Annotated in this window: 89 protein-coding genes, 1 pseudogene and 1 riboswitch; of the genes and pseudogenes, 67 read left to right on the forward strand and 23 right to left on the reverse strand. The window is 70.6% G+C overall.

Annotation, left to right across the window (positions count from 1 at the left end):
- Positions 1-148: 148 nt before the first annotated feature.
- Positions 149-1321 (reverse strand): epoxide hydrolase family protein, encoded by a 1173-nt coding sequence (locus ACIA73_RS20950; protein WP_399440138.1) that lies wholly within the window; start codon positions 1319-1321, stop codon positions 149-151.
- Between the two features lie 112 nt (positions 1322-1433).
- Here ACIA73_RS20950 and ACIA73_RS20955 point away from each other — a divergent pair, with 112 nt between their 5' ends.
- Positions 1434-2009: a CGNR zinc finger domain-containing protein gene (locus ACIA73_RS20955; protein WP_399440139.1), complete on the forward strand. Its 576-nt coding sequence runs from the start codon at positions 1434-1436 to the stop codon at positions 2007-2009.
- A 188-nt stretch (positions 2010-2197) separates the two neighbouring features.
- On the opposite strand, the gene ACIA73_RS20960 is transcribed toward ACIA73_RS20955, so the two are convergent.
- Both ACIA73_RS20960 and ACIA73_RS20965 read right to left on the reverse strand, forming a co-directional pair.
- On the reverse strand, positions 2198-2857 hold the full coding sequence (locus tag ACIA73_RS20960; RefSeq protein WP_399440140.1) for a DUF5701 family protein: 660 nt from the start codon (positions 2855-2857) through the stop codon (positions 2198-2200).
- Positions 2858-2956: 99 nt separating this feature from the next.
- Positions 2957-3946 (reverse strand): aldo/keto reductase, encoded by a 990-nt coding sequence (locus ACIA73_RS20965; RefSeq protein WP_399440369.1) that lies wholly within the window; start codon positions 3944-3946, stop codon positions 2957-2959.
- A 232-nt stretch (positions 3947-4178) separates the two neighbouring features.
- Here ACIA73_RS20965 and ACIA73_RS20970 point away from each other — a divergent pair, with 232 nt between their 5' ends.
- Positions 4179-5510 carry a MalY/PatB family protein gene (locus tag ACIA73_RS20970; protein ID WP_399440141.1) on the forward strand — a complete coding sequence of 444 codons (1332 nt, stop codon included), beginning with the start codon at positions 4179-4181 and terminating at the stop codon, positions 5508-5510.
- 17 nt (positions 5511-5527) lie between these two features.
- Positions 5528-6211, forward strand: a pseudogene (locus ACIA73_RS20975) (DUF1838 family protein).
- 458 nt (positions 6212-6669) lie between these two features.
- Here the strand turns inward: ACIA73_RS20975 and ACIA73_RS20980 are convergent.
- The 4 genes from ACIA73_RS20980 to gcvT form a co-directional block, all read right to left on the reverse strand.
- Positions 6670-8055 (reverse strand): L-serine ammonia-lyase, encoded by a 1386-nt coding sequence (locus ACIA73_RS20980; protein WP_399440142.1) that lies wholly within the window; start codon positions 8053-8055, stop codon positions 6670-6672.
- A gap of 184 nt (positions 8056-8239) precedes the next feature.
- Positions 8240-9499 (reverse strand): serine hydroxymethyltransferase, encoded by a 1260-nt coding sequence (glyA, locus tag ACIA73_RS20985; protein WP_399440143.1) that lies wholly within the window; start codon positions 9497-9499, stop codon positions 8240-8242.
- 29 nt (positions 9500-9528) lie between these two features.
- Positions 9529-9903, reverse strand: a complete 375-nt coding sequence (gene gcvH, locus ACIA73_RS20990; RefSeq protein ID WP_399440144.1) for a glycine cleavage system protein GcvH — start codon at positions 9901-9903, stop codon at positions 9529-9531.
- Positions 9904-10062: 159 nt separating this feature from the next.
- Positions 10063-11190 carry a glycine cleavage system aminomethyltransferase GcvT gene (gene gcvT, locus ACIA73_RS20995; RefSeq protein WP_399440145.1) on the reverse strand — a complete coding sequence of 376 codons (1128 nt, stop codon included), beginning with the start codon at positions 11188-11190 and terminating at the stop codon, positions 10063-10065.
- A gap of 178 nt (positions 11191-11368) precedes the next feature.
- Positions 11369-11465: riboswitch (glycine riboswitch) on the reverse strand.
- A gap of 148 nt (positions 11466-11613) precedes the next feature.
- On the opposite strand from gcvT, the gene ACIA73_RS21000 reads away from it, so the two are divergent.
- The 11 genes from ACIA73_RS21000 (at position 11614) to ACIA73_RS21050 (ending at position 24368) form a co-directional block, all read left to right on the forward strand.
- Positions 11614-12318, forward strand: a complete 705-nt coding sequence (locus tag ACIA73_RS21000) for an AAA family ATPase (protein ID WP_399440146.1) — start codon at positions 11614-11616, stop codon at positions 12316-12318.
- Between the two features lie 204 nt (positions 12319-12522).
- Positions 12523-13308, forward strand: coding sequence for an enhanced serine sensitivity protein SseB (locus ACIA73_RS21005; protein WP_399440147.1), 786 nt, complete (start codon positions 12523-12525; stop codon positions 13306-13308).
- 190 nt (positions 13309-13498) lie between these two features.
- Complete coding sequence (locus ACIA73_RS21010) at positions 13499-14281, forward strand: enhanced serine sensitivity protein SseB C-terminal domain-containing protein (protein ID WP_399440148.1); 783 nt, start codon at positions 13499-13501, stop codon at positions 14279-14281.
- A 378-nt stretch (positions 14282-14659) separates the two neighbouring features.
- On the forward strand, positions 14660-15676 hold the full coding sequence (locus ACIA73_RS21015) for an ABC transporter permease (RefSeq protein ID WP_399440149.1): 1017 nt from the start codon (positions 14660-14662) through the stop codon (positions 15674-15676).
- Positions 15677-15804: 128 nt separating this feature from the next.
- Positions 15805-17580, forward strand: a complete 1776-nt coding sequence (locus ACIA73_RS21020) for an ABC transporter substrate-binding protein (protein ID WP_399440150.1) — start codon at positions 15805-15807, stop codon at positions 17578-17580.
- 147 nt (positions 17581-17727) lie between these two features.
- Positions 17728-18726 (forward strand): ABC transporter permease, encoded by a 999-nt coding sequence (locus ACIA73_RS21025; protein WP_399440151.1) that lies wholly within the window; start codon positions 17728-17730, stop codon positions 18724-18726.
- Positions 18723-19883, forward strand: coding sequence for an ABC transporter ATP-binding protein (locus ACIA73_RS21030; protein WP_399440152.1), 1161 nt, complete (start codon positions 18723-18725; stop codon positions 19881-19883). Before ACIA73_RS21025 ends, ACIA73_RS21030 begins: the two co-directional genes overlap by 4 nt.
- A complete protein-coding gene (locus tag ACIA73_RS21035) occupies positions 19880-20995 on the forward strand; it encodes an ABC transporter ATP-binding protein (RefSeq protein ID WP_399440153.1) in 1116 nt (371 codons plus the stop codon). Before ACIA73_RS21030 ends, ACIA73_RS21035 begins: the two co-directional genes overlap by 4 nt.
- Positions 20996-21212: 217 nt before the next feature.
- Positions 21213-22619, forward strand: a complete 1407-nt coding sequence (locus ACIA73_RS21040; protein WP_399440154.1) for a M1 family metallopeptidase — start codon at positions 21213-21215, stop codon at positions 22617-22619.
- A gap of 102 nt (positions 22620-22721) precedes the next feature.
- Positions 22722-23393: a trimeric intracellular cation channel family protein gene (locus ACIA73_RS21045; RefSeq protein ID WP_399440155.1), complete on the forward strand. Its 672-nt coding sequence runs from the start codon at positions 22722-22724 to the stop codon at positions 23391-23393.
- A 126-nt stretch (positions 23394-23519) separates the two neighbouring features.
- Positions 23520-24368: a thioesterase family protein gene (locus tag ACIA73_RS21050; protein WP_399440156.1), complete on the forward strand. Its 849-nt coding sequence runs from the start codon at positions 23520-23522 to the stop codon at positions 24366-24368.
- Between the two features lie 35 nt (positions 24369-24403).
- Here ACIA73_RS21050 and ACIA73_RS21055 read toward each other — a convergent pair whose 3' ends face one another.
- Positions 24404-24583, reverse strand: coding sequence for a hypothetical protein (locus ACIA73_RS21055; RefSeq protein WP_399440157.1), 180 nt, complete (start codon positions 24581-24583; stop codon positions 24404-24406).
- 191 nt (positions 24584-24774) lie between these two features.
- Between ACIA73_RS21055 and ACIA73_RS21060 the strand changes: the two genes are divergently transcribed.
- Positions 24775-25944 (forward strand): cysteine desulfurase family protein, encoded by a 1170-nt coding sequence (locus ACIA73_RS21060; protein ID WP_399440158.1) that lies wholly within the window; start codon positions 24775-24777, stop codon positions 25942-25944.
- Positions 25945-26208: 264 nt separating this feature from the next.
- Entirely contained in the window at positions 26209-27450 is a 1242-nt protein-coding gene (locus ACIA73_RS21065) for a cytochrome P450 (RefSeq protein ID WP_399440370.1), read from the forward strand.
- A 133-nt stretch (positions 27451-27583) separates the two neighbouring features.
- Here ACIA73_RS21065 and ACIA73_RS21070 read toward each other — a convergent pair whose 3' ends face one another.
- Complete coding sequence (locus ACIA73_RS21070) at positions 27584-28261, reverse strand: N-acetylmuramoyl-L-alanine amidase (RefSeq protein ID WP_399440159.1); 678 nt, start codon at positions 28259-28261, stop codon at positions 27584-27586.
- A 78-nt stretch (positions 28262-28339) separates the two neighbouring features.
- Here ACIA73_RS21070 and mnmA point away from each other — a divergent pair, with 78 nt between their 5' ends.
- Entirely contained in the window at positions 28340-29488 is a 1149-nt protein-coding gene (gene mnmA, locus ACIA73_RS21075) for a tRNA 2-thiouridine(34) synthase MnmA (RefSeq protein WP_399440160.1), read from the forward strand.
- A gap of 91 nt (positions 29489-29579) precedes the next feature.
- The gene (locus tag ACIA73_RS21080) at positions 29580-30047 is read left to right on the forward strand and encodes a hypothetical protein (RefSeq protein WP_399440161.1); all 468 of its coding nucleotides are present in this window, start codon (positions 29580-29582) and stop codon (positions 30045-30047) included.
- Positions 30048-30131: 84 nt separating this feature from the next.
- Here the strand turns inward: ACIA73_RS21080 and ACIA73_RS21085 are convergent, their stop codons facing one another.
- On the reverse strand, positions 30132-30908 hold the full coding sequence (locus ACIA73_RS21085; protein ID WP_399440162.1) for an alpha/beta fold hydrolase: 777 nt from the start codon (positions 30906-30908) through the stop codon (positions 30132-30134).
- Positions 30909-31015: 107 nt separating this feature from the next.
- On the opposite strand from ACIA73_RS21085, the gene ACIA73_RS21090 reads away from it, so the two are divergent.
- The 16 genes from ACIA73_RS21090 to ACIA73_RS21165 all read left to right on the forward strand — a co-directional run bounded on the left by ACIA73_RS21090 (position 31016) and on the right by ACIA73_RS21165 (position 57377).
- Positions 31016-31555, forward strand: a complete 540-nt coding sequence (locus ACIA73_RS21090; protein ID WP_399440163.1) for a TIGR00730 family Rossman fold protein — start codon at positions 31016-31018, stop codon at positions 31553-31555.
- Positions 31556-31584: 29 nt separating this feature from the next.
- Positions 31585-32274 (forward strand): SDR family oxidoreductase, encoded by a 690-nt coding sequence (locus tag ACIA73_RS21095; protein WP_399440164.1) that lies wholly within the window; start codon positions 31585-31587, stop codon positions 32272-32274.
- Complete coding sequence (locus ACIA73_RS21100) at positions 32271-33281, forward strand: methionine synthase (RefSeq protein ID WP_399440165.1); 1011 nt, start codon at positions 32271-32273, stop codon at positions 33279-33281. Before ACIA73_RS21095 ends, ACIA73_RS21100 begins: the two co-directional genes overlap by 4 nt.
- Positions 33282-33336: 55 nt before the next feature.
- On the forward strand, positions 33337-35529 hold the full coding sequence (gene ligA / locus ACIA73_RS21105; protein ID WP_399440166.1) for an NAD-dependent DNA ligase LigA: 2193 nt from the start codon (positions 33337-33339) through the stop codon (positions 35527-35529).
- Between the two features lie 285 nt (positions 35530-35814).
- Positions 35815-38361, forward strand: a complete 2547-nt coding sequence (locus tag ACIA73_RS21110; RefSeq protein ID WP_399440167.1) for a putative bifunctional diguanylate cyclase/phosphodiesterase — start codon at positions 35815-35817, stop codon at positions 38359-38361.
- A 390-nt stretch (positions 38362-38751) separates the two neighbouring features.
- Positions 38752-44991 carry an LPXTG cell wall anchor domain-containing protein gene (locus ACIA73_RS21115; protein ID WP_399440168.1) on the forward strand — a complete coding sequence of 2080 codons (6240 nt, stop codon included), beginning with the start codon at positions 38752-38754 and terminating at the stop codon, positions 44989-44991.
- A 178-nt stretch (positions 44992-45169) separates the two neighbouring features.
- A complete protein-coding gene (gene gatC / locus ACIA73_RS21120; protein WP_165335824.1) occupies positions 45170-45466 on the forward strand; it encodes an Asp-tRNA(Asn)/Glu-tRNA(Gln) amidotransferase subunit GatC in 297 nt (98 codons plus the stop codon).
- A 5-nt stretch (positions 45467-45471) separates the two neighbouring features.
- A complete protein-coding gene (gene gatA / locus ACIA73_RS21125) occupies positions 45472-46965 on the forward strand; it encodes an Asp-tRNA(Asn)/Glu-tRNA(Gln) amidotransferase subunit GatA (RefSeq protein WP_399440169.1) in 1494 nt (497 codons plus the stop codon).
- Positions 46962-47204, forward strand: a complete 243-nt coding sequence (locus ACIA73_RS21130) for a hypothetical protein (protein ID WP_362416023.1) — start codon at positions 46962-46964, stop codon at positions 47202-47204. The genes gatA and ACIA73_RS21130 overlap by 4 nt, the downstream gene beginning before the upstream one ends.
- Positions 47205-47220: 16 nt before the next feature.
- Positions 47221-48732 (forward strand): Asp-tRNA(Asn)/Glu-tRNA(Gln) amidotransferase subunit GatB, encoded by a 1512-nt coding sequence (gene gatB / locus ACIA73_RS21135; protein WP_399440170.1) that lies wholly within the window; start codon positions 47221-47223, stop codon positions 48730-48732.
- Positions 48733-48883: 151 nt separating this feature from the next.
- Complete coding sequence (locus ACIA73_RS21140) at positions 48884-50005, forward strand: endonuclease/exonuclease/phosphatase family protein (RefSeq protein WP_399440171.1); 1122 nt, start codon at positions 48884-48886, stop codon at positions 50003-50005.
- Between the two features lie 135 nt (positions 50006-50140).
- Positions 50141-52252, forward strand: a complete 2112-nt coding sequence (locus tag ACIA73_RS21145; RefSeq protein ID WP_399440172.1) for a phosphocholine-specific phospholipase C — start codon at positions 50141-50143, stop codon at positions 52250-52252.
- An 89-nt stretch (positions 52253-52341) separates the two neighbouring features.
- Positions 52342-52911, forward strand: a complete 570-nt coding sequence (locus ACIA73_RS21150; protein WP_399440371.1) for a GNAT family N-acetyltransferase — start codon at positions 52342-52344, stop codon at positions 52909-52911.
- A gap of 71 nt (positions 52912-52982) precedes the next feature.
- Positions 52983-53669 carry a hypothetical protein gene (locus tag ACIA73_RS21155; RefSeq protein WP_399440173.1) on the forward strand — a complete coding sequence of 229 codons (687 nt, stop codon included), beginning with the start codon at positions 52983-52985 and terminating at the stop codon, positions 53667-53669.
- A gap of 296 nt (positions 53670-53965) precedes the next feature.
- Positions 53966-54142, forward strand: coding sequence for a hypothetical protein (locus ACIA73_RS21160; protein WP_399440174.1), 177 nt, complete (start codon positions 53966-53968; stop codon positions 54140-54142).
- Between the two features lie 52 nt (positions 54143-54194).
- Entirely contained in the window at positions 54195-57377 is a 3183-nt protein-coding gene (locus tag ACIA73_RS21165; protein WP_399440175.1) for a helix-turn-helix transcriptional regulator, read from the forward strand.
- A 256-nt stretch (positions 57378-57633) separates the two neighbouring features.
- Here the strand turns inward: ACIA73_RS21165 and ACIA73_RS21170 are convergent, their stop codons facing one another.
- Complete coding sequence (locus tag ACIA73_RS21170) at positions 57634-58794, reverse strand: PQQ-dependent sugar dehydrogenase (protein WP_399440372.1); 1161 nt, start codon at positions 58792-58794, stop codon at positions 57634-57636.
- Between the two features lie 136 nt (positions 58795-58930).
- Positions 58931-59953 carry an aldo/keto reductase gene (locus tag ACIA73_RS21175; RefSeq protein WP_399440176.1) on the reverse strand — a complete coding sequence of 341 codons (1023 nt, stop codon included), beginning with the start codon at positions 59951-59953 and terminating at the stop codon, positions 58931-58933.
- Between the two features lie 94 nt (positions 59954-60047).
- Here ACIA73_RS21175 and ACIA73_RS21180 point away from each other — a divergent pair, with 94 nt between their 5' ends.
- From ACIA73_RS21180 to ACIA73_RS21220, 9 genes are all read left to right on the forward strand, one after another.
- Entirely contained in the window at positions 60048-61025 is a 978-nt protein-coding gene (locus ACIA73_RS21180; protein WP_399440177.1) for a 2-hydroxyacid dehydrogenase, read from the forward strand.
- Between the two features lie 349 nt (positions 61026-61374).
- Positions 61375-64344 carry a putative bifunctional diguanylate cyclase/phosphodiesterase gene (locus tag ACIA73_RS21185; protein WP_399440178.1) on the forward strand — a complete coding sequence of 990 codons (2970 nt, stop codon included), beginning with the start codon at positions 61375-61377 and terminating at the stop codon, positions 64342-64344.
- Positions 64345-64592: 248 nt separating this feature from the next.
- On the forward strand, positions 64593-66443 hold the full coding sequence (locus ACIA73_RS21190; protein ID WP_399440179.1) for an acetolactate synthase large subunit: 1851 nt from the start codon (positions 64593-64595) through the stop codon (positions 66441-66443).
- Positions 66444-66473: 30 nt separating this feature from the next.
- A complete protein-coding gene (gene ilvN / locus ACIA73_RS21195; RefSeq protein WP_362416045.1) occupies positions 66474-67001 on the forward strand; it encodes an acetolactate synthase small subunit in 528 nt (175 codons plus the stop codon).
- Between the two features lie 108 nt (positions 67002-67109).
- The gene (ilvC, locus tag ACIA73_RS21200) at positions 67110-68111 is read left to right on the forward strand and encodes a ketol-acid reductoisomerase (RefSeq protein WP_399440180.1); all 1002 of its coding nucleotides are present in this window, start codon (positions 67110-67112) and stop codon (positions 68109-68111) included.
- A gap of 250 nt (positions 68112-68361) precedes the next feature.
- Positions 68362-69957, forward strand: coding sequence for a phosphoglycerate dehydrogenase (gene serA / locus ACIA73_RS21205; protein ID WP_399440181.1), 1596 nt, complete (start codon positions 68362-68364; stop codon positions 69955-69957).
- 97 nt (positions 69958-70054) lie between these two features.
- Positions 70055-70627, forward strand: a complete 573-nt coding sequence (locus ACIA73_RS21210) for a TetR/AcrR family transcriptional regulator (protein ID WP_399440182.1) — start codon at positions 70055-70057, stop codon at positions 70625-70627.
- A 155-nt stretch (positions 70628-70782) separates the two neighbouring features.
- On the forward strand, positions 70783-73284 hold the full coding sequence (locus ACIA73_RS21215; protein ID WP_399440183.1) for a Tox-REase-5 domain-containing protein: 2502 nt from the start codon (positions 70783-70785) through the stop codon (positions 73282-73284).
- A 66-nt stretch (positions 73285-73350) separates the two neighbouring features.
- Positions 73351-74061: a hypothetical protein gene (locus tag ACIA73_RS21220; RefSeq protein WP_399440184.1), complete on the forward strand. Its 711-nt coding sequence runs from the start codon at positions 73351-73353 to the stop codon at positions 74059-74061.
- A 30-nt stretch (positions 74062-74091) separates the two neighbouring features.
- Here the strand turns inward: ACIA73_RS21220 and ACIA73_RS21225 are convergent, their stop codons facing one another.
- The gene (locus tag ACIA73_RS21225; RefSeq protein WP_399440185.1) at positions 74092-75324 is read right to left on the reverse strand and encodes a PucR family transcriptional regulator; all 1233 of its coding nucleotides are present in this window, start codon (positions 75322-75324) and stop codon (positions 74092-74094) included.
- A 173-nt stretch (positions 75325-75497) separates the two neighbouring features.
- Between ACIA73_RS21225 and ACIA73_RS21230 the strand changes: the two genes are divergently transcribed.
- Together ACIA73_RS21230 and pruA are read left to right on the forward strand one after the other, a co-directional pair.
- Positions 75498-76478, forward strand: coding sequence for a proline dehydrogenase family protein (locus tag ACIA73_RS21230; protein ID WP_399440186.1), 981 nt, complete (start codon positions 75498-75500; stop codon positions 76476-76478).
- Between the two features lie 75 nt (positions 76479-76553).
- Positions 76554-78185 (forward strand): L-glutamate gamma-semialdehyde dehydrogenase, encoded by a 1632-nt coding sequence (gene pruA, locus ACIA73_RS21235; RefSeq protein WP_399440187.1) that lies wholly within the window; start codon positions 76554-76556, stop codon positions 78183-78185.
- 128 nt (positions 78186-78313) lie between these two features.
- Here the strand turns inward: pruA and ACIA73_RS21240 are convergent, their stop codons facing one another.
- Positions 78314-79141: a DUF1206 domain-containing protein gene (locus ACIA73_RS21240; protein WP_399440188.1), complete on the reverse strand. Its 828-nt coding sequence runs from the start codon at positions 79139-79141 to the stop codon at positions 78314-78316.
- Between the two features lie 229 nt (positions 79142-79370).
- Here ACIA73_RS21240 and ACIA73_RS21245 point away from each other — a divergent pair, with 229 nt between their 5' ends.
- Positions 79371-80423 carry a S1 family peptidase gene (locus ACIA73_RS21245; RefSeq protein ID WP_399440189.1) on the forward strand — a complete coding sequence of 351 codons (1053 nt, stop codon included), beginning with the start codon at positions 79371-79373 and terminating at the stop codon, positions 80421-80423.
- A gap of 136 nt (positions 80424-80559) precedes the next feature.
- Here ACIA73_RS21245 and ACIA73_RS21250 read toward each other — a convergent pair whose 3' ends face one another.
- Positions 80560-81501 (reverse strand): zinc-binding alcohol dehydrogenase family protein, encoded by a 942-nt coding sequence (locus ACIA73_RS21250; RefSeq protein ID WP_399440190.1) that lies wholly within the window; start codon positions 81499-81501, stop codon positions 80560-80562.
- Between the two features lie 91 nt (positions 81502-81592).
- Here ACIA73_RS21250 and ACIA73_RS21255 point away from each other — a divergent pair, with 91 nt between their 5' ends.
- From ACIA73_RS21255 to ACIA73_RS21270, 4 genes are all read left to right on the forward strand, one after another.
- A complete protein-coding gene (locus tag ACIA73_RS21255) occupies positions 81593-82024 on the forward strand; it encodes a hypothetical protein (RefSeq protein WP_399440191.1) in 432 nt (143 codons plus the stop codon).
- Between the two features lie 315 nt (positions 82025-82339).
- Positions 82340-82684, forward strand: coding sequence for a hypothetical protein (locus tag ACIA73_RS21260; RefSeq protein ID WP_399440192.1), 345 nt, complete (start codon positions 82340-82342; stop codon positions 82682-82684).
- A 114-nt stretch (positions 82685-82798) separates the two neighbouring features.
- Positions 82799-83485 (forward strand): ABC transporter ATP-binding protein, encoded by a 687-nt coding sequence (locus ACIA73_RS21265; RefSeq protein WP_399440193.1) that lies wholly within the window; start codon positions 82799-82801, stop codon positions 83483-83485.
- Entirely contained in the window at positions 83482-85728 is a 2247-nt protein-coding gene (locus ACIA73_RS21270) for an ABC transporter permease (protein WP_399440194.1), read from the forward strand. The genes ACIA73_RS21265 and ACIA73_RS21270 overlap by 4 nt, the downstream gene beginning before the upstream one ends.
- Before the next feature lie 28 nt (positions 85729-85756).
- On the opposite strand, the gene ACIA73_RS21275 is transcribed toward ACIA73_RS21270, so the two are convergent.
- The 3 genes from ACIA73_RS21275 to ACIA73_RS21285 are packed head-to-tail and all read right to left on the reverse strand — an operon-like array spanning position 85757 to position 88526.
- Positions 85757-86929, reverse strand: coding sequence for a lysophospholipid acyltransferase family protein (locus ACIA73_RS21275; protein WP_399440373.1), 1173 nt, complete (start codon positions 86927-86929; stop codon positions 85757-85759).
- A gap of 32 nt (positions 86930-86961) precedes the next feature.
- The gene (locus ACIA73_RS21280; protein ID WP_399440195.1) at positions 86962-87924 is read right to left on the reverse strand and encodes a phosphatidate cytidylyltransferase; all 963 of its coding nucleotides are present in this window, start codon (positions 87922-87924) and stop codon (positions 86962-86964) included.
- The gene (locus tag ACIA73_RS21285) at positions 87921-88526 is read right to left on the reverse strand and encodes a CDP-alcohol phosphatidyltransferase family protein (protein WP_399440196.1); all 606 of its coding nucleotides are present in this window, start codon (positions 88524-88526) and stop codon (positions 87921-87923) included. Before ACIA73_RS21285 ends, ACIA73_RS21280 begins: the two co-directional genes overlap by 4 nt.
- Before the next feature lie 113 nt (positions 88527-88639).
- Here ACIA73_RS21285 and ACIA73_RS21290 point away from each other — a divergent pair, with 113 nt between their 5' ends.
- On the forward strand, positions 88640-89200 hold the full coding sequence (locus ACIA73_RS21290; protein WP_399440197.1) for a GNAT family N-acetyltransferase: 561 nt from the start codon (positions 88640-88642) through the stop codon (positions 89198-89200).
- Between the two features lie 61 nt (positions 89201-89261).
- Here the strand turns inward: ACIA73_RS21290 and ACIA73_RS21295 are convergent, their stop codons facing one another.
- Together ACIA73_RS21295 and ACIA73_RS21300 are read right to left on the reverse strand one after the other, a co-directional pair.
- Complete coding sequence (locus ACIA73_RS21295; RefSeq protein ID WP_399440198.1) at positions 89262-90011, reverse strand: hypothetical protein; 750 nt, start codon at positions 90009-90011, stop codon at positions 89262-89264.
- A complete protein-coding gene (locus ACIA73_RS21300; protein ID WP_399440199.1) occupies positions 90008-90355 on the reverse strand; it encodes a PadR family transcriptional regulator in 348 nt (115 codons plus the stop codon). The genes ACIA73_RS21295 and ACIA73_RS21300 overlap by 4 nt, the downstream gene beginning before the upstream one ends.
- Before the next feature lie 325 nt (positions 90356-90680).
- On the opposite strand from ACIA73_RS21300, the gene ACIA73_RS21305 reads away from it, so the two are divergent.
- From ACIA73_RS21305 to ACIA73_RS21315, 3 genes are all read left to right on the forward strand, one after another.
- Positions 90681-90836, forward strand: coding sequence for a hypothetical protein (locus ACIA73_RS21305; protein ID WP_399440386.1), 156 nt, complete (start codon positions 90681-90683; stop codon positions 90834-90836).
- A gap of 138 nt (positions 90837-90974) precedes the next feature.
- Positions 90975-92018, forward strand: coding sequence for a 3-isopropylmalate dehydrogenase (locus ACIA73_RS21310; RefSeq protein ID WP_399440200.1), 1044 nt, complete (start codon positions 90975-90977; stop codon positions 92016-92018).
- Between the two features lie 255 nt (positions 92019-92273).
- On the forward strand, positions 92274-93365 hold the full coding sequence (locus tag ACIA73_RS21315; protein ID WP_399440201.1) for a branched-chain amino acid aminotransferase: 1092 nt from the start codon (positions 92274-92276) through the stop codon (positions 93363-93365).
- Between the two features lie 47 nt (positions 93366-93412).
- Here ACIA73_RS21315 and ACIA73_RS21320 read toward each other — a convergent pair whose 3' ends face one another.
- Positions 93413-94585: an amidase gene (locus ACIA73_RS21320; RefSeq protein WP_399440202.1), complete on the reverse strand. Its 1173-nt coding sequence runs from the start codon at positions 94583-94585 to the stop codon at positions 93413-93415.
- Positions 94582-95403, reverse strand: a complete 822-nt coding sequence (locus ACIA73_RS21325; RefSeq protein ID WP_399440203.1) for an endonuclease/exonuclease/phosphatase family protein — start codon at positions 95401-95403, stop codon at positions 94582-94584. The genes ACIA73_RS21320 and ACIA73_RS21325 overlap by 4 nt, the downstream gene beginning before the upstream one ends.
- Positions 95404-95597: 194 nt before the next feature.
- Between ACIA73_RS21325 and ACIA73_RS21330 the strand changes: the two genes are divergently transcribed.
- The 9 genes from ACIA73_RS21330 to ACIA73_RS21370 all read left to right on the forward strand — a co-directional run bounded on the left by ACIA73_RS21330 (position 95598) and on the right by ACIA73_RS21370 (position 105798).
- On the forward strand, positions 95598-96872 hold the full coding sequence (locus ACIA73_RS21330; RefSeq protein ID WP_399440204.1) for a TolB family protein: 1275 nt from the start codon (positions 95598-95600) through the stop codon (positions 96870-96872).
- Positions 96873-97239: 367 nt separating this feature from the next.
- Positions 97240-98898, forward strand: a complete 1659-nt coding sequence (gene cimA, locus ACIA73_RS21335; RefSeq protein ID WP_399440205.1) for a citramalate synthase — start codon at positions 97240-97242, stop codon at positions 98896-98898.
- Between the two features lie 310 nt (positions 98899-99208).
- On the forward strand, positions 99209-99325 hold the full coding sequence (locus tag ACIA73_RS21340; RefSeq protein WP_380837121.1) for a keywimysin-related RiPP: 117 nt from the start codon (positions 99209-99211) through the stop codon (positions 99323-99325).
- 19 nt (positions 99326-99344) lie between these two features.
- Positions 99345-101387: an asparagine synthase-related protein gene (locus tag ACIA73_RS21345; RefSeq protein WP_399440206.1), complete on the forward strand. Its 2043-nt coding sequence runs from the start codon at positions 99345-99347 to the stop codon at positions 101385-101387.
- Complete coding sequence (locus ACIA73_RS21350; protein ID WP_399440207.1) at positions 101384-101695, forward strand: lasso peptide biosynthesis PqqD family chaperone; 312 nt, start codon at positions 101384-101386, stop codon at positions 101693-101695. The genes ACIA73_RS21345 and ACIA73_RS21350 overlap by 4 nt, the downstream gene beginning before the upstream one ends.
- Positions 101692-102108 carry a lasso peptide biosynthesis B2 protein gene (locus tag ACIA73_RS21355; protein ID WP_399440208.1) on the forward strand — a complete coding sequence of 139 codons (417 nt, stop codon included), beginning with the start codon at positions 101692-101694 and terminating at the stop codon, positions 102106-102108. Before ACIA73_RS21350 ends, ACIA73_RS21355 begins: the two co-directional genes overlap by 4 nt.
- Before the next feature lie 16 nt (positions 102109-102124).
- The gene (locus ACIA73_RS21360) at positions 102125-103957 is read left to right on the forward strand and encodes an ABC transporter ATP-binding protein (protein WP_399440209.1); all 1833 of its coding nucleotides are present in this window, start codon (positions 102125-102127) and stop codon (positions 103955-103957) included.
- A 58-nt stretch (positions 103958-104015) separates the two neighbouring features.
- Positions 104016-105398: a hypothetical protein gene (locus tag ACIA73_RS21365; RefSeq protein WP_399440210.1), complete on the forward strand. Its 1383-nt coding sequence runs from the start codon at positions 104016-104018 to the stop codon at positions 105396-105398.
- A gap of 94 nt (positions 105399-105492) precedes the next feature.
- On the forward strand, positions 105493-105798 hold the full coding sequence (locus ACIA73_RS21370) for a VOC family protein (RefSeq protein ID WP_399440211.1): 306 nt from the start codon (positions 105493-105495) through the stop codon (positions 105796-105798).
- 13 nt (positions 105799-105811) lie between these two features.
- Here the strand turns inward: ACIA73_RS21370 and ACIA73_RS21375 are convergent, their stop codons facing one another.
- Complete coding sequence (locus ACIA73_RS21375) at positions 105812-106423, reverse strand: YceI family protein (RefSeq protein ID WP_399440212.1); 612 nt, start codon at positions 106421-106423, stop codon at positions 105812-105814.
- Positions 106424-106624: 201 nt separating this feature from the next.
- Here ACIA73_RS21375 and ACIA73_RS21380 point away from each other — a divergent pair, with 201 nt between their 5' ends.
- The 4 genes from ACIA73_RS21380 to ACIA73_RS21395 all read left to right on the forward strand — a co-directional run bounded on the left by ACIA73_RS21380 (position 106625) and on the right by ACIA73_RS21395 (position 115248).
- Entirely contained in the window at positions 106625-110521 is a 3897-nt protein-coding gene (locus ACIA73_RS21380; protein WP_399440213.1) for an endo-alpha-N-acetylgalactosaminidase family protein, read from the forward strand.
- 271 nt (positions 110522-110792) lie between these two features.
- Entirely contained in the window at positions 110793-113159 is a 2367-nt protein-coding gene (locus ACIA73_RS21385; protein WP_399440214.1) for a polysaccharide lyase 8 family protein, read from the forward strand.
- Positions 113160-113366: 207 nt separating this feature from the next.
- Positions 113367-114950 carry an acyl-CoA carboxylase subunit beta gene (locus ACIA73_RS21390; RefSeq protein WP_399440215.1) on the forward strand — a complete coding sequence of 528 codons (1584 nt, stop codon included), beginning with the start codon at positions 113367-113369 and terminating at the stop codon, positions 114948-114950.
- 88 nt (positions 114951-115038) lie between these two features.
- Positions 115039-115248 (forward strand): acyl-CoA carboxylase epsilon subunit, encoded by a 210-nt coding sequence (locus ACIA73_RS21395; RefSeq protein ID WP_399440216.1) that lies wholly within the window; start codon positions 115039-115041, stop codon positions 115246-115248.
- Positions 115249-115343 lie beyond the last annotated feature (95 nt).

Raw genomic sequence — 115343 nt, forward strand, 5'->3', positions numbered from 1 at the left:
AGCTAAGCCTTTCAGCGCCGATGGTACTGCAGGGGGGACCCTGTGGGAGAGTAGGACGCCGCCGAACAATTATTGTGGGAAAGCCCCGCACCAGGTAACTGGTGCGGGGCTTTTCTGCGTTTAGGGGCCGATCCCTGTCCCTCTGTGTTCACCGCTGCGCGGCCAGCACCGCCCCGAGCCCCTCCTGCAAGTCCTTGACGAAATACTCGGGAACCTCCAAGGACGGGAAATGCCCCCCGCTTTCCGGCGCCTCCCAGCGAACGATCTGCCGGTACCGCTTCTCTGCCCAGGGCCGTGGACATTTCTCGATGTCACGGGGATAGGTGGTGAGTGCCGATGGGACATCGACCCGGAGTTCAGGATCCAGGGAGTTGTGGCTCTCGTAGTAAATGCGGGCTGCCGAGGCGCCCGTACGCGTCAGCCAGTACAGGGTGACGTTGTCCAGGAGGCGGTCCATGGAAATGGTCTCGAACGGGCTGTCCTCGTTGTCCGACCACTCGGCGAACTTGTCGAGGATCCAGGCGAGAAGCCCGACCGGTGAGTCGACGAGCGAGTAACCGATGGTCTGCGGGCGGGTCGCCTGCTGCTTCGCGTACGCGGCGCGGTGGCGCCAGAAGTGGCGGGTGTCCTCGGCCCATTTGCGCTCGGCAGCCGTCAGCCCGTCCGTTGTCATCCCGGGCGGTGCCTCCGCGAACGTGGAGTGGATGCCAAGGACGTGCTCGGGGAACCTGCCGCCAAGGACCGTGGTGATGTTGCCTCCCCAATCCCCGCCGTGGGCCAGGAACTTGCGGTAGCCGAGCCTCCCCATCAGCTCCACCCAGGCGGCCGCGATCTTCTCCGTACCCCACCCGGTGACGGCCGGCTTGTCGCTGTAACCGAAGCCCGGCAACGACGGGACCACCACATGGAATGCCGGCGCGTCCGCGCTCCTCGGATCCGCCAGCTCGTCCACCACATCGATGAACTCGGCGATGCTGCCCGGCCATCCGTGCGTCAGAAGCAGCGGAGTGGCGTCCGTACGCGAGGACCTGCGGTGCAGGAAGTGGATCCCCAGGCCATCAATGCTCGTGCGGAACTGGCCGATCTGATCGAGGCGGGCCTCGAAGAGCCGCCAGTCGTACCCGCTACGCCAGTAGTTCACGACATCGGCGAGGTCGGCGAGCGGAACACCCTGTTCCCAGCGGCGGGGACCAGGCGCGGCAGGACGGACCGTCTCCGCCTCCGGCAGCCGTGCCGCAGCCAGGCGCGCGCGCAGATCGTCGAGGTCGGCGTCCGTCGCATGTGCTTCACAAACCTGTACGTCGCTGGTGGGACGGGGCACGGGACCTCCTGGCCATCGCGGAATCGCAGAATCGGCCCGCCAGGTGTAGCGAACCGGCTAAGACGGTTCTACCGCGTTCTTCCGCCCACATGCAACCGGCTAAGGTGGTTCCATGCCTACCGGGTTCCCTGACTTCCGCCTCGGCAGCGTGCTGGCGACCAGCTTCACCGGGACTCTCTCGGAGCGTCATGGCGACTCCGTGGAGCGCATCCCCACCCCGCAGCGACTGATCGACTGGCTGGCGGTGAGCGGCCTCTCCGCGGACTCCTGCACCCTTGCCCAACTCGACCTCGCCCGGGAGCTAAGGGAGTCGATTCACACCGCCGCGACAGCGGCCGCAACCCAGGGAGCCCTCCCCGCGCCTGCCGTCCAAGTCATCAATGACCGCAGTGCCCAGGGCCGGGCCGCAGCCGTCCTGACACCCGAGGGCGAGCGGCGATGGCAACTCGGCCCGGCTTCCTCCGTGGAAGACGCGCTCAGTGTGATCGCTGCCGACGCGGTCAGCATCATCGCCGGCGAACGAGACGGGAAGATGGCCCTGTGCGCGTCACCGAGCTGCCAAGCGGCCTTCTTCGACACCAGCCAGAGCCGCACCCGCAAGTGGTGTGACATGAACACCTGCGGTAACCGCCAGAAGAAGGCCCGCTTCCAAGCCAATCAGCGAAAGAACCCCAGACCAGCGGAGTGACCGCTGCCTCCGCCTGTAACCGTGACGCGCTTATGGCCGTCGGTGAGCAGCTGGTCCGGGCGCTGCCAGGCGAAGGGAATGCCTCGCTCGCGATGTCCGGGGCAGCTGCGGGGCCGGTGCGGCGGTATGGCAGAAGGGGTGTACTTCTTGCAAGAGCACGTGCCTGGCCAACTTCCCCTGTTGCGTGACTAGTTGCCCGCGCGGTCGCCGGTTGAGGCGAGGCCCAGCCAGGTGTGCGGGTTGCCCTCCCAGCACCAGCCGAGCTTCGGGGCGCCCTTGCTGATCCAGAGGGCGGGGACCCGCTTGTCCTTGGTGCCGAGGCGGGTGCCGGAGAGGGAGTAGCACTTGTTCTTGGCGAGGGTGGCGGGGAAGAGGGTGAGGAGGGCGATGCCTTCCTCCATGGTCAGGCCGGTGCGGTCGCGGGAGGCGAGGGTGGCCATGGCGTCCAGGGGGATCGCGCCGCAGAACTCCTCGCCGCGGTCGACGTCGAAGGCGACGTACACCTGACCCTCGGGCAGTCGCAGCGAGTCGATCGAGACGAACTGCTCCAGTTCGCCAGGCTTGTAGAAGCGTTCGATGGCTCCGGGCTTCACGGACTTTCCGGCCAGGGTCGTCAGCGGGACGGACTCCTCGATCGGAACGAGTGCCCGCGTGACGACCAGGACGAACGGGACGCGGCCCTCGGTCGGTTCGGCCATGTTCGGCGCACGCTTCAACACCGGGGCGCGCAAAGGTTCGAGCAGCTCGCGGAAGGCGGGCTCGGACTGGTCCGCCAGGGCTGCGTACCCCAGGTCCACCAGGGTCTGGACCTGGCGGTCGAACTCGGCGCTGGCGTCGAACTGGGTCATGCATACCTCCGGGCCGGGAACTGGCGACGGTGTCAAAGTAGCCCGACCAAGATGCGTGCGTCAAGAGTAAAGTTACGTCGGGGGTATGAATCTTTCGGGTTAGTGGGCGGCATCCAGGCGGGCGCGCTGGTCAGCGGTGAGTTCGAGGGCCAACGCGCCGAGATTCTCGTTGAGTTGAGCGACGCTCGAAGCTCCGGCGAGCGGGATCAGGGGGAGGGTGTGCCCCAACTGCCATGACAGTACGACCTGGTTGGCGCTCGCACCGGTCTCCGTGGCGATCTCGCGGAGGGCGGCCAGGCGGGCGGGGGTGCCCGGGTGGTCGTAGTCGTCGGGGGCGGGCTTGTCCTCGCGGACGTACGCCCTGCCCAGCAGCGGGGAGTAGGCGACCAGTGTCAGGTCCGGCTCGGCGCGCAGATAGCTCGCGAGGTCGGGGCCGACGTGGCCGAGGCTGCCGTCGGGGAAGAGCGGTGGGAAGGGGACGTCGAAACGCGGGCGGAGATAGCTGTGCTGGTACTGGAGGACCTCGTAACCCGGCAGTCCTGCCGCCTTCGCGAGGGTGCGGGCGCGTTCGATGCGCCAGGTCGCGTGGTTGCTGGTGCCGAGGAGTCCGACGGCTCCCTCCCGTACGGCGGAGCCCAACGCCTCCACGGTCTCGGCGAGTTCGACGGTGCGGTCCTCGATGTGGGTGTAGAGGAGGTCGATCTTGTCGATACCGAGCTGTTCGCGGCTGCGGTCCACGGCCTCGCGGATGGTCTTCGCCGACAGGCCCTCGGGGTTGTCGGTGAAGCTGGCGCCCGGCGACTTCGGGCGGGCGCCCAGCTTGGTGGCGATCACCATGCGGTCCGCGACGCCCCGGCTGCGCAGCCAGCGCCCGAGCAGGCGCTCGCTCTGGCCGCCCTGGCTGCCGTCGTGCCAGAAGGAGTAGTTGTTCGAGGTGTCGAGGAAGGTGCCGCCGGCTTCGGCGTACCGGTCGAGGATCCCGTACGACGTCCGCTCGTCGGTGTACGAGCCGAACAGCATCGCCCCGAGCGCCAGGACGCTGACCTCGCGGCGGGTGGCGGGGTCGGTGCCGAGGGTGCGGTAGCGCATTGGGGGGTGGGTGGAGGTGGGTGTGGGTGTGGACATGAGGAACTTCCCTTCCGGGGGTCGGAGTTCGGGTGTGTGCGGCCCGTGTGGCCTGCGCGACCTGTGTGGCCTGCGTGAGCCCGTGTGAGCCTGTGCGGGCGTCGGAAGGGGAGTCTGCTTGCTGGAGTGCGCTCCAGGTCAAGGGGCTTTCGCCTGGGCGGAGGTGCTCTTGCGCCGGAATCGAACGGAGCGTCCAATGGGGAGGGTGAATGCCGTGGGTGAGCCCGGGTGCGCGGACGACGGGGTCGGAGAGTGTCCGAACCCCCTTGAGGTGCTTTCGCTCGCGCGGCTCAGACGGCGTACGAGCATAAAGTGGCGCGCCCATCCCGAGGACGTCCTGCCTCTGTGGGTGGCGGAGATGGACGTTCCGCTCGCACCCGCGATAGCCGACGCGTTGGGCGAGGCCATCGGGAACGGAGACACCGGGTACCCGTGCGGCACCGGCTTCGCGGAGTCGCTGGCCGGTTTCGCCTCGCGGAGGTGGGGCTGGGACGGGGTCGAGACCGACCGGGTCGCCCTGGTCCCGGACGTGATGATGGGCGCGGTCCAGCTGCTCCGGCTGATCACGGACCCCGGAGACCCGGTCGTCGTCAACTCACCGGTGTACGGACCCTTCTACGCCTTCGTCACGCACGACGACCGCCGGATCGTCGAGGCACCGTTGGGGGAGGACCTCCGGATCGGGCTGGACCAGCTGGCGGAGACCTTCCGGCGGCTGCGGGCACAGAGCCGCAGCGGCAAGATCGCCTACCTCCTCTGCAATCCGCACAACCCCACCGGCACGGTGCACTCCCCTCAGGAACTCGCCGCCGTGGCGGTGCTGGCCCGGCGATACGGAGTGAGGGTCGTCGCCGACGAGATACACGCCCCACTCGTGCTGCCGGGCGCCGAATTCACGCCGTATCTGAGGGTGCCGGGAGCCGAGGACGCCTTCTCCCTGATGTCGGCGACCAAGGGCTGGAACCTCGCCGGGATCAAGGCGGCGCTCGCCCTCGCCGGGCCGGAGGCAGCAGCCGACCTGCGACGGATGCCCGAGGAAGTCACCCACGGCGCCAGCAGTCTGGGCGTCATCGCCCACACGGCAGCCTTCGGCCACGGGGACAAGTGGCTCGACGCCTTGCTGACCGGGCTCGATGCCAACCGCGCACTGCTGGGCCAGCTCCTCACCGCGCACCTCCCCGAAGTCGGCTACGCCAGGCCGGAGGGAACCTACCTGGCCTGGCTCGACTGCCGGTCCCTGGGCCTCCCGCCGGAAGTGACGGGCGCCCCGCAAGCCGGGCCCGGTACCGACGACTTGGCGGTGGTCACCGACCTGGCAGGCCCCGCCCAACTCTTCCTCGACGAGGCCAGGGTGGCGCTCTCCTCCGGTCACACCTTCGGAACGGGCGGAGCCGGCCACGTCCGGCTGAACTTCGCCACCTCCCGAGCCGTCCTCACCGAGGCGGTAGACCGGATGGGGCGCGCCGCCGCCCTCCACACCAATCGGCCGAATCGCACCAGTCCCTGCGGCCGCCGCGCCGACCGGTGACGACCATTACGCCGAAGATGCCTGTTCCTGCTGAGCTGCCCGGGCTCCTATCCACCCGCACCCGCACCCGCACCCGTGCGTCGCGCGGCGGTGCTGAGGTGACGTACTGGGGTCTGGTGGGCCGGTGATCCGGTGGTCCCGAGATGTGTACCCCTGGGCACCCGACGAGCCCTACCAGCGCCTCTTCGGGTTCGCGGGGCTGAATGGGTCCCGCCTGGCGAGGACACCGAAGCCGGCCCGAACGCCTGCCAGTTGCTCACCCACGAGGCTGCCTTCCGCCTAGCCCCCTTCACCCGGGAGATCCCGCTCGCCCACCCGTCGCCGCTGCCGGTGGCCAAGTACCCGCTTGCCTCGGCCGGCGACACGTACAAGGCCCTGGAAATCTTCAACTTCTTCGGCGACCGCATCTACCTGGCAGCTAGGGCGCCCAGCGTCCCGGCTTCGCCATGGACCCGGATGCCCCGTGGCTGCCCTGGATGGAGCGCGGACAGCGCCCCAGCGGCCTCACCTTCCACCGCCGGGGCCGCAAGTCGGACTCGTACGCCGAGGCGCCCGAGCGCTCCGGGGCCTGCTTCGCCGACCACCACCCGGAGTTCGCCCACGCCGACGGGCGGCTACTTCGGCGACTACAGCTTGCGGTAGTACGTCCAGCTGTCTCGTTGCACTCGCTCCACTTGTCCGAGGGACCTCTCGGTCCATGAGCCACGTGTGAGGAGTCGCGCCAGGGACCATCCCCGCTTGCGCGGGGACCACTCGGCGCCGGCGTCCCGGAGGATGCCTCCGGCGGGACCACCCCCGCATGCGCGGGGATCACAGTGGCTGAACTGCGTGATTACAGCCTGAGGTGAAGGGTTTTACTTGCTTTCACCGAAACTGGCATTCAGCGCAAATGGACCCTTTCGTTCACCATGTGGGGTGGAACTGCTGCTCACCATGCTCGCCGAGGTTCCTGTCCGGACGCCTTCGAGATACGGGGGGAACTTGAGGTGCGGGTGGCTGGCGTGACCGTGGAGCGGGGTGGGTGGGCCGACAGGTGAGGGCGGGGGATCCAGGGGCTTTCAGTTCTGTCAGAGGGACTTTCCAGGGGCTTTTCGTCGTGTGGGCGGGAAAGGCCGTGACAGAGCTGAAAGACATGAAGCACCCGTTCAGAAGTGCGGCGTCAGCACTCGATGACGTTGACCGCCAGGCCGCCCCGGGCCGTTTCCTTGTATTTGACCTTCATGTCGGCGCCGGTTTCCTTCATGGTCTTGATGACCTTGTCGAGGGAGACCTTGTGGGAGCCGTCGCCGCGCATTGCCATCTTGGCGGCGGTGATGGCCTTGACGGCGGCCATGCCGTTGCGTTCGATGCAGGGGATCTGGACGAGGCCGCCGACGGGGTCGCAGGTGAGGCCGAGGTTGTGTTCCATGCCGATTTCGGCGGCGTTCTCGACCTGTTCGGGGGAGCCGCCGAGGACCTCGGCGAGGGCGCCGGCGGCCATGGAGCAGGCGGAGCCGACCTCGCCCTGGCAGCCGACCTCGGCGCCGGAGATGGAGGCGTTCTCCTTGAAGAGCATGCCGATGGCGCCGGCGGCGAGGAGGAAGCGGACGACACCGTCCTCGTCGGCGTTCGGGACGAAGTTCATGTAGAAGTGCAGGACGGCGGGGATGATGCCGGCGGCGCCGTTGGTGGGGGCGGTGACGACGCGGCCGCCTGCGGCGTTCTCCTCGTTGACGGCCATCGCGTAGAGGGTGGTCCACTCCATGGCGTGCGTCTTGGGGTCGCCGTCGGCGCGCAGCTGGCGGGCCGTGTGGGCGGCGCGGCGGCGTACCTTGAGGCCGCCGGGGAGGATGCCCTCGCGGGAGATGCCGCGTGAGACGCAGGCCTGCATGACGCGCCAGATTTCGAGGAGGCCCTCGCGGATCTCTTCCTCGGTGCGCCAGGACTTCTCGTTCTCCAGCATCAGGGAGGAGATGGAGAGGCCGGTCTCGCGGGCGAGGCGCAGGAGTTCGTCGCCGGTGCGGAAGGGGTGCTTGAGGACCGTGTCGTCGGGGACGATCGGGTTGTCGCCCGCGACCGCGTCCTCGTCGACGACGAAGCCGCCGCCGACCGAGTAGTAGGTCTTTTCGAGGAGCGGGGCGCCCTGGGCGTCGTACGCGAAGAGGGTCATTCCGTTCGCGTGGTAGGGCAGCGAGCGGCGGCGGTGGAGGATCAGCTCGTTCGGCTCGTCGAAGTCGATCTCGTGAGCCGAGCCGATCTCGGTGGAGAGCAGGCGCAGCTTGCCGGTGGCGCGGATGCGGTCGACCTCGGCGTCGGCGGTCTCGACGTTGACGGAGCGCGGGGAGTGGCCCTCCAGGCCGAGCAGGACGGCCTTGGGGGTGCCGTGGCCGTGGCCGGTCGCGCCGAGCGAGCCGAAGAGTTCGGCCCGGACGGAGGTGGTCTGGGCGAGCAGACCGTCCTTCTTCAGGCGTCCCACGAACATCCGGGCGGCCCGCATGGGGCCGACCGTGTGGGAGCTGGACGGGCCTATGCCGATCGAGAACAGGTCGAAGACCGAGATGGCCACAGCGAAACTCCTCAGAAGGGTGGCGGACGCCGTTGTCCGTCGGGGGGACAGCAGTGCGGTGGTGCGGAGGCACGGGTGTGCGGGGGTGCAAGGGGCGGGGCACCGCACTCACTGGTACCAGTGTGCGCGGTGCCCCGTTTTTTGCTTATGGATGGACTTCTACATCCAGATGAAGCGTACGGAACTACTTCAGTCCAGGGTAAAGCGGGTGCTTGTCGGCGAGCGCCGTCACGCGGGCCGAGAGCGCCTTGACGTCGTACGAGGGCTTGAGGGCCTCCGCGATGATGTCGGCGACCTCGGTGAAGTCCTCCGCCAGGAAGCCGCGGGTGGCAAGGGCGGGGGTACCGATGCGCAGGCCCGAGGTGACCATCGGGGGGCGGGGGTCGTTCGGGATGGCGTTGCGGTTGACCGTGATGCCGACCTCGTGGAGGCGGTCCTCGGCCTGCTGGCCGTCCAGCTCCGAGTTGCGCAGGTCGACCAGGACCAGGTGCACGTCGGTGCCGCCGGTCAGGACGGAGATGCCGTGCTCGGTGGCGTCCGGCTGGACCAGGCGGTCGGCCAGGATGCGGGCGCCGTCCAGGGTGCGCTGCTGGCGCTCCTTGAACTCCGGGGAGGCCGCGACCTTGAAGGAGACCGCCTTGGCCGCGATCACGTGCTCCAGCGGGCCACCCTGCTGACCGGGGAAGACCGCGGAGTTGATCTTCTTGGCCAGCTCGGCGGTGGAGAGGATCACGCCGCCGCGCGGGCCGCCGAGGGTCTTGTGGGTGGTGGTGGTGACCACGTGGGCGTGCGGCACCGGGTTGGGGTGCAGCCCGGCGGCGACCAGGCCCGCGAAGTGCGCCATGTCGACCATCAGGTACGCGCCGACCTCGTCCGCGATCTCGCGGAACTTCGCGAAGTCCAGCTGGCGCGGGTACGCCGACCAGCCGGCCACGATCAGCTTCGGCTGGGACTCCTTGGCGAGGCGGGCGACCTCGTCCATGTCGACCTCGCCACTCTCGTCCACGTGGTACGGGACCACGTTGTAGAGACGGCCCGAGAAGTTGATCTTCATGCCGTGGGTCAGGTGACCGCCGTGGGCCAGGTTCAGGCCCATGATCGTGTCGCCCGGCTTGATCAGGGCGTGCATCGCGGCGGCGTTGGCCTGCGCACCGGAGTGCGGCTGGACGTTCGCGTGCTCGGCGCCGAACAGCGCCTTGATGCGGTCGATCGCGATCTGCTCGACCACGTCGACGTGCTCGCAGCCGCCGTAGTAGCGGCGGCCCGGGTAGCCCTCGGCGTACTTGTTGGTGAGGACCGAGCCCTGGGCCTCCATGACCGCGACCGGAGCGAAGTTCTCCGAGGCGATCATTTCGAGGGTGGACTGCTGGCGGTGGAGCTCGGCGTCGACGGCGGCGGCGACGTCCGGGTCCAGCTCGTGGAGGGAGGAGTTGAGAAGCGACATCAGGCGAGTCCCTAGGGGTTCTTGGTAGCTCAGTTGCCGGAGAGCGCGGAGTACTCGTCGGCGGAGAGCAGGTCGGCCGGCTCCTCCGTGACGCGTACCTTGAACAGCCAGCCACCCTCGAACGGGGCGGAGTTCACCAGCGACGGGTCGTCCACGACGTCCTGGTTGGCCTCGACGACCTCGCCGGTCACCGGGGAGTACAGGTCGCTGACGGACTTGGTCGACTCCAGCTCGCCACAGGTCTCGCCCGCGGTCACCGTGTCGCCGACCTCAGGGAGCTGAGCGAAGACGACGTCACCGAGCGCGTTGGCCGCGAACTCCGTGATGCCGACCGTCGCCACGTCCTCGGACGTCGCGAGCCACTCGTGCTCCTTGCTGTAACGCAGCTGCTGGGGGTTGCTCATGGCTGAATTCTCCTGGATGCGGGGGAGTGCTGAGGAACAGGGTCTTGCGGAATGAGACGGGCGTACATCGCGAAGCGGGACGTATCCGTCAGATGGCGCGGGCGGCGTACGTCACGTCGGGTGGCCGGGGGTACGTCGATCCGGCCGCCCGCAGCGACGTTACTTCTGGCGCTTGTAGAACGGCAGCGCCACGACCTCGTACGGCTCGTGGCTGCCCCGGATGTCCACCGCGACGCCCTCGGTGCCGGGCGCGGCGAAGGCGGCGTCGACGTAGGCCATGGCGATCGGCTTGCCGAGGGTGGGGGACGGGGCCCCGGAGGTGACCTCGCCGATGACCTGGCCGTTCGCGACGACCGGGTAGCCGGAGCGCGGGACCCGGCGGCCCTCGGCGATCAGCCCGACGAGCTTGCGCGGGGGTGCGGTCTCGGCGCGCTCGGCGGCCGCCAGGAGCGACGTACGCCCGACGAAGTCGCCGTCCTTCTCGAACTTCACGACCCGGCCCAGACCGGCGTCGAAGGGGGTGAGGGAGGTGGTCAGCTCGTTGCCGTACAGCGGCATCCCCGCCTCCAGGCGGAGGGTGTCGCGGCAGGACAGGCCACAGGGGATCAGTCCGGCGCCCGCGCCCGCCTCGGTCAGCGCCTGCCAGATCTTCTCGGCGTGCTGCGGCTCGACGAACAGCTCGAAGCCGTCCTCGCCGGTGTAGCCGGTACGGGCGATCAGGGCCGGGACACCGGCGACGGTGCCGGGCAGACCGGCGTAGTACTTCAGCCCGTCCAGGTCGGCGTCCGTGACGGACTTCAGGATGCCGGGGGACTCGGGGCCCTGGACGGCGATCAGGGCGTACGCGTCGCGGTCGTCGCGGACCTCGGCGTCGAAGCCGGCGGCGCGGGCGACGAGGGCGTCCAGCACGATCTGGGCGTTGCCGGCGTTGGCGACGACCATGTATGTGGACGGCGCGGTCGCGCTCTCGGCGAGGCGGTAGACGATGAGGTCGTCGACGATGCCGCCGTCCTCCTGGCAGATCATCGTGTACCGGGCGCGGCCGACGCCGACGGTGCTGATGTTGCCGACCAGGGCGAAGTTCAGGAGATCGACGGCCTGCGGGCCGGTCACCGTGATCTCGCCCATGTGGGAGAGGTCGAAGAGGCCCGCCCGGGTGCGTACCGCGTTGTGCTCGTCGCGCTCCGAGCCGTAGCGCAGGGGCATGTCCCAGCCCGCGAAGTCGGTCATGGTCGCGCCGAGCGAGCGATGCAGGGCATCGAGGGCGGTGTGGCGGGTGGTGCTCATGAAACGGCTCCCAAGGCAGCAGACATGTGCAGACAGGCACTGACACATGCGCGGGCATGACGACGAGGACTGTCCTCCCCATCTGTCATCGGAACCTGAGAGGTTCGCCGCCGCAACGTGTGCGGCCGGCTTGCACCTTGGGTGGGGGTGCCCGGGGCACCCCGCTTTTCAGATCTGCCTCGCCCGCGCGGTACGGGGCCTGAGAGATTCAAGGGAGGAGCTTGCTCCTTCGGCGTCCCCGGCAGTGCTGCCAGGAACTCTCCCGCGCGGATTCATGCGGCCGTTGTGAAGTTGAGGGTGCACGGGGGCTGCCCGGCGGGCACATCATTGCACGCCCCCCTCGGTCGGCAAATCGCTTGTCCCGCATTACCTTTTCTTTACACTTCTTGGGCAAGGGTGAAGTCGTACCCAGCAGGGGGAGGGGTGAGGGCGTTGCAGCAATCCAGCGGTGTTGCCACGGCAGGCGCGACGGGCGCGGTGAGCGCGGCAGGCGTGGCGGGCTCGGTCGGGCCGAAGGCGGGCGTGAGAGCGGTGAGGCCCGTGCCGGTGCCGGTCGTGCGCGATCTGCGGGAGCGGGCCGGGCGCAGTCCACGGCGGCTGATGTTTGCGGCCGGGGACGTGGTGGTGGTGTCCGGACTGCCGGGCAGCGGCAAGAGCACCCTGATCAGGCGTACGACCACGGGTGTGCGGACCATCGACTCCCAGGACGTCCGCGAGCGCTGGGACGGCGGTACGCCGGCCTGGCTGCCGTACGCCCTCTACCGGCCGCTGGTGCGGATCGCCCACTACGCGGGGCTGCGCCGGGCACTGCGCTCCGGCGCGAGCGTGGTGGTGCACGACTGCGGTACGCAGACGTGGGTGCGGCGGTGGCTGGCGCGTGAGGCGCGGCGCCGGGGGCGCGGGCTGCGGCTGGTGCTGCTCGACGTGACGCCCGAGGTGGCCAGGGACGGTCAGCGGGAGCGCGGACGCGGAGTCTCCGGCTACGCCTTCGCCCGGCACCGGCGGGCGGTCGGGGCGCTGGTGCGGGACGCGGAGGGCGAGCGACTGCCGGCCGGGTGCGCCTCGGCGGTGCTGCTGGACCGGGAGGCGGCGGGGGTGCTGCGCGAGATCGGGTTCGAGGTGGAGTGAGGGCAGGGGGACGGCACGGTACGGGGGCGGCCTTCGGCGGCGTGATGCCGAGAGGCACGCTCCGCGGTGCGGCGACTGCGGAAAGTGACCGTGGAGTGCACCTGCCGTGCGGGGACCGGCCCGGCGCTATGGTCGGTCGCGCAGGACGGGGAGTGGCAGGCACGACGCGGCAGGCACGACGCGGCAGCACGAAGGGGACGGTCCGTGGATTTTCCGGAGACGACGGGGCAGTACGGCGGACAGGGGCCGGACGGCCCGGGCGGCGGCGGACCCGCCAATGAACTCGAAGAGGTACTGATCGCCTCCCTCGGCAGCACCTCCGCCGGCGGGCGCATCGTCGAGGTGCTCGGCCGCAGCCCTCTGTGGATCCCGCTGCCCAACGGCGGCGGCCCGGACAGCGGCCCCCTCGACCTGCCCACCACGGAGATCGACGGCCAGGCGTACGTCCCCGTGTTCAGCTCCGAGCAACAGTTCCGGCGGGGTGCGGGCGCCATGTCCTTCGCGGTGGCCCCCGCCGTGGAGTTCGCCCGGGGGCTGCCCCCGCAGCTGGGCATCGTGGTGAACCCCGGCGCCGCCGTCGTCGTACCCCTGCCGCCGCCCGCCGTGGCCGTGCTGTGCAAGGCGGGACACACTCCGCTGGACGGGCCCGCGACCGGCGGCCGGGTGCGGCTCTTCGAGCCGGACTGGCAGGACGAGCCGGTCGACTTCCTGGCCGCGGCCGCGGGGGAGTTCCAGCAGAGCGGCACCGTGGTCACCGCCAGGCGGGCGCTCGCCAGCGTCGAGGGCGGGCCGGACGAGCTGTTCATCGGCGTGCAGGTGTCGTCGTGGGAGGGCGCGGACCGCAACGCGCCGATGGACGCGCTCGGCCGGGCGCTCGGACGCGAACCGGTGCGGTGGCCGGTGCACCTGCTGCTGCTCGACATGGCACAGGACCCGGTGGCCGAGTGGATGCTGGAGCGTGTGCGGCCGTTCTACCGGAGGGAACACTGAGAGCCTGGGGCCGAGGAGCCCGCGCGGGGACGGAGACCGGCGAAGACCGGCGAAGACCGGCGAAGACCGGCGAAGACTTCGAAACCGAACCCGACTCGGTGTCAGTAGTGCCGCTTAAGCTGGTTTGATGACCTCGCCACACGGGGGTGGTCTGGTCGACATGGTGGATCGAAGAGGGGCGGGACCCAGGGTGAGCGCGTCAGGCACCGCGGCGGCCGGACAGGTCGAGCACATGCTGCGCCAGGTGACCCCGGGGCGGTACGACGCGTACGAGGCGCTGCTGCACGCCCTCGTCGACGGCAAGCTGTGGATGCTGCTCTGGCACGGCACCGCCGGATCCCCCGACGCCCAGTACGGGAACATGGAGGTCGAGGGCTTCGGTTACGCCCCCTGCGTGACCTCCGCCCAGGAGCTGGCCGCGAGCGGCTGGAACCGGGCGTACGAGGTCGCCACCGGCCAGGACCTGGCCCGCGCCCTCTACCCCGACCGCTGGGGCATCTGGCTCAACCCGCACGCACCCGGCGGCGGCCTCGGCATCCCCTGGCTCGACCTCAGGCGCGTCGCCACCGGTCTCGACCGGATGCCCGCCGGACCACTGCGGATCTCCGAACCCGCGCTGGAGATCCCGCAGTTCTATGCCCGGCTGGCCCAGAACGCCCATCACACCCCGGCCGTCCGCGCACTCAGCCGCGCCTGGGTGACACCCGCGCTCGGCGCCCCGTACCTCGCCATCGGTCTGGACCTGTACGACACCGGGCGGCAGTCGGTCGAGGCGGTGCGGGCGATGATGCAGCAGTCCATCAGCGTGGTCCCGGACGGGCTGCCGGTGTCCACGGTCGCGATGACCGACGAGCACGACCCGGTCGGGATGTGGCTGCGCGCCAATGCCCGCCCGTTCTACACCCGTGACGCGCACGCGCCGGCTCCGACCGGTGCTCCGGGGTACGGCTACCCGCCCTCGCGGGCGTACTGAAACACCCCCACAGGGCGCCCGTTTGAGGCTGCTTGCGTACGGTTTCGTACGCGCCCCTTCTCGCGCCAACTCCTTCGCCGCACGGCGAAGTTGAGGTCTGTCCCAATTTGACTGCCCTGGGTGGTAGTTGGGTAGTACTGCCGGGCGATGCGCCCAATTGCCCCCTGTTCGACCCTCGTTCTGCCCCGTCCGGATACCGGAACACCGCAGAAAGCGTCACGGTTGCGCATCCTTTGGCCGGGGGGTCTGGCGGGGCGGCGGGCGCGCATTGAAGACTCCCCGAATCAAGGGGCGTTCGCCCTGTGTTCGACAAGCTCCAAGCCGCCACAGCGGCGGGTAAGGGCCGACCACCGTCGGCCGAGAGGGGTCCCCACCACGATGACGGCACCATTGCACGACATATCGTCCGACGCGGATCAGGCCGCTGACGCCGACGTCGCCGCCGATGTTGTGAAGAAGTCGGTCGAGGGGCGGTCGCTGCGACAGATCGCCTGGACCAGACTCAAGCGGGACAAGCTCGCGCTGGCCGGTGGCGTGGTCGTGATCATGCTGATCCTGGTGGCGATCTTCGCGCCGCTGATCGTGAGTGTGCTGGGCCACCCGCCCGACGAGTTCCACCAGGACAAGATCGACCCGCTGTTCGGTGTCGCCAAGGGCGTCGAGGACAGCATGTTCGGCGGGATGAGTTCGGACTTCCTGCTCGGCGTCGAGCCCGGCAACGGCCGCGACGTCTTCAGCCGGGTCGTCTACGGCGCCCGGATCTCGCTCCTGGTGGCCTTCCTGGCCGCCATGGTCGCCGTCGTCCTGGGCACCGTGCTCGGCATCATCGCCGGTTACTTCGGCGGCTGGATCGACGCGATCATCAGCCGCGTGATGGACATGCTGCTGGCCTTCCCGCAGCTGCTCTTCATCATCTCGCTGGTCTCCGTGCTGCCGGGCAACCTCCTGGGCATGGAGGGCAGCACGGTGCGCATCTTCATCCTGGTGATGGTCATCGGCTTCTTCGGCTGGCCCTACATCGGCCGCATCGTCCGAGGTCAGACGCTGTCGCTGCGCGAGAAGGAGTATGTCGAGGCCTCCCGCAGCCTGGGCGCGGGAAGGGCGTACATCCTCTTCAAGGAACTGCTGCCCAACCTGGTGGCGCCGATCACCGTCTACACGACGCTGATGATCCCCACCAACATCCTCACCGAGGCCGCGCTCTCGTTCCTGAACGCCGGTGTGAAGCCGCCGACCTCGTCCTGGGGCCAGATGCTGGACAAGGCCGTGGACACCTACCAGAGCGACCCGATGTTCATGATCGTGCCCGGTCTGGCGATCTTCATCACGGTGCTCGCCTTCAACCTCTTCGGCGACGGGGTGCGCGACGCACTCGACCCGAAGGGCACCCGTTGACCTCGGGGCCCGCAGCCCGCTCGGGCCGCGCCCCATCCGTATCGCCCCTGCCGCATCGGCCAGGCGGCTCCCCGTCGGCCCCGGCGTCCCGTGCCGGTGACCGCACTCTTGTGGAGGTTCCAGAACCCATGAATTCCCAGCGTTCGTCGGCGAGGATCAGGCAGGTCGCCGGAGCGGCGGTCGTCGTGGCCGCCCTCATGACCACCGCGGCGTGCGGTGGCGGCGGTGGCAAGGACGGCAGCAACGGCAAGCCGGGCAAGGGCGCGGGCTTCAACGCCGCACTCACCCAGGTCGCCAACCCCTCTGACAAGAAGGGCGGCACGCTCAAGTTCATCGGCAAGCAGGACTTCGACTCGACCGACCCGACGCGTCAGTACTACGGCTTCACGTGGGACCTCGCCCGGTTCTACACCCGTCAGCTGGTCACCTACGCGACCAAGCCCGGTGCGGCCGGCGCGGAGCTGGTCGGCGACCTCGCCAAGGGCAACGGCAAGATCTCCAACGGTGGCAAGACCTACACCTACGAGCTGCGTGACGGCCTGACCTGGGAGGACGGCTCCCCGCTGACCTCCAAGGACATCAAGTACGGCATCTCGCGCGTGTGGGCGGACAAGGTCCTGCCCGGCGGTCCGATCTACCTTCAGAAGGCCCTGGACCCGAAGAAGGAGTACAAGGGTCCCTACGAGGACAAGACCGGCGACGGTCCGAAGTCGATCGAGACGCCCGACGACAAGACCATCGTCTTCAACCTGGCGACGCCCAACGTCGACTTCGAGCAGATGCTGGCGATGCCGGCCGGTTCCCCCCTCAAGAAGGAGAAGGACACCGGCGCCAAGTACCAGCTGAAGCCGTTCTCCTCGGGCCCGTACAAGTTCGAGTCGTACACGCCCAAGCAGGGCGCCGTGCTGGTGCGCAACACCGCATGGAAGAAAGAGTCGGACCCCGTCCGTCCGGCCCTTCCGGACAAGATCACCCTCACGGTCAACACCAACCTTGACCAGATCGACAAGCTGCTCATGAAGGGTGAGTACGACATCGACATGAACGGCACCGGCATGACCCAGTCGGGTCGTACCGAGGCCCTCAAGAAGAACAAGGAGAACCTGGACAACGTCCAGACCTCCTTCACGCGCTACGTCGACTTCACCCCGGTCGCGCCGATGAACAACGTCCACTGCCGCAAGGCCGTGATGTACGCGACCGACTTCAAGTCGCTCCAGGACGTGCGCGGCGGCGAGCAGGCCGGTGGCCCCATCGCCACCAACATGCTGCCCACCACGATCAAGGGCTCGGACGACTACGACCCGTACGGCGTCAAGACCCGCGGTGGCAAGCCGGACGTCGCCAAGGCCAAGGAAGAACTGAAGGCCTGCGGACAGGAAAAGGGCTTCAAGACCATCGTCAGCGCCCGCAGCAACAACCCGGGTGAGAAGGAGGCCGCCGAGGCCCTCCAGCAGGCGCTCGGCAAGGTCGGCATCACCGCCGAGGTCGACACCATCGACGGTGCCGAGTCCTCTTCCATCACCGGTTCGCCCGCCGTCGTCAAGAAGCGCGGCTACGGCATGATCATGACCGGCTGGGGCCCCGACTTCCCGACCGGCCAGGGCTTCTCGCAGCCGCTGATCGACGGCCGTTTCATCACGCCGAGCGGTAACTACAACGGCTCCGAGACGAACGACCCGAAGATCAACAAGATGTTCGACGACGCCCTCAAGGCGACCGACCCGGACAAGGCCGCGGAGTTCTACAAGCAGGTCAACCACGCGACCGCCGACATCGCCGCGCAGATGCCGTTCCTGTACGAGCGGAACTTCTCGTGGCGCAGCTCGCGGGTGACGAACGCCTACTCGGCGACCGGCTACAACGGCCGCTACGACTACGTCTCCCTGGGCGTCGTCAAGTAGTCGCAACCGTTCAACGACCCGCCCGTGAGGGCGGGTCGACCCCCACCATCGCCAACCCGCCAAGCCCGAAGGGCAGGTGAGGGCCGCAGGTGGCTGCCCGGACACTCCGTAATCCGGAGCGTCCGGGCAGCCGCCGGGCCGCGCACAGTGCTTGCTTACGTCATACGGCGCTTGTTCGCCGTCGCCATGATGCTGGCGGTCGTCACACTGACGACCTTCGTCATCTTCTTCGTACTCCCGAAATGGGCGGGACAGGACATCGCGCTCCTGTTCATCGGCAAACAGACCGACCCGGCGGCCATCGAGGGTGTCCGCGAGAAGCTCGGTCTCGCCGACCCGGTCCTCGTACAGTTCTGGAACTTCGTCCAGGCGCTGTTCGTCGGCCGCGACTACTCCAGCGGCGTGGACATCACGCACTGCTCGGCCCCCTGCTTCGGCTACTCCTTCCGCACCGAGCAGGAGGTGTGGCCGCAGCTGACCGCGGCCATGCCCGTCACGCTCGGCCTCGCGGGCGGCGCGTGTCTGCTGTGGGTCACCGGCGGCGTCGCCACCGGTGTGCTCTCGGCGCTGCGGCGCGGCAGCCTGTGGGACCGCGCGGCGATGACCGTCGCGCTGGCCGGCGTCTCGCTGCCGATCTACTTCACCGGTCTGCTCACGCTGGCCGTCTTCACCTTCCAACTTGAGTGGCTCCCGAGCGAGTTCACCCCGTTCGGGGACGATCCGGCCATGTGGTTCCAGAGCATGGTGCTGCCGTGGATCACTCTCGCCTTCCTGTACGCCGCCATGTACGCCCGGCTCACCAGAGCGACCATGCTGGAGATCCTGGGCGAGGACTACATCCGTACCGCCCGCGCGAAGGGCCTCACGGAGAGGGTCGTCATCGGCAAGCACGCGATGCGCTCCACCTGGACGCCGGTGCTCACCCTGCTCGGCCTGGACCTCGGCGCCCTGCTCGGCGGCGCGATCCTGACCGAGACGACGTACAGCCTTCCGGGGCTCGGGCGTCTCGCGGTCGACGCGATCGCGCAGAAGGACCTGCCGATCATTCTCGGCGTCACACTGATCGCGGCGATCTTCATCTGTGTCGCCAACCTCCTCGTGGACATGCTCTACGCCGTCATCGACCCGCGAGTGAGGCTCGGATGACCAATCTCAACAAGCCCGGCACGCAGACCGGTTCCGACTCCGCGACCACCGGGACCGGCACCGCGAACATCCCGGCGCAGGCCCAGGTGGGCATCCCTCAGCAGGTCGGCTCGGCACCCTCGACGTCCTTCCTGGAAGTGCGCGACCTGCGCGTCCACTTCCCGACCGACGACGGCCTGGTGAAGTCCGTCGACGGGCTCAGCTTCAAGCTGGAGAAGGGGCAGACCCTCGGCATCGTGGGCGAGTCCGGCTCCGGCAAGTCGGTGACCTCGCTCGGCATCATGGGGCTGCACACCACCGGCCAGTACGGCCGCAGCAAGGCGCGCGTCACCGGCGAGATCTGGTTCGACGGACAGGAACTGCTGTCCGCCGACCCGGACGAGGTGCGCAAGCTCCGCGGCCGCGAGATGTCGATGATCTTCCAGGACCCACTGTCGGCCATGCACCCGTACTACACGGTCGGCAAGCAGATCATGGAGGCCTACCGGGTCCACCACAAGGTCGACAAGAAGGCCGCCCGCAAGCGCGCCATCGAAATGCTCGACCTGGTGGGCATCCCGCAGCCCGACAAGCGCGTCGACTCCTACCCGCACGAGTTCTCCGGCGGTATGCGCCAGCGCGCGATGATCGCGATGTCGCTGGTCAACAACCCCAACCTGCTGATCGCGGACGAGCCGACGACCGCCCTGGACGTCACCGTCCAGGCGCAGATCCTCGACCTGATCCGGGACCTGCAGAAGGAGTTCGGCTCCGCGGTCATCATGATCACGCACGACCTGGGTGTGGTGGCCGAGATGGCCGACCAGCTGCTGGTGATGTACGGCGGCCGGTGCGTCGAGCGCGGCGCGGCACAGGACGTGTTCTACCAGCCGCAGCACCCGTACACCTGGGGCCTGCTGGGCTCGATGCCGCGCATCGACCGCGAGCAGACGGAACGGCTGATCCCGGTCAAGGGCTCGCCGCCGTCGCTGATCAACATCCCGGACGGCTGCGCCTTCAACCCGCGCTGTCCGTACGCCGACGTGCCCAAGGACAACGTCACCCGGACCGTCCGGCCCGAGCTGCAGCTGGTCGACAGCGGCCACTACTCGGCCTGCCACCTCTCGGCCGAGCAGCGGACCCGGATCTGGACCGAAGAGATTGCGCCCAAGCTGTGAGCGATAACGACGTGAAGACGCAGGAGCAGCCGCCGGCCGGCGCCGCGCCCAAGGGCGAGCCGCTGCTCAAGGTCGAGAACCTGGTCAAGCACTTCCCCATCAAGTCGGGGCTGATGCAGCGCCAGACCGGCGCGGTCAAGGCCGTCGACGGCCTGTCCTTCGAGGTGTACCCGGGGGAGACCCTGGGCGTCGTCGGCGAGTCCGGCTGCGGCAAGTCGACCATGGGCCGGCTGATCACCCGCCTCCTCGAACCGACCGGCGGCAAGGTCGAGTTCGAGGGCAGCGACATCACCCACAAGTCGACGGCGCAGATGCGTCCGCACCGTCGCGATGTGCAGATGATCTTCCAGGACCCGTACTCCTCGCTGAACCCGCGCCACACGATCGGCACGATCGTCAGCGCGCCGTTCAAGCTCCAGGGCGTCAAGCCCGAGGGCGGGATCAAGAAGGAAGTGCAGCGGCTGATGTCGCTCGTGGGCCTCAACCCCGAGCACTACAACCGCTATCCGCACGAGTTCTCCGGCGGCCAGCGCCAGCGCATCGGCATTGCCCGCGCGCTCGCGCTCAGCCCCAAGCTGGTGGTCGCGGACGAGCCGGTCTCGGCTCTCGACGTGTCGATCCAGGCCCAGGTGGTCAACCTGCTGGACGACCTCCAGCAGGAGATGGGCCTGACGTACGTGATCATCGCGCACGACCTGTCGGTCATCCGGCACGTCTCGGACCGGATCGCGGTGATGTACCTCGGCAAGATCGTCGAGCTGGCGGACCGCGACTCGCTCTACCGGGCGCCGATGCACCCGTACACCAAGGCGCTGATGTCGGCGGTGCCGGTGCCCGATCCCAAGCGCCGTGGCGTCAAGAGCGAGCGCATCCTGCTCAAGGGCGACGTGCCGTCGCCGATCTCGCCGCCGAGCGGCTGCCGGTTCCACACCCGGTGCTGGAAGGCGACCGAGGTCTGCAAGACCACCGAGCCGCCGCTGCTGGAACTGAAGCCCGGTCAGCAGGTGGCCTGCCACCACCCGGAGAACGCCGCGGACCAGGTGGTGGGCGAGAAGGTGCTGGCCGAGGCGAAGGAAGCGATCAAGGTCGTGGATGTCGCCAAGGACGCCTGAGGCTGCGTCAGTGCACGCCTGACATTGCGTCAAAGATGTCTGCTGCGAGGTGACTTGAGTGGGTCCGTGCGTCCGGCCATTTCCGGACGTACGGGTTCCCACCAGCCGGTAGGGCACGACTTCGTAAAGTCATGTACATGTCGGGTGCTTCCGGCGGTGGGAGAGTGCAGAGTCGGCGCGTCTGCTTCACAGAGCAACGCGTTCGAAGGGAAGACTCATGGCACTCTCCCGTTCGGCACGTCTGGCGGCCCTCCGGCTGACAGCCCTCGCCACCGCGACCCTCTCGCTGGCGCTGGTGGCCGCCTCGCCCGGCCCGCGACCCGGCGCCGTAGGCATCGACGACCCGTACTTCCCGAGCCTGGGCAACGGCGGGTTCGACATCAAGCACTACGGGCTCGACCTCGACTACAACCCCGATACCGACGTCCTGAACGCCCGCGCGGAGATATCCGCCCGTGCCGAGAAGGACCTCTCCAGCTTCTACCTCGACCTCCAGAAGCTGACCGTCACCTCGATCGAGGTGAACGGCAGAGCGGCGCAGTTCACCCGCACCGGCGACGACATCAGGATCAAGCCCCGGCACGCGCTCGCCAAGGGCCGCACCTTCACCGTCGAGGTCAAGTACAACGGCATCCCCGAACCGCTGGGCGGGCCGATCGTCTTCGGATCCGACTACGGCTGGATGAAGACAGGCGACGGTGTCTTCGTCGCCTGCGAGCCGAACGCCGCCTCCACCTGGTTCCCGGGCAGCGACCACCCCTCCGACAAGGCCACCTTCGACATCCGCATCAAGGCCCCCAAGGGCCTCACCGGTGTATCCAACGGCCGTCTGGTCTCCACCCGCACGACGGGCGGCAAGACGGTCGCCCACTGGCGCACCGACAAGCCGATGGCGACCTATCTGGCCACCGCGACCATCGGCAAGTTCGACGTGAGGACCGGGCGCACCCCCGGCGGCATACCGATCTACGTCGCCATCGACCCGGTTCTGAAGAACAGCAACAACGTCGATGTGTACGGCGTCACCGCCGAGGTCACCGACTACTGGTCCAAGCTCTTCGGGAAGTACCCCTTCGAGGAGACCGGCGCGATCGTCGACGACATGCCGCAGGCCGGATTCTCCCTGGAGACCCAGACCAAGCCGGTCTACTCGGCGGTCCGCAGCGAGTCGACCATCGCCCACGAGCTGGCCCACCAGTGGTTCGGCGACTCGGTCTCGCCCGAGGAGTGGGACGACATCTGGCTCAACGAGGGCTTCGCCACCTACAGCCAGTGGCTGTGGGAGGAGCACAAGGGCCGCAACACCGCGGCTGCCCTGATGCGGGCCGGCTACAACGCCCGTCCCGCGGACGCGCCGTTCTGGCAGACGGTGGTCGGCGACCCGCAGCGCGACACCATGTTCGCCTCCGCCGTCTACCAGCGCGGGGCGATGACGCTCCAGATGCTGCGCGAGCGGATCGGCGACAAGGCCTTCTTCAAGCTGCTGCGGGTCTGGGTCGCCGACTACAAGTACGAGAACGCGGAGACCAGCGAGTTCATCAAGTACGCGGAGCGGATCTCCGGACAGCAGTTGGACGACCTGTTCAAGACCTGGCTGTTCACGAAGGGCAAGCCCGCGCTGTAGGCGTCCGCATTCTGTGGCGGGATTCCGTGGCGGGCGTATGGCGTGTGCGTGACGGGCGCGCTGTACGCCCGTTCGGTGCCCGGCCGTGAGTAACAATGTCGGGTGCTTCAGGAAATCTTCAACCCCTCCGTCCAACATGTGCTCGACCTCGTCGGGATCTTCGTCTTCGCGATCTCCGGTGCGCTGCTCGCGGTGCGGAAGAACTTCGACGTCTTCGGCATGGCGGTGCTGGCGGAGGTCACCGCGCTGGGCGGAGGGCTGTTCCGCGACCTCATCATCGGGGCGGTGCCGCCGGCCGCGTTCAGCGACCTCGGGTACTTCACCACTCCGCTGATCGCGACCGTGCTGGTCTTCTTCCTCCATCCGGAGGTCGAGCGGATCCAGCTCGGGGTCAACGTCTTCGACGCGGCGGGGCTGGGTCTCTTCTGCGTGACGGGCACGACGAAGGCGTACGACTACGGGCTGGGGCTGACGGCGTCGGCCACGCTGGGGCTGGCGTCGGCGGTGGGCGGGGGAGTGCTGCGGGACGTGCTCGCGAACGAGGTGCCCTCGCTGCTGCGCTGGGACCGGGACCTCTACGCCGTACCGGCGATCGTGGGGGCGGCGATGGTGGCACTGTGCATCCGGTTCGAGGTGCTGAATCCGGTCACCAGCTCCCTGGCGGTGCTGACGGCGCTGTCGCTGCGGTTGCTGGCGTTGAAGTACCACTGGCGGGCGCCGCGGGCCTGGCACCGGTCTTCGGTGAAGGCGGAGGAGCCGGATCAGGTGGGGTGAGGGGGCCAGGCTCCGGCGGGGTGAGGGGCCGGATCAGGCGGGGTGAGGGGCCCGGCTCCGGTGGAGTCGTACCCGGTCGCTCAAAAAGCTACCGCTCAGTAACGACTCGCGTGTAGCGTGCCGCGTATGGCACAGATATCCACCGGGTCCCTCGGGGACAGTGAGTTCGACCGGGACACCACCGTCCTCCTCCGTGAGCCCGGCGTCTACGACGTTCAGCTGGCCGCGGGCTGGACCATCATCAACGCGCTCAACGGCGGCTACCTCCTCGCCGTCATCGGCCGCGCTCTCTCCGACGCGCTGCCGCACCCGGACCCCTTCACGGTCTCCGCGCACTACTTCTCGCCGTCGCAGCCGGGGCCGGCAGTGATCCGGACGGAGCTGGTCCGCTCGGGGCGCACCCTCTCGTCCGGCCAGGCGTCGCTGCTCCAGGTGGACGAGGAGGGGCGGGAGGTCGAGCGGATCCGGGTGCTTGCCTCGTACGGTGATCTGGACGCGCTCTCCGACGACGTACGGACGACGGCCAAGCCGCCCGCGATTCCGCCGCTGGAGCACTGCCTCGGGGCAGCGGACGGGCCTGCTCCCAAGATCCCCGGGAGTAACGCCATCACCGAGCGGCTCGACCTCAGGCTCGACCCGGCGACGGTCGGCTGGGCGGTCGGGGCGCCCTCCGGCAAGGGGGAGATGCGGGCCTGGTTCGGGCTGGCGGACGGCCGCGACGCCGACCCGCTGTCGCTGCTGCTGACGGTCGACGCCCTGCCTCCGACCAGCTTCGAGCTGGGGCTGAAGGGGTGGACGCCGACCGTCGAGCTGACGACTCACATCCGCTGCCGGCCCGCACCCGGGCCGCTCCGGGTCTCCATCGTCACCCGCAATCTGGCGGGCGGCTTCCTGGAGGAGGACGCGGAGGTCTGGGACAGCGCGGACCGACTGGTGGCCCAGTCGCGGCAGCTGGCACGGGCTCCGCGCCAGTAGCAGGCAGGCTGGGGGCGGTTTTCGCAGGGCGCGGGTCAGCGGCGGCGGCCGCGGCTCGCGTTCCAGTTGGAGCCGATACCCGCCACGTGCAGGGCGAGGAAGGCGAGGCCGAGCAGCATCAGGCTGGTCGGCATGAAGATCCGGTTGGCCGTGATCTCGGCCGCGTTGATGATGAACGCGATGATGAAGAGTGCGGCACCGACGATTGCCAGCATCTCAAGTCCCCTTCCAAGCCTGCTGGTTGACCCCTTACGGAATCCTTATGCAGCGAGTGCCCCGGCTTCGGGTGCTCATGCGGGCGGGTGGCCAGGTGCTGCCGGAAGCGGGTGGGGAACGGGTGCGGGCCGGTGCCGGGAGCGTGGGCCCGCAGCCCCGGGCCCGGTCCTCCTCGTACAATCACCCCACCATGGCTTACCTCGACCACGCCGCGACCACGCCCATGCTGCCGGAGGCGGTCGAGGCGATGACCGCCCAGCTGACCGCGACCGGCAACGCGTCCTCCCTGCACGCCGCCGGCCGGCGGGCCCGACGTACCGTCGAAGAGGCGCGGGAGGCCTTCGCCGAGTCGCTGGGCGCACGCCCCAGCGAGGTCGTCTTCACGGCCGGCGGCACCGAGGCCGACAACCTCGCCGTCAAGGGCCTGTACTGGGCCCGCCGGGACGCCGACCCGCGCCGCAGGCGGGTGCTTGCCAGCCCGGTCGAGCACCATGCGGTGCTGGACGCGGTCGACTGGCTGGCCGCCCACGAAGGTGCGAACGTCGAGTACCTCGATGTGGACGCCTACGGGCGGGTCCACCCGGAGACGCTGCGGGCGGCCCTGGGACGTAACCCGCACGACGTCGCCCTGGTGACCGTGATGTGGGCGAACAACGAGATCGGCACCGTCATGCCGGTGCGTGAACTCGCCGACGTGGCAGCCGAGTTCGGGGTGCCGATGCATGCGGACGCGGTGCAGGCCTACGGGCAGCTGGAGGTCGATTTCGCGGCCTCGGGGCTGGCGGCGATGACCGTCTCCGGGCACAAGGTGGGCGGGCCCTACGGAATCGGGGCGCTGCTGCTCGGCAGGGAGTACACGCCGGTGCCGGTGCTGCACGGCGGCGGGCAGGAGCGGCATGTGCGTTCCGGCACGCTGGACGTGCCCGCGATCGCCTCCTTCGCGGTGGCGGGGGTGCTGGCCGACGAGCGGCGTGAGGACTTCGTCCGGGACATCGGCGCTCTGCGCGACGATCTGGTGAAGGCGGTACGGGCGGCCGTGCCCGATGCGATCCTCGGCGGTGACCCGGCCCCCGGCGGGCGGCTGCCCGCCAACGCGCACTTCACCTTCCCCGGCTGCGAGGGGGATTCGCTGCTGCTCCTGCTCGACGCCCAGGGCATCGAGTGCTCCACCGGGTCCGCCTGCACCGCCGGGGTGGCCCAGCCCAGCCACGTACTTCTCGCCACCGGAACCGACCCGGACCTGGCGCGCGGCACCCTGCGCTTCACCTTCGGACACACCTCCACGGCGGCGGACGTGGTGGCCGTCGCCACCGCGATCGGCCCCGCGGTGGAGCGGGCCCGTACGGCGGGACTGAGCTGATCCCCGGGGCGCTGCGAGGGCCGGAACTGACTCAGGAGCCAGCGGGTGGGCCCCGCTCCGGCACGAAAGCGGAGGGTCACTCTGTTTTGTGTAACGCTGGTCACGCTCAACCCTGGGGGCCCACAATCGCTCTTTATACTTGTGGCCTCTGAAGTCCCTCAGATGTCAGGTAAGTCCGCGCCGCGCGTTTGGGCCGCACGACGACCCATGGAGTACACGTTGAAGGCGACCCTCCGTTCCCGCATCACCGCGCGGATCGGGCGCATGTATCTGGCCAGGATCCAGAAGCACGGAATCAGCTCATCGCTGCTGAACCGGCTTCCGGAGAACCTGCTCCTGCCCATGCGCCGCGACGGCCTGGACCCGGTGGCCAAGCTGTCCGCCCGGATGGAACAGTCCCCGATCTACCAGGTGCCGCTGCCCTTCGGCATGGACGCCTGGGTGGTCACGGGGTACGACGAGGTGAAGGCGGTCCTCGGCTCCACCGACGGGTTCAGCAGCGACTTCACCAACCTCGCGGGGAACGCGGGCGTCGTCGCCGAGCACAACCCGGGCGGCCTCGGCTTCGCGGACCCGCCGGTCCACACGCATCTGCGCCGCATCCTGACCCCCGAATTCACCATGCGCCGTCTGCGCCGGCTCACGCCGCGCATCGAGGCGCTGGTCGAGGAGCAGCTCGACGCGATGGAGGCGGCGGGCGCGAACGGTGCGCCGGTCGACCTGGTGAAGGACTTCGCGCTGCCGATACCCTCCCTCACCATCTGTGAGCTGCTCGGCGTTCCTTACGAGGACCGGCACGACTTCCAGCAGCTGGCGATGGAGCGGTTCGACCTGTTCTCCGGGGCGACCGCGCCGTTCGGGGCCATGTCGGAGTCGTTGTCGTACTTCCGCGACGTGGTGAAGAAGCAGCGGGAGAACCCGGGCGACGGCCTGATCGGCATGATCATCCGGGATCACGGTGACACCGTCGGCGACGAGGAGCTGGCCGGTCTCGCTGACGGGGTCCTGACCGGGGGATTCGAGACCACCGCGAGCATGCTGGCCCTCGGGTCGTTGCTGCTGCTGCAGAACGAGAAGGCCTTCGCGCGGCTGCGGGACGACGACGAGGCGGCGGCGCCCTTCGTGGAGGAGGCGCTGCGGTATCTGACCGTGGTGCAGGTGGCGTTTCCCCGGTTCGCCCGGGAGGACATCGAGATAGCCGGTGCGCGGATTCCCAAGGGGGATCTGGTGCTGTGCTCGCTGGCCGGGGGCAACCGGGATGTGTCGTACACACCGGACAAGGGTGGGTTTGATCCGGATCGCAAGGCTTCGGGGCACTTGGCCTTCGGGTACGGGATTCACCGGTGCATCGGGGCGGAACTGGCGCGGATGGAGCTGCGGGCGGCGTATCCGGCTCTGGTGAGGCGTTTTCCGGAGATGAAGTTGGCGGTCCGCCCCGAGGACCTGGACTTCCGCAAGCTTTCTATCGTGTACGGGGTGGACTCGCTGCCGGTGCATCTGCGCTGATCGGAGCGGGGGCCGGACCGGCGCCCGGGTGGCGCACCGCCCCGCCGCGGCCTTCAGGGGCTGCTGAGCCCGCTCGGCCGTACCCGCCCGGCCGTGCCCCGTCGTCGGGCCCCGTCAAGGACGGTGCGCCCGGTCAGCCGCGGGCGCGGGCACCGCTCCGGCCGGCCTCCCGGACCAGCCGCAGATAGTGGTCCCAGTCCCAGTGGGGACCCGGGTCCGTGTGGTCCGTGCCGGGGATTTCGACGTGGCCGACGATGTGTTCGCGGTCGATGGGGATCTTGTAGCGGGCGCAGATTCCCGCGGCCAGGCGGGCCGATGAGCGGTACATGACCTCGGTCAGGGTGCCCTTGCGGTGGGCGTACGCCTCGTGCTCGATACCGATGCTGCGCTCGTTGAAGCTGCGGTTTCCCGCGTGGTAGGCCACATCCAGCTCCCTGGCCATCTGCGTCACCTCGCCGTCCTTGGCGCGGATCACATAGTGCGCGGCGGCGGCGTGCAGGGGGTCGCGGAAGACCCGTATCGCCGTGTCGTAACTGCCCTCGGTGGTATGGATCACGATCCGGTCGATGGTGTAGTCGTCCGGCCGGTCGGCGGTCCGCAGATTGCCCGCCGAGGCCGCCACCCAGTGCGCCCCGGGCTGGTCCACCGCGCCGTCGGTGCGCTGCTTGTCGACGCCAGGGACCTTCCACCACAGCCGGGACGCCTCGTCCCCCCACACCACGGCGGCGCCGGTCACCACCAGCCCCGTACCGATCAGGAACCCACGTCTGCTGGGCTTCTTCGCTGCTTGCTTCTTCTCGGGCGTACCCACTGCCAGATCCCCTGTCCCCGTCCGTGACCACGTAACGCTTGGGAGTCCCGGGAAGGTTCCGACTACTCTGGATGAGCTATGACCGATACCCCGCGCTCCGAAGCCCCGCGCCCCCTCCGCGTCCTCGCCGCCATGTCCGGCGGGGTCGACTCCGCCGTCGCCGCAGCCCGAGCCGTCGAGGCCGGACACGACGTCACCGGTGTCCACCTCGCGCTCTCCGCCAATCCCCAGTCCTTCAGGACCGGGGCCCGCGGTTGTTGCACCATCGAGGACTCCCGGGACGCGCGCAGGGCCGCGGACGTCATCGGCATCCCCTTCTACGTGTGGGACCTCGCCGAGCGTTTCCGTGAGGACGTCGTCGACGACTTCGTCGCCGAGTACGAGGCCGGGCGGACGCCCAATCCCTGCCTGCGCTGCAACGAGAAGATCAAGTTCGCCGCACTCCTCGACAAGGCCCTCGCGCTGGGCTTCGACGCCGTCTGCACCGGGCACTACGCGACCGTCGTGGTGAACGAGGACGGCTCGCGCGAACTCCACCGCGCCTCCGACATGGCCAAGGACCAGAGCTACGTCCTGGGCGTCCTCGACGAGAAGCAGCTCGCGCACGCGATGTTCCCGCTCGGCGACACCCTCACCACCAAGGACGAGATCCGCGCCGAGGCCGAGCGCCGCGACCTGGCCGTCGCCAAGAAGCCCGACAGCCACGACATCTGCTTCATCGCCGACGGAGACACCCAGGGCTTCCTCGCCTCCCGCCTCGGCGGCAAGGCCGAGGGCGACATCCTCGACGAGGAGGGCGCCAAGCTCGGCACCCACGACGGCGCCTTCGGCTTCACCATCGGCCAGCGCAAGGGCCTGCGGATCGGCCACCCCGCCCCCGACGGCAAGCCCCGCTACGTCCTCGACATCTCGCCGGTCAACAACACGGTCACGGTCGGCCCGGTCGAAGCACTGGACGTCACCGCCCTCACCGCCATCCGCCCCCGCTGGTGCGGCTCCGAGGCGGCCGCCCCCGGCACGTACACCGCCCAGCTCCGCGCCCACGGCGGCGAGAGCGAAGTCCACGCCGAGGTCGTCGACGGCGAACTCCGCGTCACCTTCACCGGGGAGCCGATGCGCGGCGTCGCCCCCGGCCAGGCGATCGTGCTGTACGACGGCACGCGGGTGGTGGGGTCGGCGACGATCGCGACGACCTCGCGGACGGCGGCGTCCTCCGTCAGCGGCTGAGTCCGCGGGATCCGGCCCGGGCCGGCCTTCCGGAATCCGGCACAGGTTCACTGACAGAGGTTGTCAGTGAACCTGTCCTAGCGTCCGGCCCATGGACAACAGCACCGGCTTCAGCTTCCTCAAGGGCACCTACGACGTCGTCAACCGTTGGCGCAAGGACTTCCTCGACCCCGCCGACGGCGACGACCGGTGGGAGGAGTTCCCGGGACGCGTCCGCGCCTCCACGCACTTCGACGGCCGGGCCAGCTTCGACGAGATCCGGTTCCCGACGAAGGGCTTCGCCGGAATGACCCTGCGGCTGTACGAGCCCGGCACCGACACCTGGTCCCTGTACTGGGCGAACAAGCGCACCGGCACCCTCCTCCCGCCGGTGTCGGGACGCTTCGGGCCCGACGGCACGGGGCTCTTCCACGGGGACGACGAGCACGACGGGCGCAAGGTGAAGGTCCGCTACGTCTGGTCGGAGATCACCGCGGACACCGCCCACTGGGAACAGGCCTTCTCCGTGGACGACGGCCACACCTGGATCACCAACTGGCACATGTACTTCACCCGCTGACCGGCACCTCTGCTCCCGCCGTGACCGGCCCCTCTGCTCCCGCCGTGACCGGCCCCTCTGCTCCCACCGTGACCAGCACGTACGTCACCCGTTGAAGAACTCCCGCAGCACCGGCGCCAGTTGCCTGGGATCCACGTCGTGCGTCTGCCCCGGCAGCGTGCGGGCCCGTCCGTCCGGCACCGCCGCCGCGGTCAGCCGGGCCGCGTCCCGCATCAGCGGGGGGCTGGCGCCGCCGTCCACCACCAGTACCGGCTGGGTCAGCAGGGCCAGCCGGGCGGTGGGGACCGTCCCGTCGCCCATGATCGCGTCGTCGTGGGCGAGGGTCGGCGCGAGGGACTCGAAGGAGCGCCAGACCGGAGCCTGCTTCATCTGCCCGATGAACTCGCGGGGCATCCCGACGACCGAGAGGAACAGCTCGACCGCGTCACCCCGGCGGCCCTCGGCGAGGGCGGTGGTCAGGCTCCGGGTGTACGCCGCCTTCTCCGCCACGGTGTCCTCGCGGACCGTGAACGGGGGCTCGTAGACCGCGAGCCGGGGCGCCGCGAGACCGGCCGCCGCCGCGCGCAGCACCAGTGCGCCGCCCGAGGACATCCCGTACAGGAAGGCGCTCCCGCCGACCTCCTCGATCAGCGCCGCCAGGTCCTCCACCTCGCGGGCGACCGCATAGGGGGCGGTGTCGCCGCTGGCGCCGCGTCCCCTGCGGTCGTACGTGACGACGTCGAAGTCCTCGACCAGGAGTCCGGCGAGCGGCTCCTCGGCCGTACCCGTGCTGAAGGCGCCGCCGACCAGGATCAGCGGAGGGCCCTCGCCGCTGCGCTCGTAGGCGAGAGGGGTGCCGTCGCGCGAAATCACTTTGCTCATACCGACTTGGACTGCGGGGGCGTACGGAACTCATCGGTCGGCGCGGGAAGTGAAGGGAAGTTTTTTCGCGGAGTTCACCGGCGGGCGCCCGGCGTAGGTTGGGTGTCATGAACATCTGTGTCTTTCTCTCCGCCGCCGACCTCGACGAGCGCTACACCCGGCCCGCCCGGGAGTTCGCCGAACTCCTCGGAAAGGGCGGTCACACGCTGGTCTGGGGCGGCTCGGACGTGGGCCTGATGAAGGTCGTGGCGGACGGCGTGGAGGCGGCCGGCGGCAGGCTCGTCGGAGTGTCCGTGGACTTTCTGCACACCAAGGCACGGGCGAAGGCCGACGAGATGGTGATCGCGAAGGACCTCGCCGAGCGGAAGGCGCTGCTGCTCGGGAAGTCCGACGCGGTGGTGATCATGGTCGGTGGTACCGGGACGCTCGACGAGGCGACCGAGATCCTGGAGCTGAAGAAGCACGGGCTGACCGAGAAGCCGGTGGTGCTGCTCAACACGGATGGTTTCTACGACGGGCTCAAGCAGCAGTTCCAGCGGATGGAGGCCGAGGGCTTCCTGCCGATTCCGCTCACTGACCTGGTCTTCTTCGCGGAGGACGGGGTGGCGGCGCTGGCGTACCTGGAGGAGTCCGCCGGAGTCAGGTAGCGGCGCCGGACGGTGCGAACATGGGGCACATGGCTACTCATGTGATCACCGGGGCGGGCTCGGGCATCGGCTCCGCCGTCGCCCGCCGTCTGCACGCACGCGGGGACGAGGTCGTCCTGCTGGCACGCGACGCGGGCCGCGCCAAGGAACTGGCTGCCCGGCTGCCCGGCGCCCGCACTCTCGTCGGCGACCTCTCCAACCCGGACCGGCTGTCCTGGGCGCTCGGCCAGCAGGCGATGCCCGAGCGGGTGGACACCCTGCTGCACATCGCGGGTGTCGTGGACCTCGGCAGGATCGGCGAGCTGGGAGTACGGGCCTGGCACAGTCAGCTCAACGCCAACCTCATCGCCCCCGCCGAGCTCACCCGGCTCTTCCTGCCCCAGCTCCGGCTGGACAAGGGACATGTGGTGTTCGTGAACTCGGGGGCCGGTCTCGCCGCGCACGCCGAGTGGGGTGCGTACGCCGCCAGCAAGCACGGTCTGAAGGCGCTCGCCGACTCGCTGCGTCACGAGGAGCATGGAAACGGAGTGCGGGTGACCTCGGTCTACCCCGGCCGCACCGCCAGCCCCATGCAGGAGAAGGTGCACTCGCAGGAGGGCAAGGAGTACGACCCCGCGAAGTTCATCGACCCCGAATCGGTCGCCACGACGCTCGTGATGGCACTCGACCTGCCGCGCGACGCCGAGGTCAACGACCTGACGGTGCGGCCCGGACGATGAGCGAGCAGGAGAGCACCCCGAAGTGGTGGGGCCCGGCCACCGGCGTCGGCTCCATGCCCGGCGACGACGCACGCGAGACCGCCAAGACCGTGGTCGGCTCCTTCGAGGACTTCCCGTACCTCGCGGAGCTGCCCGCGCGCGGACCCGGCGCCGACATGATCGGCCGGAGTGCCGGAATGCTCGCCGAGATGTACGTCCATCTGGAGCCCAGCGGCTGGCGGTTCAGCGACCGCCCCGGCCGCGACACCCGGCGGGCCCGCTCCTGGCTGGGCGAGGACCTGGACGCCCTGGAGGAGTTCACCCAGGGGTACACCGGACCGCTCAAGGTGCAGGCCGTCGGCCCGTGGACGCTCGCCTCGGCGCTCGAACTGCGGGGTGGCGAGGCGGCCGTCGGAGACCCCGGCGCCTGCCGCGACCTGACGGCCTCGCTGGCCGAGGGGCTGCGGGAGCACCTCGCGGACGTACGGCGACGGGTGCCCGGCGCCCAGGTGGTGCTCCAGCTCGACGAGCCCTCGCTGATCGCCGTACTGCGCGGACAGATCAAGTCGGCCAGCGGCTACCGCACCTACCGGGCCGCCGACCGGCAGGTCGTCGAGGGAGCGCTGCGCGAGGTGATGGCCGTGCACGACGGGCCGACCGTGGTGCACTCCTGCGCCCCCGACGTACCGATCGCACTGCTGCGCAGGACCGGCGCGGCCGGGATCTCACTGGACTTCACGTTGCTCACCGAGCGTGACGACGACGAGATCGGTGAGGCCGTCGAAGGCGGCACCAAGCTCTTCGCGGGCGTCGTGCCGAGCGTGTCAGGCCCATTGTCAGACCCGGGGGGTAGCGTCATGGGTGTCAGGTCGTTGTGGCGCAGGCTGGGGCTGAATCCCGGACTTCTGTACGAGTCCGTGGTGGTCACCCCGACATGCGGGCTGGCGGGGGCTTCCCCGGCACACGCCCGTGCGGCGCTCGCCCACGCCGGCCGGGCAGCACGGTCGCTCGCGGACAACCCTGAGTGACGGTGCGGGAGAATCTTGGACGGGGCACAGGGCCCCGGCAGGACAACGGGAGGACATGACGGTGGCTGGCGAACAGCACGCAGCGGTACCCGCGGAGGCACGGGAGAAGCACGCGCGGCTCGCTGAGCAGATCGAGGAGCATCGCTTCCGGTACTACGTCAAGGACCAACCGGTCGTCAGCGACGGCGACTTCGACAAGCTGCTGCGATCCCTTGAGGCGCTGGAGGAGGAGTACTCCGAGCTGCGTACGCCGGACTCGCCGACCCAGAAGGTCGCCGGGGCGTACGAGACGGAGTTCACCGCCGTCGCGCACCGCGAGCGGATGCTCTCGCTGGACAACGCCTTCGACAACGAGGAGCTGGCGGCCTGGGCGGAGCGCCTCGCGGGCGAGCTCAGCGGCATCGACTACCACCTGCTGTGCGAGCTCAAGGTGGACGGACTCGCCGTCAACCTGACGTACGAGAACGGGCGGCTGACCCGGGCCGCCACCCGCGGCGACGGGCGCACCGGCGAGGACATCACGCCCAATGTGCGGACCATCTCCGAGATCCCGGACCGGCTGACGGGGGACAGCATCCCGGCCCTGGTGGAGATCCGCGGCGAGGTCTACTTCCCGATGGAGGAGTTCGGCGAGCTGAACGCCCGGCTGGTGGAGGCCGGCGACAAGCCCTTCGCCAACCCGCGCAACGCGGCGGCCGGTTCGCTGCGCCAGAAGGACCCCCGGGTCACCGCGAGCCGCCCGTTGCGGATGGTGGTGCACGGCATCGGCGCCCGCGAGGGCTTCGACATCGCCCGGCTGTCCCAGGCGTACGACCTGCTCAAGGAGTGGGGCCTGCCGACCGCCAAGCAGAACCGGGTGGTCGAAACCCTGGACGGCGTACGGGAGTTCATCGCTTACATCGGCAAGAACCGGCACTCCGTCGTCGAGCACGAGATCGACGGTGTGGTGGTCAAGCTCGACGAGATCCCGCTCCAGGGAAGGCTGGGCTCGACCTCGCGGGCGCCGCGCTGGGCGATCGCCTGGAAGTTCGCGCCCGAGGAGGTCAACTCCAAGCTGGTCAACATCCGGGTCGGCGTCGGCCGGACCGGGCGGATCACTCCGTACGCCCAGGTCGAGCCGGTCACGGTGGCCGGGTCCGAGGTCGAATTCGCGACACTTCACAACCAGGAGGTGGTGAAGAAGAAGGGCGTGCTGATCGGCGACACCGTGGTGCTGCGGAAGGCCGGGGACGTCATCCCGGAGATCCTCGGCCCGGTCGTCGACCTGCGGGACGGCAGCGAGCGGGAGTTCGTGATGCCGGCCGAGTGCCCCGAGTGCGGGACGCCGCTGCGTCCCATGAAGGAGGGCGACATCGATCTGCGCTGCCCCAACGCGCAGACCTGCCCCGCCCAGCTGCGCGAGCGGCTCTTCTACCTCGGCAGCCGCAAGAGCCTCGACATCGAGAACTTCGGTTACGTCGCCGCCACCGCGCTCACCAGGCCGCTGGAGCCCGCCGAGCCGCCGCTGCTCGACGAGGGTGACCTGTTCGACCTCACCATCGAGCAGTTGCTGCCCATCAAGTCCTATGTCCTGGACTCCGATTCGGGTCTGCCCAAGGTGGACCCGAAGACCGGCGAGGACAAGGTCGTCACCGTCTTCGCCAACCAGGACGGCGAACCGCGCAAGAACGCCCTGGCGATGCTGGAGAACATCAGGTCCGCCAAGGAGATGCCGTTGGCCCGGGTCCTCACGGGGCTCTCCATCCGGCACGTCGGGCCGGTCGCCGCCGAGGCGCTGGCCCGCGAGTTCCGGTCCATCGAAAAGATGGAACAGGCCACCGAGGAGGAGCTGGCCGGGGTCGACGGCGTCGGCGGGATCATCGCCGCCTCGCTCAAGGAATGGTTCGCCGTCGACTGGCACCAGGAGATCCTCCGCAAGTGGCGGGCCGCCGGGGTCCGGATGGAGGAGGAGGGCGCCGACGAGGATCAGGGGCCGCGCCCGCTGGAGGGCCTGACCGTGGTCGTCACCGGCACGCTGGAGAACCACACCCGGGATGGCGCAAAAGAGTCGCTCCAGAATCTCGGAGCGAAAGTGACCGGTTCCGTTTCGAAGAAGACCTCCTTCGTGGTGGTCGGGGACAGCCCGGGTTCGAAGTACGAAAAGGCGATGCAGTTGAAGGTGCCGGTGCTCAACGAGGACGGCTTCGGGGTGCTGCTCGCAGAAGGGCCGGAAGCCGCACGTGAAGCGGCGGTTCCGGTGGAGCAGTAGGGGGAAGAACAGCGGCCGAAGGGCCACCCGTTCGGCGCATACCAGACGTCGGCGGGTGGTCGGGTCGCATTCGGGCAACAGCGGTAGACCGCTGCCCGGGAGAGCCTGCTGCGGCCTACTGTTGGGATGTGCGCCTGTCGTGCACGACTGGGGAACCGCTTTCACCCCTGTGATGTCTGCTTCTGCGAGGGACGTCCGGGGCGGGGGAAGCGGGCTCGGCCGTGATGGCATGACAACGGGGCCATCTCGCGTGACACGGGCACCGCCGGCTGTGAGAGGGACGGAATGAAACCGACCGAGAGTGCCGATCCGGCCTCACGGCTGCGTGGTCGGGCAGGACTGGCCGGTCTGGCCGGCCGTCTGGGACTGGCCGGGCTGTTCGGCAGCCGGGCCGGGGACACCGGACAGCCGGCGCCCCGGCCCGCCCCCGCCCAGCCGTCCCAGCACCCCCAGCCGCCCGGCGCCGACGAGACGGGCAGCGGCCGGTCCGCCGCCCGAGCGTCGTATCCGGCACCCGCCCCGTATCCCGCCCACCGCCCCTATCCGGCCGGAAACCAGTACGCACCTGGCACCGCGTACGGAGCGGGCGCCGCGTACGCGGCACCGTATGCGGCGGACACCTCGTACCCTTCGGGTACCCCGTACCCGCCCGGCACCCCGTACCCGACCGGCACCTACGCGTCCGGCGCCCCGTTCCCCGTGCCCGGTACGCGGCCGTCGTCGCCGGCGACCGGACACGGAGCCGCCTGGGCCCGGCTCTGGGTGCCGCTGGTGCCCGCCGCGCTGACCGCGCTGGCCGCCGTGGTCCTCGTCGGCGGCATCGTGCAGAGTCTCGCGGCCCATCGCGCACTGTTCCCCGGCGGCACCGCCGGCTGGTCCCTGGCCGCACTGACCGGCATCATCGTCGGCCATCTCGTCGCGCTCGGCAGAGACAGGTGGTGGGGCGGCACGGGATCGGGGGCGGCGCTCACCCTCGCCGTCCTGCTGCTGTACGGATGGGTTCCGGCCGGGCTGGTCAGCCTGGCCGTTGTCGTGCTGGTCGGCACCGCCCGCAGAAAGCGCTGGCGCCAGGGCGTGCTGCACGGCTCCGTCGACATCCTCGGTATCGCGTTCGCCGCCCTGGTGCTGAGCGTCTTCGGCGAGGTGCCCACGGTGGAGCAGCCCTGGCAGCCGGCCGGCTGGGACTGGCAGGCGCTGCCCGAGGTGGTACTCGCAGCAGTGACGTATTTGCTGCTCACCCGGCTGCTGCTGTGGCTGGTCCAGATCCCGCAGGCCGGTGGGAAGCTGCCGTCCGTCGCCCGGACTGCCCTGGTGCGCCAGGGACTTGTGGCCGGTGCGCTGCTCGGGATCGCCCCGCTGATCTGTGTGGTCGCGGTCTCGCTGCCGGTACTGCTGCCGCTGTTCGCCGTGCCGCTGATCGCCCTGGACTCAACGCTCTGGATAGCCAGGGCGCGGGCCGAGGAGCAGCTCAGGGACCCGCTGACCGGGCTGCCCAACCGGCAGTGGCTGCTGGAGCGCGCCCGGCCCGCACTGGAGGAGGCCGAGTCGCTGGGGTCGCGGGCGGCGCTGGTGCTGATCGACATGGACCGGTTCCGGTCGGTGAACGACACTCTCGGCCATCTCGCCGGCGACCGGCTGCTGTTGCAGATAGCCGACCGGTTGCGGATGGCACTGCCCAAGGGGGCGGAGGCGGCCAGGCTGGGCGGCGACGAGTTCGCCGTACTGCTGCCGAGGATCGAGTCGACGACGAGCGCGCAGCGGATCGCACGTCACCTGGTGGCCGAGCTGGGGTCACCGCTGGATCTGGACGGGCTGTCGCTGGTCCTGGAGGCCAGTGCGGGAGTGGCGGTCTTCCCCGATCACGCGCTGGACGCGGAGGGGCTGCTGCGGCGGGCCGACGTGGCGATGTACCAGGCCAAGCGGGACCGCAGCGGGGTCGAGGTGTACGAGTCGAAGCGGGACTCCAACACCCCGGACCGACTGGGGCTGTTGGGGGATCTGCGGCGGGCGCTGGACGCCGGTGAGGTCGAACTCCACTACCAGCCGAAGGTGCGCTTCGACGGGCAGGTCGCCGGTCTGGAGGCGCTGGTGCGATGGGTGCATCCGGAGCGCGGGCGGGTCCCTCCGGACGAGTTCATCGCGATCGCGGAGTCCTCGGGGCTGATGCCCCATCTGACGGAGTACGTGCTGGAGACGGCGCTGGCGCAGGTCGCGCGGTGGCGGAAGCAGGGGCTGTACGTGCCGGTGGCGGTGAATGTGTCGCCGCGCGATGTGCACACGCCGGGGTTCGCCGGAGCGGTGGCGGCGCGACTGGCGCGGCACGGGGTTCCCGCCGGGTCGTTGCAGCTGGAGATAACCGAGCATGTGCTGCTGGAGGACCCGCAGCGGGCGGCGGACACGCTGGCCGGGCTGACCGGGCACGGGGTCAAGATGTCGCTGGACGACTTCGGGACGGGGTACTCGTCGCTGGTGCACCTGCGGCGGCTGCCGGTGAGTGAGCTGAAGATCGACCGGTCGTTCGTGGCGCGGCTGGCGGTGGATACGGAGGACGCGGAGATCGTGCGGTGCACGATCGATCTCGCTCATTCGCTGAATCTGCTGGTGGTGGCGGAGGGCGTCGAGGACGACGAGACGTGGGAGCGGTTGCGGGATCTGGGGTGTGACGCGGTGCAGGGGTGGCTGGTGGCGGCGGCGATGCCTCCGGAGGAGGCGACGGCGTGGTTGCTGGCGCGGGGGTCTCGGGGGTGGCAGCGGCCGGCGGAGCTGGCGGCGGCGGCGGTGGCGGCGGCGCTGGAGGGCGGGGGAAGTTCGGCGGGGGCGGGGGAGGAGTAGGGGGGTACGGGGGTGGGGTGGCCGGGGTGGGTGGGGTGCGACTCCGTCGGGGGCCGCCCCCTTGCCCGCCCTTCCCCAAGCTCTCGACTCCGTTCGAGCAGGGGAGGCCCCACTCGCCCCCGGGGGGCGGCCCCGCCGCCCAAGCGGGCTACCGGTGGTGGGAGGGCAGCGGCCTCGCCGCCCAAGGGGGCTGACGGGGGCGTAGTGGTGGGCCGTGGGGCTGTATGGGTGCGGGGGTGTGGCGGTCGGGTGTTGTTGGGGGGAGTCGGGCGCGGGGTTGACGGATTGTAAGGGAAGGGCTTCGAAGCTGCTGCCTGGTGGGTGGTCCGCCATCAGGTTTCGGTGCCCTAGGAGCAGAGCCGCGTGGTACGACGATGCAGAAGTGGTGGGTTGCGCGCGCGCACCGGCAGAGCTGGGGCGGTGGTCCGCTCGGTCGCCCGCAAGGCGTTGGTCGGTACGCTGGCGGTGGGGCTGGTGGGGCTCACGCCTCTCCCCGCGTACGCCGCCGACCACCCGATCCAGAAGGACGCGGCGGCCAAGGTCGACTGCGACCGGCTGTACTACTCGAACTACCTGAGCGGTTCGCAGTTCGACAACGACACCGCGGGCAATCCGGTGATCACCAACCGGGTCGTGTCCAAGCGGCCTTCGGGCAGCACCCTGCCCGCCTACTGGTCCACCAACATGGCCGCCGGGCGCGACCCCGACACCCAGAAGCCCACCCTCTTCTACGCCAACTACACGACCGGCAACCGGACCCTGTACAAACAGGTCCAGGGCTCGGACAAGGTCACCGACGTGATCTCGGGCGGACAGGGCCGCCAACTGCCGCCCGGGTACAACTGGGGCGGGCTCGGGGCGGACCCCAAGTCGGACACCCTGTTCGGCGCGGAGAACCTCAGCTACAACAAAGAGTTCTTCTCGATGGACCTGAAGACCGGTGTGAGCAAGGTCTTCAAGCCGAAGGCGGCCGACCCGGCCGACACCATCTGGTCCGGCTACTACTCGGTCCCCGACATCTTCGTGGACGCCGACGGATTCCCGTACATGGGCGTCTACTCCGGCTCCGCCACCTACCTCTACCGCATCGACGTCGCCAAGGAGACCGCCACCAGGATCCTGCAGATCACCGGGCCCGGCGCGCAGGGCGGCTCCCTGTACGGCATGGCCTGGCACAAGGACGCGGTGTACGTCGGCAACTACTCCGGCCAGCTCTACCGGGTGGACCCGGTGACCGGTGTCTCCACCACGGCCTCCGGCGCGGGCTACGTCGAGGGAAACCGCGCCGGCACCCCCACCTCCGAGAACGGCGGCAGCTGGCCCATCACCGACCTCGCCAGCTGCAGCGTCGCGCCGCCGCTGGTGCCCACCCTCAAGGTGAGCAAGTCGGCCTCGGTGAACGGGAGCCCGGCCACCAAGGCCAAGGCCGGTGACAAGGTCACGTACACGGTCAAGCTGGCGAACACCAGCGCCGTGGCCTACCCCGCCGCGAGTGCCACCGACAACCTCACCGAGGTGCTCAAGCACGCGACGTACAACAACGACGCGACCGCGAAGGACAGCAAGGGCACGACCGCCGGGACCTTCTCGGCGACCCCACCGCCCTCGCTGGTCTGGGGCGGCACCGTCCCGGCGGGCGAGACGGTGACGCTGACGTACTCGGTCACCGTCAAGGCCGGTGTGCCGGAGGGGGCCAGGCTCCGCAACACCGTCGTCGGCAATCCGGACACCAACTGCCCAGCCGGTTCCACCGATCCGGACTGCGGCACGGACGTCCCGCTGGAGGACACCGCACAGGTGACCGTCGTCAAGACGTCCTCGCCCAGCAGCGTGAAGCCGGGCGGGAAGGTCATCTACACGATCACCCTCACCAACGCGACCCGCGTCGACCACCCGGCCGCCAAGGTCGAGGACGATCTGACGGGCGTGCTCGGCGCGGCGACGTACAACGGCGACGCGGCGGCGAAGGACGGCACGGGGGCGGCGCTCACCGCACCCACGTACACCGCGTCCAAGCTGAGTTGGTCGGGCACGGTCAAGGCGGGCGGCAAGGTCGTCCTGACGTACAGCGCGACCGTACGCAACCCGCTGCCCGCCGGGCAGACGAAGCTGGCCAACGCCGTCACCTCGGACGTTCCCGGTGGCTGTCCGGCCGGCAACACCGATCCGGACTGCGGCACGGTCACCCCGATCGCCAAGCTGAGGATCGCCAAGTCCAGTGCGCCGCGCAGCCCCAAGGCCGGTGACAAGGTCACGTACACCGTCACGCTGACCAACGACGGCGACGCGGACTGGACTGGCGCCACGACCCGCGACGACCTCACGGACGTCGTCGACGACGCCACGTACAACGCCGACGCGAAGACCACCACCGGCGGTGCGGACACCGACACCCAGCCCGAGTACAACACCGCCGCCAAGCGGCTCAGCTGGGCCGGCACCGTCGCGGCCGGATCCACCGTGACGCTCACCTACTCGGTCACCGTGGGCACCCCGCCCGCCGGGAACAAGCGGCTGACCAACACCGTGGTCGGCCCGGACGGCTCCAACTGCGCGCCGGGCACCGGCGACCCCGACTGCGACGACGACAACCCCGTCAGCGGGCTGAAGATCAAGAAGGTCGCGAGCTCGTCGGCCGCCAGGCCCGGCCAGAAGATCACCTACACGGTCACCGCCGTGAACACCGGCGGCGCGGTCGCCAGGGGCGTCACGCTCACCGACGACCTGACCGGTGTGGTCGACGACGCGACGTACGGGGACGACGCCGTGACCAGGACGGGCGGAGCGACCACCGCCACCCAGCCGTCGTACGACGCGGGGACGAGCAAACTGACCTGGACCGGCGACATCGCCGCCGGAGCCACCGTCACCCTGACGTACTCCGTCACCGTCAAAAAGCCCCCGGCCGGTGACAAGAAGCTCACCAACGCCGTGGTCGGTCCCGACGGGTCCAGCTGCCCGCCGGGTTCCACCGATCCGGAGTGCACGAGCGTCACCCCGGTCGGCACGGTGGAGATCCGCAAGACCGCCGACGTGACGGACGTGCGGCCCGGCGAGCGGGTCACCTACACGGTGACCGTCCGCAACACCGGGGAGGGCGACTACAAGGGCGCCTCCTTCACCGACGACCTCAGCGGTGTCCTCGACGACGCCACCTGGGCCGACCTGGTCACCAAGACGTCCGGGCAGACCGTCTACGACCCGGCGGGCCGGACCCTGAAGTGGACCGGGGACGTCGCCAAGGGCGGGACGGTCACGGTCACCTACTCGGTCACCGTCGGAAAGCCCCCGGCCGGTGACAAGATCCTGAAGAACGCCGTCACCGGCGACGGCAACTGCCCGCCAGGCTCCACCGACCCCGCCTGCGGGACGGTCACCCCGGTCAAGTCGCTGACCTTCAAGAAGACCGGCGGCCCGCAGAACCCGAAGACGGGCGACATCGTCACGTACACCGTGACCGTCACCAACACCGGCGGCGTCGACTACGACGGCGCCTCCTTCACCGACGACCTGACCGACGTGCTGGACGACGCCACCTGGGGCGACCTGATCACCAAGACGTCGGGGGGTACCGAATACGACCTGGCGGGCAAGTCCCTGACCTGGACCGGAGACCTCGTGGTCGGCGCCACGGCCACGATCACCTACAAGGTCGTGGTGACCAACGCGGGCGACAAGTACCTGCGCAACGTCGTCAGCGGCGACGACTCCAACTGCCCGCCGGACTCCGCCGATCCGGACTGCCGGGAGGTCCTGCCCAGGCCAGGACTGGAGATCCGCAAGACGGCCTCGCCCAGCACGGCGAAGTCCGGCGGCACGGTGACCTACACCGTGACCGTACGCAACACCAGCCCCGACGCCGACTACGACGGGGCGGCCTTCACCGACGACCTCAGCGGCGTCCTGGACGACGCCGCCTGGGCGGACAAGGTCACCGCCACCGCCGGTACGACGGCCTTCGACGCCGGGGCGAAGACGTTTGGCTGGAGCGGCGACGTCCCCCGGGGAACCACCGTCACGGTCACCTACCAGGTCACTGTCGGCAAGCCCCCGGCCGGCGACAAGCAGCTGAAGAACGCGGTCGTGGGCCCCGAGGACTCCACCTGCCCGCCGGGCTCCGCCGACCCCGCGTGCGGGACGGTCACACCGGTCGGCACGGTCGAGATCAAGAAGACGTCCGCGCCCACGAACGTGAAGGCGGGCCAGCGGGTCACCTACACGGTCACCGTCCGCAACACGGGCGAGGCCGACTACGACGGGGCGTCCTTCACCGACTCCCTGAGCGGCGTCCTCGACGACGCCGCCTGGGGCGACGCCCTCAGCGCCACCAGCGGTACCGCGACGTACGACGCGGCGGGCAAGAAGGTGAGCTGGACCGGGAACGTCGCCAAGGGCGCGACGGTGACGGTGACGTACTCCGTGACCGTCGGTAAGCCGCCCAAGGGCGACAAGGCACTGAAGAACGGGGTCACCGGCGGCGACAACTGCCCGCCCGGCACCACCGACCCCGACTGCTCCACCATCGACAGCGTCGCCCTGCTCGACCTGAGGAAGACCGCGTCCCCGACCACCGCCAAGCCCGGCGAAAAGGTCACCTACACGGTCGTGGCGAAGAACGCGGGCAGCGCGACCTACACCGGTGCTTCCTTCGAGGACGACCTCACCGGAGTGCTCGACGACGCCACGTACAACGGCGACGAGAAGGCGGACGGCGGCACCGTCGACTACACGGCGCCGAAGCTGACCTGGCGACATGACCTGCCCGCCGGAGCCACCGTCACGATCAGCTACTCGGTCACGGTCGACAGGCCGGTGACCGGCGACAAGGTGCTGAGGAACGGCGTCACGGGCCCGGACGACTCGACCTGCCCGCCCGGCTCCACCGACCCCGAGTGCACGCCTGTCGTACCGGTCGAATCGCTCGCCCTCCGCAAGACGGCCACCCCCGCCGACCCGAAGCCGGGGGACAAGGTCACCTACAACGTGACCGTCACCAACACCGGCGGCGCCGCCTACCGGGGCGCTTCCTTCACCGACGACCTGACCGGTGTGCTCGACGACGCCACCTTCAACCAGGGCGACCTGAAGGCGGACTCCGGGAAGGCCGCCTACACCCGGCCCGAGGTGACCTGGACCGGCGACGTGGCGGTCGGCGGGACGGTCACCGTTCTCTACACGGTCACCGTCGGCAAGCCGCCCCAGGGCGACAAGAAGCTCACCAACGCGGTCGTCGGACCGTACAGCTCGAACTGCCCGCCCGGCTCCACCGACCCCGAGTGCGGCACGGTCACCCCGGTGCCCGCGATCGTCGTCAAGAAGTCCGCGAACCGCACCGAGGTGGACAAGGGCGACAAGGTCACCTACACCGTCACCGTCCGGAACGCCGGGGAGGCCGACCACCCGGGCCTCACCCTCACCGACGACCTGTCCGGTGTGCTCGACGACGCCACCTGGGACGACACCGCCACGGCGGACCCGGGCACGGTCAGCTTCACGGAACCCGAGCTGACGTGGTCAGGCCCGCTGCCCAAGGGCGCCACCGCCACCCTCACCTACACGGTCACCGTCACCCACAAGGGCGACAAGCACCTGTGCAACACGGTCGTCGTGCCGGACTCCAACTGCGAGGCGGGCTTCGGCGATTCCGACTGTGAATCCGTGGTTCCGCCGGGACCGGACAGCGAGGCCAAGGGGATCGAGGTCGTGAAGACGGCCGCCCCGTCCCCGGCCCACGCGGGCGGCAAGGTGACCTACACCCTGCTCATCCGCAACGTCGGCAACGTCGTCTTCGCGGGTGCCCGCGTCACCGACGACCTGACCGGGGTGCTGGACGACGCGACGTACAACAACGACGCCAAGGCCTCGGCAGGCAGCGTCGGCTTCCGTACGCCGCGGCTGACCTGGACCGGCGACCTCGCGGTCGGCGCCTCGGCGACCGTCCGCTACTCGGTCACCGTCGGCAGCCCGCCGGCCGGTGACAAGGTGCTGCGCAACACCGTCGACGGCGGTGACAGGTCCAACTGCGATCCCGGGGCCACCGTCCGCCGGGCCGCCGACCCCAGGTGCGGCACCCGGACCCCCGTCCAGGCCATGGCACTGCGCAAGACGGCCACGCCGAAGAAGGTGGAGCCGGGCGGCGTCGTGACCTACACGGTCACCGCGCGCAACACCGGGACCGCCCCCTACCCGCGGGCGACCTTCACCGACGACCTGAGTGAGGTGCTCGACGACGCGACGTACAACGCCGATGCACGGGCGAGCAGCGGCACGGTCCGCCAGGCAGGTGACCGGCTCGTGTGGAGCGGGCCGCTCGCCGTCGGGCAGACGGTACGGGTGACGTACTCGGTCACCGTGCGCCGCGATCCCATGGACATGGGTGACCTGAAGCTGCGCAACGCGCTCACCAGCACCGCCCCGGGCGGCAACTGCCGCACGGCCGGTGAGCCCGGCTGCGGCACCTCCACCGAGGTCGTCGTACCCCCGAAGCCGGTCGAGCCGGTCGAGCCGGTCAAGCCGGTCAAGCCGCTTCCGGAGACCGGAACCGGCGATTCATGGATGCTCGGCAGCGCCATGGCGGTCCTGCTGCTGAGCGGTGGCGGCCTGCTCCTGCTCGTACGGAGGCGCAGCTGACCGAGCAGCGGTGAGAAGCGCGTGAGCGGTACAAGGGAGGGCCCCGGCGCGGCGTCGCCGGGGCCCTCCCGCCTGCCGTGCGCTCCCACCGGCCGGAACTGTTTCGCGGGCACCGCCGCGCGACCCATAGGATTGGGCGCAATAACCACACCGCACATCAACCCCTGAGGATCGCTGCATGCCTGGCATCACGCGCGAGGAGGTCGCACACCTCGCTCGGCTGGCGCGTCTGGAGCTGAAGGCCGAAGAGCTGGAGCACTTCGCCGGTCAGCTCGACGACATCATCGGCGCGGTCGCCCGCGTCTCCGAGGTCGCCGACCAAGACGTACCGCCGACCTCCCACCCGCTGCCGCTGACGAACGTCATGCGCGCGGACGAGGTACGCCCGTCGCTCACCCCCGAGCAGGCGCTTTCCGGCGCCCCGGCCCAGGAGCAGCAGCGTTTCAAGGTGCCGCAGATCCTGGGGGAGGACTAATCAGCATGACCGAGATCATCAAGATGACGGCCGCACAGACCGCCGAGAAGATCGCCTCCGGCGAACTCACGGCAGTCGAGGTCACCGAGGCCCACCTGGCCCGGATCGAAGCCGTCGACGAGAAGGTGCACGCCTTCCTGCACGTCGACCGCGAGGGCGCCCTCGCGCAGGCCCGCGCCGTCGACGCCAAGCGCGAGGCGGGCGAGAAGCTCGGCCCGCTGGCCGGCGTACCGCTCGCGCTCAAGGACATCTTCACCACCGAGGGAATCCCGACCACGGTCGGTTCCAAGATCCTCGAAGGCTGGATCCCGCCGTACGACGCGACGGTCACCAAGCGCCTCAAGGCCGCCGACGTGGTCATCCTCGGCAAGACCAACATGGACGAGTTCGCCATGGGGTCCTCCACCGAGAACAGCGCCTACGGCCCGACCGGCAACCCCTGGGACCTCACCAAGATCCCCGGTGGCTCCGGTGGCGGTTCGTCCGCCGCCCTCGCCTCCTACGAGGCCCCGCTCGCCATCGGCACGGACACCGGCGGTTCCATCCGCCAGCCCGCCGCCGTCACCGGCACCGTCGGCGTCAAGCCCACCTACGGCGCGGTCTCCCGCTACGGCATGGTGGCGTTCTCGTCCTCGCTGGACCAGGGCGGGCCCTGCGCCCGTACGGTCCTGGACGCGGCCCTCCTGCACGAGGTCATCGCCGGGCACGACCCGCTCGACTCCACCTCCATCGACGCCCCGGTCCCGCCGGTCGTCGAGGCGGCCCGCAACGGCAGCGTCGAGGGCATGCGGGTCGGCGTCGTCAAGCAGTTCCGCGGCGAGGGCTACCAGGCCGGTGTCCTCCAGCGCTTCGACGAGTCCGTCGAACTGCTGAAGAAGCTCGGCGCCGAGATCGTCGAGCTGGACTGCCCGTCCTTCGACCTGGCGCTCTCCGCGTACTACCTGATCGCGCCGTCCGAGTGCTCGTCCAACCTGGCCCGCTTCGACGCCATGCGTTACGGCCTGCGGGTCGGCGACGACGGCACCCGCTCGGCCGAGGACGTCACCGCCCTCACCCGTGAGGCCGGGTTCGGCGACGAGGTCAAGCGCCGCATCATCCTGGGCACCTACGCACTCAGCTCCGGCTACTACGACGCGTACTACGGCAGCGCCCAGAAGGTCCGCACGCTCATCACGCAGGACTTCGAGAAGGCCTTCGAGCAGGTCGACGTGATCGTTTCGCCGACCACGCCCACCACCGCCTTCGCGATCGGCGAGCGCGCCGACGACCCGATGGCGATGTACCTCGCGGACCTGTGCACCATCCCGACCAACATGGCCGGCAACTCCGCCATGTCGCTGCCCTGCGGCCTCGCGCCGGAGGACAACATGCCGGTCGGGCTCCAGATCATCGCCCCCGCCCTGAAGGACGACCGCCTTTACAAGGTGGGAGCTGCCGTAGAGGCCGCCTTCGTGGAAAAGTGGGGGCACCCGCTGCTTGAGGAGGCACCGTCGCTATGAGCCCCATGCCCATCAAGGCCAAGGGATTCAAGAATTCCAAGGCCGGTACGTACCTGTCGATCGGCTCCACCGCCTTCGGCGCGATCAGTGTCGCCAAGCAGGCCCGGATGGCCCGCAAGGACAATGACACGCTCCGTCTCGTCGACGCCGTTGTCTCCGCCGCCGCCATCGTCACCGGCCTCGCTCTGCTTTACCGCGAGCTGAAGAAGCTCGGCGACGACGACGTCCTGCTGGGCTGAGAGGGAAAGTTTCACCGTGACTGTCACCACCGACCTCGTGTCGTACGAGGACGCCCTCGCGACGTACGACCCCGTCATGGGTCTTGAGGTCCACGTCGAGCTCGGCACCAAGACCAAGATGTTCTGCGGCTGCTCCACGGAGCTCGGTCAGGACGCCAACACCCAGACGTGCCCGACCTGTCTCGGTCTGCCCGGCGCCCTGCCGGTCGTCAACGAGATCGGCGTCGAGTCCGCCATCAAGATCGGCCTCGCGCTCAACTGCGAGATCGCCGAGTGGTGCCGCTTCGCCCGGAAGAACTACTTCTATCCGGACATGCCGAAGAACTTCCAGACCTCCCAGTACGACGAGCCCATCGCCTTCAACGGCTACCTCGACGTGCAGCTGGAGGACGGCGAGATCTTCCGCGTGGAGATCGAGCGCGCCCACATGGAGGAGGACACCGGCAAGTCCACGCACGTCGGTGGCGCGACGGGCCGTATCCACGGCGCCTCGCACTCCCTGCTGGACTACAACCGGGCCGGCATCCCGCTCATCGAGATCGTCACCAAGCCGATCGAGGGTGCGGGCGAGCGCGCTCCCGAGGTCGCCAAGGCGTACGTCGCCGAGCTGCGCGAGGTCATCAAGGCGCTGAACGTGTCCGAGGCCCGGATGGACAAGGGCCAGATGCGCTGCGACGTGAACCTCTCGCTGCGCCCGCACGGGCGCGAGGAGTTCGGCACGCGTTCCGAGACCAAGAACGTGAACTCGCTGCGTTCGGTGGAACGCGCCGCCCGCTTCGAGATCCAGCGGCACGCCGCGGTGCTCAACGGCGGCGGCACCATCCTCCAGGAGACCCGTCACTTCCACGAGGAGGACGGCTCGACGACGTCCGGTCGCATCAAGGACAACGCCGAGGACTACCGCTACTTCCCCGAGCCGGACCTGGTTCCGGTGGCCCCCGCACGCGAGTGGGTCGAGGAACTGCGCGCCGGTCTCCCGGAGATGCCCCGGGTCCGCCGCAACCGCCTGCGCGAGGAGTGGGGGGTCAACGAGCACGACATGCAGTCGATCCTCAACGCCGGTGCGGTCGACTCCATCGTCGCCACCATCGAGGCCGGTGCCGACTCGGCGTCCGCCCGCAAGTGGTGGATGGGCGAGCTGGCCCGTAACGCCAACGAGACCGGCCGGGCGATCGACGAACTGCCGATCACGCCCGAGCAGGTGGCCCGGGTTGCCGCCCTGGTCGCCGCCGGTGACCTCAACGACAAGCTGGCCCGCCAGGTCATCGAGGGCGTCCTCGCAGGTGAGGGCGGTCCCGACGAGGTCGTCGAGAAGCGCGGCCTGAAGGTCGTCTCGGACGACGGTGCGCTGGGCGCGGCGGTCGACGAGGCCATCGCGGCCAACGCGGGCATCGCGGACAAGATCCGTGGCGGCAAGGTCGCGGCGGCGGGCGCGCTCGTCGGTGCGGTCATGAAGACGACCCGGGGTCAGGCGGACGCGGCTCGCGTGCGTGAACTGATCCTGGAGAAGCTGGGCGTCGAGGGCTGACGTTCCACCGACGCTGTCACGTCTGTACGTTTCGAGGGGCCCCGGTCGAGATTCCGCGACCGGGGCCCCTCGGCGTGTGCCGGGTGGTGAACCATCGGATCCGATAGTTGCGTCCTCACCAGGAACGGCGCACGGAACTACGGGGGGCGCGGTGTCCAGGACGTACGACAGGGACTTCGACCACAGGGGGTCCTACGTCGATGAGGACGAGAACCACCTGGACGAGGGCCACGTGGACGACGACCGGGGCCACCGCGACAACTGGGACGGCAGCCGTGGCGAGGACCGCCGCCGCAGACCCCGCACCTGGCCCGAGGGGCGGCACTGGGGCCGGGACGGGAAGGGCCGGGGCTCCTGGCGGCGCGGCAGGCTGATCGCGCTGTGCGCGGTCGCGCTCGGGCTGCTGCCGGTCCTCCACGCGCTGGTACCGGACTTCCGGGGGGTCGGGAGTCTGCTGGAGACCTTCCTGCCCTGGGCGGGGCTGGTGGTGCTGCCGTTGCTGCTGATGGCGTGGTGGCGGCGCTCGACGCTGGCGCTGGTGGCGCTGCTGGTTCCGGCGGGGGCGTGGGGCGGGCTGGCCGGCAACGCGCTGACCGCGTTCGGCGGTTCGGCGTCCTACGACTTCAGGGTGGTGCAGCACAACATCGCCGACGACAACCCCGACCCGGCGGGCGCCGCGAGGGCGTTGGCGGGGGCCGGGCCCGCGATGATCGCGCTGGAGGAGGTCACCCCCGGGGTGGCGGCCAAGGTCTCCGGCGTACTGAAGGCGGAGTACCCGCACCGGGCGGTGCTGGGGACGGTCGGGCTCTGGTCGCGGTTCCCGCTGCGGGACGTACGGCCGCTGGACCTCAAGCCGCGGTCGATCGCCGGGCCCTGGCAGCGCGGGCTGCGGGCGACGGCGCTGACCACCCAGGGGCATGTGGCGGTGTACGTCGCGCATCTGCCCTCGGTACGGGCGGGCTGGCCCGAGGGGCTGAGGACCGGGCCGCGCAACGAGGCCGCCGAACGGCTGGGGGCGGCGCTGGAGGCGGAGACCGTGGACCGGGTGCTGCTGCTCGGCGACCTCAACGGGACCACGGACGACCGGGGGCTCGACCCGGTGGTGTCCCGGTTCGACGACGCGGGGCGGGGCTTCGTCTTCAGCTGGCCGCGCAGGTTCCCGGTGGTGCGCCTGGACCATGTGATGGTGCGGGGGGCCGAAATCGTACGCCTGGACACTCTCGCCGTGACCGACAGCGATCATGTGCCGGTCATCGCGGAGCTTGAGTTCTAGCAGGCGGGCGGTGCCCTGGGGCTTGGACTCCCGCACCCGGTACATGGACGTTAACCGCCAGTCCTGCCGCAGTACTTCTCCCTGCCACGCCGCCTCAGTACTTTCCCGACATCACCACTCACCCGGGAGGCCCCCTTGACCACTGACCTCACCCGCAGACGGCTGTTCGCGATCGGCGGCGGGGCGCTCGGCGTCGCGGCCGCGGGATCGTTGCTGCCGCCGTCGCTGCAGGCCGCCATCGCCGCGGAGAAGCGCCCGCCGGCCGGTGGGCTGCGCGCCATCAAGCACGTCGTCGTACTGATGCAGGAGAACCGGTCCTTCGACCACTACTTCGGCACCCTGCGCGGCGTCCGTGGCTTCGGAGACCGCAACGCCATCGAACTGCCCGGCGGGAAGCCGGTGTTCGAGCAGCCGTCGGGGCCGCTGAAGAGCGTGCTGCCCTTCCCGGTACGGGACGCCGCCGACGCGCAGAAGAAGGACCTCCAGTACATCGGCGACCTGGACCACTCCTGGGACGGCGGCGCCAAGGCCTGGAACCAGGGCTGGATGAACGGCTGGGTGACCGCCAAGACCGGCGCCACCATGGCCTACTACGACCGCCGCGACATCCCCCTGCACTACGAGCTCGCCGACACCTTCACCCTCTGCGACGCCTACCACTCCTCCATCCACACCTCCACCAGCCCCAACCGCAACCACCTGTGGTCCGGCTGGACCGGTTACGAGGCCAACGGCACCCGCGCGGTGACCAACGCGGCGTACTCGGAGGGCACCCACCCCGGCTACCCCTGGCCGACGTACGCCGAGCGCCTGGAGAAGGCGGGGCGCAGCTGGCAGACGTACACCGAGTGGGAGAACTTCACCGACAACAACATCGAGTTCTTCACCACCTTCAAGCAGATCGCCCGCAAGGCGCTGGCCAGGACCGGTGGCCACACCTTCATGGAGTCCTTCTACGCGGCGGTGCGCGACACCAAGGACATGGCCGAGCGGGCCAGGCTGCTGGGGCTGTTGGAGGAGGGCGTCGCGACCCTCGACAAGAACGAGCGGTCCCTCTTCGAGCGTGGGCTGCGCCGTGGTGAGACCGGCAGCCTCGCCAAGAACTTCCGTGCCGACATCGCCGCCGGAAAGCTGCCCGAGGTCTCCTACCTGGTGCCCTCGGCGATCGACTCCGAGCACCCGGGCGCCTCTTCCCCCGTCGCCAGCGCCTCCCTCGTCTACCAGGTGCTGGACGCGCTCGCCTCGCATCCGGACGTCTGGCGGCACACCGCCGTACTGATCAACTACGACGAGAACGACGGCTTCTTCGACCACGTCCCGCCGCCCGTTCCGCCGGAGAGCAACACCGACGAGCGCTGGAAGGGCAGGCCCACCGGGCTCGGCATCCGGGTGCCGATGCTGGTGGTCTCGCCGTGGACGGTTGGCGGTTACGTCTGCTCGGAGACGTTCGACCACACCTCGGTGATCCGCTTCCTGGAGCGCTGGACGGGGATCCGTGAGCCCAACATCACCCCGTGGCGCAGGCAGGTCACCGGCGACCTGACCTCGGCCTTCGACTTCCACAAGTCCTACCGGCAGCCCGCCGTGGACCAGCCGGGCGCGATCCCGCCGTTCACCGGGAGGTGGCGTCCGGTGCCGCCCGTGGAGCAGCACATGCCGGTGCAGGAGCCGGGGCGGCGGCGGGCGAGGGCCCTGCCGTACCAGCCGGATGTGCACGGAAAGGTGGCAGCGGGCGGTGCCTCGCTGAAGCTGTCGGTGCGCAACTCCGGACGCGCCAGCGCGCACTTCGCGCTCTACCCGTACGCCGGTGAATTCACCGTGCCGCAGCACCTGGACGTGAAGGGGCACACGGACTGGACGGTGCCGCTGGCCGGCGACGCGTACCGCTTCACCCTCACCGGACCCAACGGCTTCCGCCGCGAGTTCGCCGGCACCCGGGCGGGGACGGCCGAGGTCTCCACCCGCATCGAGGAGCGCGACCGCGATCTGCACCTCACCCTGACCAACCGCGGTCGCAGGGCCGTCACCTTCACCGTTCAGCCCCTCGCCTACGCGGACGAGGACGATTTGGACGAGCGGCGTCCGAGGCGCGTGACGGTACGTCCCGGGCGCAGCCGCAGCATCGTCCACTCGGCGGACGACGCACACGGCTGGTACGACCTGGCGGTCACCGTCGACGGGGAGCCGGGCTTCCGGCGCCGTCTGATGGGGCACATCGAGAACGGGCGGCCGAGCGTCTCGGGCTGATCCCCGCCCCTGATCCGAATGGCTGTGCGAGGTCGGTGCCGGGCATGCGAAGATCCACGAAAAGTGGCGCTCTGGAAGCGGGGAACGGCGTGTTCGGCATTGACCTTCAGGACAAGGGCGACGGCGGCTCAAGCGCGGTGCTGCGGCCGCTGGAGCCGTGGCGTGCCGAGGAATTCCTGGCGCACCTGGACCGCGGCCGGGAGCACATCGGCCAGTACGTCGGCCTGCCCGACGTGGTGAAGGACCTGGAGTCGGCGCGCGGTTTTCTCCAGCGGTACGCGGAGAAGACCGCCGCCGACGGCGGGCAGATCTTCGGGATCTGGCTCGACGGAACCCTGGTCGGCGGTGTCATGTTCCGGGTCTTCGACGCGGCGGCGGGCAACTGCGAGATCGGCTGCTGGCTGGAGCCCTCGGCGGTCGGGCGCGGCCTGGTGACCCAGGCGTGCCGGGCGCTGGTCGACTGGGCGGTGTACGGGCGCGGCATCCACCGCGTCGAGTGGATCTGCAACCCCGAGAACACCGCCAGCGTCGCCGTGGCCAAGCGGCTCGGGATGCAGCGGGACGGCGGGCGGCGCGAGGCGTATCTGTACCGGGGAGTGCGGCACGACGACGAGATCTGGTCGGTACTGGCACCGGAGTGGCGTGCGGCGGCCCAGTGACGGGCGAGGCCGGGTTTACGTGGGGGGACTTCTTAAGGGGACTCTCAGATACGGGACCTAGCGTGCCGCACATGACTGCCAAGACCCGTACCGAGACCAAGACCGATGCCCCCGTCGAGGCGTCTGCCACTGAGGACGCCGGTGTGAAGGACGCACCGGCCGCCGCATCGGAGGCGTCCGAGACCAAGGACACGAAGACCGCCGAGCCCACCGGGGCCACCGCGACCACCGCGACCACCAAGGACGCCGAGAACTCCGAGCCGGAGCTCACCGCCGAGGAATCCGCCGCCCTGGAAGCCGAGTTGGACGCGGAGGAGGCGCGGCTGGCCAAGTCCTCCGCCGGGGTCGGGTCGGGCGCCGGAGCGATCGTCTCCGCCGGTCTCGGCCTGGTCGCCCTCACCGGCGGCTGGACCGGCCGGGTACTCGCCGAGCGCGAGACCCTGGTCGGCCAGCTCAGCCTCTCCAAGGCGAGCGACCCCGCCGCCCAGATCGACGGGCTCTACGGCAACGCGTGGCACACCACGGCACTGGTCAACGGCGGTTTCGCGCTGCTGGCGCTGCTGGTGGGCGTGGGCGTACTGCTCGCCGTGCGCAGCACCTCCCCGGCCGCGGCCCCGCGCCCGGTGTGGATCAAGGCGGTCGCCTGGGGCGGCGTGGCCCTCGCCGTCATCGGCCTGCTGATCTCCGCCGGAATGTACTTCGACCTCTTCGCGGCGATGCCGTCCGCGCCGGCAGCCACGCCCACCCCGGCCGGATAGGCACCTTTCCGCACCACCGGCCCGTCCCCGCCCGGGGTCGGGCCGGTCGGCGTTCGGGGGCGGACCGGTCGGCTTTCGGCACCGGCTCCTAAGCACCTCACCCCCCTCCTTAGAGACCCCCGGACGTCCCCCGGGCGTCTAAGGCCCCACCTGAGCCCCCGTCTAAGCACCCCCGTGCCCCCGCCAGGCCCCGAAGATCCGGCACTCTCCCGATGCCCCGGCACCCTCTGGGAAGCGAAGCTTCAGTCATCGCAGAACGAGCGATGCGAAGCCGACTCTCCCCGGGGGAACCCAAGATGTTCGAGTACGAGATCCAGCAGAACCGCCACGCCGCCCTCGTCGCCGAGGCCGACCAGGCCCGTCTCGCCCGCACGGCACGCCAGGCCCGCAAGGCCGCCGCACCCACCTCGAAGCTCAACAACCTCACACACCGTGTGACTTCGCTCCGCGATCACTTCACCCACGCCGCCTGACCGGCCGACCGCTATGCGGACAGTGGGTGCCGGAGCGTCGAAGCCCTGTGCGATGCTCGGCGACGTGGAGACCAGGTCAGTCAGTCCCGTGTTCGTCGGCCGCAGTGAAGAACTGAACACGCTGAACGATGCGCTCGCCCGCGCCACCGCGGGCGAGCCGCAGGCGTTGCTGCTCGGCGGCGAGGCGGGAGTCGGCAAGACCCGTCTGGTCGAGGAGTTCGTGGACCGGGTCACCGCCACCACCGGCAGCAATGGCACCAGCAGCACCACCGACACCCCCGAGAGCTCCGCCGCCCCCGTCGTCGCCGTCGGCGGCTGCGTCGAGATCGGTGCCGAAGGCCTCCCCTTCGCGCCCTTCTCCGCAGCCCTGCGCACCCTGCACGGACTCCTCCCCGACGAGCTGGCCACCGCGGCCGCGGGCCAGGAGGACGAGCTGGCGCGCCTCCTGCCCGAACTGGCCGAGAGCCCCGCGTACACCGCCGGCCCCAACGGAGCTCCCGCCTCCGGCGAAGACGCCACCGCCCGCCTCTTCGAGCTGACCGCCCGCCTCCTGGAGCGCATCGCCGCCACCCGGACCGTGGTCCTCGTCCTGGAGGACCTGCACTGGGCCGACGCCTCCACCCGCAACCTCCTCTCCTATCTCTTCCGCACCCTGCGCACCGGCCGCCTGATCGTCCTCGGCACCTACCGCGCCGACGACATCCACCGCCGCCACCCGCTGCGCCCGCTGCTGGCCGAACTGGACCGGCTCCGTACCGTGCAGCGCATCGACCTCCCGCGCTTCACCCGCGAGGAGGTCGACCGCCAGCTCGCCGGAATTCTCGCGGGCGATCCCCAACCCACCGTGGTGGACGCGGTGTTCGGCCGCTCCGACGGCAACGCCTTCTTCGTCGAGGAACTGGCCGTGTCGATGGGCAGCGGCTGCCGCACCGGCCTCACCGACTCCCTCCGCGACCTCCTGCTGGTCCGGGTCGAGGCGCTGCCCGAGAACGCCCAGCGGGTGATCCGCGTGGTCGCCGAGGGCGGATCCACCGTCGAGTACCGGCTGCTGCTCGCCGTCGCCGCACTCGCCGAGGACGACCTGATCGAGGCGCTGCGCCCGGCCGTCGGCGCCAACCTCCTGCAAGCCGCCCCGGGGGGCGACGGCTACCGCTTCCGCCACTCGCTGGTCCGCGAAGCGGTCAGCGACGACCTGCTGCCGGGGGAGCGCTCACGGCTCAACCGCCGGTACGCCGAGGCCCTGGAGGCCGACCCCTCACTGGTCCGCAGCGGGGAGCGCGCCACCCGACTGGCCAGCTACTGGTACGCCGCCCACGACGCGGCCAAGGCGCTGCCCGCCGTACTCACCGCCGCCGTACAGGCCCGCAAGCGCCACGCCCGCGCCGAGCAACTCCAGCTCCTGGAGCGGGCACTGGAACTCTGGGACGACGCCCCGCGCGAGGTCCGCGCCACCCTGCGCCCCATCGACTACGCCGAGGTCTACCCGCCCTGCGGCTGCGACCCGGTCGGCGCCCCGCTGCGCTACCTCGACCTGATGGCCGAGGCCACCGTCGCCGCCCGCCTCGGCGGCGAACGCGAACGCGCCCTCAAGATCGCCAAGAGGGCCCTGCGGCTGCTCGACGAGGACGCGGCGACCGGCCCCGACGGCCGCCCCCGGTACGACGAGGTGGACGCGCTGCGCGGCGCCTGGTTCTGGCTCCAGCGCTCCAAGGCGGTCTCCGGCCTCTCCCGGGGCGACGGCCGCGCCGAACTGGCCACCGCCCAGGAGCTGGTGCGCGGCCTGCCGCCGTCCAAGGTGCACGCGGACATCCTGTCGTACGTGGCCGGCTGGGCCATGCTCCACGAGCCGGGCGCCGAGGCCATCGCCATCGCCGAACAGGCCGTCGAGTACGCCCGGATGGTCGGCGCGGAGGACACCGAACTCACCTCCCGGCTCACCCTCGGCGGCCTGATGGTCGACTCGGGGAACGTCGAGGAGGGCCTCGCCGAAATGCGCGCGGTGCAGGAACGGGCACTGGCCCGGCAACTGATCACCGTCGCCAACCGCTGCCTCGGCAACATCCCCTCCCACCTGGAGTCCGTCGGCCGCTCCCGCGAGTCGGTCGAACTGTGTGCCCAGGGGCTGGAGTACGCCCATGCGCACGGCCTCGTCGACAGTCGGCACTGGATCCTCGGCAACCAGTCCGAGTCCCTCTTCTCACTCGGCCGCTGGGACGAGGCCGACGCCAACTGCCGGCTCACCGAGCGGGCCGAGCCCAGCGCCAAACCGCTCGGCTCCGCGGCACTGCGCCGCACCGAACTCGCCCTCGCCCGGGGCGAACTCGCCGTCGCCGCGGCCCGGCTGACCGACGCCAGCAACCACTTCGGCCTGCACGACCCGATGCCCCAGTACACGCTGCAGCTGCACCGCTTCGGCCTCGCCATCGCGGCAGGCGAGGGCCGCGTCCATGACGCCCGCGCCGAACTGGCCAGGGCCGCCGAGGGCGGCTTCCGTCTCGGCACCCACCGCTTCGCCTGGCCGCTCCTCCTCGAAGCGGCCACCCTGGAGGCCGACAACCGGCACCTTCCGGCCGCCGGCCCCGGCCGCCCCGAGGCCCTCGCCCTCCTTCACACCCATGCCAAGCGCCTGGTCACCGGGGTGCCGTTGTGGCGTGCCTACGACGCCTGGGTACGCGCGGAACTCCTCCGGGCGGAGGGCTCGGACACGCCCGAGGACTGGGCGACGGCGGTGGCCGCCTTCGAGCCGCTCGACCGGCCGTACGACCTGGCCCGGGTACGTCTGCGGCTGGCGGACGTCTTGCTGGAGGTGGGGGTCCCGGGCGCCGGGCGGGCGGCCGAGCGGGGCGCCGATCGGGCTGCCGACCGGGAGCGGGCGGCGGAGCTGCTGCGGCTGGCCGGGGAGGTGGCCGCGCGGCTGGGGGCCCGGCCGCTCGCTGAGAGGGTGGCCGCGCTGGCCCGCCGTACCCGGCTCGTGCCGGCGCCGGTTCTCGCCGGCTCCGCCCCGGAGGGTCCGGCCTTCCGGCTCACCCCGCGGGAACGCGATGTGCTGCGGTTGGTGGCGGACGGGCGCAGCAACCGTCAGATAGCCGAGGAGCTCTACATCTCTCCCAAGACGGCCAGCGTCCACGTCTCCAACATCCTGGCCAAGCTGGAGGTCACCGGGCGTGGTGAGGCGGCGGCGGTGGCCCACCGCCTGGACCTCTTCCGCGAGGAAGCGTCGGCCGGCGGAGCCTGAATCCGGGGTGGGCCGGGGGCGGTGAGGGTGCGACTCCGTCGGGGGCCGCCCCCTTGCCCGCCCGTCCCGCCCCCGGGGGCGGCCCCGCCGCCCAAGCGGGCTGAGGTAATCGGGGAGGGGCGGGAGGGCTCGCCGCCCGAGCGGGCTAGCGGGGCCGAGGGGAGCGCCCCCGGCGTCCCAGCGAGGGCGAGAGGCGGGCGTGAGCCCGCCGCCCGAGCGAGCCGGCAGGGGCGAGGGGGTGTGCCCCGGCAGTCCGCTAATGCACCGAGACTCGCAGGATCCTGTCGTCTCCGGCTTCGGGGGACCCCCGGGAGTCCGTTTCGTTGGTGAGGGCGAGGAGCTGGTCGCCGCCGATTGCCAGCACCGTGCGCAGACGGCCGTACTTCTCCGTGAGGAAGGCTTCCGGGGGAGCCACCACTCCGGCACCCGCCAACGGCACGCGCCACAAGCGCTCGCCCCTCAGGCCGGCCACCCATACCGAGCCCTCCGCGACCGCGATCCCGCTCGGTGATGCCTCGTCCGTCTTCCACTGGGCGACGGGGTCGGCGTAGCCGGGCTTTTTGGCCTTGCCCTCCACGGTCGGCCAGCCGTAGTTCTTTCCGGGCTCGATCAGGTTCAGCTCGTCCCAGGTGTCCTGGCCGAACTCCGCCGCCCACAGCCGGCGGTCCTTGTCCCAGGCGAGGCCCTGCACATTGCGGTGACCGAGCGAGTAGACGACCGAGTCGGCGGACGGGTTGCCGTGCACCGGTTCGCCGTCCGGGGTCATCCGCAGGATCTTCCCGCCGAGCGACTTCGGGTCCTGCGCGAGCTGCGATTCGCCCGAGTCACCCGTACCCGCGTACAGCATCTTGTCCGGGCCGAACACGATCCGCCCGCCGTTGTGGTTGCTCCCCTTGGGGATGCCCCGGAACACCGTGTCCGGTGTGCCCAGCTGCTGTCCGGCGGGACGCTTCTCGTCGTAGATCATGCGGGCGATGCGGTTGTCCGACTCGGTGGTGAAGTACGCGTAGACCTGGTGGTCGGTGGCGAAGGAAGGGGACAGCGCGAGGCCCAGCAGACCGCCCTCACCGGCGGGGGAGACCCCCACCACGCTCCCCACCAGGGTCTGCTTCCCGGTCTTCGCGTCGACCCGGGTGATCGTGCCCTCGTCCCGGGAGGAGACCAGCAGATCCCCCTCCGGCAACGCGGCCATCCCCCAGGGCGACTTGAGCCCCGTGGTGAGCGTCCCCGTCACCTTCGCCGACCCCTTCGCTGGTGCCCCCACCGGGCTCGGCGTACCCGAAGGCACCGCACTCCCGGTCGGCTCGGCATGCCCCGAAGCCGAACTCCCGCCCCCCGGCGGGGTTCCGGCCCCCGGCCCGCCGTCGGTGCATCCCGCCATGAGCAGGAGCGCCGCGGCGGCCAGTACCGCTGACACAGCAGGACGTCGCACGATGTGATCCCTTCCGTCGCGAAAGCCAGGAGGCGGCGCCTCCCCACAGTTCATACACCGGCCGCCGCCGAGCAGGTTCCCGATTCCGGTCCACCACCACGACGTACGATAAACGGAAGGGTCAGTCCCACGACCCCTGTGCCGCGGGCAGATCGCCCAGCTCCGCCAAGTCCAGTTCGGACAGAGTCAGTTCGGCTGCTCCGGCGTTCTCCGTCACCCAGCGCTCGTGCTTGGTCCCCGGCACCGGGATGACATGCCGTCCCCGCCCCAGCACCCACGCCAGCGCCACCTGCGCCGGAGTCACCCCGGGCCCGTGCCGCCCGGCCACCCGCCGCAGCCCGACCAGCAGCGGCTGGTTCGCGGCCATCATCTCGGCGGTGAACCGCGGATGCCTGGCCCGTACGTCGTCGGGCTCGAAGCCCTGACCGGGCGTCAGCGTCCCGGTCAGATAGCCGTTCCCGAGCGGCATCGCCGCCACGAAACCCACCCCGCGCGCCTCGCACCACGGCAGCAGCCGCTCCAACGCCTCCGGCGACCACACCGACAGCTCGGCCTGCACCGCAGCCACCGGGAACACCTGCTGCACCCGCTCCAGTTGGCGCACGGTGTCGTCGTGCAGCCCGCCCGACGCCGGCCGTCCCACCCCCGTACCCGAACGCCGCGAGGCCCGCGCCCCCACCGCGCACATCCCCAGCGCCCGTACCTTCCCGGCCCGTACCAGATCGGCCATCGCGCCCCAGGTCTCCTCGACGGGTATCTCCGGGTCGGCGCGGTGCAGTTGGTAGAGGTCGATGACATCGGTCTGCAGGCGACGGAGCGAGGCGTCGCAGGCCCGGCGGACGTAACCGGGGCGCCCATTGGCGACGATGTGCTGATCACCGACCAGCAGCCCCACCTTCGTCGACACGAAGGCCTCCCGGCGCCGCTCCCGCAGCACCCGTCCGATCAACAGCTCATTGGTGAAAGGCCCGTACATATCTGCCGTATCGAGCAGATTCGCCCCCTGGTCGAGCGCCGTGTGCAGGGCCCGCACGGACTCCTCGCCGCGCTGCCGTGAGCCGGAGTACGCCCAGCTCATCGGCATGCAGCCGAGCCCCACCGCGCCCACTTGGAGCGCTGTGGCCCCGATTGTCCTGCGCTCCACCTTGCCCGTACCCCTCCGTCTTGCCGCACCACCAAACCTAACCGCTGCGGGGCACCCCGACCCGACCCGCCTCCGGCCGGTTAGCCTCCTGACCATGACCGACAACCTCTCCGCGCCCCGCCCCGCCGACGTCTGGCTGCCGATACCCCCCGCCGAGATCGACGCGCTGCCCGACGCCGCCGCGCACCACCTCACCTACCGGTTCTGGGACGGCGCCGCCGACTACCCGGCCGATCCCGCCGACTGCGCCTTCTACGTCGTCCCGTACATGAGGGGACCGGAGGTCGCGGTACGGCCGCTGGCGGAGATGACCGGACTGAAGGTCGTCCAGACCCTCTCCGCCGGCGTGGACCACGTCGTGGACGGACTGCGCCCCGGCCCGCACTCCGGCGTCGCGCTCTGCAACGCCCGCGGCGTCCACGAGGCCTCCACCGCCGAGCTCACCCTCGCTCTGGTCCTCGCCCAGCTGCGCGGCATTCCCGGCTTCGTCGAGGGCCAGCAGCGCGAGGAGTGGCGCGGCGGCTTCTACCCGGCGCTCGCCGACAAGTCCGTACTGATCATTGGATACGGGGCGATCGGCGCGGCCATCGAGGACCGGCTCGCTCCCTTCGAGTGCGCGCGGGTGGCGCGCGTCGCGCGCTCCGCACGCACCACGGAGCGCGGCGCGGTGCACGCGTTCACCGAGCTGCCCACCCTGCTGCCGGAAGCGGACGTGGTGATCGTCTCCACCCCGCTCACCGAGGACACCCGTGGCATGGTCGACTCCGAGTTCCTGTCGAGGATGCGGGACGGCGCCCTCCTGGTGAACGTCTCGCGCGGTCCCGTCGTCGACACCAAGGCGCTGATCGCGGAGGCCGAGTCGGGCCGACTGCGTGCCGCACTCGACGTCACGGACCCGGAACCGCTCCCCGCGGGCCACCCGCTGTGGCACACCCCCGGCGTACTCATCAGCCCCCATGTGGGCGGCAGCACCTCCGCCTTCATGCCGCGCGCCAAGCGGCTGCTGGCCGCCCAGTTGCACCGGTTCGTGGCCGGCGAGCCCCTGGAGAACGTCGTCAGGACACTCGGCTGAGGTGACCGGGGCGGCCGCCCGGCCCCCTCGCCGTACGCCCGAAAAGTCCCCCATCCGACACGCTCCGAAACCGGGCGGGCGCACTCAGTTCCCTTGCCCCCACCGGTAGTTACGGAGAGTAGAGGAACTATGTCCCTGAGTGACGGGACTGGTGTATCGTCCCGACCTAGGGGCTGCGCCGTGCACCACACCCACGGCGCTGGGGAGCACGACGGACACTGCAAGGGGGGCGACGGGCGATGCACTGCCAATGGAGAGACGATCCGACGCGGCCGGGTCATCCGCCGGGTCACCGGCCCGCACACCGGCGGCCGGGGCGCCGCCGGAAACCCCCGTCCAGGGTGGCCCGATGAGTGCCCCGGGGGCCCTGCTGGCCCACCATCCGGCCGCCGAGGAGCGGGGTGACGGAGGCAGCGGTTCGAGCCTGCTGACCCAACTCCTCCTCGCGGTGATCTGCGGAGGATACGCCGCCGGCTCGGCCCTCGGCTGGGGTTCTCCGCAACTGGCTCTGATCATGGGCGACTTCGGTCTCGCCGCCGCCGCACTGATCGCCGCGGTCTCCTGTTTCCTCTACGCCAGGTCCAGGGAGAGCCGCTTCAGGCCCGCCTGGCTGCTGTTCTCGGCGTCCTCGCTGATGGCCGCCTGCGGGAACGCGGTCTGGGGCTGGTACGAAGTGGTGCTGGAGCGCCCCGTACCGGCCCCTTCGTTCGCCGACTTCTTCTTCCTCTGCTTCGGACCGCCCGCCATCGTCGGCCTGCTGGTCCTCGCCAAGCGTCCGGTCACCAGGGCGGGTTGGCTCTGTCTGGCCCTCGACTCCTGGCTGATCGCCGGTTCGCTGCTCACCCTCTCCTGGAGCCTGGCGCTCGCGCACAGCGCGGCCTTCCGGGGCGCCAGCGTCGCGCACTCGGCGCTCTCCCTCGCCTACCCGCTGCTCGACATCGCACTGGTCAGCATGGTCCTGGCACTGCACTTCCGGCGCTCGTCGGCCAACCGGGCCGCGATCAACACCGCGATCGCGGCACTCGCCATGACCGTGCTGTGCGACGCCCTGTTCACCTCGCCGCTGCTGCGCGACAGCTACCACTCCGGGCAACTGCTGGACGCCGGCTGGTTCGCCGGTTCCCTGCTGCTCGCTTACGCCCCGTGGGGGGCGCGCAAGGCCGCCGAGTGGCGCGAGCCCGCGTCGTACGACCGGAGCAGGGCGACCGTACAGAGCACGTCGTACGCGCAGAGCAAGCCGTACGCCCAGAGCAAGCAGCACCGGCAGCAGGGCCGGAGCCTCGGCCGCAACCCCAGCCGTCCCATCGCCGGTTCACTCGCCGCGCTCACTCCCTACCTCGCCGCCGCGGTCTGCGTGCTGGGGATCCTCTACAACGTGATGGACGGCCACAAGCTCGACCGGGTCGTCCTGTTCACCGGCTGCACGGTTGTCCTCGCCCTCGTCGTCCGGCAGGGCATCATGCTCGTCGACAACATCTCCCTCACCCAGGAACTGGCCCAGAAGGAGAACCACTTCCGCTCCCTGGTGCAGGGTTCCAGCGACGTCATCATGATCGCCGCCCCGACGGGGATGCTGCGGTACGTCAGCCCGGCCGCCTCCGGGGTCTACGGGCGCGACGCCGAGGAACTGGTCGGCTCCGAGCTGGCCTCGATCATCCACCCCGCCGACCTCGGCCAGGTCGTCCACGAGGTCCGCCGCTTCCTCGCCGCCTCCCCGCTGGACGAACCCACCACCCGCATCGAGTGCCGCTTCAAGTCCGGTACGGGGGAATGGCTCAACGTCGAGTCCACGGTCAACCGCCACCAGGGCGGCCTCATCTTCAACAGCCGCGACGTCACCGAACGGGTACGCCTCCAAGCCCAGTTGCAGCACAACGCCGAACACGACCCTCTCACCGACCTGCCCAACCGCGCCCTGTTCACCAAGCGCGTCCGCCAGGCACTCGCCGGCCGCCGCGCCACCGACCTGGGCACCGCCGTCCTCTTCATCGACCTGGACGGCTTCAAGGCGGTGAACGACCGGCTCGGTCATCAGGCGGGCGACGAACTGCTCGTCCAGGCCGCCCGCCGCCTCCAGGACTCGGTACGGATCGGGGACACCGCGGCCCGCCTCGGCGGCGACGAGTTCGCGGCCCTGATCCTGGGCGACGGCACCCGCGACCAGGCCGCCCGCGAGTACCAGGTGCACGAGATCGCCGACCGGCTCCGCCTCACCCTCTCCCAGCCGTACAAGGTGGACGGCAACGATGTCCGGGTCGCCGCCTCCATCGGCGTCGCCTTCGCCGAACCCGGCATCACCCCCACCGACCTGATGCGCAACGCGGACCTCGCCATGTACCGCGCCAAGGCGGCAGGCAAGGACCGCGTCGAGCTCTACGCCCCCCAGATGCAGGCCGAGGTGGTGCGCCGTACCGAACTGGCGGCGCGCCTCCGATCCGCCCTGCACGACGGTGAGTTCGCCCTGCTCCACCAGCCGGTGGTCAGCCTGGCCACCGGCCGCATCGCCGCCGTCGCGGCGCAGGCCCGCTGGCGGTCCGCGCAGGGCATCCTCTTCACCCCGGCCGAGTTCCTGCGGGTCGCCGACGACAGCGACCGCACCGCGGAGCTCGGCCGCTGGCTGCTGGAGGAGGCAGTCGAGCAGGCCGCCGAGCGCAACCGCGCCGGCCACCCGGTCCCGGTCACCGTCCGGATGACCGCCCGCCGGCTGCTCGACCGGTCCATGCCGCTCGGTTCCGTGGAGGCCCTGCTGACCCGGCACGGGCTGCCCTCGGGATCGCTGGTCATAGAGATCTCCGACAGCGACCCCCGAGTCTCCTTCGACGACCTGGAACAGCGCCTGGCCGCCCTGCGCAGGCTCGGCGTACGGATCGCCCTGGACGGCTTCGGCAGCGGTTACGCCGCCATCAACGCACTGCGGCGCCTGCCTATCGACGTACTGAAACTGGACCGCGGTCTGGTGGAGGGCGTCGTCGAGTCGGCCAGGCTCTACAAGATCACCAGCGGGCTGCTGCGGATCGCCACCGACCTCGGCATGCAGTCCGTCGCCGACGGGGTCGACCTGCCCGAGCAGATGGTGGCGCTGCGTGCGATGGGGTGCACCCACGGGCAGGGCATGGCGTTCTCCGGGCCGCTGGACGAGTACCGGCTGCGCAGGGCGCTGGCGCGCGGGGACTTCCCGGTACCCGGCGGTCCGGGCGCCGCACTGCCCGTGCTGACCGGCGGATCACTTCCCGTACGGCATACGGGCGCACCCGGCATCGACTCGTTCACGCATCCGCCATTGCGCTCAAATAATGAGACGCCCGTCCCACCCACTTGACACATCCAGTGCCCCGGAGGGAGGGTCAGTGCCATGCGCACCCGAATTCTCGTACTTGGAAAGCGCGTCGGCTGAAGCAGAGTTCACCGCTGAACCTGCTTGTCCCGCCCCGACGCGCTCCCCTCGCTTGCCTCACGGCACGGGGGGTTTTTTGTTGCACCAGCACTACCCAAAACGTCGTAAAACACCGTGCAGAACCTCGCTTCACCTCAGCAGCTCCCACCCTCAGCTTCGAGAAGAGAATGCCGATGACCGAGCAGGCCACCGGGGCCCACCATCCGCAGCCCCGGCCCCGAAACACCGGACCCCAGAGCAGCCCGATCGAGCACGTGACCGGTGCGAAGTCGCTCATCCGGTCCCTCGAAGAGGTCGGGGCCGACACGGTATTCGGCATTCCGGGCGGCACGATCCTGCCGGCCTACGACCCGATGATGGACTCCACCCGGGTCCGCCACGTCCTGGTCCGCCACGAGCAGGGCGCGGGCCACGCGGCCACCGGTTACGCCCAGGCCACCGGCAAGGTCGGCGTCTGCATGGCGACGAGTGGCCCCGGTGCGACGAACCTGGTCACGCCGATCGCGGACGCGATGATGGACTCGGTGCCGCTGGTGGCGATCACCGGCCAGGTCGTCTCCAAGGCGATCGGTACCGACGCCTTCCAGGAGGCGGACATCTGCGGCATCACGATGCCGATCACCAAGCACAACTTCCTGGTCACCGACGCGGCCGACATCCCGCGCGCCATCGCCGAGGCCTTCCACATCGCCTCCACCGGCCGCCCGGGCCCGGTCCTCGTCGACATCCCCAAGGACCTGCTCCAGGCGCAGACCACCTTCTCCTGGCCGCCCACCAACGACCTGCCCGGCTACCGGCCCGTCACCAAGCCGCACGCCAAGCAGATCCGCGAGGCCGCCAAGCTGATCACCGCCGCCAAGCGGCCGGTCCTGTACGTCGGCGGCGGCGTCCTCAAGGCGCGGGCCACCGCCGAACTGAAGGTCCTCGCAGAGCTCACCGGAGCGCCCGTCACCACCACCCTGATGGCGCTCGGCGCATTCCCCGACAGCCACCCGCTGCACGTGGGAATGCCGGGCATGCACGGTGCGGTCACCGCCGTCACCGCGCTGCAGAAGGCCGACCTGATCGTCGCCCTCGGAGCCCGCTTCGACGACCGTGTCACCGGCAAGCTGGACAGCTTCGCGCCCTTCGCGAAGATCGTCCACGCCGACATCGACCCGGCCGAGATCGGCAAGAACCGCGCCGCCGACGTGCCGATCGTCGGTGACGCCCGCGAGGTCATCGCCGACCTGGTCCAGGCCGTCCAGGCGGAGCACACCGAGGGAAACACCGGCGACTACAGCGCCTGGTGGAAGGACCTGAGCCGCTGGCGGGACACCTACCCGCTGGGCTACGACCAGCCCGACGACGGTTCGCTCTCCCCCCAGCAGGTCATCCAGCGGATCGGTGAACTCGCCCCCGAGGACACCATCTACGCGGCGGGCGTCGGCCAGCACCAGATGTGGGCCTCGCACTTCATCCAGTACGAGAAGCCCGCGACCTGGCTCAACTCCGGCGGCGCCGGAACCATGGGTTACGCGGTCCCCGCCGCGATGGGCGCCAAGGCCGGCATGCCGGACCGCACCGTCTGGGCGATCGACGGCGACGGCTGCTTCCAGATGACCAATCAGGAACTGACCACCTGCGCCCTGAACAACATCCCGATCAAGGTCGCCATCATCAACAACGGCGCCCTCGGCATGGTCCGTCAGTGGCAGACCCTCTTCTACAACCAGCGCTACTCCAACACCGTGCTGCACAGCGGCCAGGACTGCGAGGGCAACGAGGCCAAGGGCACCCGTGTCCCCGACTTCGTGAAGCTCTCCGAGGCGATGGGCTGCTACGCGATCCGCTGCGAGCGTCCCGAGGACCTCGACAAGTGCATCGAGGAAGCCAACTCCATCAACGACCGCCCGGTCGTCGTCGACTTCATCGTCCACGAGGACGCCATGGTGTGGCCGATGGTCGCCGCCGGCACCTCCAACGACGAGGTCATGGCCGCCCGGGGCGTGCGCCCCGACTTCGGCGACAACGAAGACGACTGAGCGAGCAGTAGAGAGCAGAGAGAGAAACTCATGTCCAAGCACACGCTCTCCGTCCTGGTGGAGAACAAGCCCGGCGTCCTCGCCCGCATCACCGCCCTCTTCTCCCGCCGCGGGTTCAACATCGACTCCCTCGCGGTCGGGACCACCGAACACCCCGAGATCTCGCGCATCACCATCGTGGTCAACGTGATCGAGGCCCTGCCGCTCGAACAGGTCACCAAGCAGCTCAACAAGCTGGTCAACGTCCTGAAGATCGTCGAGCTGGAGCCCGCCGCCGCGATCCAGCGGGAGCTCGTCCTGGTGAAGGTCCGCGCCGACAACGAGACGCGCTCCCAGGTCACCGAGATCGTCCAGCTGTTCCGTGCCAAGACCGTGGACGTGTCGCCCGACGCCGTCACCATCGAGGCGACCGGCGGCGCCGACAAGCTGGAGGCCATGCTCAAGATGCTGGAGCAGTTCGGCATCAAGGAGCTGGTGCAGTCCGGCACGATCGCCATAGGGCGTGGCGCCCGCTCGATCACGGACCGCTCGCTGCGGGCCCTGGACCGCAGCGCGTAACCACCCACCGCGTCACCCCAGGTCTCTCGCATGCCGAGACCCGAAGACTTCCTTCCCTGAGCCCGCCGTACGGTGGGTCGCAACACCCGCACACATAGGAGAAACCCAGTGGCCGAGCTGTTCTACGACGCCGACGCAGACCTGTCCATCATCCAGGGCCGCAAGGTCGCGGTTCTCGGTTACGGCAGCCAGGGCCACGCCCACGCGCTGTCGCTCCGGGACTCGGGTGTCGACGTGCGCGTCGGTCTGCACGAGGGCTCCAAGTCCAAGGCCAAGGCCGAGGAGCAGGGCCTGCGCGTCGTCACCCCGGCCGAGGCGTCCGCCGAGGCCGACGTCATCATGATCCTGGTCCCGGACCCGATCCAGGCCCAGGTCTACGAGGAGTCCGTCAAGGACAACCTCAAGGACGGCGACGCCCTCTTCTTCGGTCACGGCCTGAACATCCGCTTCGGCTTCATCAAGCCCCCGGCCGGCGTCGACGTCGCCATGGTCGCCCCCAAGGGCCCGGGTCACCTGGTGCGCCGCCAGTACGAGGAGGGCCGCGGCGTCCCGTGCATCGCGGCCGTCGAGCAGGACGCCACCGGCAAGGGCTTCGAGCTGGCCCTGTCGTACGCGAAGGCCATCGGCGGCACCCGCGCCGGAGTCATCAAGACGACCTTCACCGAGGAGACCGAGACCGACCTCTTCGGCGAGCAGGCCGTTCTCTGCGGTGGCACCGCCGCCCTGGTCAAGGCCGGTTTCGAGACCCTGACCGAGGCCGGGTACCAGCCGGAGATCGCCTACTTCGAGTGCCTCCACGAGCTGAAGCTCATCGTCGACCTGATGTACGAGGGCGGCCTGGAGAAGATGCGCTGGTCGGTCTCCGAGACCGCCGAGTGGGGCGACTACATCACCGGCCCCCGCATCATCACCGCCGACACCAAGGCCGAGATGAAGAAGATCCTGGGCGAGATCCAGGACGGCACCTTCGCCAAGCAGTGGATGGACGAGTACCACGGCGGCCTGAAGAAGTACTCCGAGTACAAGAAGGCCGACGAGAACCACCTGCTGGAGACCACCGGCAAGGAGCTCCGCAAGCTCATGAGCTGGGTGAACGACGAAGAAGCGTAAGCCTCACCGGGCAGGGGCCGCGCGCGTTTCGACGCCGCGGCCCCTCTCCGCAGCCGTATCGCACTGGACGCCATGTCCAGCCACGGACGGGTGATGCTGACGAACGGGCGGAGAACCCTCCCGTCGGCACCACTAGACTGCTGAACCAATACACGCGTCAGGCCCACAGCGTCGTGCGTCTTCCACGCGGCCCCTCTCCACGCCTGCGGCCGTCGGGACGGCCGTCCGCAAAGCACAAGTGAGGACTCACGTGAGCACTGCCAAGCCTGTCGTACTCATCGCTGAAGAGCTGTCGCCCGCGACCGTCGACGCCCTGGGGCCGGACTTCGAGATCCGGCACTGCAACGGAGCCGACCGCGCCGAACTCCTGCCCGCCATCGCCGACGTGGACGCGATCCTGGTCCGTTCGGCCACCAAGGTGGACGCGGAGGCCATCGCCGCCGCGAAGAAGCTGCGGGTGGTCGCCCGCGCCGGAGTCGGCCTCGACAACGTCGACGTCTCCTCCGCCACCAAGTCGGGCGTGATGGTCGTCAACGCCCCGACCTCCAACATCGTCACCGCCGCCGAGCTCGCCTGCGGCCTGATCCTGGCCACCGCGCGCAACATCCCGCAGGCCAACTCCGCGCTGAAGAACGGCGAGTGGAAGCGCTCGAAGTACTCCGGCGTCGAGCTCGCCGAGAAGACCCTCGGCGTCGTCGGCCTCGGCCGGATCGGCGCCCTGGTCGCCCAGCGGATGTCCGCCTTCGGGATGAAGGTCGTCGCCTACGACCCCTACGTCCAGCCCGCGCGGGCCGCCCAGATGGGTGTCAAGGTCCTCACCCTCGACGAGCTGCTCGAAGTCTCCGACTTCATCACCGTGCACCTCCCCAAGACCCCCGAGACGCTGGGTCTTATCGGCGACGAGGCCCTGCACAAGGTCAAGCCGGCGGTACGGATCGTCAACGCGGCCCGCGGTGGCATCGTCGACGAGGCCGCGCTGTACTCGGCCCTCAAGGAGGGCCGCGTCGCGGGCGCCGGTCTCGACGTCTACGCCAAGGAGCCCTGCACGGACTCCCCGCTCTTCGAGCTGGACCAGGTCGTCTGCACCCCGCACCTCGGTGCGTCGACCGACGAGGCCCAGGAGAAGGCGGGCATCGCGGTCGCCAAGTCGGTGCGCCTGGCGCTGGCGGGCGAGCTGGTACCGGACGCGGTCAACGTCCAGGGCGGTGTCATCGCCGAGGACGTACGCCCGGGGCTGCCGCTCGCCGAGAAGCTCGGCCGGATCTTCACCGCACTCGCGGGCGAGGTGGCTGCCCGGCTCGACGTCGAGGTGTACGGCGAGATCACCCAGCACGACGTCAAGGTGCTCGAACTCTCCGCGCTCAAGGGCGTGTTCGAGGACGTCGTCGACGAGACGGTGTCGTACGTCAACGCCCCTCTCTTCGCGCAGGAGCGCGGTGTCGAGGTCCGGCTGACCACCAGCAGCGAGTCCACCGAGCACCGCAATGTGGTCACCGTGCGCGGCACGCTCACCGGCGGCGAGGAGGTCTCGGTCTCCGGCACGCTGGCGGGCCCGAAGAACCTCAAGAAGATCGTCGCCATCGGCGCGTACGACCTGGACCTCGCGCTCGCCGACCACATGGTCGTGCTGCGCTACCAGGACCGGCCGGGCGTCGTCGGCACGGTCGGCCGGGTCCTCGGCGAGGCGGGTCTCAACATCGCGGGCATGCAGGTCGCGCGGGCCGACGCCGGTGGCGAGGCGCTCGCGGTGCTGACCGTGGACGACACGGTTCCGCAGGCGGTCCTCGGCGAGCTGGCCGAGGAGATCGGCGCGGCTTCGGCGCGGTCGATCAACCTGGCGGACTAGGAACGCAGTTGGTCCGGGCCACGGGCCCCGGCCACCCGTACCCCCTTTATAGACGCTCGTCTTATACGAGCGTCCATGAAGGGGGTACGCTGCGTTTATGGGACATCGTGAGGATCTGCTCGAAGGCGCCAAGAAGTGCCTGCTGGACAAGGGGTACGCCCGGACCACCGCCCGCGACGTCGTCGCCGCGTCCGGCACCAACCTCGCCTCCATCGGCTACCACTACGGCTCCAAGGAGGCCCTGCTCAACCAGGCCTTTCTCGCGCTGACCGAGGAGTGGGGCAACGCGGTGGGTCCGGCCGGGCGGCAGGAGGCACCGCCGCTCCCCACCGAGCCGTACGCGCGGTTCGAGGCGGTCTGGGAGAGGTTCATCGCCACCGCCCCGCAGAGCGTGCCGATCTGGAAGCTCCAGTTGGAGGTCATCGCCCGCCTCGACACGGACGAGTCGCTGCGCGACGCGATCCGCGAACCGCAGAAGGAGGGCCGGGCGGGCATCGCGGAGGCGTTCCTCGGGATGGTCCCCGAGGACGACCCGGAGAAGGCCCGGGTGGCGGGCATGTTCACCCAGGCGCTCATGGCGGGTGTGATGATCCAGTGGATGGCGGACCCGGAAGCCGCGCCGACCGCGCGGGAGCTGACGCGGGGGCTGCGGGTGGTGCTGGGGGGCTGAGCCGAACCGAAAGGGGATGGGGGTCGAGGTGGCGGGGGAGCCGCCTGGGCCCCGAGTGGGGTCCACGGGCCCATGACGCCCACCCGGCGTCCACCTAGCGTGGGCCGTCCTCCGCTGTGCATTCCGCTTGCGGAGAACGGCAGTTGGGGTGGTGCATGTCTGCGGTCGGTGGCATACCTGTGGGCCCGGTTCCGGTACGTCCCGGGCGGGCTCCGCGGCCGCCGCTGCCGCGCGCGCTCGCCGCCGCCCGGGCGTTGGTCCAACTCCTCTTCGTCTTCACCCTGTTGGGGTGTTTCGGGCTCCTGGGGTCCGCGATGGCGGCGGACGGGCCGTTCGCCGGGGTGCTCGGGCTCGCGTTGTACGGGGCTGCGCCCGGGGTCGCGGGACTCCTGCTGGCCCGGCGGATGTACGTCGGCGGGCGGCGGGTGTGGGGCGCGCTGATCGGCGTACAGGTCTGGCTGGTACTCGGGGGCCTCGCCAACATCGGCGGCGGATCGCTGCGCGGGTTCAGCCAGTTGCTGGTGCCGCTGGTGCTGTTGTGGCTGCTGACGAGGGCGGAGAGCCGGGAGTGGTTCGGCCGTCCGGACCGGCCCCAGCCGCCCGCACGCCGCTGGGACTGGCGCTTCTCACTGCCCCGGATGATCACTTGGCGGCGGGACCGGGGGCAGTCCACGGCCGAGTACGCCGGTCTGGTGGTGATCATCGCGGGCATCGTGCTCGCGCTGACGCTGTCCGGCTTCGGCGGCCGTATCGCCGAAAGCATCGGGCAGGCGGTCTGCTCGATCACGGGCGGGACGAACTGCGGGGGTGGCGGGCCGGGCGGTGAGGCCGGCGATCCGGGTGCGGCGAAGCCGCCTACGGGCGGGGCGGACGGCGGAGCCGGGGGAGCGGACGGGGCTGCCGGTGGTGCGGGCGCGGCCGGTGGTGCAGGCGCGGCCGGAGGAGCTGGTGCGGCCGGTGGTGCCGGAGCTGCGGGTGGCGCGGGCGGTGCCGCAGGTGCGGGTGGAGCCGGTGGCGCGGGTGGTGCCGGAGGTACGGCGGACTCGGGCGGCCCGGGTGGGACCGGCGGGCCCGGTGATGCGGGCGGTGTCGATGACGAGAACGGTGACCCCGCTTCCGGGGACCCGGATTCCGGGGACGGGGACGATACCCAGATCAACGCGGGCGACGAGCCCGAGGCCGCGTACGACGACATGCCCGCCCCGGACGAGGAGACCGAGGAGGCCCCGAAGGAGGAGCCGAAGAAGGAGGCCGAGGAGGAGGACTGCTCCGGCTGGGGCTTCTTCGGCTGTGCGGGCGACCGCGTCACCCAGGTCTTCAAGGGCGTCGTGGTGGACGGCATCTGGGGAGACCTCACCGGATTCTTCGACCTCTTCAAGGGCGAGACCTGGTCCGGCATCGCCGACTACGGCAGCCAGCTCGGCGACAAGTGGGTCCAGGACTCCAAGGACGCGGCCGGCAAGTGGGGCGACGGCGACTACCTCGGTGCCATCGGCGACTGGGGCAAGGCGTCCTGGAACACCGCCTTCAAGGTCGGCGACGACCTCTTCGTGGGCGACGAGGTGCGCGACCGCTGGAACAACGGCGAGAAGACCCGCGCCGTCACCGATGTCGTCTGGAACGTCGGCTCGCTCTTCATCCCGGGCTACGACGTCGCCAAGGTCGTCGGCAAGTTCTCCCACCTGGGCAAGACCGCGAAGGGCATCGCCGAGGCGGCGGAGGCCGCCGGCGATGCGGGCGACGCGGCGAAGCGGGCCCGCAAGGCCGCCGACGCGGGGGACGTCGACGGCGCCCGCAAGGCAGCCAAGGAGGCCGACGAAGCCGCCGACAAGGCGGAGGAACGGGCCCGCAACACGGGCTGCTCGATCGCGAGCGGACCGGGCTCCGGCGGAGTCCCCGGCTTCGGTGGAGTACCGGGTTCCGGTACGGGACTGATCGCGGCGGGTCCCGCCCCGAGGTTCCGCTACCTCGCCGACGACGGCTGCGACACGGCAGCCAAGGCGGAGGCGGAGAAGGCCCGCAAGGCTGAGCGGGACGCCTGGGTGGCCAAGAAGCGCGCGGAGGAGCCCGGCCGCGCGGCGAAGTCCGCGGCGAAGCGCAAGGAGTGGCCCGAGCCGGAGCACGGCGACACCAAGGATCCGCGCAACTTCCAGAAGCCCGACTGGATGGCCGACCTGAAGACCCCGAAGCTGGGTTCGGCGGACCTCGGCGACGGCTACTGGGCGTCGCGCGACCGCAACCCCAAGCCGCTCCAGAAGAACGAGTCCTGGCTGCGCTACCAGGAACAGGTGACCGGCACGAACCGGGGTCACGAGTACATCGTCCCGCACCCGGAGAAGGGAAAGCCTCCGGTGGAGTACGACGGTTGGGACTCCTCGCGGCAGACCTTCCTGGAGGCCAAGAACGGTTACGGGAAGAACAAGAAGTTCGTCAACCAGGAAACCGGCGAACTCACCACATACGGGAAAAAGAAGTTCGTGGACGAGGCCCAACGGCAGGTCGACGCGGCCGGTGGCCGCGCCATCGAATGGCACTTCTCCAACGAGACCGCGGCGAAGGCTGCCAAGGAGGCCTTCAGGGAGGAGGGGCTCAAGATCAAGGTCATCTGGAACAAGGCGAAGCCGGGAGGCCCCAAGAAGCCCGATGCGTTTGACTAACCTGCCTGGTAACGGAGTCGGCGACATGTTCGACGGCTGCACGGACAGCGAGAGTGGAGGCATCGGATGGATCGAATGGTGCGGGGATTCTGGGGTCCACGCCGGCAGCCGTTGGAGGAACTTGCCGTCCTCTGGAAGTCGACGCTCGACGCGGTCGCCACGCTGCTTCCCGCTGCCTGGAGCGAGGCGGACGGTGTGCGGTGGCTGCTGATCCGTGACGACGGGAAGGACGTGGAGTTCGCGGCCGACGAAGCGGCCCTCCTCGCGGTGTTGCGTGAGGAGGAGGCGGGCGAGGGCTGGACCGAGCGGACCGGAGTTGGACCCAGGCTGGTTGCCTCGGCCGCGACGGGCTGGAGGGTCTCGGTGACCGGCCGGACCGGCGGCGCATCACCAAGCCTGCTGCAGGCAATGCTGATCAAGGTCGGCGCCCCCGACGGGGCTATCGTCCCGGAGGCCGAACTGCTTGGTGCGGTGGCGGAGTTGTGGCATCCGGACTTCGGGGATGTGGTCGACAACGACGAACTTGACGCTCTGGAGGAGGCGGGAGCACTCGTCGCCGAGCCCGGCGTGGGCCGGGTCGGCTTCCTGTCACCGGCCCGCGCGGCGCTGGTCCCGGACGATCTGAAGGCGGAGCGCACCCCCCTGCCTTCCCTGGGGGTCCTTCTCGACATCGCCCCGCCCGGCGCCGCCGACACCGTGGCAGCCGCCTATCTGCGGCTACGGGAAGCGGGCGCCCTGGAGCCTCTCCCGCACCCCATGGACCGGAGCCTGCTGTGAACGCGTCGCGAGAAGACCGAAGCGCGCGGGCTACAGCTTGGCCGCCTTCAGCGACATGTGGAGCAGCAGCCGGTCCTCTCCCTCGTGGAGGTCCAGGCCGGTGAGCTGTTCCACCCGGGACAGGCGGTAGTAGAGGGTCTGGCGGTGGATGTTGAGGGCGGTCGCGGTGCGGCCGGCCTGGCCCGCACAGTCGAGGAACACCTCGGCGGTGCGGGCGAGTTCGGTGTGGGCGGGGGTGAGGAGCGGGGCGACGGCGGGGTCCACCGGGTGGCCGGGGCCGCTGTCCGGGAGGGCGGCGAGGAGGCGGTACGGGCCGATCGCCGACCACTCCGCGACCGGGCCGAGGTGCGGGCGGGCCAGCGCGGCGCGGGCGGCGGCGGAGGCCTCACGCCAGGCGGCGGGGAGGTCGGCGAGGGCACGGGCGGGAGTGCCGATGCCTGCGGCGCAGACGGGGGGCGGGGCTGAGGACCCGCTCCCGTGGCCGCCCGGCCTCCCGTTACCGCCCGGACCCGCGGCCCCGCCCCCCTGTGCGTTCGCCAGCAGGGTCTTCGCCGCCTGGCGTCCCGGGCCCAGGTCCGCCGAGGCCCCCAGCCGGACCAGCACCGCGAGCCGGGGTCCGGCGGCGCCCGGTACCGGGACCAGGGTGAGTGCCGAGGCACCGGGCACCGTACGCAGGCCGGGGGCGGGAGAGGTCCAGGGGGCCATGCACAGCAGGGCGTACGGGCCGCCCGGTCCGAGGGGGCCGGCGAGGGCGGTGAGGGCGGCCTCCCTGCGGTTGTCGGACTCCGTGGTCAGGAGGGTCAGCAGATGCGGGCCCAGGTCCGCGCGCGCCCTGGCCTCGTCCGCGAGCTGGGCCCCGATCCGGGCGCACACCGACATGGCGGCGTCGAGGACCGGGTCCGGGAAGGCGGGGGCGGGGTCGTCCGCCGCGAGGAGCCACACATATCCGTGGACCTGGCCCCGGTGACGTACCGGAAGACAGAGCCGCCCCCGCAGCACTCCCGCCGCCGGGTCCGCCGGGATGTGCACCGGCTCGGTGGCCGTCGCGATGCCGAAGCGCTCGAACCAGGCCTTGACCTCCGCCGTGGAGCGGCGGGTCAGGATCGAGCGGGTGCGGACCGGATCCATCGCGCCCGCGTCCTCGCTGTCGTGCGCGCCGAACGCGATCAGCCGGAAATCGCGGTCCTCAAGCGTCGCGGGGGCACCCAGCAGGGCGGAGATCTCATCGACCAGGTCTTGGTAATCGGCGTTCACGCGACCCATTCTCGCATCGCTTCAGACATTTGTATGAGGCGAGGAGCGCGGATGCGTGACAGCTGTCGATAGTGAAGGCTCGGCCCGAAACCTAGATTTCACCGTGGTTATCCGTGCCGTCCCAGTTCTGTCACAAAAGGCCTGGTCACGGCCCCTTCGATTGAAATCCGTGGAGGTGCCCCGTGCTGGGTCCCGTGATCCTCGCCGCTTCGCGCAGCGACCAGATGCGCCGTTTCGTATCGGCTGCCCCGGGCACCAAACAGGTCGTGAGCCGGTTCATCGCCGGTGAGACCGTCGAGCACGTGGTGCCGATCGTCCTGGACGCCACCGACAAGGGCCTGGAAGTCACCCTCGACGTAGTCGGTGAGGACATCACCACCGCCGAGCAGTCGTACGCCGCCCGCGACGCGTACCTCGACCTGATCGCGCACCTGGGGGACCTGGGCCTGGGCACCAAGGCCGAGATGTCCGTGAAGCTCTCCATGTTCGGACAGTCCCTCCCGTCGCCCGCCGCCACCCTCAACGGAGAGCCCTCCGGGCTCGACCCTCGATTCCCGGGCGGCCACGAGCTCGCCCTCGCGAACGTCCGGCCCGTCGTCGAGGCCGCCGCCGCGATCGGCACCACGGTGACCCTGGACGCCGAGGACCACACCACCCTCGACTCGATGTTCGCCATCCACGAGGAGCTGCGGAAGGACTTCCCGCAGACCGGCTGCGTCATCCAGGCGTACCTCTTCCGCACCGAGGACGACGCCCGCCGGCTGGCCGCCGCGGGCAGCCGGGTGCGCATCGTGAAGGGTGCCTACAAGGAGCCCGCGTCGGTCGCCATCCAGGACAAGGGCGAGATCGACAAGGCGTACGTCCGGATCATGAAGATCCTGATGGAGGGCGACGGCTACCCGATGATCGGGTCCCACGACCCGCGCCTGATCGCCATCGCGCAGGAACTCGGCCGCCGCGCCGGGCGCAAGCTGGACGAGTACGAGTTCCAGATGCTGTACGGCATCCGCAGCGAGGAGCACATCCGGCTGGCCGCCGAGGGGCACCGGATGCGCGTGTACACCGCGTACGGCACCGACTGGTACGGATACTTCATGCGCCGCCTCGCCGAGAAGCCGGCCAACCTGCTCTTCTTCGGCCGCTCGATCATCACCAAGAACTGACGATCTTCCGCGCCACCACCGACCGCCAGTCCGCACCCCAGGACTGAACCCTTGACGCAAGGAGCTATGGAAACCATGGACGCCGTAACCCAGGTCCCCGCCCCGGTCAACGAGCCGGTGCACTCCTACGCCCCCGGTTCGCCGGAGCGCGCCCGCCTCGAAGCCAAGCTCAAGGAGCTGGCCGAGAACCCCATCGACCTCCCGATGACCATCAACGGTGAGAAGCGGATGGGTGGCGGCGAGCGCTTCGACGTCGTACAGCCGCACAACCACAAGGCCGTCATCGGCACCGGCGCCCAGGCCACCAAGCAGGACGCGCAGGACGCCGTCGACGCCGCGCTCGCCGCCGCCCCTGCCTGGCGCGCGATGTCCTTCGACGACCGTGCCGCGATCATCCTGCGCGCCGCCGAGCTGCTCGCCGGTCCCTGGCGCGAGACGCTGGCCGCCTCCACCATGCTCGGCCAGTCCAAGACCGCCCAGCAGGCCGAGATCGACACCCCGTGCGAGCTCGTCGACTTCTGGCGCTTCAACGTCAAGTACGCCCGTGACCTGCTCGCCGAGCAGCCCCCGGCGAACTCCCCGGGCGTCTGGAACCGTCTGGACCACCGCCCGCTCGAAGGCTTCGTCTACGCGATCACGCCGTTCAACTTCACGGCCATCGCGGGCAACCTGCCGACCGCCCCGGCGCTGATGGGCAACGTCGTCGTCTGGAAGCCGTCCCCGACCCAGACGCACGCCGCCGTGCTCCTGATGCAGCTCCTCGAAGAGGCCGGTCTGCCCAAGGGTGTCATCAACCTGGTCACCGGCGACGGCATCGCCGTCTCCGAGGTCGCCCTGACCCACCGCGACCTGGCCGGCATCCACTTCACCGGCTCCACCCCGACCTTCCAGCACCTGTGGAAGACGGTCGGCGAGAACATCGCCAACTACCGCACCTATCCGCGTCTGGTCGGCGAGACCGGCGGCAAGGACTTCGTCGTCGCGCACCCCAGCGCCGACCGCGCCATCCTGAAGACCGCGCTGACCCGCGGCTCCTTCGAGTACCAGGGCCAGAAGTGCTCCGCGTCCTCGCGCGCCTACGTCCCGGCCTCCATCTGGAACGACGGCTTCAAGGAGGAGTTCGCGGCCGAGGTCGAAGGCATCACCATGGGTGACGTCACCGACCTGGACAACTTCATGAGCGCCGTCATCGACGAGCGTTCGTTCGCCAAGAACAAGGCCGCGATCGACCGTGCCAAGGCTGACGACTCCTGCACCGTCGTCGCCGGTGGCACCTACGACGACTCGGTCGGCTACTTCGTGCGCCCGACCGTCATCGAGTGCTCGGACCCGGCCAACGAGGTCTTCACCACCGAGTACTTCGGCCCGATCCTCGCCATCCACGTCTACGAGGACGACCAGTACGACGCCATGCTGGAGCAGATGGAGTCGGCCTCCGACTACGCGCTGACCGGCGCCGTCATCGCCAACGACCGCGCCGCCGCGGCCCGCACGATGGAGAAGCTGCGCTACGCCGCGGGCAACTTCTACATCAACGACAAGTCGACGGGCGCCGTCGTCGGCCAGCAGCCGTTCGGCGGAGGCCGCGCCTCCGGTACGAACGACAAGGCCGGCGCCCCCCAGAACCTCCAGCGCTGGACGCTCACCCGCGCCATCAAGGAGACCCTGGTCCCGCCGACCGACTACCGCTACCCGCACCAGGGCTGAGTTCCAGCCCCGGGGGTAGCCCCCTGAACCCCGCCCTCGTCCGGCCCCCATCGGACGGGGGCGGTGTCATGTCCGCCGCGCGTCCGTGACAGGCGGCGGGCACCCGACCGGGGTTCGCACACAGGCTCCTACATCTTCCGCCACCGTGCCATCGCGAACGAGAAGACGCCGAACAGCATCAGCCCGATCGCCAGCACCACCAGCAGCCACGGGCCCACCGGGGTCTCCTGGAACGACTTGATCGTGTCGTCCATGCCCTTGGCCTTCTCCGGGTCGAACGTCACCGCCGCCGCCACCGCGAAGCCGCCCGCCACCGCGAAGACCAGACCGCGGGAGACACCGCCGCCGACGCCGGTGACATCCACCAGCTTCCGCGTCCGGGGCGACATCTCGCCGATCTTCATCTCCTCGTGGTACTTCCGCCTGGCGGCCTGCACGGCGATCCACACCCCGGCGCCGACGATCACCAGAGCGGCCACGCCGACCAGCCACTGCCCGGCAGGCAGCCCCATCGCCTTGGCCGTGACGTCCTGCGACTGCTGGTCACTGGCGCCGTCGCCGCTGCCCTTGCTGCCGATCGCGAAGGCCAGCACCGAGTAGGACACGAAGCCGTAGAAAACGAACATGGCCCCGGCCATCAGCCGCTTCCTCGGCTTGTTGCCGTCCGGACCCACCGAGCCGAACAGCGCCTCTGTCAGCTGCCACAGGGCCATCGCGATGAGCCCGATGCCCAGCGCCCACAACAGGACCTTCCCGAACGGCTTCTCGGCCAGTTCGCTCAGCGCACCGCCCTGGTCGGCGGACTTGCCCCCGCCACCCAGGGCTATCTGCAGCGCCAGTATCCCGATGAACAGGTGGATGACACCGCGCGCGGTGAAACCCGCCCTGGCCGCGTACTTCATGGTGTCGCTGCGGGCCGCCCGCCTTGCCGTTCCGGTCGCACTCATGGCGTTCATACGGGTCAGCCTCCAATTTTCCGTCGGCTCGCGTATGCCCCCGGCCGATGTGCGGAAACGACGGAGAGGACGGGCGAACGCGGGTGGTTCCGGTGGGCGGTCTTGTGGGTTCGTGATGGGCATGTCAAATTCACCTCGGGTGTCCCCACAGCACCTGTGGCACCCGCGGCATGTGCACCACCTCTCGCGCACCACCTCCGCGCACTCTCCCCCACGAAGGAGATCCCCCATGAGACGCACCGCCACCGCCGGCCTGTCCGCCCTCCTGCTCCTCGCCGGTCTCGGCTTCGGCGCCACCCCCGCCGGAGCGGAGAGCAGCCCCGCCCCCGACCCCGCGCCGCGCGACCTCTACGCCCAGGACGCGCGATCCCGCGCCGAGTTGGGTGCGCAGAGCGCCGGTACGTACGTGGACGCCCGCACCGGCGCACTCGTCGTCACGGTCACCACCGAGGAGGCCGCCGCAAAGGTCCGCGCCACCGGTGCGACGGCCAAGAGGGTCACCCGTAACGCCGCACAACTCGCCGACGCCATGGGTGCGTTGGAGAGCGGGGCCAAGATCACCGGCACCTCCTGGGGGCTCGACCCCCGTACCAACCAGATAGCCGTGGAGGCCGACAGTTCGGTCTCCGCCCGGGACCTGGCCCGGCTGCGCGGGGTCGCCGACAAGCTCGACGGCGCGGTACGGATCGCCCGGGTGCCCGGCGTCTTCAAGCAGGAAGTGCTGGGCGGCGACGCCATCTACGGGGGCGGCTCGCGCTGCTCCGCCGCCTTCAACGTCCAGAAGGGCGGCGCCCGTTACTTCGTCACCGCGGGCCACTGCAACGAGATCGCCGATCAGTGGTCGGCCACCTCCGGCGGAGCCGCCGTCGGCGTCGACGAGGGCTACAGCTTCCCCACCAACGACTACGGCCTCGTCCGCTACACCAACGGCTCCAGCCCGGCAGGCACCGTGAACCTCTACAACGGCTCGTCCCAGGAGATCTCCTCGGCCGCCAACGCCGTAGTGGGCCAGTCCCTCAAGAAGAGCGGTTCCACCACCAAGGTCACCAGCGGCACCGTCACCGCCGTGAACGTCACCGTCAACTACGGCTCGGGCGCGGTCTACGGCATGGTCCGCACCACCGCCTGCTCGGCCGGCGGCGACAGCGGCGGCGCGCACTTCGCGGGCACGGTCGCCCTCGGCATCCACTCCGGCAGCTCCGGCTGCACGGGGACCAGCGGCTCGGCGATCCACCAGCCGGTGAGGGAAGCACTGTCGGCGTACGGCGTGAGCGTGTACTGACACGCGCCGCCGACGTACTGAGGCGGCCCGCACTGATGCTGGCCGCACTGAAACAGCCCGCACTGATGCAGCCCGTACGGCGCCGGGCGGAATCACCCGCCCGGCGCCCCCGGCGCCCTCGGCCTCCCCGGCACGCTCAGGCCGTCACATCCAGCACGATCTTCCCCGAAGTCCGCTTCGTCTCCAGCAACTCCGCCGCCTTCGCCGCCTCCGTGAACGGAAGCACCGTATCGACGTGCACCTTCACCCGGCCGTCCGCCAACAGGCTGGCGATCTCGGTCAGTTCATCGCCGTTCGCGGCCACCAGAAGCGGTACGAAACGCACCCCGGTCACCTTGGGGACGTCCTCGCCGAAGCCCGGATTCCACACGATCGCCGAGACCAGCAGCCCGCCGGGACGCAGCGTGGCCAGGGTGCGTGGCCCGTACTCGCCGCCGATCAGGTCCAGGGCGATGTCCACGTCCCTGGCGACCGCGACGAAGTCGTCCGTGGTGTAGTCGATCGGCTCGTCGACACCGAGACCGCGCAGGAACTCGTGCTTGGCGGCGCGCGCCGTCCCGTACACGAACGCCCCGCGCGCCTTGGCGATCTGGACGGCGAGGTGACCGACCCCGCCCGCCGCCGCATGGACCAACACCTTCTGCCCCGGCTGGAGTTGGCCGAGCGTCACCAGGGCCTGCCAGCCGGTCAGGGCAGCGGCCGGGGCGCCGGCCGCCTCGATGTGGGTGAGCTGCGGGGGCTTCTTCGCGAAGGCGTCGGCGGGCGCGGTCAGATACTCCGCGTACGCCCCGCCGGGATGCATCCCGAAGACCTCGTCGCCGGTACGGAACCGGGTGACACCGTTCCCGACCCCCTCGACCACGCCGGAGGAGTCCCAGCCGGGGAAGTAGGGCGGATCACCGGGCAGCGGAGCGAGGCCCTGCCGGGTCAGTGCGTCCACCGGGTTGACGCCCGCCGCGTGCACGCGGACCAGGATCTCGCCCGGCGCGGGCTCCGGGCGGTCCCCCTCAACCAGCTCCAGGACCTCGGGTCCACCGAAAGTGCGGTGCAGGTAGTGCTTCATGCGGGGTGAAGTCATGGGCAGAGTTTGGGGGGCCGGGGTGCGGGACGGGAAGGGTGTGGGGTGGGATGGGGACAACGGGGGAGGGGCAACAGGGGAGGGCGGCCGCATGTTCGAGATCCTGCCGGGACGCGGGTTGGTGCTGCCGCTCGGCGCGGGGACGCTCACCTTCGGCATGGCCGAGCGCGACGCCCAGTGGGCGGTGGCCACCCTCTGCGACGTGCGGGAGGCCTGGGTGTGCGGACTGGAGTGGTCGTTCGGGGCGACGTACCAAGGGCTGGACCTGCTGGTCGGCGGGGTGCGTGCGGGCGGACTCGGCACCGTGCACCTGGAACGTGCGACGGGCCTGCCGGACGCGCCCGCCGCCGTACCGGTGGTACTGGACGGGGTGGATGTGCTCGGCTACCCGCAGGAGGAGGTGCTGGAGGCGCTGGAGGCGCTGGAGGGGCAACTCCGCTGCCCAGAGGTGAAGTTGTGGCCCAGCGATCCGCCTGGCCGTTACCCGGCCGCCGTACACCTCAGCGCCGGGGCAGCTCGATGAGCCGGGGCGGCGACGGGTGCGGGGCCTGCGGTGCGAACCAGCCATTCACGCGTGCGCGCACACAGGAATGAACTGAGGGGCGTCGCCCGGTGCCGGCGGCCCCTTCCCCTGCTGATCCGCTCATTCCGCCGCTGTTCCGGGTGTACGAGTGCTCTCGGTCGGCTGCGAACGCCCTGGCTGAACCCGCCGTGGAACAGTGCTCCTCTCAGCCAGGGGTGGGCCTTCCCCGGTGCACGCCCGGACTCCAGCTGACACCTTGTGGCGCGCCAACCTGGGTGAATCCAGAGGGGATTCGCGCACAAGGGAGGAATGACCATGAACCTCAAGAAGATCGTGGTGCTGGCTGTGACCGGGGCTGCGCTGCTCGCTGCCACTCCGGCGGTGGCCGGTGAGATGTACGGCATGCAGGATGGTGCGGTGGCCTGGAGTCACGGCAACATCAACGGGCAACTCGCCGTCAAGGACTACTGGGCGGACGGCGACGAGGTGTACGCCGACTACCACCGCCGCAGCACCAACTGGCTCGAACTGCGCAACAAGAGCGGTGTCGGTACGACCGTGGTCAGCCCCGACAACAGAGCCAACTACGTGCGCGCGCTGCGGGCCTGCCAGGAGGTCGACTTCTACCCGGACGACTGCTCTGCGTGGTCCTACCGGTAGCGGTCCTGCGGCGGGATCGGCCGCAGGGCGCAGCGGGGCGACGCAGCCTGCGCGTCGCCCCTTTCGGGGTCCGTACGAGACCGGGAACAGCAGGCCCGTCGGAAGTGGGGTGCAGTGGTCGAGAAGGTGTTGTCCATCAATGGGCTGACGTACGACGTGGCCGGCCGGTCCTTGTTCGCGTCGCTGGAGCTGGCGGTTTCGGCGGGGGAGTCCGTCGCGGTGATGGGACCCAGTGGCTCGGGCAAGTCCACCCTGCTGTCCTGCGCACTGGGGCTGATCCGTCCTTCCGGTGGTGTCGTCGAGGTGAGCGGGGCCGATCTCGCGGGTCTGCGGGGTGCGGCCCTGGCCCGGCATCGTGCCCGGCACATCGGCATGGTCTTTCAGTTCGGCGAACTGCTGTCAGAGCTTTCGCCCGCGGACAACGTCGCGCTCGCGGCCCTGCTCGCAGGGGTGGGACGCAAGGATGCGTACACACGGGCGCAGGCACTGCTGACCCGCCTGGGCGTGCCGTTCGCGGAGTCCAGCGAAGAGCTGTCCGGCGGCGAGCGGCAGCGGGTCGCGGTGGCTCGCGCGATGATCAACTCGCCGACGCTGCTCCTTGCGGACGAGCCCACCGGCGCCCTGGACGAGGCGGCGAAGGAGAAGGTGGCGGACACCTTGTTCGACATGCCGCGGCGGTACGGCTGTGGCCTCCTCCTGGTGACGCACGATCCCGCTGTGGCGGGCCGGGCCGACCGCACCCTGGCGCTGAGCGCAGGCGCGCTCGTTCCCGCGCTGGGCGGGCAGGTGGCCGTTCAATGAGTGCGCACGGGGCGACGAGTGCGCAGGCGTCCACGAATGCGCGCGGGCTGACGCGTCAGCTGCTCGCCGTCGGTGCGGCCGCGGGCCGCCGGTCCGAGGCGGGCCGTGTGCGATATGCCGCCCTGTTCGCGGCAACCGCTCTGATGGCGCTGGCGCTGGCCTCGTTGGTGGTGGTGCACGCCACGTACGAGGGGCAGGCCGCGCGTGGTGCGGCGCGCACCCCGGTGTTCCAGGAGGACGTGCCCGGCAGTCCGGCGCGTGCGACGTGGAGCGTCGCCGGGGACTCGGTGCCGGGAAGCGGCCCCTTTCAGGTGGTCTTCCTCACCCGGCTGACCGAGGACGCACCCCTGCCACCGGGCTTGGGAAGCTGGCCACGCCCGGGTGAGGCCGTGCTGTCGCCGGCGCTACGGGATCACCACGCGGCCCACGACGTCACCACCCGGTACGGCACCGCGGTGGGCACGATCGCAGCCGAGGGGCTGCAGTCGCCCGATGAACTCTTCGCGTACGTCGTGCCGCGCGTGCCGGCGACGGGAGCGAACGTCAGGCCGGTCACCGGGTACGGGCCGGCCGCCGGGCCCGCGTTCTACAGCGTGGGCCAATTGGACTACGCCAAACCCGAATTGCTGTTCCTGGCCATGATCGGGCTGGTCCTCCTGCTGCCCGCCGCGGTGCTGCTGACGGTGGCAGCCCGAACAGGCGCACACACCAGGGACCGGCGTACCGCCCTGGTCGCGGTGCTCGGCGCCACGCCCCGCGCGAGGGCCGTCCTCGTCCTGGGTGACGCACTGCGGCCCGTCATCGCGGGAACCCTGCTCGCCCTGGTCGCCGTGGCCACCGTATGTGTGGTCGACATCCGGCTGCCCCGGACCGGGCACGTGCTGGTCGCCGCCGACCCGCGCGGCTGGTGGTGGGCGTTGCTGCTGACAGTTCTCGCGGCTGCGGTCGCCGTGCTGGCGGTGGTGGTCCTCATGGATGCGACCGGCGGAAGGCGTACGGCCCACACCCGGGTCGGGGGCGCCCGCCGGTCCCCGGTGAAGTGGGCCGTGGCGTGCCCGCTGCTCCTGCTTCTCGCCGTACGCGGACCGGACCTCTTCACTCCCGGTACTGCTGCCTACGTCCTCACCAACTGGATCGGCGTGGCCGGCACCCTGGCCACCCTTCCTGCCGCCGTCGCTGTTCTGGTCAGTGCTGGGGGCAGCCGACTGGCGCAGCTGGGGCGACGCCATGGCCGACCGGGGCAGGTCATCGCGGGCCGCCGCGCCGCGACGCATCCGGGTCCGCTGGCCCGGATGACGGCCGGGGTGGTGGTAGCTATCGGGCTGCTCCTCCAAGTGGTCGCCTGGCAGGGGCAGTTGGGGCGCAGCGCCGTGGCGGCACAGGCAACGGTGGACCGTATCGGCTCCTCGGCCCTGGTGGTCGAGCCGCGGGCCGCCACCGCCGGTCAGTTGACGGCCTTCGTCCGTTCGCTCCCCACCGAGGTGGCGATGGTCTCCCTGGCCTTCGAACCCGGCCGGGACCGTCTGACGGTACGGGGGCGGTGTCCCGCTCTGCTGGCTCTCAAGCTGGAGTGCGCGTCCGCGCCGTCGCGTCTGACGAGCAGCCCCGCCGACCCGCGCCTGCGCGAACTCGTCGGATGGGTCACCGGAGGCAGGGGGGAGGTGAGCGTGGTGCAGACGGATCCGGTGACCTCCCTGGCCGAGCCCGAGGGGAAAAGGTTCAAGCAGGCCGTGCTGGTGGACCGCGGTGCGGCGGACCTCTCCGTGCCGCAGATCAAGCGAGAGGCCTACCGGAGTTTCCCCATGGGGGCCGAAGTCGGCACGGTCGGCGGGACCTGGCTCACCAACAGCAAAGTGAACCAGCACCAAGGAGACTGGCTCACCCTGTTCGGCCTCGTCGGCATCGCCGTGCTCAGCGCTGCCTCGGGGTTCGCGGGTCTGGCGGAGTTCCTTCGGCACGGCCGCGCACTGGCACCGATGGCCGTGCTGACCGGGAACCCGCGTGTCTACTGGTCCACCGCCGCCCACAGCATCCTTGTCCCGCTGGCCCTGGCCGGCCTGGTGGGGACCGTCGTCGGCTCCTGGCTCGCGCTCCCGCAGACGCGAGCCGGCGCTTCGTACCTCTCCCACGCACTGTTGGCCGGATGCGCCGCCGCGGCGTTGCTCATCGGCGTCGGCGGTTGGGTGTGGGGCGCGCGCGTGTCCGTTCGTCAGGCCTTGACCTGGCGGCCCCGCGGCGAGTGAAGGAGGCGGACGTGGCACCGCTCCTGGCTCACCTCCAGGACAGCACGACGAGTGTCAGTCCTGCCGTGAAGGCCGGTCCCAGCAGCATCAGGTATCCCGGGTAGAGCCTGCGCCAGCGGCGCATCAGCAGGCCGAAGGCGGCGAAGGCCAGGCCGACGGTGAGGGTGCGGGTGCCGCGTGCGGTCGCCGCCTCGGCCAGCCAGTCGGTGACCGGGACCTTCGCGCGGCCCGCCTCGGCGGCGTACACCTTGAAGGGGATGCCGTTCCAGGGCTGGTGGCGGACGGCGCGGGCGCCCTCGGTGGCGATCTGGGCGGCGACCTCCGTGTGCATCCGGGCGGTGGTGAGGGGCCGGGGCAACTCGACTCCGGAGGAGGCGAGTTGGATGGCGAGGAGGCTGCCTGCGAGGCTGCCGGCGAGTGCGGTCAGGGAGAGTTTCAGGGCCGCGCGAGGGGCTGCGACGCAGGCCACCGCCAGGAGGAGTTCCGGCATCAGCGGCCAGCTCAGTGCCTCCGCGCCCGCCCATACGAAGCCGAGCGCCAGGCCCCGGCGGGAGGCTGCGACGGCCGCCACCCGGCGACGTACGACCGAATCGCGCAGGGATTCCGCGTTCGTACGCTGATGGAGCGCGGCCACCGCCGCACGGGCCTCCTCGGGGGTGCTGGAGGCGGGGAGCGGGTCGCCGATGCGGATGCGGACCAGGGCGGAGCGCAGGCGTCCATGCTTGGGCAGGAGGCGGTTGGTGCCCGCGATGCCGACCGGGACGACCGGGACGCCGGCCCGCTCGGCGAGCAGCAGTGCGCCACGGTGGAAGGAGCCGACCTCGCCGTCGCCACGGGTGCCCTCGGGGAAGAGGACGACGGCGCGGCCGGACCGGAGTTCGTCGCTCATCGAGAGCAGGTCGTCGAGACCGCCGCCCTTGCGGCGCACCGGGAATCCGGCCGCGAGGCGGCGGCAGACGCGGCTGCGCCAGGGCGAGGAGAACCAGTAGTCGGCGGCCGCGCCGATCGCCGGGGTGTGCCGGGCGTCGAGACCGGCGAGCAGGGCGGCGGTGTCGGCGTGCGAGGAGTGGTTGGCGACGACCACGCAGCCGCCGCGCGGGAGGTGGCCGCGGCGTTCGACGCCGCCGGTGAGGGTGAGGACGCTCCACCACAGGGCGCGGCGCAGCAGGGAGTGGACGCGGGAGGGGGCCGGGGCCCGCATCACCGGTGCGGTCGTGGACGTGCCGACGGAACTCACAGGGTCACCACCATCGCGAGCAGCAGGGCAAGGAGCAGGGAGTCGATACGGTCGAGCAGCCCGCCGAACCCGGGCAGCCAACTGCCCGCGTCCTTCACCCCGGACTCCCGCTTGACCATGGATTCGAGCAGATCCCCGAGCAGGCAGCCGAGGAGGACGGCGGCCCAGAGCAGCGGGGTGAACACCCCAACTGCCAGCAACGCTGCGGCGGTTGCGGCCGCACATCCGGCCACCCCCGCCCAGGTCTTGTTCGGTGAGAGGGCCGACAGCGGCCGGGCGAGCACCCCGCGCTTCCCCAGCGCGGTCCCACCGCACCAGGCGCCGACATCCCCGAGCGCGACCGCGAGGCCGACCGCCATCGCGGTGCCCTCACCCAGCAGCACCAGCCCGGTGAGTGCCACCGGAATCCACAGCATCCCGAAGGCATTGCGTGCGGTCCGCGTGAAGCCACGCTCGGCGTCCCCAGCGAGCACCGCGGGCAGCGCGGCCACCACGAGCAGCAACGCGGCGGCCCGCACGTCCAGCACCCCGGGCGCCAGCCACGCGAGCGCGGGCAGCACGAGCGCGGCGGCGACCAGCACGAGCAGGTCGCCGGAGGCCACCGTCGCCTCCCGTGCGTCCGCGACCGCCGAACCCCGTACCCCCGCCCCCACCCGTCCACCGGAGGCCCCCGCCCCCACCCGTCCGGCGGAGGCCCCCGCCCCCACCCGTCCGGCGGAGGCCACCGCCGTCATCCGCGCGTACTCCGTCACCGCGATCACCCCCAGCCCCGCCGCCAGCGCATATGCGCCCGCCGCTCCCAGCCACAGGGCCCCCAGGTAGACCGGGGCCGCCAGTGCCCAGGTGCGCCACCGCTTGCGCAGTTCCGTGCGCATCGCGACGCGGGCCGGGATCGCCGCCACCGCGAGACCGCTCAGGGCGAGCACCCCGGCCACGATCACCGGCACCCGCGCGCTCACAGCGACCTCCACAGGCGTACGCACCGGGCGAGGGCGGTCAGTGCCGAACCGGCTGCCAGTACGGCGAGCACCGGAACCGCCCACCCGGGTACCGCGGCGGCGACCACCACCAGCAGGCAGCGTTCGGTCTTGCCGACCGGGCCGCCGTTCAGGCGCTCGCCGCCCGCCGCGGCGCCCGCCAGGGAAACCCACGAGGGGAGGGTCGCGGCCAGCCCCGCCACGGCCACCAGCCACAGCGGGGCCAGTGTCAGGAACCCGGCGAGGACGATCAGGTCGGCGGCGCGGTCGCCCAGTTCATTGAGCAGCGCCCCGCGCCTGCTCGTCCGCCCGGTGTCGCGGGCCAGTGCCCCGTCCAGGTTGGCGAAGGCGAGTCGCGCCGCGAGCAGTACGGCGACGGGCAGCGCCGCGTACGGTGCCGGCAGCCAGGCCAGGGCCGCCGCCGCGCCCGTCGCGCACACCACACCGGCCGCGGTCAGCGTGTCCGGCGACACCTCGCGGCGGACCAGCGTGGCCCGCACCCCGGACAGCCGGGCCGCGTACCAGGGCTTCAGGGCGTAGAGGCCGGCGCCCGAGGGGCGGGTGGAGGGCGTCTTCGTGTGCATGGGCCCAACTCTGCTGCCGCGAGGGGCGGTACGACACGGCACAGGTACTCAAAGCGCTACTGAGTACCTGTCAGGGCGTACCGGAACGGGCGGGGCCTGCGAGAGTGCTGTGCATGACCACCTCCTCCACCGGCCCCACCCTGCGGACCGCTCACACCGCCCACCTCACCCCCGCCGAACTCACCGCCGCCCGCGCCCTCCTCGACGACGCCTTCGACGGTGACTTCTCGGACGAGGACTGGGACCACGGCCTGGGCGGAATGCACGCCCTGATCGAAAGCCCGGACGGGCAACTGCTCGCCCACGGAAGCCTGGTGATGCGCCGCGTCCAGCACCGGGACAGCTCGCTGCGGATCGGTTACGTCGAGGCGGTCGCGGTCCGCGCCGGCCACCGCGGGCAGGGGCTCGGCGGCCGGATCATGGCGGCCCTGGAGGAGATCGTGGACCACGCGTACGTCCTCGGGGCGCTGTCCGCCTCCGACGCCGGGGCCGCGCTCTACGCCGCGCGCGGCTGGCAGGTGTGGTCCGGCCCGCTGGCAGCGCTGGGCCCCATCGGCGTCGTACCGCTGCCGGAGGAGGAAGGGACGACGTACGTCCGCCCCGCCGCGGGCCGGAGCCTGCCGGACCCGGACGCGGCGCTGCTCTTCGACTGGCGGGAAGGGGACGTGCTGTGAGGGGGCGGGGCGAGGACGCAGGGTGTTGCGCCCGGTCCTCCTCGAACCCGGACGCAGGCTCCTATGCCCGGTCCTCCACCCCCTCGGCCACGTCCCGCTTGCTCCCGTACCACCCGCCGAGGCCGCCCGCGACGCCCGCGGCGGCCAACACCGCCCAGGCCCAGGGGTGTTCGGCGAGGAACCTGCCGTAGCCGAGCGTCATGGCCACCCCGCCCGCCAGCAGCGCCAGCCCCAGGATCAGGAGCAGCCGACGGGTCCGCCTGCCGAACATCCCCCAGCTGTCCGGCACCTCCGCCACCTCGGACAGTGCCGCCGCGGGCCCCGCGCTCGCCGCCTTCGGGCGACGGAAGTACATGTAGAACACCCAGTGCCCGCACGGCTCCCACGCGTCCGGGGCCAGTTCCTCGGTCCTGGCCGCACGTTCCCGGGAGTTGTTCGCCATCTCGCGGCGGTACTCCCAGCGCTGGGCGGCCGACGGGTCGCGGCGGCAGACGAAGCGGCCCAGCCGGTCGACGCGTTCGACCTCCCAGCCCTGGTCGCCGTACTGGTTGAGAAGCCGGCGGTCGTTGTAGATGTCGGTGGTCCACTTCCAGGTCTCCGCCTCGGCCTCCGGTTCCTCGACCCGGTCCCCGCCGGTCAGCCGGGCGGCGAACCGGGCCGGGTCGCCGAACTCCTCGGCGGGATCGCCCGCACTGTCGGCGACGTACGCCATGAGGTCCAAGACGGTCGCGGCGGTCTCCTCCTCGGTCATTCCGCCTGTGCGCAGGGCGGTGGTCAGCCGCTCGAAGTAGGTGTCGTTCGCAGTCATCATGATTCCCCCGTGCCGAGCGATGTGGTGAGCGTGTTCCGTACGGACGCGTGGAAGTCCAGCCAGGCGCCCGTCTGTTCGGCGAGTGCGGTACGTCCCTGGCCGGTCAGCCGGTAGTAGCGGCGGCCGGGCCCGCGCTCGGCGGCGCGGAACTCCCCGACGACGTAACCGGCCTCCTCCAGCCGGTTCAGGACCGGATAGAGCGTGCCGCCCTTGATGTCCCCGAGCCCCGCCCCGGCCAGTGCCTTGGAGATTTCGTAGCCATAGCTCTCGCCCCCGGTGAGGCAGGAGAGGACGAGGAGGTCAAGGACACCCTTGAGCCAGCTGGATCTGCGGTCTGCGGCCATGGCGCAACTTCACCACTACCTAGGTAGGAATGCAACCTAGGTAGTGCTGTCGTGCCTGCTGCATGATCGCGTCTCAGATAGTAGGAAGTCCGAGTAATTGTGGAGACAGCTGCCTCTGCCTGCCCTAGCTTTGTAGAAGCCGAACGTCTCGCTCCATCAGCGAACGGCGGTAGCGAGCCGGTGCCCCGAGCAGGCAACCCCTGTGGCGCCGAGGTCCTGTGCGCAGGGCCGTGCTCCCCGCCACTTTCCGGCGCCAACAGATGCAGTGCGTCCCGTGAGAACGGGTTCCGCGCTTTCCCTCATGCTCTGAAGGAGTCGATTTCACGTGTCCGAGACGACGATGAACCGCCCGGCCCCCACTCACGCCCGCCGCGTCCGCCACGTCTCCCGCGCCACCGAGCCGGCCGACCGCGGCCAGGCCGCCGCCGCACTCCAGCGCGCGCTGGACCGCCGGGACAACGGTGGCGAGACGGGTCACTGAGGTCACCGGGGTGGGTCACTGAGAGCCACCGGGGCTGCGGGGGTGACGTACCTCCTCCGCAGCCCGTGTCCCCACCCGTTCGTGTCCACATGGCGGACACCAGGTGTCATGGACTGGGACGCGGAGTAGGGTCCCAGCATGTCTCGCAGCATCAATCTCGCAGTGATCCCCGGTGACGGCATCGGCCAGGAGGTCGTCGCCCAGGGCCTCAAGGTCCTCAACTCCGTACTCCCGCAGGATGTGAAGCTGGAGACCAAGGAGTACGACCTCGGGGCCAAGCGCTGGCACCGCACCGGGGAGACCCTCCCGGACGCGGAGATGGACGCGCTCAAGCAGCACGACGCCATCCTGCTCGGCGCCATCGGTGATCCGTCCGTACCGTCGGGCGTGCTGGAGCGCGGGCTGCTGCTCAAGCTCCGCTTCGCCTTCGACCACTACATCAACCTCCGCCCGTCGAAGCTGTTCCCGAACACCTCGACCCCCCTCGCGGGCACCCCGGACATCGACTTCGTGGTCGTCCGGGAAGGCACCGAGGGCCCCTACACCGGCAACGGCGGCAGCCTGCGCACCGGCACCCCCGCCGAGGTCGCCACCGAGGTCTCCCTCAACACGGCGTACGGCGTGGAGCGCGTGGTCCGTGACGCCTTCGAGCGCGCGGCGGCCCGCCCCCGCAAGAAGCTCACCCTGGTCCACAAGAACAACGTGCTCGTCTACGCCGGCCACCTGTGGAAGAACACCTTCGACCGCGTCGCCGCCGAGTACCCGTCCGTCACCACGGACTACCTGCACGTCGACGCCGCGACGATCTTCTTCGTCACCCAGCCGGAGCGCTTCGACGTCATCGTCACCGACAACCTCTTCGGCGACATCCTGACCGACCTGGCCGCCGCCGTCTCCGGCGGAATCGGCCTGGCCGCCTCCGGAAACATCAACCCGACGGGCGCCTTCCCGTCCATGTTCGAGCCCGTGCACGGCTCCGCGCCCGACATCGCGGGCCAGGGCAAGGCGGACCCGACGGCCACCATCCTGTCCGTCGCGCTGCTGCTGCGGCACCTCGGTTACGAGGCCCAGGCCGCCCGCATCGAGGAGGCGGTCTCCACCGACCTCGCCGAGCGGGACTCCGCCGTGGTCCGCACGACGGACGAGATCGGCGACGCGCTCGCCGCGCGAGTAGCGGGCTGACCCGACGACTCCCTCTCACAGACAGCCGCCGGGTTCCGACACCCGGCGGCTGTTCCTGTGCGGCCTCCGGGTGCGACCATCGATCCCTGGGCCGCACCCCACACCTCACACTCCACACCCCACGTCATAAGGCGTCATTTCGTACCCGACCCATCCCGCGCGATAATCGAACGCAGGGGTCGCGGTAGGAAACGTCCGGGTACGAGGAAGGCGTGGCGCGACCCTCCCCAGACAACCGGTGAAGGACACGCACTCATGACGACGCCCCTGACGATCGAGCTCAAGCCCTCATCCAGCCCGCTGGCCGACGCGGAGCGCGAGGCGAACATGGCCAACCCCGGTTTCGGCCGCTACTTCACCGATCACATGGTGACGATCAAGTGGACCGAGGGCCGCGGCTGGCACGACGCGCAGCTCGTCCCGTACGCGCCGCTCTCCATCGACCCGGCGAACATGACCCTGCACTACGCGCAGGAGATCTTCGAGGGCCTGAAGGCCTACCGCCGGCCCGACGGCTCGGTGGCCACCTTCCGCCCCGAGGCCAACGCCCTGCGCTTCCAGAAGTCGGCGCACCGCCTGGCCATGCCGGAGCTGCCGGTCGAGACCTTCATCGCGGCCTGCGACGCGCTGGTCAAGCAGGACGAGGCCTGGGTGCCGCCGCACGGTGGCGAGGAGTCGCTCTACCTGCGCCCGTTCATGATCGCCACCGAGGTCGGTCTGGGTGTCCGCCCGGCCAACGAGTACCTCTTCCTCGTGATCGCCTCCCCGGCCGGCGCCTACTTCCCCGGCGGTGTGAAGCCGGTCTCCGTCTGGCTCTCCGAGAACTACGTCCGCGCCGTCCCCGGCGGCATGGGCTACGCCAAGACCGGCGGCAACTACGCGGCCTCCCTGCTCGCCCAGGCCGAGGCCGCCGAGCAGGGCTGCGACCAGGTCGTCTGGCTGGACGCGCTCGACCACAAGTGGGTCGAGGAGATGGGCGGCATGAACCTGTACTTCGTGTACGGCGACAAGATCGTCACCCCGGAGCTGACGGGCTCGCTCCTCGCGGGCGTCACCCGCGACACCCTCCTCTCGCTCTCCCGCGACCTCGGCTACACCTCCTCCGAGGGCCGCATCTCCACCGAGCAGTGGCGTGCGGACGCCGAGTCCGGCGCACTGACGGAGGTCTTCGCGTGCGGTACGGCGGCCGTCATCACGCCGGTCGGCCACGTGAAGTCGGCCTCGGGCGAGTGGACGACGGCGGACGGCCGGCCGGGGCGGGTCACGATGGCCCTCCGCGAGGCGCTGCTGGAGATCCAGACGGGCAAGGTGGCGGACACGCGCGGCTGGATGCACGAGCTGGCGTAGCCGTGAGGGAGGGTGCGGCCCCGGATGGGGTCCGCACCCTCGCCCTCTCAGCCGTCCGCCAGGACACCCTCCAGCCCTGCCGCCCCGGCGAGCAGCCGCTCGTCCGAGCCCCGGACCCCCACCACCTGCACTCCGAGCGGAAGCCCGTTCGCCGCCCGCCCCGCGGGCAGCGAGAGGGAAGGCCACCCCGCGTTGCTCCAGGGCAGGCACATGAGGGACGACCCCGTCGTGGTCAGGTCGGCCGGGGCGGGCCCGGTGGCCGCCGGGGTGACCCACAGATCGACCCCCGCGCCCACCGTGACCTCGGTCAACTGGTCGATGAATACGGCCCGTTGGGCCTGCGCCGCCGAGTAGGCGGAGTCCGTGACGCCGGAGCCTTCGCGGAGTACCGCCACCGTCTCGGGGCGGTAGAGATGCCCGTACGTCCCGAACCACGGCTCGTGCGACCGCACCGCCTCGTACCGGTTCATGGTGAACAGCTGCCGCCGGATCTCTTCGAAGTCCGCCATCACCGGAACCCGGCGGACCTCGTACCCGTACGCCCGCAACGCTTCGACGTGCCTCTCGAAGGCGGCCCGTGCCTCCGGCCCCGCGTGGGAGAGGTAGGGGCCCTCGGGTACGCCGAGGACGGGGTTGGCCGTGGGGGCGGCAGGCGTCCAGTGGTCGCAGACCACCGCGGCGGCCGGAGCGATGCCGGCCACGTCCCGGGCGTACAGGCCCAGCGTGTCGAAGGACGGGGCGTTGGGGATGACCCCGTCGATCGGGATGCGGCCGTACGTGGGCTTGAAGCCGACGACTCCGCAGTACGCCGCCGGGCGGATCATCGAGCCGACCGTCTGGGTGCCGACGGCCAGCGGCACCGTCCCCGCCGCGACCGCCGCCGCCGAACCGCTGCTCGAACCCCCCGGTGTGTGGGCCGGGTTGTGCGGGTTGCGGGTGGGGCCGGGAGCGAGGATGGCGAACTCCGCCGTGACCGTCTTGCCCGCGACGTACGCCCCGGCGGCCAGCAGCCGGGAGACGATCGTGGCCTGGGGGCCGGAGAGCGCGTCCGCAGGGAGGGCGGAGCCGCCGCCCGTCGGCAGCCCGTCCACCCGGATGATGTCCTTCACGCCGACGGCCACACCGCTCAGCGGGCCGGGCCCGGAGAGCGGGGGAGGGTCGGCGAGGGTCACGAACGCCCTTGTCTCCGCGTCCAGTCGGGCGATCTCGTCGCGCTTCATTCTGTACCTTCCGCAAGGTCGACTCGTACGCCCGCGTGGTCCGACGGCCAGATTCCGTCCACCGGGCCGTGCCCGAAGCGGGCCACCCCCTGCACGGCGCCCGCGCCGTTGTCCCGCACGCCGCCCAGATGGATGTAGTCGATGCGGGCGGACGGGCCGGGGGAGTGGTAGGCGTTGGTGGAGTCCCAGGTGGCCCGGGGGGCGGCCGGGTCCGCGTACTCCCAGGCGTCGACGAAGACCTGTTTCGGCACGGGCGGGGCCGTCTTGTAGCCGCCGAACAGGCGGATCTCGTCGGAGTCCGGCCAGGCGTTGAAGTCGCCGGTGACGACGGGGCCGAAAGCACCGTTCCAGCCCCGCTCCTTGACGAAGTGGGCGAGGGCGGTGACCTGCCGGCAGCGGACCGCCGAGTCGTACACCGCCGAGTTGAGGTGGGTGGTGAAGACCGGGACCGGGCCGGTGGGGGAGTCGAGGGAGGCGTACAGGGCCACCCTGCCGTTGTCGACGGCGCCCTCGGCGGGCAGCGGCAGCACCGCCTCCTCGGTGATCGGCCAGCGACTGAGGATGGCGACCCCGATGTCCGAGGTGTCCCCCGGGACGCGCCGCTGCCAGTGCTCGGGGTGGCCGAAACGGGCCCACGTCCAGTGTGCGAACCCCAGCTCCCGCGCCAGCCAACCGGCCAGGTTCTCCTCCTCGTTGGCCCACACCTCCTGAAGCGCCACCACATCCGGCCGCTGCTCCCGCAACACGGCGAGGATCGCCTTGCGGCGGGCGTCCCACGGGCCGAACCGCCACCACAGATTCCATGTCAGTACGCGCATGGGCCGACGGTATAGGGCGCGACCCGCCGCCCCTGGGCGGGCGTGGGGCGTGCACGTGGGGGTGAGGTGACACGGGGCCGGGGGGCGAGGGTTGTACCTCACTAGTGGGCACCCGGCAGCACGAACCGAATCCCGATTCTTCACGTCCCTACCTTCAGCCGGGACAACTTCCGCACCAACAGGGGGATTTCTTCATGCCCAGCACGACCCGCACGACCCGTACGGCCCGCACCACCGTCCGCACCGCCACGGCAGCCGCTCTCGTCGCTGCCCTCACCGCGCTCACCCTGCCGGGGGCCAGTGCCGCGCCCGCCGAGCCCCGTACCGAGAAGCTCAGCACCGGGCCCGGCGGGGTGCAGGCGAACGCATTCTCGAACGCCCCGGAGGTGAGCGCGGACGGAAGTGTCGTCGTCTTCACCTCGATCGCCTCGAACCTGGTCGCGGGGGACACCCCGAACACCGACGACGTGTTCGTGCACAGGGCGGGCAGCAGCGCGCTCACCCGGATCACGGTGTCGGGGGCCACGACGAGTGCGCCGCACCTCAGCTCCAACGGCCGCTACCTGACCTTCGTCGCCCGCGACAAGAACAACGTCTCCACGCTCCACCTGCGGGATCTGGCCCCCGGCGCCGGAAAGCCGGTACGGACCGTACGGATCGACACGAAGCTGCCGGACGGCTACCGGGTCGGAGGCAACGCGCCGATCAGCACCGACGGGCGGTACCTCGCCCTCAACACCCAGCCGACGGACGCCACCCCCTCCGGCGCGGACGACGGCAACCGGGTCTATCTGCTGGACCGCACGACGGGCAAGACCGTCCGGGTCAGCCACTCCCCGGACATGACCAACGGGTTCCGCTCCACCGGGGCAGGGTCCATCAGTGACGACGGCGGCAAGATCGCCTACTACGACGGCTACATCAACGGTCCGCGCGGCGACGACTGGGGCGACATCTACGTCTGGGACCGCACCACCGGCAAGGAGGTGCACGCCGACGCCACGTACAACGGCGCCCAGGCCGACAAGGCGTCCACCACCCCGCTGCTCAGCGGCGACGGCACCAAGGTCGCCTTCCAGTCGTTCGCCACCAACCTCGTCCCCGGCACCGACCCCAACCGGGGCTGGAACCCCTTCGTCCGCGACCTGACGACCGGGAAGCTCAGCCGGGTCGACGGGATCGCGCCCACCGACATCTCCGGAGTGTCGGGCATCTCACGGGACGGGCGGCAGCTGCTGATCTCGTCGAACAGCTCAACCAGCGGCGAGTCCGGAATCTACGTCCGCGACCTGACCACCGGCGCCAGCACCCTGGCCAGCCCCGGTCTGGACGGGAAGCCGCAGGGGGCGGGGTCGTCGGCGATGAGCGCGGACGGCTCGACCGTCGCCTTCAGCGGGTACGACGAGAGCCGGTTCGTCGAGGGGGACACCAACGGTGAGTCGGACGTGTTCCTGCGCCGCCTGCGCTGACCCGCTCGTGGGCGTCCACCCCGAGTGGCACGCGTCCGCAGGCGCCCGCCTCGTGAGGCGCCCGCATCCTGAGACGGCCTGAGACGCGGGGGCAGTCGTGTGCCAGACTGCCCCCGTGTTCTCGTTCGCCATGATTATGGGCAGCAGGCGCGCCGGTCCGCAGTGATCGCCCCGTACACCACCACCCCGTACGGCGCGGCCATCGTGCCCCAGACCCGCGCGCAGACCTCTCGCACCCGCGAGGGGTTTTTTCGTTTCCCGGCCCCGAACGGACCGGAAGCGGGCCGCACGCGAAGATGGGGGCAAGTGGAGCAGGTCATTCCACACCTTGGCACTCGCAGCCAGGATCCGACAGGAGTCACACAGCATGACGACCAACGACAGCCACAACGGCGGCGGCAGCAACGGCGACAGCGGCCGCAGCGCCGTTCTCGACGACACCTTCCATGTCTTCGACACCACGCTGCGCGACGGCGCGCAGCGCGAGGGAATCAACCTCACCGTCGCCGACAAGCTGGCCATCGCCCGTCATCTGGACGACTTCGGGGTGGGCTTCATCGAGGGCGGCTGGCCGGGCGCCAACCCCCGTGACACCGAGTTCTTCTCCCGGGCGGCGAAGGAGATCACCTTCGCGAACGCCCAGCTGGTGGCCTTCGGAGCCACCCGCCGCCCCGGTGCCAAGGCCGCCGACGACCCGCAGGTGCGGGCCCTGGTCGAGTCCGGCGCCCCGGTGGTGACCCTGGTCGCCAAGTCCCACGACCGGCATGTCGAACTGGCCCTGCGCACCACGCTCGACGAGAACGTCGCGATGGTCCGCGACACCGTGTCGTACCTGGTCGAGCAGGGCCGCCGGGTCTTCGTCGACTGCGAGCACTTCTTCGACGGCTACCGGGCCAACCCCGAGTACGCCAAGGCCGTGGTCCGGGCCGCGAGCGAGGCCGGCGCGGACGTGGTCATCCTCTGCGACACCAACGGCGGCATGCTCCCCGCCCAGATCCAGGCCGTGGTCGCCACCGTGCTCGCCGACACCGGCGCCCGCCTGGGCATCCACGCCCAGGACGACACCGGCTGCGCCGTCGCCAACACCCTGGCCGCCGTGGACGCGGGCGCCACCCACGTCCAGTGCACCGCCAACGGCTACGGCGAGCGCGTCGGCAACGCCAACCTCTTCCCGGTGGTTGCCGCTCTGGAGCTGAAGTACGGCAAGAAGGTCCTGCCCGAGGGCTCGCTGCGGGAGATGACGCGGATCTCGCACGCGATCGCCGAGGTCGTCAACCTGACGCCCTCCACCCACCAGCCGTACGTCGGTGTCTCCGCCTTCGCCCACAAGGCCGGCCTGCACGCCTCCGCGATCAAGGTCGACCCCGACCTCTACCAGCACATCGACCCCGACCTGGTCGGCAACCACATCCGGATGCTGGTCTCCGACATGGCGGGCCGCGCCTCCATCGAGCTCAAGGGCAAGGAGCTGGGTGTCGACCTCGGCGACGACCGCGAGCTGGTCGGCCGGGTCGTCGCCCGGGTCAAGGAGCGCGAGCTGAAGGGGTACACCTACGAGGCCGCCGACGCCTCCTTCGAGCTGCTGCTGCGCGAAGAGGCCGAGGGGAGGGCCCGCCGCTACTTCCGCGTCGAGTCCTGGCGGGCCATCGTCGAGGACCGCCCCGACGGCTCGCACGCCAACGAAGCCACCGTCAAGCTGTGGGCCAAGGGCGAGCGGATCGTCGCCACGGCGGAGGGAAACGGCCCGGTCAACGCCCTGGACCGGGCCCTGCGCGTCGGCCTGGAGCGCATCTACCCGCAGCTCGCCAAGCTGGAGCTGGTCGACTACAAGGTCCGCATCCTGGAGGGGACGCACGGCACCCAGTCGACCACGCGGGTACTCATCACCACCGGCGACGGCTCGGGCTCCGGCGGCGACTGGTCCACTGTCGGCGTCGCGGAGAACGTCATCGCCGCCTCCTGGCAGGCCCTGGAGGACGCGTACACCTTCGGGCTGCTGCGGGCGGGGGTCGAGCCGACGGAGTAGCCCGGCCCGGCCCGGCCCGGCCCGGCGCTCGGGGCTTCCGGGCTCCGGTTCGGCGACTCCGGGCATATGCGTCACGAACATGTACAACATGCAACGAGTAAGCGCTCGTTCACCCTCCGTCAAGTCCACCGAATCCGCCAGGTGTGCAGTTGATCGAGCCACATCGGGCCTCCGGGGGTGCACAGGGGCGACCGGACTGCGATCAACTGGCCGCGGCCGTCACGGAGTTCACACGGGTCACACCGTGCACTCTCGTCACGGTCATTTGATTGCTCGGTGCACCCCTACTTACGGAGAGGACGTGACGATCATGAAGAAGACTTACGTCAAGCCGTCGCTGTTCAACCAGGGCGACTTCAGCAAGAAGACCGCGGGCATGTTCTATGCCTCGTGCAAGGAGTTCTGGTCCCGTCGGCTCTGTATCTGAGTCAGCGGGTAGCTGAGTGATGAAGATGCCCGGACACCTGCCCCTGCGTGACTTCTTCGTGGTCCTCCCCGACACGGCCGAGGGCGAGGCGGCGGCCGGGCATCTTCGCTCGGCGGCCGACGGTGCTGCGGCCCATGGCGTCCCTGGCGGTCCTGGCGGTCCTGTGGCCGACCCTGCTGCGGTCAATGCCGCTGCCAGTGGCGGGAGTTGGCAGACCGTCGCCCATCCGTCCGGCCGTCCGTGGATCCTCGCCCGGCTGCTGGTACGTCAGCTGGTCCATGTCTCGCGAGGCGCCGACGCCCTCGTGCTGATCGGACCCCACAAGACCCCGGCCGCCACCCTGGACGCCGTCCTGGGCCCGGCCGCCGACACCCGGGACCTGCACCACCGGCTCGCCGGACTGCCCGGTCTCGGCCACGTCGTCTCGCGGATCGGGGACGAGACCTGCGTACGGGGGACCGCTTCCGGCCACCGCCGCGTCTACCACGCCGGGCACGCCGGCCACCGGATCGCCTCCGACCGGCCCGCCGCTCTCGCCCAACTCACCGGCGCCGGACTCGACGAGGGCGCGCTCGCGCTCCGGCTGCTCGACTTCGTGCCGCACCCGCTGCGGGAGCGGCCCGTCTGGCGGGGCGTGGAAGAGATCGACCCGGCGTACGCGCTGCTGCTGCACGACAGCGGAACACGCTTCTCGATACGTCGCTGGTGGCAGCCGCCGGTGCCGCGCCTCACCATGGCCGAGGGCGCCCCGGCGGTCGCCGCCGCGCTGGCCGCCTCGGTGGCGGCGCACCTCCACGGACGTACCCGGGTCAGCGGTGAACTCTCCGGCGGAATGGACTCCACCTCCGTCACCTTCCTCGCCCAGCGGGCCGGGGCGGCCGATACGACGCTGCTCACGGTGGCCGCCCGCGACGAACGCTCCGAGGATCAACTCTGGTCCGAACGCGGCGTGTTGGCGGCACGGGAGGCCGCCGAGCGGGACGAGCGGGAGCGGAGGGGGCCGGAGCAGGAAGGGCCGGAGCGGGAAGGGCGGGAGGGCGAGGCCGGCCCGCGGAAGATCGAGCACACCGTCGTCCCCGCCGAGGACGCCCCGCTCTTCTACGCCGACCTGCGCGCCGCCGCCGGTGAACTGCTCGACGAGCCCTTCCCGGTCGCGCCCGCCCGCGCCCGCGCCGCCATGCTGCTCGGCCGGGCGGCGGCCACCGGCTCCGAGTACCACCTCACCGGATACGGCGGCGACGAACTCTTCAACGGGCTCGCGTCCGCCTGCCAGGACCTCCTCCCCGGGAAGCCGGTCAAGGCCTGGAACCGGATCAGCGCACTGCGGCACCAGTCCGGGTGGCCGCTGCTGCCCACCCTGCGCGGGATGCTCTTCCCGCCCGCCTTCGGCACCTGGCTGGCGGGCTCGCTGATCGACACCGCGACCGCAGACTCCCGCACCCCGCAGGTCTCCTGGGGGATGCGGCAGGCGATGCGGCCCTGGTTCACCGAGAAGGCGAAGGGGCTGATCAGGGACGAGTTCCGGAAGGCGGCGGCGCGCGCGCAGCCGATCGCGCCCAGGCCCGGCCGGCACATGGACCTCGACACCGTCCGGCTCGGCGCCCGCTACTTCCAGGCCATGGAGGACATCGGCGCGGGGCTCGGACTGCCGGTCGCGGCCCCCTTCTTCGACGACCGGGTGGTGGAGGCGGTCATGGCCGTACGCGTCGAGGACCGCGTCGTGCCGTGGCGGTACAAGCCGCTGCTGGTGGAGGCGGTGCGCGGGGTGGTCCCGGACAGCCTGCTCGCCCGTACCACCAAGGACCACATGTCCGCCGACGACGTCCAGGGTCTGCGCCAACACGCGGACGGACTAAGGGAGTTGTGGACCGGCTCCCTCCTCGCCGAACGCGGACTCATCGACGCCGTACAGCTCCGCCGGCTCGCCGACGACCCGTACTCGCCGCTCCTCCAGCAGCACCCGATCGACTCCACGGTGTCCTGCGAGGCATGGCTGCGGACGGCGGAGGACGGCTGGGCCGCCACCCCTTCCCCCGACCCGAACAGCGAGGCCTCCTCATGAGCCGGCAGCCCCAGCCCCCACTCCGCCCTCAGCCCCAGCCCCCACTCCGGCTCCGCAAGGGCATAGCCGTCACCACCACCGAGTACGGCGGGGTCCTCCTCGACGAGAAGGACGGCACCTACTGGCAGCTGAACGAGTGCGGGACACTGGTGGTGACCGCGATCTCGGAGGGCCGTTCGCCGTCCGACGCGGTGGAGCAGCTCCTCGCCGAGTACGACGTCGAGCGCGCCGAGGCCGAGGCGGACGTCGCGGAACTGACCGCCCGGCTCCTCAAGGCGAAGATCGTCACCCGGGGCGGCGCGCGATGACCACCGAGATGACCATGCCGAGACGGGGCGCGGGCCCCGGCGGCCTGAAACTCCGCACGGCCATCGCCCTGGCCCTCCTCCTCGCCAGACTCAAGCCGGGCATGCTGCGCAAGCTGCTCACCCGGCTGAGCGCGGGGGCGCGCCCGGCGTCGTACGACCGGACGCTGGAGACGTACGACCGTGTGGTCGCGACCAGCCGCAAGTGCGCGGGGTGGTACGGGTGCCTGCCCCGTTCGATCGCCATCGCCCTGGCCTGCCGGATGTCCGGCACCTGGCCCAACTGGCACGCGGGAGTCCGCAACGCCCCGCCGTTCCAGCCCCACGCGTGGGTCGCGGCGGAGGGGCGCACGGTGGGCGAACAGAACGTCACGGACTTCCGACCACTGATGAAGGTGTCCGTGCGTGGTGAGTGAACCGGGTGGCGGGGGCGTGCCAGAGGGTGCGACTGGGCCGGGAGTCGCCTGCCTGCCCACCCGTTCCACCCCCCTGAACCTTCTCCTCGCCCGTATCCGCCCCCACTGGAAACCCCTCCTCCTCGGCGGCCTCCTCTCCCTCGCCGGGTCGGCCGCCGCGCTGGCCATGCCCCTGATGGCCAAGTACGCCGTGGATGCCCTCGGCACCGAACAGCCCGCCACAGGGCCGCTGTTGGGGCTCACCGTCGTCGTGCTGGTCGGCGCTCTGCTGGCCGCCGCCGGACGGTACCTGATGGCGCGGACCGGCGAAGCCGCGGTGCTGCGGGCGAGGCGGCGGCTGGTCGGCCGGATGCTGCGGCTGAGAGTGGCGGTCGTCGACCGTCTCACCCCGGGTGACCTGCTCTCCCGGGCCACCAGCGACACCACTCTCCTGCACACCGTCCTCTCCCGCAGCATCGTCGAGGCCGCGACCGGCGTCCTCACGCTGGTCGGAACCGTCGTCCTGATGGCCGTCGTGGACGTGTTCCTGCTGGGCGTCACCGTTCTCGTCCTTCTCCTCAGCATGGGCGTGCTCGCCCTGCTGATGCCCCGCATCCAACGCGCCCAGCTCCAGGCCCAGGAGGCCGTCGGTGCGATGGGTTCGCTGCTCGACCGCTCGCTGCAGGCCTTCCGTACCGTCAAGGCCGGCGGCATCGAGGAGCGGGAGGCGGCCGGTATCGGCGGGGCGGCGAGGACGGCGTACGACCGGGGGCTGACGGTCGCCCGCTGGACCTCCGTATCCGAGGTGGCGATGTTCCTGGCCACCCAGATCGCCTTCCTCGCGGTCCTCGGGGTGGGCGGCGCACGCGTCGTCTCCGGTGAGATGGCGGTCTCCTCGCTCGTCGCCTTCCTGCTGTACGTCTTCGGACTGCTCGGCCCCCTCGGCCAGCTCACCGACGGCTGGACCGGCCTCAACACCGGGCTGGCCGCCGTCCGCCGCATCGAGGAGATCGAATCGCTGCCGGGGGAGGAGCGGGGGGAGAGGGGAGAGAGCGAGGGCGGGGAAGAGGGCCGGAGCGCGGGTCGCCACCCCCCGCTCGGTGTCGAGTTCACCGATGTGGTCTTCGGGTACGGCGATCCGGCCGACGAGACCCACCACCCCGTCCACCACGGCGTCACCTTCACCGCCCCGCCCGGCACCCTCACGGCCCTCGTCGGCCCCTCCGGTGCGGGCAAGACCACCGTTTTCGCGCTCCTTGAGCGGTTCTACGACCACGGCTCCGGCACCCTCACCGTCGGCGGCCGGGACATCCGCGACTGGCCGCTCGCCGAGCTTCGCGCCGCCCTCGCCTACGTCGAACAGGACGCGCCGGTCCTCGCCGGCACCCTGCGCGACAACCTCCTGCTCGCCGCCCCCACCGCCACCGACGGCGAACTCGCCCACGCCCTCACCCGCACCCGCCTCGACGACCTGGTCGCCCGCCTTCCCGAAGGCCTCGACACCCAGGTCGGCCACCGGGGCGTGATGCTCTCCGGCGGAGAACGCCAGCGCATCGCCCTGGCAAGGGCGCTGCTCCGCAAGCCCAGCCTCCTCCTGCTCGACGAGGTCACCTCCCAGCTGGACGCCGTCAACGAGGAGCACCTGCGCGAGGTCATCACCGAACTGGCCGCCGAGACCACCGTCCTGGTCATCGCCCACCGGCTGTCCACGGTCGTCCGGGCGGACCGCATCGTCGTCATGGAGGCGGGCCGGGTGCGCGCGACGGGGCGCCACGACCAGCTCGTACAACAGGACGCCCTTTACGCGGAGCTGGCGACGACTCAGTTCGCCACCGACTTCGACAACAAGAGTCTGCTTACGTTCGGTTAATGATCTGTAACTCTAAGCCACTCGTGCATATTCGAACACATCGGGTAGCGTCGAATGCATGAGGACCAGGTCGTTTTCCGTCATATCGGCCCTCGCCGGGTCGACGCTGTTCGCGCTGCTCACGTTCGCCCCGGCCGCCGTCGCCGCCACCGACATGACGGATGTGGGGGACGCGCTCAAGGCGGGGCCCGTCTATGTCGCGCCGGAGGCCAGGGGCCAGCTCTCGCAGGCCGATCAGGACGCGCTCGCGAAGAAGATAAAGAACGCGGACAAGCCGCTGTTCGTGGCGGTGCTGCCGCGCACGGCCGAGTTCCCGCCGACCGACGTCCGGCAGAACCTCCGTAACGCCACCGGTGTCACCGGCGTCTACGCGGTCCGCCTCGGCGACGGCTTCGAGGCGGGCGCCGACCCACGCGCACTGCCCCGCGCCTCGGTCCGCAACCTGGTCGCGGCGGCCAAGACCCCGCCTGGCGCCGACGCCTCCACCCAGCTCAGCACCTTCGTCGACCAGGCGCTCCCGCAGATCAAGGGCAACGCCCCGGCCTCCTGGAGCGGCGGCTCCGACGACGGCGTGAGCACCGGCGCCCTGGTCGGCATCGGTGCGGCAGTGGTCGCGGCGGGTGCGGGCGGTGTCGTACTGGTACGCCGCAGCCGCCGCCGAAAGGAGGAGGAACGCCTCGAAGCGCTGCGGAAGTTGACCGTCGTCGTCGACGAGGACATCACGGCGTACGGCGAGGAACTCGACCGCCTCGACTTCCACCCCTCCGAGCCGGGCGCCACCGACGACATGCGCACCGACTACGAGCGCGCGCTGGATCTCTACGAGACGGCCAAGTCCCGGATGGCCGCCGTCGACCGGCCCAACGACGTACGCGGGGTGACCGAGGCCCTGGAGGACGGCCGCTACTCCCTCGCGGTCCTCGCCGCCCGCCGCACCGGGGCCCCGCTCCCCGAGCGCCGCTCGCCCTGCTTCTTCGACCCGCGCCACGGCCCCTCGGTGACGGACGCCTCGTGGACCCCCGCCGGCGGCGCGCCGCGCGAGGTCCCGGTCTGCGCGGCCGACGCCACCCGCCTCGCGGACGGCCAGGACCCCCAGGTCCGCACGGTCGACACCGCTGACGGACGCCGCCCCTACTACGACGCGGGCCCGGCCTACGGCCCCTGGGCGGGCGGCTACTTCGGCGGCGGAATGCTTCCCGGCCTCCTGGTCGGCACCATGCTCGGCTCCATGCTGGCCTCCCCGGCGTACGCCGCCGACTACGGCGCGGGCACCGGCTTCGACGAGGCGGGCGCGGGCTTCGAGGGCGGCGACGTCTCCGGCTCCGACTTCGACTCCTCGGCCTTCGGCGGCGGCGACTTCGGCGGTGGCGGGGACTTCGGGGGCGGTGGCGGGGACTTCGGCGGCGGAGGCGGCGGCGACTTCGGGGGTGGCGGCTTCTAGCCGGACGGGCGCCCGGGACGGCGGTCACACGGGCTCTAAGTTCGTGTCAGCGCCGCAGGAGCTGACCGGCGGCGCCCTTCCAGGGAGGTTCGTCATGACCGAGGGTGCAGCTCACATCGAGATCCCCGAGCGTTACCGCTATGGCGTGATCCCGCACATCATGGTCGATGACGCCGCTGCCGCGATCGACTTCTACCAGCGGGTCTTCGGCGCGCGCGAGGAGTTGAGGATCGATGCCCCGGGCGGCGGGATCCTGCACGCGGAGATCACCATCGGGCAGTCGGACCGCACCGCCCTCCTCAAGGACCCCTCCGGGCACATGTGGGTCTTCTTGACCCACCTGGAAGAGGTCCCGGAGGAGGAGCTCCTGCGTCGGCTTGCAGCCGCCGGGCGACCGTAGGAGGCGGAAGACCTCAGGCGGCCTTCTTGATGGCCGAGATGTCGAAGGTCAGCTTGACCTTGTCGCTGACCATGACGCCGCCCGTCTCCAGCGCCGCGTTCCAGGTCAGTCCCCAGTCCGAGCGCAGGATCGTCGCGCTGCCCTCGAAGCCCACCCGCTCGTTGCCGTAGACATCGGTGGCCACGCCGTTGAACTCCAGGTCGATGGAGAGCGGACGCGTCACGTCCTTGATGGTCAGGTCGCCGGTGATCCGGTAGTCGTCCCCGCCCAGCTGCTCCGCCTTCGTCGAGCGGAACGTCATCGCCGGGAAGGCCTCCGCGTCGAAGAAGTCGCCGCTGCGCAGGTGGTTGTCGCGGTCCGCGACGCCGGTGTCGATGCTGGCGATGCTGACGTCGATGCTCGCCTCGGAAGCGGCCGGATTCGCGCCGTCCAGCTTCAGGGTGCCCTCGTGGTCGGCGAAGGTGCCGCGGACATTGGTGACCATCGCGTGGCGCACGGTGAAGCCGATGCTGCTGTGGCTCGGGTCGATGGTGTATTCGCCGGTCAGTGCGGCGAGTGCCGGGTCCACGGCCGCGGGGGCGGTGGTGACGGTGGTGCCGGCGTCCTTGCGGCCGAAGAGACCCATGATCTTCCTCCTGAATGAGTGGCTTGCACGCTTGTTGTTCAAGCTTCAACAAGATAGACCGTAGCGCAGTTATGTTGAACTTTCAACCGTGCGGAGCTCGTGTCGCGGCTTGGACTTCCGCTCGGGGGTTGTTGGACTGGTGCGGTCCCTGGGGTCCGGGGCCGTTGACGGGGCTGCGGGGACACGGCTTACTCAGGGCCCATGTCGCGAAGATTCCGAGCGTCGTGCGCCCTCGCCGCCGCCTCAGCCGTCGTATTCGCCCTGGCCGGCCCCGCTCTCCCCGGCGTCGCGGCGCCCACCGCGCCCGAGGCCGCCGCAGACCGCCCCGCCGCCCCCGACACCCTCCTCCTGACGTCGGCGCAGCTCTCCGTCGCCGTCGCCAAGGACTTCCCCCGCGTCGTCTCCTACACCGACCGCGCCTCCGGCTCCCAACTGCTCGGCAGTACCCGGCCGGTGACCGAGATCGTGCTGAACGGCGCCGCGCACCCGGTCGGGCTCAAGGCCGCCCCCGTGGTCGGGCGGGGCGGGACCTCCGCCTCGTACACCCTGCTCATGACCGGTCTCCCCGGCGTCGAGATCGACGCCACCCTCTCCGTGCAGGGCCGTGCGACCACCTTCAAGGTGACGGCCGTGCGGGACACCGAGGCGTTCCGGGTCGGGACCATCGACATACCCGGGCACGACCTGGTGTCGGTGGGCAGCGGGGAGGCGGGCGCCGGGACCGCGTTCACCCGCCTCGACCCGGACTCCACCCGCACCGCCGACGTCTTCGCCAGGATCACGGGGTCAACTCCGGTGGACGCGGCGCCCGTTCCGGCCTCGTACGGCATCGTGAACACCGGCGCGCTGGCCGCCGCCGTCGAGTCCAACTCCACGTACGACAAGCCCGCCGGGGCCACCGGTCGTGACGGCGCCCGCTTCTGGCACCGGGCGACCAAGGCCGAGGACGGCAGCGTCCGGGTCGGCGTGTGGTCCGGGCAGTGGACCTACCGGGGTGACGGGGCCCCGAAGCCGGAGAGCGGCGAGGACCTGCCCTGGGCGAAGGTCGTCGTCACCCCCGACGCCAACGCCGACAAGACCGTCGACTGGCAGGACGGCGCGATCGCCTTCCGCATGATCGGGGCCAAGGCGCCGGGTTCGGACGAGACCCCTGACCGGGTGGTCACCCACATCCCCTTCAACTTCGCCAGCCAGGCCACCCACCCCTTCCTGCGCACCCTCGACGACGTCAAGCGGATCTCGCAGGCCACCGACGGGCTCGGCCAGCTCGCCCTGCTCAAGGGGTACGGGTCCGAGGGCCACGACTCCGCCCACCCCGACTACGGCGGCAACTACAACAAACGCGCCGGCGGCCTCACCGACCTGAACAAGCTGCTCAAGGGCGGCAAGCAGTGGGGCGCCACCTTCGGCGTCCACATCAACGCCACCGAGTCGTACCCCGAGGCCAAGGCGTTCAGCGAACAGCTCGTCGACAAGACCAAACCGGGCTGGAACTGGCTCAACCAGAGCTACTACATCGACCAGCGGCGCGACGTGAACAGCGGCGACCTTCAAAAGCGGCTGAAGCAGCTGCGCACCGAGACCGACCGCAACCTCAGCCTGCTCTACATCGACGTCTACTACACCCACGGCTGGATCGCCGAGCGCACCTCCAAGGCCGTCCGCGACCAAGGCTGGAACCTGGCCACCGAGTGGGCGGAGAAGTTCGAGGACTCCTCGCTCTGGTCGCACTGGGCCAACGACCTCGAATACGGCGGCAAGACCAACAAGGGCCTCAACTCGCAGATCATCCGGTTCATCCGCAACGGCGAGAAGGACATCTGGAACGACGACCCGATCCTCGGCCAGACCGTCCTGGAGGACTTCGAGGGCTGGACCGGCGAGAACGACTGGAACGCCTTCTACCAGAACATCTGGCAGCGCAACCTCCCCGCCAAGTTCCTCCAGCAGGAGAAGATCCAGCGCTGGTCCAAGGACCGCATCGACTTCACCGGGGGAGTGCGCGGCACCGTCGAGAACGGCAAGCGGGCGTACTACGCCGGTGACGCCAAGGTCCTCGACGGGGCGAACTACCTCCTGCCGTGGGAGGACAACAAGAAGCTCTACCACTACAACAAGACCGGCGGCACGACCACCTGGACCGTCCCGGCGGCCTTCCGGCGCGCCGGTTCCTTCACCGTCTCCGCGCTCGGCGACAACGGCCGGGTGAAGACCGCGACCGTGCCGGTCAAGGACGGCAGGGTCACGCTGGAGGCGACGGCCGGACAGCCTTACGTCCTCTACCCGGTCGGCCGCACCCCGGCCGCGCGCGACGCCCACTGGGGCGAGGGCGGCCTCGTTGTCGACCCTGGCTTCAACTCCGCGCGTACGCAGAGCAGTTGGCGTACGACGGGCAAGGTGGCCCGGGACACCGACACCCAGGGCCGCAACAGCGCCGCCCTGACCGGCACCGCCGCCGCGGGAGTCTCCCAGCGCATCACCGGCCTCGCCGCGGGCCGGCGCTACACGGCCTCCGCCTGGATCGAGGTCGAACCCGGCAAGGAGCGCCGCACGGTGCTGAGCGCGGGCGGCGAGGACGTGGCGGTCGAACGCTCCACCGCGAAGGAGCAGACCGCCGCCAACGACTGGCACGGCAGCTACTTCCAGCGCGCCAAGGTCAACTTCACCGCCCCGGCGTCCGGGTCCACCACACTCAACATCCAGGCGGCGAAGGGCACTTCGGACGTACGGGTGCGGGTCGACGACGTACGGCTCGTCGCCAACGCCCCCGCCGTCAAGCCGGGCACCCTGGTGTACGAGGACTTCGAGGCCGTCGACCAGGGCTGGGGCCCCTTCTTCAAGGGCGACGCGGGCGGCGACACCGACCCCCGCACCCACCTCGCGCAGAAGAACGCCCCGTACACGCAGGCCGGCTGGAACGGCAAGCGGATCGACGACGTTCTCGGCGGCAAGGAGTCGCTGAAGTCGCACGAGGAGAACGACGGGGTGGTCTACCGGACCGGGCCGTGGAGCGTCCCGATGAAGGACGGGCGCCAGTACCGCGTCGAGTTCGACCAGCAGTCGAGCCACGCGGGGGCCTATGAGTGGGTGACGGGCTACGACCGCGTCGGCGCGGACTCGAAGCCGTCCTCGGTCGAGACCCGCCGCACCCCGCTCGCCGAACAGCGCACCACGGCCCACTTCGCCGAGACCGTCACGGCGGGCTGCGGCGACACCTGGGTCGGCCTGCGCAAGCGCGCGGACGCACCCGAGGGCGCGGACTTCGTGCTCGACGGCTTTACGGTGACGGACCTCGGCCCGGCCCCCGAGAAGGCCGCCTGCGGAACCCTCGCGGTCGCCGCCACCGGCACGGTCCTCGAACCCGGCCAGAAGAACGAGGTCAAGGCCACCTTCACCAACAACGAGGCGGTGGCGGCGACGGACGTCACGCTGTCCCTCGGACTGCCGGAGGGCTGGCAGGCCGAGCCCGCGGGCCCGGTCCGGCACGCGTCGGTCGCACCCGGTGCGAAGGCGGTCGGGACGTGGCAGGTGACGCCGCCGTCGGACGCCAAGTACCAGACGTACACGCTGACTTCGAAGGCGGCGTACGCGGTGGACGGGGCGTCACGGACACTGAGCGCGTCGGCCGGGGTGCGTACCCTGACGCCGCCGCCCACCGCCGATGTCTATGCCTCCGACCACGACTGGATCAGTGCGGAGAACGGCTGGGGTCCCGCCGAGAAGGACATGGACAACGGCGAGACGGCGCCCGGTGACGGCACCCCCCTCAAGATCAACGGCAAGGTCTACGAGAAGGGCCTCGGCACGGCGTCCCCGGGCAGGATCCGCTACTACCTCGGCGGGAAGTGCACCTCCTTCACCGCCGAGGTCGGCGTGGACGACTCCCAGGCGGTGCGGGGAAGCGTCACGTTCGCCGTCGCCGCCGACGGCACGGAGGCGGCCAAGTCCCCGGTCCTCAAGGCGCCCGACGCTGCCTGGCCCCTCACCGCGGATGTCACCGGCGCCACATACGTCGACCTGGTCACGGGCGACGCCGGTGACGGCCCGGGCAACGACCACGCGGCCTGGGCCAACGCCCGCTTCCACTGCGGCAGCTGACCTGGGGCCGTGCCGCCCCATGAGCGCGGCCCCACCCCCTCGGGCGACGGGGCCGCGTCCTCGCTCTACGGCCCCGTCGCCCTCTTGGGCGGCGGGGCCGCATGCCCCTCCCCATCCCCGCGCACCCGGCGGGCTCCTCGTGGCGACCCGTGCGCGTCCACACGGCAAGCGCTTTCTATTCACCGTGCCGCGCCCATTGAATGCTCCCTTCCCCGCGTGCTACACCAGCGCCCAACCGGTCTACACCACCCCCGCCCCGGGAGGCCCACCCGTGCCCCGTACCACCCGCCGCACCCTCCTCGCCGCCGCCACGGCAACCCTCGCCACCCTTGCCCTCCCGCCGCAGGCGCAGGCGTACACGCATGCCCGACCCGCCCCCGCCCCGGGCCCGTTCGAGGCGGACGAGTTCGAGACCCTCCGTACCCGTTGGCTCGCGCTCCAGCTCGGTGAGAAGTACGACCCCGCCACCGAGCCGTACGCCACCCGCCTGCGCGAAACCGGTCAGCGTGCCGCCGAGGCGCGAGCCTCCATGGCGCCCACCGACACCTCCCTGTGGCCCGGGTTCCCCTTCGATCCGTCCTCCGGGGTCACCCAGAGCTACACCCGGCTGTGGACCATGACCCAGGCGTACGCCCAGCCCGGCACCGGCCTCACCGGCGACAAGGGGCTGCTCGCCGACATCCTGCGGGGCCTGGACCACCTCACCGCCCGCGTCTACCACCCGGGCACCACCCGCTACGGCAACTGGTGGGACTGGCAGATCGGCAGCCCGCGCCTGCTGATGGACATCACGGCCGCGCTGTACGGGGAGCTGGGGGAGGCCCGGACCGCCGCCCACTGCGCGGCGGTCGACCACTTCATTCCGGATGCGACGCTGCGGGACTACTCCGGCACGTCGACCGGGGCGAACCGGGTCGACCTCTGCCGCTCGGTCGCCCTGCGCGGCGTGCTCGGCCGCAGCCCTGAGAAGATCGCGCTGGCCAGGGACGCGCTGTCGCCGGTGTTCCCGTACGTGACCAAGGGGGACGGGCTCTACGAGGACGGCTCGTTCATCCAGCACACCACGGTCGCCTACTCGGGGACGTACGGCCAGGTCATGCTCGACGGACTCGGCCGCCTCTTCACCCTCCTGGCCGGCTCGACATGGGCGGTGACCGACCCCAAACGGCAGATCATCCTGGACTCGGTGGAGAAGGCGTACGCCCCGTTCCTGCACAACGGGCTGATGATGGACAGCGTCAACGGCCGTGCCATCAGCAGGGGTTACCTGAAGAGCGACGACCTCAAGGTGATGCGGAGCGACCACTTCCACGGACAGGGGCTGATCGCCGCCATCCCGCTCCTCGCGGGCGGCGCGTCCCCCGCCGAGCGGGAGCGGTGGACCGGGATGGTCAAGGGGTGGATCGAGCGCGACAAGGTGGCGCCGCTCCTCGCCGCCCGTCAGCTTCCGGTGGCCGACCTGGCGCGGCTGCACGCGGTCGCCGACTCCGACGTCCCGGCCGCGCCCGAACCCAGCGAGCAGCACCGGCTGTTCTCCGGGATGGACCGCGCCGTGCACCGGGGCCGTGGCTGGGCGGCCGCCCTCTCCATGTCCAGCGAGCGCATCTCCGCGTACGAGTGCGGCAACGGCGAGAACCCGCGCGGCTGGCACACCGGATCGGGAATGCTCTACTGGTGGCCGGGCCGGCAGGCCAACGACCAGTACACGGACTGGTTCTGGCCGACCGTGGATCCGTACCGCCTCCCCGGCACCACCGTCTCGACCAGGAAACTGGCGGACAGGGCGGGCGGGGAGTGGGGCGCCTGGCGGCCCGCGACCAAGTGGGCGGGCGGCGCCACCGACGGGACGTACGCGGCACTCGGCCAGCACCTCAAGGGCCTCGGCTCCACGCTGGAGGCCCGCAAGTCCTGGTTCTGCGTCGGCGACACCATCGTCTGCCTCGGCGCGGGCATCACCGCCACCGACGGCGTCCCCGTCGAAACCGTCGTCGACAACCGCAACCTGGGACCCTCGGCCGGCGCCCGCTTCACCACCGACGGCCGCGGCAAGCCCCGCTGGGCGCACCTGGAGGGCCACGGCGGCTGGATATTTCCCGGCGGTACGTCACTGCGCACGCTCCGCGAGGCCCGCACCGGCTCCTGGAGCGACATCAACACCACCAGCACCACCGACCGGCAGACCCGCCACTACCAGACCCTCCTCCTGGACCACGGCGTCGACCCGACCGGTGGCGACTACCGCTACCTCCTGATGCCGGGCGCCTCCCGCCGAGCCCTCGCACTGCGTGCCGCCGACCCGTTCTGGCTGCGGATCCTGGCCAACACGGCGGCCGTCCAGTCCGTACGTATCGACTCCCTCGGACTGCTGGCCGCGAACTTCTTCGCGGCGGGGGAGGCCGGACCGCTGACGAGCTCGGGCCCGGCGAGCGCGCTGGTACGCAGCCGGCGCGGCGTCCACACCCTCGCCCTCGGCGGTCCCGACCGCACCGGCACCCCGTACGAGCTGACCTGGGACCAGCCGGTCCGCCAGGTGCTCAGGGCCGACCCCGGTGTGGAGGTACTGGCCACCGGACGGAAGCTGAAACTCCGGGTCTCGCCGGGCACGGCGGGCGCCTCGCTGCGGTGCGAGGTGCGCTGACAGTGAGCGGGCGGGTGCCGCACACGCCGACCGTGTGCGGCACCCCACACCGCACGGCTTTGTGCGACCTTTACAAAGACGGCGGTGCGCGACCTGCGGTTATCGCCTTCACAGGACATGGTTCTGTCAGGCCCTGACAGGAGATGGGCCCGGAGACTGTGCAGAGTCGACGGACCGTTTTCTTGTCGATGTTCGTAGGGTCGGTACATGACCGTTGTGGACCAGACCCCGGGTGAGCCGACCGACGCACGTGGCCGCGTGGCCGAACTGCACGCACTGCGCGAGCAGGCGGTGCGCGGGCCGAGCGAGCGCGCGACCGAGGCGCAGCACGCCAAGGGCAAGCTGACCGCCCGCGAGCGCATCGAGCTGCTCCTCGACCCGGAGTCCTTCCAGGAGGTCGAGCAGCTGCGCCGCCACCGGGCGACCGGCTTCGGCCTGGAGAACAAGAAGCCGTACACCGACGGTGTCATCACCGGCTGGGGCACCGTCGAGGGCCGCACGGTCTTCGTATACGCCCACGACTTCCGCATCTTCGGCGGCGCGCTGGGCGAGGCCCACGCCACCAAGATCCACAAGATCATGGACATGGCCATCTCGGCCGGTGCCCCCCTGGTCTCGCTGAACGACGGCGCCGGCGCCCGCATCCAGGAGGGCGTCTCCGCCCTCGCCGGTTACGGCGGCATCTTCCAGCGCAACACCCGCGCCTCCGGGGTCATCCCGCAGATCAGCGTGATGCTCGGCCCGTGCGCGGGCGGCGCGGCGTACAGCCCCGCCCTCACCGACTTCGTGTTCATGGTCCGCGAGACCTCGCAGATGTTCATCACGGGTCCCGACGTGGTCCGCGCCGTGACCGGCGAGGAGATCACCCAGAACGGGCTCGGCGGCGCCGACGTCCACGCCGAGACCTCCGGCGTCGCGCACTTCGCGTACGACGACGAGGAGACCTGCATCGCCGAGGTCCGCTACCTCATCTCGATGCTCCCCTCCAACAACCGCGAGAACCCGCCGACCGTGCCCTCCGAGGACCCGGCGGACCGCCGCGGCGACGTCCTCCTGGACCTGGTCCCGGCCGACGGCAACCGCCCGTACGACATGCGCAAGGTCATCGAGGAGCTCGTCGACGACGGCGACTACCTCGAAATCCACGAGCGCTGGGCCACCAACATCCTCTGCGCCCTGGCCCGCCTGGACGGCCAGGTGGTGGGCATCGTCGCCAACCAGCCGCAGTCCCTGGCGGGCGTCCTGGACATTGAGGCCAGCGAAAAAGCTGCCCGGTTCGTCCAGATGTGCGATGCTTTCAATATCCCCATCGTGACGCTGCTCGACGTCCCGGGCTTCCTGCCCGGGGTCGACCAGGAGCACGGCGGGATCATCCGCCACGGCGCGAAGCTGCTGTACGCGTACTGCAACGCGACGGTGCCGCGCATCTCGCTGATCCTGCGGAAGGCGTACGGCGGTGCGTACATCGTCATGGACTCCCAGTCCATCGGTGCGGACCTCACCTACGCCTGGCCGACGAACGAGATCGCCGTGATGGGCGCGGAGGGCGCGGCCAACGTCATCTTCCGCAAGCAGATCGTGGAGGCCGAGGACCCCGAGGCGATGCGCTCGCGCATGGTCAAGGAGTACAAGGCCGAACTGATGCACCCGTACTACGCGGCCGAGCGCGGCCTGGTGGACGACGTGATCGACCCGGCGGAGACGCGGGCGGTGCTGATCTCCTCCCTGGCGATGCTGCGCAACAAGCACGCGGACCTGCCGTCGCGCAAGCACGGCAACCCGCCGCAGTAGCAGTCCTGCGGCGAGCGGAATTCCGTGCACCCTTCCGTGCACGACATGACACGACACAGCACCTCGACGAGATGGGGACGACGACCAGATGAGCATTCCTGCCGATACGAACAACCTCCTGCGCGTGGAGAAGGGCGAGGCCGCTCCGGAGGAGCTGGCCGCCCTCACCGCCATCCTGCTGGCGCGGGCGGCGGCCCGGCCGGCGGAGGTCTCCGCATCCCACGGCCGCAGCTCCGCCGGCTGGCGCCGGCTGGAGCGGACCCCGGGGTTCCGCGCCCCGCACAGCTGGCAGGGCTGACGCCCCTCCCCGCACCCCACTGAAGGCCCGGCATCCCGTTTCGCCACGGGACGCCGGGCCTTCGGCATGCCGGTCCACGGCCGCGGGCCGGGGTG

It is taken from the genome of Streptomyces sp. NPDC051561 (genome assembly GCF_044454195.1).
Classification (GTDB): Bacteria; Actinomycetota; Actinomycetes; order Streptomycetales; family Streptomycetaceae; genus Streptomyces.

What these genes read in the sequence shown, in the direction of transcription:
- ACIA73_RS21155 (WP_399440173.1), top strand. Translation starts at nt 52,983, where the DNA reads ATGACTGCCAAGACCCGTACCGAGACCAAGACCGATGCCCCCGTCGAG.
- gatA (WP_399440169.1), top strand. Translation starts at nt 45,472, where the DNA reads ATGACCGAGATCATCAAGATGACGGCCGCACAGACCGCCGAGAAGATC.
- ACIA73_RS21055 (WP_399440157.1), bottom strand. Translation starts at nt 24,583, where the DNA reads ATGCTGGCAATCGTCGGTGCCGCACTCTTCATCATCGCGTTCATCATC.
- ACIA73_RS21190 (WP_399440179.1), top strand. Translation starts at nt 64,593, where the DNA reads ATGACCGAGCAGGCCACCGGGGCCCACCATCCGCAGCCCCGGCCCCGA.
- ACIA73_RS21065 (WP_399440370.1), top strand. Translation starts at nt 26,209, where the DNA reads ATGTATCTGGCCAGGATCCAGAAGCACGGAATCAGCTCATCGCTGCTG.
- ACIA73_RS21085 (WP_399440162.1), bottom strand. Translation starts at nt 30,908, where the DNA reads ATGAGCAAAGTGATTTCGCGCGACGGCACCCCTCTCGCCTACGAGCGC.
- ACIA73_RS21165 (WP_399440175.1), top strand. Translation starts at nt 54,195, where the DNA reads ATGCTCGGCGACGTGGAGACCAGGTCAGTCAGTCCCGTGTTCGTCGGC.
- ACIA73_RS21395 (WP_399440216.1), top strand. Translation starts at nt 115,039, where the DNA reads ATGAGCATTCCTGCCGATACGAACAACCTCCTGCGCGTGGAGAAGGGC.
- ACIA73_RS21300 (WP_399440199.1), bottom strand. Translation starts at nt 90,355, where the DNA reads ATGGCCGCAGACCGCAGATCCAGCTGGCTCAAGGGTGTCCTTGACCTC.
- ACIA73_RS21110 (WP_399440167.1), top strand. Translation starts at nt 35,815, where the DNA reads ATGAAACCGACCGAGAGTGCCGATCCGGCCTCACGGCTGCGTGGTCGG.
- ACIA73_RS20960 (WP_399440140.1), bottom strand. Translation starts at nt 2,857, where the DNA reads ATGACCCAGTTCGACGCCAGCGCCGAGTTCGACCGCCAGGTCCAGACC.
- ACIA73_RS21210 (WP_399440182.1), top strand. Translation starts at nt 70,055, where the DNA reads ATGGGACATCGTGAGGATCTGCTCGAAGGCGCCAAGAAGTGCCTGCTG.
- ACIA73_RS21020 (WP_399440150.1), top strand. Translation starts at nt 15,805, where the DNA reads ATGAATTCCCAGCGTTCGTCGGCGAGGATCAGGCAGGTCGCCGGAGCG.
- ACIA73_RS21060 (WP_399440158.1), top strand. Translation starts at nt 24,775, where the DNA reads ATGGCTTACCTCGACCACGCCGCGACCACGCCCATGCTGCCGGAGGCG.
- ACIA73_RS21215 (WP_399440183.1), top strand. Translation starts at nt 70,783, where the DNA reads ATGTCTGCGGTCGGTGGCATACCTGTGGGCCCGGTTCCGGTACGTCCC.
- ACIA73_RS21390 (WP_399440215.1), top strand. Translation starts at nt 113,367, where the DNA reads ATGACCGTTGTGGACCAGACCCCGGGTGAGCCGACCGACGCACGTGGC.
- gatC (WP_165335824.1), top strand. Translation starts at nt 45,170, where the DNA reads ATGCCTGGCATCACGCGCGAGGAGGTCGCACACCTCGCTCGGCTGGCG.
- ACIA73_RS21240 (WP_399440188.1), bottom strand. Translation starts at nt 79,141, where the DNA reads ATGAACGCCATGAGTGCGACCGGAACGGCAAGGCGGGCGGCCCGCAGC.
- ACIA73_RS21260 (WP_399440192.1), top strand. Translation starts at nt 82,340, where the DNA reads ATGAACCTCAAGAAGATCGTGGTGCTGGCTGTGACCGGGGCTGCGCTG.
- ligA (WP_399440166.1), top strand. Translation starts at nt 33,337, where the DNA reads ATGACGGTGGCTGGCGAACAGCACGCAGCGGTACCCGCGGAGGCACGG.
- ACIA73_RS21225 (WP_399440185.1), bottom strand. Translation starts at nt 75,324, where the DNA reads ATGGGTCGCGTGAACGCCGATTACCAAGACCTGGTCGATGAGATCTCC.
- glyA (WP_399440143.1), bottom strand. Translation starts at nt 9,499, where the DNA reads ATGTCGCTTCTCAACTCCTCCCTCCACGAGCTGGACCCGGACGTCGCC.
- ACIA73_RS21095 (WP_399440164.1), top strand. Translation starts at nt 31,585, where the DNA reads ATGGCTACTCATGTGATCACCGGGGCGGGCTCGGGCATCGGCTCCGCC.
- ACIA73_RS21340 (WP_380837121.1), top strand. Translation starts at nt 99,209, where the DNA reads ATGAAGAAGACTTACGTCAAGCCGTCGCTGTTCAACCAGGGCGACTTC.
- ACIA73_RS21295 (WP_399440198.1), bottom strand. Translation starts at nt 90,011, where the DNA reads ATGATGACTGCGAACGACACCTACTTCGAGCGGCTGACCACCGCCCTG.
- ACIA73_RS21290 (WP_399440197.1), top strand. Translation starts at nt 88,640, where the DNA reads ATGACCACCTCCTCCACCGGCCCCACCCTGCGGACCGCTCACACCGCC.
- ACIA73_RS21050 (WP_399440156.1), top strand. Translation starts at nt 23,520, where the DNA reads ATGGCACAGATATCCACCGGGTCCCTCGGGGACAGTGAGTTCGACCGG.
- ACIA73_RS21100 (WP_399440165.1), top strand. Translation starts at nt 32,271, where the DNA reads ATGAGCGAGCAGGAGAGCACCCCGAAGTGGTGGGGCCCGGCCACCGGC.
- ACIA73_RS21090 (WP_399440163.1), top strand. Translation starts at nt 31,016, where the DNA reads ATGAACATCTGTGTCTTTCTCTCCGCCGCCGACCTCGACGAGCGCTAC.
- ACIA73_RS21355 (WP_399440208.1), top strand. Translation starts at nt 101,692, where the DNA reads ATGACCACCGAGATGACCATGCCGAGACGGGGCGCGGGCCCCGGCGGC.
- ACIA73_RS21330 (WP_399440204.1), top strand. Translation starts at nt 95,598, where the DNA reads ATGCCCAGCACGACCCGCACGACCCGTACGGCCCGCACCACCGTCCGC.
- ACIA73_RS21160 (WP_399440174.1), top strand. Translation starts at nt 53,966, where the DNA reads ATGTTCGAGTACGAGATCCAGCAGAACCGCCACGCCGCCCTCGTCGCC.
- ACIA73_RS20965 (WP_399440369.1), bottom strand. Translation starts at nt 3,946, where the DNA reads ATGCGCTACCGCACCCTCGGCACCGACCCCGCCACCCGCCGCGAGGTC.
- gcvT (WP_399440145.1), bottom strand. Translation starts at nt 11,190, where the DNA reads ATGAGCACCACCCGCCACACCGCCCTCGATGCCCTGCATCGCTCGCTC.
- ACIA73_RS21255 (WP_399440191.1), top strand. Translation starts at nt 81,593, where the DNA reads ATGTTCGAGATCCTGCCGGGACGCGGGTTGGTGCTGCCGCTCGGCGCG.
- ACIA73_RS21040 (WP_399440154.1), top strand. Translation starts at nt 21,213, where the DNA reads ATGGCACTCTCCCGTTCGGCACGTCTGGCGGCCCTCCGGCTGACAGCC.
- ACIA73_RS21080 (WP_399440161.1), top strand. Translation starts at nt 29,580, where the DNA reads ATGGACAACAGCACCGGCTTCAGCTTCCTCAAGGGCACCTACGACGTC.
- ACIA73_RS21275 (WP_399440373.1), bottom strand. Translation starts at nt 86,929, where the DNA reads ATGCGGGCCCCGGCCCCCTCCCGCGTCCACTCCCTGCTGCGCCGCGCC.
- ACIA73_RS21380 (WP_399440213.1), top strand. Translation starts at nt 106,625, where the DNA reads ATGTCGCGAAGATTCCGAGCGTCGTGCGCCCTCGCCGCCGCCTCAGCC.
- ACIA73_RS21015 (WP_399440149.1), top strand. Translation starts at nt 14,660, where the DNA reads ATGACGGCACCATTGCACGACATATCGTCCGACGCGGATCAGGCCGCT.
- ACIA73_RS20970 (WP_399440141.1), top strand. Translation starts at nt 4,179, where the DNA reads ATGGGGAGGGTGAATGCCGTGGGTGAGCCCGGGTGCGCGGACGACGGG.
- pruA (WP_399440187.1), top strand. Translation starts at nt 76,554, where the DNA reads ATGGACGCCGTAACCCAGGTCCCCGCCCCGGTCAACGAGCCGGTGCAC.
- ACIA73_RS21345 (WP_399440206.1), top strand. Translation starts at nt 99,345, where the DNA reads ATGAAGATGCCCGGACACCTGCCCCTGCGTGACTTCTTCGTGGTCCTC.
- ACIA73_RS21245 (WP_399440189.1), top strand. Translation starts at nt 79,371, where the DNA reads ATGAGACGCACCGCCACCGCCGGCCTGTCCGCCCTCCTGCTCCTCGCC.
- ACIA73_RS21180 (WP_399440177.1), top strand. Translation starts at nt 60,048, where the DNA reads ATGACCGACAACCTCTCCGCGCCCCGCCCCGCCGACGTCTGGCTGCCG.
- ACIA73_RS20955 (WP_399440139.1), top strand. Translation starts at nt 1,434, where the DNA reads ATGCCTACCGGGTTCCCTGACTTCCGCCTCGGCAGCGTGCTGGCGACC.
- gcvH (WP_399440144.1), bottom strand. Translation starts at nt 9,903, where the DNA reads ATGAGCAACCCCCAGCAGCTGCGTTACAGCAAGGAGCACGAGTGGCTC.
- ACIA73_RS21350 (WP_399440207.1), top strand. Translation starts at nt 101,384, where the DNA reads ATGAGCCGGCAGCCCCAGCCCCCACTCCGCCCTCAGCCCCAGCCCCCA.
- ACIA73_RS21270 (WP_399440194.1), top strand. Translation starts at nt 83,482, where the DNA reads ATGAGTGCGCACGGGGCGACGAGTGCGCAGGCGTCCACGAATGCGCGC.
- ilvN (WP_362416045.1), top strand. Translation starts at nt 66,474, where the DNA reads ATGTCCAAGCACACGCTCTCCGTCCTGGTGGAGAACAAGCCCGGCGTC.
- cimA (WP_399440205.1), top strand. Translation starts at nt 97,240, where the DNA reads ATGACGACCAACGACAGCCACAACGGCGGCGGCAGCAACGGCGACAGC.
- ACIA73_RS21250 (WP_399440190.1), bottom strand. Translation starts at nt 81,501, where the DNA reads ATGACTTCACCCCGCATGAAGCACTACCTGCACCGCACTTTCGGTGGA.
- ACIA73_RS21285 (WP_399440196.1), bottom strand. Translation starts at nt 88,526, where the DNA reads ATGCACACGAAGACGCCCTCCACCCGCCCCTCGGGCGCCGGCCTCTAC.
- ACIA73_RS21185 (WP_399440178.1), top strand. Translation starts at nt 61,375, where the DNA reads ATGAGTGCCCCGGGGGCCCTGCTGGCCCACCATCCGGCCGCCGAGGAG.
- ACIA73_RS21315 (WP_399440201.1), top strand. Translation starts at nt 92,274, where the DNA reads ATGACGACGCCCCTGACGATCGAGCTCAAGCCCTCATCCAGCCCGCTG.
- ACIA73_RS21310 (WP_399440200.1), top strand. Translation starts at nt 90,975, where the DNA reads ATGTCTCGCAGCATCAATCTCGCAGTGATCCCCGGTGACGGCATCGGC.
- ACIA73_RS21325 (WP_399440203.1), bottom strand. Translation starts at nt 95,403, where the DNA reads ATGCGCGTACTGACATGGAATCTGTGGTGGCGGTTCGGCCCGTGGGAC.
- ACIA73_RS21375 (WP_399440212.1), bottom strand. Translation starts at nt 106,423, where the DNA reads ATGGGTCTCTTCGGCCGCAAGGACGCCGGCACCACCGTCACCACCGCC.
- ACIA73_RS21220 (WP_399440184.1), top strand. Translation starts at nt 73,351, where the DNA reads ATGGATCGAATGGTGCGGGGATTCTGGGGTCCACGCCGGCAGCCGTTG.
- ACIA73_RS21370 (WP_399440211.1), top strand. Translation starts at nt 105,493, where the DNA reads ATGACCGAGGGTGCAGCTCACATCGAGATCCCCGAGCGTTACCGCTAT.
- ACIA73_RS21320 (WP_399440202.1), bottom strand. Translation starts at nt 94,585, where the DNA reads ATGAAGCGCGACGAGATCGCCCGACTGGACGCGGAGACAAGGGCGTTC.
- ACIA73_RS21030 (WP_399440152.1), top strand. Translation starts at nt 18,723, where the DNA reads ATGACCAATCTCAACAAGCCCGGCACGCAGACCGGTTCCGACTCCGCG.
- mnmA (WP_399440160.1), top strand. Translation starts at nt 28,340, where the DNA reads ATGACCGATACCCCGCGCTCCGAAGCCCCGCGCCCCCTCCGCGTCCTC.
- ACIA73_RS21130 (WP_362416023.1), top strand. Translation starts at nt 46,962, where the DNA reads ATGAGCCCCATGCCCATCAAGGCCAAGGGATTCAAGAATTCCAAGGCC.
- ACIA73_RS21365 (WP_399440210.1), top strand. Translation starts at nt 104,016, where the DNA reads ATGAGGACCAGGTCGTTTTCCGTCATATCGGCCCTCGCCGGGTCGACG.